At 70.8% G+C, this 115343-nt stretch carries 87 protein-coding genes, 3 rRNA genes, 1 other RNA gene and 3 pseudogenes (2 of these 94 cut by a window edge); 41 read left to right on the forward strand and 53 right to left on the reverse strand.

What is annotated here, in order from left to right; all coding sequences use genetic code 11:
- From ACZ79I_RS15450 to ACZ79I_RS15460, 3 genes are all read right to left on the reverse strand, one after another.
- Positions 1-1597 carry the 5' portion of a beta-N-acetylhexosaminidase gene (locus tag ACZ79I_RS15450; RefSeq protein WP_471497920.1) on the reverse strand. Its footprint begins 92 nt before the window's first position, so 1597 of the gene's 1689 nt are visible here — the first part of the coding sequence; the start codon lies at positions 1595-1597; its stop codon lies off the left edge, out of view.
- A 340-nt stretch (positions 1598-1937) separates the two neighbouring features.
- On the reverse strand, positions 1938-2216 hold the full coding sequence (locus tag ACZ79I_RS15455) for a DUF3039 domain-containing protein (RefSeq protein WP_381087905.1): 279 nt from the start codon (positions 2214-2216) through the stop codon (positions 1938-1940).
- Between the two features lie 29 nt (positions 2217-2245).
- Positions 2246-2818: a YqgE/AlgH family protein gene (locus tag ACZ79I_RS15460; RefSeq protein WP_471497922.1), complete on the reverse strand. Its 573-nt coding sequence runs from the start codon at positions 2816-2818 to the stop codon at positions 2246-2248.
- A gap of 222 nt (positions 2819-3040) precedes the next feature.
- Here ACZ79I_RS15460 and murA point away from each other — a divergent pair, with 222 nt between their 5' ends.
- Entirely contained in the window at positions 3041-4381 is a 1341-nt protein-coding gene (gene murA / locus ACZ79I_RS15465; protein WP_471497923.1) for a UDP-N-acetylglucosamine 1-carboxyvinyltransferase, read from the forward strand.
- Positions 4382-4575: 194 nt separating this feature from the next.
- Here murA and ACZ79I_RS15470 read toward each other — a convergent pair whose 3' ends face one another.
- The 10 genes from ACZ79I_RS15470 to ACZ79I_RS15515 all read right to left on the reverse strand — a co-directional run bounded on the left by ACZ79I_RS15470 (position 4576) and on the right by ACZ79I_RS15515 (position 17529).
- Positions 4576-4857 (reverse strand): HU family DNA-binding protein, encoded by a 282-nt coding sequence (locus ACZ79I_RS15470; protein WP_007498188.1) that lies wholly within the window; start codon positions 4855-4857, stop codon positions 4576-4578.
- A gap of 400 nt (positions 4858-5257) precedes the next feature.
- The gene (locus ACZ79I_RS15475; RefSeq protein ID WP_471497925.1) at positions 5258-6676 is read right to left on the reverse strand and encodes an NAD-dependent malic enzyme; all 1419 of its coding nucleotides are present in this window, start codon (positions 6674-6676) and stop codon (positions 5258-5260) included.
- Between the two features lie 482 nt (positions 6677-7158).
- Positions 7159-9468 carry a HelD family protein gene (locus tag ACZ79I_RS15480; protein ID WP_471497926.1) on the reverse strand — a complete coding sequence of 770 codons (2310 nt, stop codon included), beginning with the start codon at positions 9466-9468 and terminating at the stop codon, positions 7159-7161.
- Between the two features lie 150 nt (positions 9469-9618).
- Complete coding sequence (locus ACZ79I_RS15485; RefSeq protein ID WP_471497927.1) at positions 9619-10431, reverse strand: anti-sigma factor family protein; 813 nt, start codon at positions 10429-10431, stop codon at positions 9619-9621.
- Positions 10428-10964 (reverse strand): sigma-70 family RNA polymerase sigma factor, encoded by a 537-nt coding sequence (locus ACZ79I_RS15490; protein ID WP_234517176.1) that lies wholly within the window; start codon positions 10962-10964, stop codon positions 10428-10430. The genes ACZ79I_RS15485 and ACZ79I_RS15490 overlap by 4 nt, the downstream gene beginning before the upstream one ends.
- Positions 10965-11342: 378 nt before the next feature.
- The gene (locus ACZ79I_RS15495) at positions 11343-11930 is read right to left on the reverse strand and encodes a CGNR zinc finger domain-containing protein (RefSeq protein WP_471497929.1); all 588 of its coding nucleotides are present in this window, start codon (positions 11928-11930) and stop codon (positions 11343-11345) included.
- A 622-nt stretch (positions 11931-12552) separates the two neighbouring features.
- A complete protein-coding gene (locus ACZ79I_RS15500; RefSeq protein WP_471497930.1) occupies positions 12553-13704 on the reverse strand; it encodes a uroporphyrinogen-III synthase in 1152 nt (383 codons plus the stop codon).
- A 143-nt stretch (positions 13705-13847) separates the two neighbouring features.
- Positions 13848-15230, reverse strand: a complete 1383-nt coding sequence (locus ACZ79I_RS15505) for a nitrate/nitrite transporter (RefSeq protein ID WP_471497932.1) — start codon at positions 15228-15230, stop codon at positions 13848-13850.
- Positions 15231-15443: 213 nt separating this feature from the next.
- Complete coding sequence (locus tag ACZ79I_RS15510) at positions 15444-16958, reverse strand: AAA family ATPase (protein ID WP_471497933.1); 1515 nt, start codon at positions 16956-16958, stop codon at positions 15444-15446.
- 64 nt (positions 16959-17022) lie between these two features.
- Positions 17023-17529 carry an ATP-binding protein gene (locus tag ACZ79I_RS15515; protein ID WP_471497934.1) on the reverse strand — a complete coding sequence of 169 codons (507 nt, stop codon included), beginning with the start codon at positions 17527-17529 and terminating at the stop codon, positions 17023-17025.
- A 206-nt stretch (positions 17530-17735) separates the two neighbouring features.
- Between ACZ79I_RS15515 and ACZ79I_RS15520 the strand changes: the two genes are divergently transcribed.
- Positions 17736-18608: a helix-turn-helix domain-containing protein gene (locus tag ACZ79I_RS15520; RefSeq protein ID WP_471497936.1), complete on the forward strand. Its 873-nt coding sequence runs from the start codon at positions 17736-17738 to the stop codon at positions 18606-18608.
- An 11-nt stretch (positions 18609-18619) separates the two neighbouring features.
- The gene (locus ACZ79I_RS15525) at positions 18620-18802 is read left to right on the forward strand and encodes a DUF397 domain-containing protein (RefSeq protein WP_471497937.1); all 183 of its coding nucleotides are present in this window, start codon (positions 18620-18622) and stop codon (positions 18800-18802) included.
- A 151-nt stretch (positions 18803-18953) separates the two neighbouring features.
- On the opposite strand, the gene ACZ79I_RS15530 is transcribed toward ACZ79I_RS15525, so the two are convergent.
- Positions 18954-19922, reverse strand: a complete 969-nt coding sequence (locus tag ACZ79I_RS15530) for a LysR family transcriptional regulator (protein WP_471497938.1) — start codon at positions 19920-19922, stop codon at positions 18954-18956.
- A gap of 83 nt (positions 19923-20005) precedes the next feature.
- Here ACZ79I_RS15530 and ACZ79I_RS15535 point away from each other — a divergent pair, with 83 nt between their 5' ends.
- Entirely contained in the window at positions 20006-21316 is a 1311-nt protein-coding gene (locus ACZ79I_RS15535) for an MFS transporter (protein ID WP_471497940.1), read from the forward strand.
- Between the two features lie 118 nt (positions 21317-21434).
- On the opposite strand, the gene ACZ79I_RS15540 is transcribed toward ACZ79I_RS15535, so the two are convergent.
- The 5 genes from ACZ79I_RS15540 to ACZ79I_RS15560 all read right to left on the reverse strand — a co-directional run bounded on the left by ACZ79I_RS15540 (position 21435) and on the right by ACZ79I_RS15560 (position 26083).
- Entirely contained in the window at positions 21435-22460 is a 1026-nt protein-coding gene (locus tag ACZ79I_RS15540) for an FKBP-type peptidyl-prolyl cis-trans isomerase (protein ID WP_471497941.1), read from the reverse strand.
- 406 nt (positions 22461-22866) lie between these two features.
- A complete protein-coding gene (locus ACZ79I_RS15545; protein ID WP_471497943.1) occupies positions 22867-23331 on the reverse strand; it encodes a hypothetical protein in 465 nt (154 codons plus the stop codon).
- 126 nt (positions 23332-23457) lie between these two features.
- On the reverse strand, positions 23458-24786 hold the full coding sequence (locus tag ACZ79I_RS15550; protein ID WP_471497944.1) for a hypothetical protein: 1329 nt from the start codon (positions 24784-24786) through the stop codon (positions 23458-23460).
- Complete coding sequence (locus tag ACZ79I_RS15555) at positions 24783-25895, reverse strand: hypothetical protein (protein WP_471497945.1); 1113 nt, start codon at positions 25893-25895, stop codon at positions 24783-24785. Before ACZ79I_RS15555 ends, ACZ79I_RS15550 begins: the two co-directional genes overlap by 4 nt.
- Entirely contained in the window at positions 25892-26083 is a 192-nt protein-coding gene (locus ACZ79I_RS15560; protein WP_471497947.1) for a hypothetical protein, read from the reverse strand. The genes ACZ79I_RS15555 and ACZ79I_RS15560 overlap by 4 nt, the downstream gene beginning before the upstream one ends.
- A gap of 22 nt (positions 26084-26105) precedes the next feature.
- Between ACZ79I_RS15560 and ACZ79I_RS15565 the strand changes: the two are divergent.
- The 7 genes and pseudogenes from ACZ79I_RS15565 to ACZ79I_RS15595 form a co-directional block, all read left to right on the forward strand.
- Positions 26106-26297, forward strand: a pseudogene (locus ACZ79I_RS15565) (MFS transporter); the annotation flags it as partial.
- 149 nt (positions 26298-26446) lie between these two features.
- The gene (locus ACZ79I_RS15570) at positions 26447-27739 is read left to right on the forward strand and encodes an ABC transporter substrate-binding protein (RefSeq protein ID WP_471497948.1); all 1293 of its coding nucleotides are present in this window, start codon (positions 26447-26449) and stop codon (positions 27737-27739) included.
- A complete protein-coding gene (locus tag ACZ79I_RS15575) occupies positions 27736-28704 on the forward strand; it encodes a carbohydrate ABC transporter permease (RefSeq protein WP_471497950.1) in 969 nt (322 codons plus the stop codon). Before ACZ79I_RS15570 ends, ACZ79I_RS15575 begins: the two co-directional genes overlap by 4 nt.
- Positions 28701-29525: a carbohydrate ABC transporter permease gene (locus ACZ79I_RS15580; protein ID WP_471497951.1), complete on the forward strand. Its 825-nt coding sequence runs from the start codon at positions 28701-28703 to the stop codon at positions 29523-29525. Before ACZ79I_RS15575 ends, ACZ79I_RS15580 begins: the two co-directional genes overlap by 4 nt.
- Positions 29526-29536: 11 nt before the next feature.
- Positions 29537-31798, forward strand: coding sequence for an alpha-xylosidase (gene yicI, locus ACZ79I_RS15585; RefSeq protein WP_471497953.1), 2262 nt, complete (start codon positions 29537-29539; stop codon positions 31796-31798).
- A complete protein-coding gene (locus tag ACZ79I_RS15590; protein WP_471497955.1) occupies positions 31792-32802 on the forward strand; it encodes a LacI family DNA-binding transcriptional regulator in 1011 nt (336 codons plus the stop codon). Before yicI ends, ACZ79I_RS15590 begins: the two co-directional genes overlap by 7 nt.
- Before the next feature lie 188 nt (positions 32803-32990).
- Positions 32991-33605, forward strand: coding sequence for a hypothetical protein (locus ACZ79I_RS15595; protein WP_471497956.1), 615 nt, complete (start codon positions 32991-32993; stop codon positions 33603-33605).
- Positions 33606-33625: 20 nt separating this feature from the next.
- Here ACZ79I_RS15595 and ACZ79I_RS15600 read toward each other — a convergent pair whose 3' ends face one another.
- From ACZ79I_RS15600 to ftsE, 6 genes are all read right to left on the reverse strand, one after another.
- A complete protein-coding gene (locus ACZ79I_RS15600; RefSeq protein WP_471497957.1) occupies positions 33626-34618 on the reverse strand; it encodes an extracellular catalytic domain type 1 short-chain-length polyhydroxyalkanoate depolymerase in 993 nt (330 codons plus the stop codon).
- Positions 34619-34901: 283 nt separating this feature from the next.
- Positions 34902-35299: a transfer-messenger RNA gene (gene ssrA / locus ACZ79I_RS15605) on the reverse strand.
- A gap of 128 nt (positions 35300-35427) precedes the next feature.
- Positions 35428-35907: an SsrA-binding protein SmpB gene (gene smpB / locus ACZ79I_RS15610; RefSeq protein WP_381087871.1), complete on the reverse strand. Its 480-nt coding sequence runs from the start codon at positions 35905-35907 to the stop codon at positions 35428-35430.
- Between the two features lie 105 nt (positions 35908-36012).
- Positions 36013-37176 carry a S41 family peptidase gene (locus ACZ79I_RS15615; RefSeq protein WP_471497959.1) on the reverse strand — a complete coding sequence of 388 codons (1164 nt, stop codon included), beginning with the start codon at positions 37174-37176 and terminating at the stop codon, positions 36013-36015.
- 67 nt (positions 37177-37243) lie between these two features.
- Positions 37244-38161: a permease-like cell division protein FtsX gene (ftsX, locus tag ACZ79I_RS15620; RefSeq protein WP_471497960.1), complete on the reverse strand. Its 918-nt coding sequence runs from the start codon at positions 38159-38161 to the stop codon at positions 37244-37246.
- Between the two features lie 28 nt (positions 38162-38189).
- Complete coding sequence (gene ftsE, locus ACZ79I_RS15625) at positions 38190-38879, reverse strand: cell division ATP-binding protein FtsE (protein WP_381087863.1); 690 nt, start codon at positions 38877-38879, stop codon at positions 38190-38192.
- 284 nt (positions 38880-39163) lie between these two features.
- Between ftsE and ACZ79I_RS15630 the strand changes: the two genes are divergently transcribed.
- Positions 39164-39355, forward strand: coding sequence for a hypothetical protein (locus ACZ79I_RS15630; protein ID WP_471497962.1), 192 nt, complete (start codon positions 39164-39166; stop codon positions 39353-39355).
- A gap of 116 nt (positions 39356-39471) precedes the next feature.
- Here the strand turns inward: ACZ79I_RS15630 and ACZ79I_RS15635 are convergent, their stop codons facing one another.
- From ACZ79I_RS15635 to ACZ79I_RS15650, 4 genes are all read right to left on the reverse strand, one after another.
- On the reverse strand, positions 39472-40239 hold the full coding sequence (locus ACZ79I_RS15635) for an LPXTG cell wall anchor domain-containing protein (protein ID WP_471497963.1): 768 nt from the start codon (positions 40237-40239) through the stop codon (positions 39472-39474).
- Between the two features lie 327 nt (positions 40240-40566).
- Entirely contained in the window at positions 40567-41673 is a 1107-nt protein-coding gene (gene prfB / locus ACZ79I_RS15640; RefSeq protein ID WP_471497964.1) for a peptide chain release factor 2, read from the reverse strand.
- A gap of 202 nt (positions 41674-41875) precedes the next feature.
- Entirely contained in the window at positions 41876-43108 is a 1233-nt protein-coding gene (locus ACZ79I_RS15645) for a serine/threonine-protein kinase (protein ID WP_471497966.1), read from the reverse strand.
- 203 nt (positions 43109-43311) lie between these two features.
- Entirely contained in the window at positions 43312-45006 is a 1695-nt protein-coding gene (locus ACZ79I_RS15650) for a serine/threonine-protein kinase (protein ID WP_471497968.1), read from the reverse strand.
- Between the two features lie 494 nt (positions 45007-45500).
- Between ACZ79I_RS15650 and ACZ79I_RS15655 the strand changes: the two genes are divergently transcribed.
- The 7 genes from ACZ79I_RS15655 to ACZ79I_RS15685 all read left to right on the forward strand — a co-directional run bounded on the left by ACZ79I_RS15655 (position 45501) and on the right by ACZ79I_RS15685 (position 59972).
- Positions 45501-48920, forward strand: coding sequence for an FHA domain-containing protein (locus tag ACZ79I_RS15655; protein WP_471497969.1), 3420 nt, complete (start codon positions 45501-45503; stop codon positions 48918-48920).
- A gap of 358 nt (positions 48921-49278) precedes the next feature.
- Entirely contained in the window at positions 49279-50682 is a 1404-nt protein-coding gene (locus ACZ79I_RS15660; RefSeq protein ID WP_471497970.1) for an ABC transporter substrate-binding protein, read from the forward strand.
- Between the two features lie 42 nt (positions 50683-50724).
- Positions 50725-52068, forward strand: a complete 1344-nt coding sequence (locus ACZ79I_RS15665) for a carbohydrate ABC transporter permease (RefSeq protein WP_471497972.1) — start codon at positions 50725-50727, stop codon at positions 52066-52068.
- An 88-nt stretch (positions 52069-52156) separates the two neighbouring features.
- Complete coding sequence (locus ACZ79I_RS15670) at positions 52157-53065, forward strand: carbohydrate ABC transporter permease (RefSeq protein ID WP_471497973.1); 909 nt, start codon at positions 52157-52159, stop codon at positions 53063-53065.
- Positions 53066-53227: 162 nt separating this feature from the next.
- A complete protein-coding gene (locus tag ACZ79I_RS15675) occupies positions 53228-55483 on the forward strand; it encodes a bifunctional glycosyltransferase/CDP-glycerol:glycerophosphate glycerophosphotransferase (RefSeq protein ID WP_471497974.1) in 2256 nt (751 codons plus the stop codon).
- Between the two features lie 85 nt (positions 55484-55568).
- Positions 55569-57761, forward strand: a complete 2193-nt coding sequence (locus ACZ79I_RS15680) for a bifunctional glycosyltransferase/CDP-glycerol:glycerophosphate glycerophosphotransferase (protein WP_471497976.1) — start codon at positions 55569-55571, stop codon at positions 57759-57761.
- Between the two features lie 3 nt (positions 57762-57764).
- Positions 57765-59972 (forward strand): bifunctional glycosyltransferase/CDP-glycerol:glycerophosphate glycerophosphotransferase, encoded by a 2208-nt coding sequence (locus ACZ79I_RS15685; protein WP_471497977.1) that lies wholly within the window; start codon positions 57765-57767, stop codon positions 59970-59972.
- Between the two features lie 6 nt (positions 59973-59978).
- Here ACZ79I_RS15685 and ACZ79I_RS15690 read toward each other — a convergent pair whose 3' ends face one another.
- A complete protein-coding gene (locus ACZ79I_RS15690) occupies positions 59979-60392 on the reverse strand; it encodes an organic hydroperoxide resistance protein (protein ID WP_471497979.1) in 414 nt (137 codons plus the stop codon).
- A gap of 132 nt (positions 60393-60524) precedes the next feature.
- Here ACZ79I_RS15690 and ACZ79I_RS15695 point away from each other — a divergent pair, with 132 nt between their 5' ends.
- Complete coding sequence (locus ACZ79I_RS15695) at positions 60525-61061, forward strand: MarR family winged helix-turn-helix transcriptional regulator (protein ID WP_471497980.1); 537 nt, start codon at positions 60525-60527, stop codon at positions 61059-61061.
- 800 nt (positions 61062-61861) lie between these two features.
- Here the strand turns inward: ACZ79I_RS15695 and ACZ79I_RS15700 are convergent.
- Positions 61862-62887, reverse strand: a pseudogene (locus ACZ79I_RS15700) (glycosyltransferase family 39 protein); the annotation flags it as partial.
- A 143-nt stretch (positions 62888-63030) separates the two neighbouring features.
- On the opposite strand from ACZ79I_RS15700, the gene ACZ79I_RS15705 reads away from it, so the two are divergent.
- The 7 genes and pseudogenes from ACZ79I_RS15705 to ACZ79I_RS15735 all read left to right on the forward strand — a co-directional run bounded on the left by ACZ79I_RS15705 (position 63031) and on the right by ACZ79I_RS15735 (position 69987).
- Positions 63031-64344 carry a glycosyltransferase 87 family protein gene (locus tag ACZ79I_RS15705; RefSeq protein WP_471504979.1) on the forward strand — a complete coding sequence of 438 codons (1314 nt, stop codon included), beginning with the start codon at positions 63031-63033 and terminating at the stop codon, positions 64342-64344.
- Between the two features lie 37 nt (positions 64345-64381).
- Positions 64382-65983 (forward strand): glycosyltransferase family 2 protein, encoded by a 1602-nt coding sequence (locus ACZ79I_RS15710; RefSeq protein WP_471497982.1) that lies wholly within the window; start codon positions 64382-64384, stop codon positions 65981-65983.
- Positions 65984-66026: 43 nt separating this feature from the next.
- Positions 66027-67007: a UDP-glucose 4-epimerase GalE gene (gene galE / locus ACZ79I_RS15715; protein ID WP_471497983.1), complete on the forward strand. Its 981-nt coding sequence runs from the start codon at positions 66027-66029 to the stop codon at positions 67005-67007.
- A gap of 449 nt (positions 67008-67456) precedes the next feature.
- Positions 67457-67963 carry a hypothetical protein gene (locus tag ACZ79I_RS15720; protein ID WP_471497984.1) on the forward strand — a complete coding sequence of 169 codons (507 nt, stop codon included), beginning with the start codon at positions 67457-67459 and terminating at the stop codon, positions 67961-67963.
- Between the two features lie 96 nt (positions 67964-68059).
- Positions 68060-68203, forward strand: a pseudogene (locus ACZ79I_RS15725) (ADP-ribosylglycohydrolase family protein); the annotation flags it as partial.
- A gap of 139 nt (positions 68204-68342) precedes the next feature.
- The gene (locus tag ACZ79I_RS15730) at positions 68343-69131 is read left to right on the forward strand and encodes a hypothetical protein (protein ID WP_471497986.1); all 789 of its coding nucleotides are present in this window, start codon (positions 68343-68345) and stop codon (positions 69129-69131) included.
- 307 nt (positions 69132-69438) lie between these two features.
- Positions 69439-69987: an immunity 49 family protein gene (locus ACZ79I_RS15735; protein ID WP_471497987.1), complete on the forward strand. Its 549-nt coding sequence runs from the start codon at positions 69439-69441 to the stop codon at positions 69985-69987.
- A gap of 267 nt (positions 69988-70254) precedes the next feature.
- On the opposite strand, the gene ACZ79I_RS15740 is transcribed toward ACZ79I_RS15735, so the two are convergent.
- Positions 70255-70539, reverse strand: a complete 285-nt coding sequence (locus ACZ79I_RS15740) for a hypothetical protein (protein ID WP_471497988.1) — start codon at positions 70537-70539, stop codon at positions 70255-70257.
- 128 nt (positions 70540-70667) lie between these two features.
- Between ACZ79I_RS15740 and ACZ79I_RS15745 the strand changes: the two genes are divergently transcribed.
- The gene (locus tag ACZ79I_RS15745) at positions 70668-71492 is read left to right on the forward strand and encodes a helix-turn-helix domain-containing protein (RefSeq protein WP_471497990.1); all 825 of its coding nucleotides are present in this window, start codon (positions 70668-70670) and stop codon (positions 71490-71492) included.
- Positions 71489-71686, forward strand: a complete 198-nt coding sequence (locus tag ACZ79I_RS15750; protein ID WP_471497991.1) for a DUF397 domain-containing protein — start codon at positions 71489-71491, stop codon at positions 71684-71686. The genes ACZ79I_RS15745 and ACZ79I_RS15750 overlap by 4 nt, the downstream gene beginning before the upstream one ends.
- 92 nt (positions 71687-71778) lie before the next feature.
- Here the strand turns inward: ACZ79I_RS15750 and ACZ79I_RS15755 are convergent, their stop codons facing one another.
- Complete coding sequence (locus ACZ79I_RS15755) at positions 71779-72405, reverse strand: TetR/AcrR family transcriptional regulator (RefSeq protein ID WP_471497992.1); 627 nt, start codon at positions 72403-72405, stop codon at positions 71779-71781.
- Between the two features lie 219 nt (positions 72406-72624).
- Between ACZ79I_RS15755 and ACZ79I_RS15760 the strand changes: the two genes are divergently transcribed.
- Entirely contained in the window at positions 72625-73539 is a 915-nt protein-coding gene (locus ACZ79I_RS15760) for an ABC transporter permease (RefSeq protein WP_471497994.1), read from the forward strand.
- Positions 73532-74368, forward strand: a complete 837-nt coding sequence (locus ACZ79I_RS15765; protein WP_471497995.1) for an ABC transporter ATP-binding protein — start codon at positions 73532-73534, stop codon at positions 74366-74368. Before ACZ79I_RS15760 ends, ACZ79I_RS15765 begins: the two co-directional genes overlap by 8 nt.
- Positions 74369-74431: 63 nt before the next feature.
- Here ACZ79I_RS15765 and ACZ79I_RS15770 read toward each other — a convergent pair whose 3' ends face one another.
- The 3 genes from ACZ79I_RS15770 to ACZ79I_RS15780 form a co-directional block, all read right to left on the reverse strand.
- A complete protein-coding gene (locus ACZ79I_RS15770) occupies positions 74432-76054 on the reverse strand; it encodes a hypothetical protein (RefSeq protein ID WP_471497996.1) in 1623 nt (540 codons plus the stop codon).
- A complete protein-coding gene (locus ACZ79I_RS15775) occupies positions 76051-76596 on the reverse strand; it encodes a GtrA family protein (RefSeq protein WP_471497998.1) in 546 nt (181 codons plus the stop codon). Before ACZ79I_RS15775 ends, ACZ79I_RS15770 begins: the two co-directional genes overlap by 4 nt.
- Positions 76597-76805: 209 nt before the next feature.
- On the reverse strand, positions 76806-81746 hold the full coding sequence (locus ACZ79I_RS15780; RefSeq protein WP_471497999.1) for an NAD-glutamate dehydrogenase: 4941 nt from the start codon (positions 81744-81746) through the stop codon (positions 76806-76808).
- Positions 81747-82330: 584 nt separating this feature from the next.
- Here ACZ79I_RS15780 and ACZ79I_RS15785 point away from each other — a divergent pair.
- A complete protein-coding gene (locus tag ACZ79I_RS15785; RefSeq protein WP_471498000.1) occupies positions 82331-82897 on the forward strand; it encodes a DJ-1/PfpI family protein in 567 nt (188 codons plus the stop codon).
- Positions 82898-82956: 59 nt separating this feature from the next.
- Here the strand turns inward: ACZ79I_RS15785 and ACZ79I_RS15790 are convergent, their stop codons facing one another.
- Both ACZ79I_RS15790 and ACZ79I_RS15795 read right to left on the reverse strand, forming a co-directional pair.
- Complete coding sequence (locus ACZ79I_RS15790; protein ID WP_471498001.1) at positions 82957-83622, reverse strand: HAD family hydrolase; 666 nt, start codon at positions 83620-83622, stop codon at positions 82957-82959.
- 82 nt (positions 83623-83704) lie between these two features.
- Positions 83705-84220, reverse strand: coding sequence for a DUF6912 family protein (locus tag ACZ79I_RS15795; protein ID WP_471498003.1), 516 nt, complete (start codon positions 84218-84220; stop codon positions 83705-83707).
- A gap of 349 nt (positions 84221-84569) precedes the next feature.
- Between ACZ79I_RS15795 and ACZ79I_RS15800 the strand changes: the two genes are divergently transcribed.
- A complete protein-coding gene (locus ACZ79I_RS15800) occupies positions 84570-85091 on the forward strand; it encodes an Rv3235 family protein (RefSeq protein WP_471498004.1) in 522 nt (173 codons plus the stop codon).
- 76 nt (positions 85092-85167) lie between these two features.
- On the opposite strand, the gene secA is transcribed toward ACZ79I_RS15800, so the two are convergent.
- Positions 85168-87978, reverse strand: coding sequence for a preprotein translocase subunit SecA (gene secA / locus ACZ79I_RS15805; protein WP_471498005.1), 2811 nt, complete (start codon positions 87976-87978; stop codon positions 85168-85170).
- Positions 87979-88258: 280 nt separating this feature from the next.
- Between secA and ACZ79I_RS15810 the strand changes: the two genes are divergently transcribed.
- Positions 88259-88828: a GNAT family N-acetyltransferase gene (locus ACZ79I_RS15810; RefSeq protein WP_471498007.1), complete on the forward strand. Its 570-nt coding sequence runs from the start codon at positions 88259-88261 to the stop codon at positions 88826-88828.
- Positions 88829-88898: 70 nt separating this feature from the next.
- The gene (locus ACZ79I_RS15815) at positions 88899-90095 is read left to right on the forward strand and encodes a winged helix-turn-helix domain-containing protein (protein ID WP_471498008.1); all 1197 of its coding nucleotides are present in this window, start codon (positions 88899-88901) and stop codon (positions 90093-90095) included.
- Between the two features lie 33 nt (positions 90096-90128).
- On the opposite strand, the gene ACZ79I_RS15820 is transcribed toward ACZ79I_RS15815, so the two are convergent.
- The 7 genes from ACZ79I_RS15820 to mtnA form a co-directional block, all read right to left on the reverse strand.
- A complete protein-coding gene (locus tag ACZ79I_RS15820; protein WP_388374518.1) occupies positions 90129-90875 on the reverse strand; it encodes a response regulator in 747 nt (248 codons plus the stop codon).
- Positions 90876-91081: 206 nt separating this feature from the next.
- Positions 91082-91768, reverse strand: a complete 687-nt coding sequence (gene hpf, locus ACZ79I_RS15825) for a ribosome hibernation-promoting factor, HPF/YfiA family (RefSeq protein ID WP_471498010.1) — start codon at positions 91766-91768, stop codon at positions 91082-91084.
- Between the two features lie 314 nt (positions 91769-92082).
- Entirely contained in the window at positions 92083-93000 is a 918-nt protein-coding gene (locus ACZ79I_RS15830) for a ComF family protein (protein WP_471498011.1), read from the reverse strand.
- Positions 93001-93088: 88 nt separating this feature from the next.
- Complete coding sequence (locus tag ACZ79I_RS15835; protein ID WP_471498013.1) at positions 93089-94933, reverse strand: LpqB family beta-propeller domain-containing protein; 1845 nt, start codon at positions 94931-94933, stop codon at positions 93089-93091.
- Entirely contained in the window at positions 94923-96980 is a 2058-nt protein-coding gene (gene mtrB / locus ACZ79I_RS15840; protein WP_471498014.1) for an MtrAB system histidine kinase MtrB, read from the reverse strand. The genes ACZ79I_RS15835 and mtrB overlap by 11 nt, the downstream gene beginning before the upstream one ends.
- 1 nt (position 96981) lies before the next feature.
- A complete protein-coding gene (mtrA, locus tag ACZ79I_RS15845; protein ID WP_198948386.1) occupies positions 96982-97671 on the reverse strand; it encodes a two-component system response regulator MtrA in 690 nt (229 codons plus the stop codon).
- Positions 97672-97679: 8 nt separating this feature from the next.
- Complete coding sequence (gene mtnA / locus ACZ79I_RS15850) at positions 97680-98831, reverse strand: S-methyl-5-thioribose-1-phosphate isomerase (protein ID WP_471498016.1); 1152 nt, start codon at positions 98829-98831, stop codon at positions 97680-97682.
- 140 nt (positions 98832-98971) lie between these two features.
- On the opposite strand from mtnA, the gene ACZ79I_RS15855 reads away from it, so the two are divergent.
- Genes ACZ79I_RS15855 through ACZ79I_RS15875 form a run of 5 tightly spaced genes read left to right on the forward strand, consistent with a single transcriptional unit; the run spans position 98972 to position 104510 of the window.
- Complete coding sequence (locus ACZ79I_RS15855) at positions 98972-100303, forward strand: proline-rich domain-containing protein (protein WP_471498017.1); 1332 nt, start codon at positions 98972-98974, stop codon at positions 100301-100303.
- Between the two features lie 4 nt (positions 100304-100307).
- On the forward strand, positions 100308-101024 hold the full coding sequence (locus ACZ79I_RS15860) for a DUF4129 domain-containing protein (protein ID WP_471498018.1): 717 nt from the start codon (positions 100308-100310) through the stop codon (positions 101022-101024).
- Positions 101021-102211: a DUF4350 domain-containing protein gene (locus tag ACZ79I_RS15865; protein ID WP_471498020.1), complete on the forward strand. Its 1191-nt coding sequence runs from the start codon at positions 101021-101023 to the stop codon at positions 102209-102211. Before ACZ79I_RS15860 ends, ACZ79I_RS15865 begins: the two co-directional genes overlap by 4 nt.
- Entirely contained in the window at positions 102208-103200 is a 993-nt protein-coding gene (locus ACZ79I_RS15870) for an AAA family ATPase (protein WP_471498021.1), read from the forward strand. The genes ACZ79I_RS15865 and ACZ79I_RS15870 overlap by 4 nt, the downstream gene beginning before the upstream one ends.
- Positions 103200-104510: a DUF58 domain-containing protein gene (locus ACZ79I_RS15875; RefSeq protein ID WP_471498022.1), complete on the forward strand. Its 1311-nt coding sequence runs from the start codon at positions 103200-103202 to the stop codon at positions 104508-104510. The genes ACZ79I_RS15870 and ACZ79I_RS15875 overlap by 1 nt, the downstream gene beginning before the upstream one ends.
- Positions 104511-104586: 76 nt before the next feature.
- Here the strand turns inward: ACZ79I_RS15875 and rrf are convergent.
- The 4 genes from rrf to ACZ79I_RS15895 all read right to left on the reverse strand — a co-directional run bounded on the left by rrf (position 104587) and on the right by ACZ79I_RS15895 (position 111399).
- Positions 104587-104703: ribosomal RNA gene (gene rrf / locus ACZ79I_RS15880) — 5S ribosomal RNA — on the reverse strand.
- An 80-nt stretch (positions 104704-104783) separates the two neighbouring features.
- Positions 104784-107906, reverse strand: a 23S ribosomal RNA gene (locus ACZ79I_RS15885).
- Positions 107907-108212: 306 nt separating this feature from the next.
- Positions 108213-109737 (reverse strand): 16S ribosomal RNA (locus ACZ79I_RS15890).
- Together the 16S, 23S and 5S rRNA genes form the textbook arrangement of a ribosomal RNA operon.
- A 654-nt stretch (positions 109738-110391) precedes the next feature.
- The gene (locus ACZ79I_RS15895) at positions 110392-111399 is read right to left on the reverse strand and encodes a stage II sporulation protein M (protein WP_471498024.1); all 1008 of its coding nucleotides are present in this window, start codon (positions 111397-111399) and stop codon (positions 110392-110394) included.
- A gap of 119 nt (positions 111400-111518) precedes the next feature.
- Here ACZ79I_RS15895 and ACZ79I_RS15900 point away from each other — a divergent pair, with 119 nt between their 5' ends.
- Positions 111519-112547: an RDD family protein gene (locus ACZ79I_RS15900; protein WP_471498025.1), complete on the forward strand. Its 1029-nt coding sequence runs from the start codon at positions 111519-111521 to the stop codon at positions 112545-112547.
- A gap of 35 nt (positions 112548-112582) precedes the next feature.
- Here ACZ79I_RS15900 and ACZ79I_RS15905 read toward each other — a convergent pair whose 3' ends face one another.
- The 3 genes from ACZ79I_RS15905 to ACZ79I_RS15915 all read right to left on the reverse strand — a co-directional run.
- A complete protein-coding gene (locus ACZ79I_RS15905; RefSeq protein WP_471498026.1) occupies positions 112583-113197 on the reverse strand; it encodes a hypothetical protein in 615 nt (204 codons plus the stop codon).
- Positions 113198-113403: 206 nt separating this feature from the next.
- Positions 113404-114861, reverse strand: coding sequence for an adenosylhomocysteinase (gene ahcY, locus ACZ79I_RS15910; RefSeq protein ID WP_471498028.1), 1458 nt, complete (start codon positions 114859-114861; stop codon positions 113404-113406).
- A gap of 309 nt (positions 114862-115170) precedes the next feature.
- Positions 115171-115343, reverse strand: the 3' portion of a protein-coding gene (locus ACZ79I_RS15915; protein ID WP_471498029.1) for a cation diffusion facilitator family transporter. 805 nt of this gene lie beyond the right edge of the window; only the last 173 of its 978 coding nucleotides appear in the window; its start codon lies beyond the right edge, outside the window — the gene reads right to left on this strand; the stop codon is at positions 115171-115173.

Genomic DNA, 115343 nt, shown 5'->3' on the forward strand with positions numbered 1-115343 from the left:
CTCCCAGGGCGTCGAGCCGCCGGTAGTGGGCCGTCATCCGCCGCTCGAAGTCCGCGAAGTCGCGGTCCGCGGGGGCGGGCAGGGCGCTCCAGGCGACCTCGGCGAACGCCGCGAGCCGGGGGAAGGTCTGGTAGTCCACGCGTGCCTGATCCTCCATCACCTCGGTCCAGACGTTGGCCTGGGCGCCGAGCACGTGCCGCGCCTGTTCCCCGGTGAGCTGCGGCGGCACCGGCTCGAAGCGGTAGACGTCCTCCAGGGTGCGCACATACCCGATGGGCACCGGTTCGTCCTCGCCGCCGGCCTGACGGTGGTCCAGGTACACCTGCTGCTCGGGGCACATCACGACGTCGTGCCCGGCGCGGGCGGCCGTGATGCCTCCGGCGTACCCGCGCCACGAGGACACGGCCGCGCCCTCCGCCAGGCCGCCCTGGAGGATCTCGTCCCACCCGATGAGCCGGCGGCCGCGCTCGGCGAGCCAGACGGCGAAGTTCCGGACGAACCACGCCTGGAGTTCGTCCTCGTCGGCCAGCCCCAGGTCCCTGATGCGCGCCTGGGCGGCCGGGGACCGCCGCCACTGGTCCTTGGGGCATTCGTCGCCGCCGATGTGGACGAAGCCGGAGGGGAACAGCTCCAGGACCTCCTCGAAGACCCCCTCGTAGAACCGGACGGTGGTGTCGGTGGGGGCGAGTACGTTGGCGCAGACGCCCCAGTCGTCCCAGACCGTGAGGGAGGCGGTGTCGATGACGTCGGTGTTGCCGAGTTCCGGATACGCGGCGATGGCCGCCTGGCTGTGTCCCGGCACGTCGATCTCGGGGACGACGGTGATATGCCGCTCGGCCGCGTACGCGACGATCTCGCGAATGTCGTCCTGCGTGTAGAAACCGCCGTGCGGCTTCTCCTCCCACAGCGGCGAGGCACGATGGCCGGATTTCGTGCGCGCCCGCCAGGATCCGACCTCGGTGAGCCTCGGATACCGCTTGATCTCGATGCGCCAGCCCTGATCGTCGGTGAGGTGGAAGTGGAACACGTTGAGTTTGTGGGCGGCCATCAGATCCAGATAGCGCAGGACGCCTTCCGTGGGCATGAAGTGCCGGGCGACGTCCAGCATGAGACCGCGCCAGCGGAAACGGGGGGCGTCGTGGATGGTCACGGCGGGCACCGGCCACTTTCGTCTCCCCGTGACCGGGGCGCGGCGGAATGCCTCCGGGCCGAGCAGTTGACGGAACGTCTGGGCGCCCCAGAACACGCCGGTCTCGCTCGCTCCGTCGATGACGAGGGGGTATCCGTCGGCCGTGAGGCGGTATGCCTCACGGCTGCCGAGTTCCCCGGCGAGAGCGGGGACGATCCGGAGCAGAACACGGTTCGGGGTGTCGCCGGTGTGCGGCGGCAGGGAAAGCCCGGTCGCCGCGCCCACGGTGGCCCGCAGCCAGCGCGCGACCCGCTCGGTGCCCGGGGCCGCGTCGATCCCTGTTTCCTCGTCGATGACGTATTCCGTGCCGGTGCCGGCCGACGGCGAGATGCTCCGGGGAATGGGGAGGGGAGCGGGGATCGGCGCCACCCCGTGTCCGGGGTACCGGGAGTGCGGAACATCGCGCATATCGTCAGCCCTTCACCGTTCCGCCCAGTCCTGAGACCGGCCGGCGATCAGAAACATGATCAGCAGGGTGTCCGGAAACGGAAGCGGAATCGTGTCACGGCCGTCGCGGCCAAGAGAAACGCAATGGCCGTTCTGCTCTGCACAACCCATCGGAGGCTATGGACTACAGGAACATGCCCGCAACAGGTCTCGACCACTCCGCGACCGCCCGACGCGCTCCGTGTGACGGCGCGGGACCGGAAGAAGACACAAAGGCCCCCGGGACGCACCAGAGGACGTCCCGGGGGCCCGGCGGTCACCGAAGGGCGGGCCGGTGGGCTGCTTGTCCCCGCCCTTGTCGTTACTTGTCCCCGCCCTTGTCGTCCTCGCCGCCGCCCATGGAGTCGTAGATCTCCTTGCACATGGGGCAGACGGGGTACTTCTTCGGGTCCCGGCCCGGCACCCACACCTTGCCGCACAGCGCCACGACGGGCGTACCGTCCAGGGCGCTCGCCATGATCTTGTCCTTCTGGACGTAGTGGGCGAAGCGCTCGTGGTCGCCGTCGCCGTGCGACACCTGTGGCGTCGGCTCTACGAGGGTCCCCGTACCGGTACCGCGCTCGGGCTCAAGAGTGCTCATACCGCCAAGCGTACTGAAGCGCACGGGCATCAGTTGAGAGAAGGGTCGTCCGGATAGGTGGCCACCATCGCGAGCTCGCTGCGCTGACGGCGCAGGACCTCCCGCCAGAGTCTCTCCGGCTCCGGGGAGGACACATCACCGGGCTCCGACTCGACCACGTACCACGCCCCCTCCACCAGCTCGTCCTCAAGCTGGCCGGGCCCCCACCCCGCGTATCCCGCGAAGATGCGCAGGGACCCCAGCGCCTTGGCGAGCAGTTCGGGCGGTGCCTCCAGGTCGACCAGGCCGATCGCGCCGTGCACCCGGCGCCAGCCGAGCGGGGCGCTCTCCCCGGAGGCACCGCCGGGGATCACCGCGACACCGAGTGCCGAGTCCAGGGACACCGGCCCGCCCTGGAAGACGACACCGGGCTCGCCCGCGAGGTCCGCCCAGCCCTCCAGGATGTCGCCCACATCGACGGGGGTGGGGCGATTGAGGACCACACCGAGCGAGCCCTCCTCGTCGTGGTCGAGGAGCAGCACCACCGCGCGGTCGAAGTTCGGGTCCGCCAGGGCGGGCGTGGCCACGAGCAGCCGCCCTGTGAGCGAGGACACCTCGGTCATGCCAGACATGATCCCGCATCTTCCCTCCGCATGGGGAGGCAATCCGGGTACATGGGTGAATGCGGCCACGCCCCGAGCGGTAACCCCGTGCGTCCGGTTACGCACGGTTCGTGTTGTGGCAAACCTATGACGTTGCCGGGAGGCACGTGGGCTTACTGAAGGGGGGTGGACGGCCATTACGCTTACGTCTCCGGCCCCTGCCCACTCCACGGAACGAGATACATGACCGTCAACGACGATGTCCTCCTTGTCCACGGCGGAACCCCGCTGGAGGGCGAGATCCGTGTCCGCGGTGCGAAGAACCTCGTGCCGAAGGCCATGGTCGCCGCCCTGCTGGGCAGTGCCCCGAGCAGGCTGCGCAACGTCCCCGACATCCGCGATGTGCGCGTCGTGCGCGGGCTGCTGCAGCTGCACGGCGTGACGGTCCGCCCGGGTGAGGAGCCCGGCGAACTGGTGCTCGACCCGACGCACGTGGAGAGCGCGAACGTCGCCGACATCGATGCCCACGCGGGCTCCTCACGCATCCCGATCCTGTTCTGCGGCCCGCTGTTGCACCGGCTGGGGCACGCGTTCATCCCGGGCCTCGGCGGCTGCGACATCGGCGGCCGGCCGATCGACTTCCACTTCGACGTGCTGCGGCACTTCGGCGCGGTCATCGAGAAGCGCGCGGACGGCCAGTACCTGGAGGCGCCCAAAGGACTGCGCGGCACGAAGATCCGGCTGCCGTACCCGTCCGTCGGCACGACGGAGCAGGTGCTGCTGACGGCCGTGCTCGCCGAGGGCGTGACCGAACTGGCCAACGCGGCCGTGGAGCCGGAGATCGAGGACCTCATCTGCGTGCTGCAGAAGATGGGCGCGATCATCGCGATGGACACCGATCGCACGATCCGCATCACCGGTGTGGACAAGCTCGGCGGCTACACCCACCGCGCGCTCCCGGACCGCCTGGAGGCCGCGTCGTGGGCCTCGGCGGCGCTGGCCACCGAGGGCAACATCTACGTCCGGGGCGCGCAGCAGCGCTCGATGATGACGTTCCTGAACACCTACCGGAAGGTGGGCGGTGCCTTCGAGATCGACGACAAGGGCATCCGTTTCTGGCACCCCGGCGGCCAGTTGAAGTCCATCGCGCTGGAGACGGACGTGCACCCGGGCTTCCAGACGGACTGGCAGCAGCCGCTGGTGGTGGCCCTGACGCAGGCCACGGGCCTGTCCATCATCCATGAGACGGTGTACGAGTCCCGCCTCGGATTCACCTCCGCGCTCAACCAGATGGGCGCCCACATCCAGCTGTACCGCGAGTGCCTCGGCGGCTCCGACTGCCGCTTCGGCCAGCGCAACTTCCTGCATTCCGCGGTGGTTTCGGGCCCGACGCGACTGCAGGGCGCCGACCTGGTCATCCCCGACCTCCGCGGCGGCTTCTCGTACCTGATCGCGGCCCTGGCGGCCCAGGGCACGTCCCGGGTCCACGGCATCGACCTGATCAACCGCGGCTACGAGAACTTCATGGAGAAGCTCATGGAGCTCGGCGCCAAGGTCGAACTCCCGGGCAAGGCCCTCGGCTGAGCCTCCTCGGGCCCCCGGCGGGCCGGTGCCGGAGGGGAACGGACGTACGCGAGGGGCGGTCACCCCGGCAGGGTGACCGCCCCTTTGGCGTTACCGGGCCGGTGCTCCGCGCCGAGTGGCGGCACCGGGCCCCCTCATGCCGTCCCGTCGCGGGCACGGCCTCGTACGTCGTCCCGTGGCGTACGACGGCAAGATCACTTACCCTTGGCGGCTTCCTTGAGCTTGGAGCCCGCGGAGACCTTCACGCTGTAGCCGGCCGGGATCTGGATGGGGTCGCCGGTCTGCGGGTTGCGCGCGGTGCGAGCGGCACGGTGGGTGCGCTCGAAGGTCAGGAAGCCAGGGATGGTGACCTTCTCGTCGCCCTTGGCGACGACCTCGCCGACGGTCTCGGCGAACGCGGCCAGCACGGCGTCGGCGTCCTTGCGGGTCACCTCGGCGCGGTCGGCCAGCGCGGCCACCAGCTCACTGCGGTTCATGTTGTTACTCCCGTGTTCTTCTTGCCGTTGAGGCGTGCCACGCGGCGGAGCCGCATGTCGGGCACGGCGAAGCCGATGCTGCCAGGGTCCTCGGTGAGTCCCCGGACCCGGGTCCGTCGTCAGACCCTCGCGCCCGAAGACGCATCCTGCCCCCACCTGCGGCGGGAAAGCCAATCCGGCACCCGTAGGAGTCGTGAGAACACCCTTGGGAGTCACACGAAGAGCGCCACCGCCTCACAGCGGTGACGCTGCGTCGGCTCCCGGCAACGGACGGCAGGGCGCCAGGGGCCCCACCTGGCCGCCACCCTAGGGCGGCCGGGCGGCCGGGGTTCCGCGACGCGCCGGGCCGGGCAACCGTGGCAATGGTCACAGCGGCGTACGGTACCGCCGGTGCCGGCGTCTAGTGGGCCGCCGCCCCCGCCGCGCGCGCCGCGGTGCGCACCGCCCCGGCGACCGCGCCCGCGACCTTGTCGTTGAACACGCTCGGGACGATGTAGTTCGGGTTCAGCTCGTCCTCGGTCACCACGTCCGCGAGGGCGGTCGCGGCGGCCAGCATCATGTCCGTGTTGACGGTGCGGGACTGGGCGTCGAGCAGTCCGCGGAAGACGCCCGGGAACACCAGGACGTTGTTGATCTGGTTGGGGAAGTCGGAGCGGCCCGTGGCCACAACGGCCGCCGTCTGACGGGCGATTGCCGGGTCGACCTCGGGGTCCGGGTTCGCGAGCGCGAACACGATCGCACCCTCGGCCATGGCGGCCACGTCGGAACCGTCGAGCACGTTCGGGGCGGAGACGCCGATGAAGACGTCGGCGCCGCGCACGGCCTCCTTGAGCGTGCCGGTCAGGCCCTCGGGGTTGGTGTTCTCCGCGATCCAGCGCAGCGGCGAATCGGCCGGGGCGTCCACCAGGTCCTCGCGGCCGGCGTGCACGACGCCCTGGATGTCGGCGACGACGGCGTTCTTCACGCCCGCCGCGAGCAGCAGCTTCAGGATCGCCGTACCGGCCGCGCCGGCGCCCGACATCACGACGCGCACATTCTCAATCGCCTTGCCCACCACGCGGAGTGCGTTGGTGAGGGCGGCGAGGACGACGATCGCGGTGCCGTGCTGGTCGTCGTGGAAGACGGGGATGTCGAGGGCCTCACGCAGCCGGGCCTCGATCTCGAAGCAGCGGGGCGCGGAGATGTCCTCAAGGTTGATGCCGGCGAACCCGGGGGCGATCGCCTTGACGATCTCGACGATCGCGTCGGTGTCCTGGGTGTCGAGGCAGATCGGCCAGGCGTCGATGCCGGCGAAGCGCTTGAAGAGGGCCGCCTTGCCCTCCATGACGGGCAGCGCGGCCTTCGGGCCGATGTTGCCGAGGCCCAGGACGGCCGAGCCGTCGGTCACGACCGCAACCGAGTTGCGCTTGATCGTCAGGCGGCGGGCGTCCTCCGGGTTCTCCGCGATCGCCATGCACACCCGCGCGACACCCGGCGTGTAGATCATGGAGAGGTCGTCACGGTTGCGGATGGGGTGCTTGGAGGCCATCTCGATCTTGCCACCGAGGTGCATGAGGAACGTACGGTCCGAGACCTTGCCCAGCGTCACGCCCTCGATGCCGCGCAGCTTCTCGACGATCTCCTGCGCATGGGAGGTGGAGGTGGCGGCGATGGTGACGTCGATGCGGAGCTTCTCGTGGCCGGACGCCGTGACGTCGAGGCCGGTCACCGAGCCTCCGGAGGACTCCACGGCGGTGGTGAGCTGCGATACGGCGGTTCCGCTCGCGGGCACCTCCAGCCGGACCGTCATCGAGTAGGAGACGCTGGGCGCCGTAGCCATGGCCGACTTCCTCTGCTTTCACCTGTCGCTGCTGTGCCGTCCGATCGTCGCACCTACCGGGGAGTACGCGGTAACCGCGCCGCATTGCGAACGTTTTGTTCACCGGCTCGTCGCCGTGCGTCGCACACCGTCGCCCTGCGTCGTCTCGCGTCGTCTCGCGTCGTCTCGCGTCGACTCGCATCGTCTCGGAAAGTGACTTTCACCATACGAGAAACGGACGGGACGGTGGGAGGAAACAGGAAGAGCAAGAGGTCCGCGTCACGAGTGACGCGGACCTCTGAACGCCGGGCGACACCGACCCGCCATGCTCGCCTCGCGGCAAGTGGTCGCTCGAAGCGACGAAGGTTGGGCCCGGGGGCTTGGATCGGGCCGGTGCCACACCCAGGCTAACAAACGGATCCCGAAAGACCATTCCCGTACCGCCAGTTCATCCTCCTGGCCCGTCCGTACGGATCAGTCCCGCCGGCCCCACCCGGTCCCGGTCAGTCCCGCAGCAGGTCCGGCACCCCGTCCGCGTCCGGCTCGTCCCCGTCTCCCGAGACCACCGTCAGCTGCTGGGTCGCCCTGGTCAGCGCCACATAGAGCACCCGCAGGCCGGCGGGGCTCTCGTCGGCGATCTCCGCCGGCGAGACGACGACCGTCGCGTCGTACTCCAGCCCCTTGGCCTCCAGACTGCCGAGCGCCACGACCCGGTCGCCGAGCCCCTCCAGCCAGCGGGCCGCCTCCGCGCGCCGGTGCATGGCGACGACGACGCCGACCGTGCCGTCGACGAGGCCGAGCAGCCGGGCGGCCTCCTGGCGGACGGTCTCGCCCCGGGCGTCCCCCGCCACCGTGAACCGCGGCACCACCCCCGTGGAGCGGACGGCCGACGGGGCCTCGGCTCCCGGCATGGCGAGGGCGAGCACCTTGGAGGCCAGGTCGGCGATCTCGGCCGGGTTGCGGTAGTTCACCGTGAGGGTGAAGCGGCGGCGCGGACGGGTGCCGAGCGCCTCGTCACGCGCCTGTGCCGCCTCGTCCGGGTCCGACCAGGACGACTGGGCCGGGTCGCCGACCACGGTCCAGGTCGCGTGCCGGCCGCGGCGCCCGACCATCCGCCACTGCATCGGGGTGAGGTCCTGCGCCTCGTCGACGATCACATGCGCGTACTCGGTGCGCTCCTGGGCGAGCCGCTCCGCACGCTCGCGCTGCGACTCCTCGCGTGCGGGCATCAGCTCCTCGAGCCCGGTCAGCTGGTCGAGCGGGTCCAGCTCGCGCCGCTTCTTCGGGCGGGCCGGCAGCCCCAGGACGGACTGCAGCTCGTCCAGCATGGCCACGTCGTGCACGGACAGCCCGCCGCGTCCCAGGGAGCGCGCGACCCTGCGCACCTCACCGGGGGTGAGGACGCGCCGCGCCCAGCGGGCAAGGCGCCGCTCGTCGGCCATCGCCGCCAGGACGGCCCGCGGGGTCAGCTCCGGCCACCAGGCGTCCAGGAAATCGGTGAAGGCGTCCTCGCAGGTGATGTCCTCGTCGAACGAGGAGCGCAGCTCGGCGGCCAGCTCGGGGTCGGTGTGCCGGCCGTCCGCGCCGGAGTGCGCCCACAGGGCGTCCAGGAGGAGCTTGCGGGCGCGCGGGCGCAGCAGATTCACCGGGGCAGTGCCGTTCAGGGCGGTGTGGCGGATGCGCTCCAGTTCCCCGGCCTGGAGTTCCAGGCGGCGGCCGAAGGCGACGACCCGCAGCCGGGTCGGCGGATCGCCCAGCTCCAGGGCTCCGCGGGCGGCCTTGCGCAGCACTTTGAGCATGCGGTACGAGCCCTTGGCGCGGGCCACGGAGGGGGAGTCGTACAGGGTGGCCTCGGCTCCGTCCACGAGGGAGCCGATGGCGCGGATGGCGACCTGGCCCTCCTCGCCCAGCGACGGCAGCACGCCCTCGGTGTACGCGACCAGCAGCGGGGTCGGCGAGACGATCAGGATGCCGCCCGCGTACCGGCGCCGGTCCTGGTAGAGCAGGTAGGCGGCCCGGTGCAGGGCGACGGCGGTCTTCCCGGTGCCGGGGCCGCCCTCGACGTAGGTCACGGAGGCGGCGGGGGCGCGGATGACCAGGTCCTGCTCGGCCTGGATGGACGACACGATGTCCCGCATGGTGTGGCCGCGGGCCCGTCCGAGGGCGGCCATCAGGGCGCCGTCGCCGATCACGGGGAGTTCACAGCCGTCGAGGGACGCCCTCAGCTCGGGCCGCATCAGGTCGTCCTCGACGCCGAGCACCCTGCGTCCCTTGGAGCGGATGACCCGGCGGCGCACGACCCGTCCCGGGTCGACCGGGGTGGAGCGGTAGAAGGGGGCGGCGGCGGGCGCCCGCCAGTCGATGACCAGGGGCGCGTACTCCTCGTCGAGGACGCCGATGCGCCCGATGTGCAGGGTCTCGGCGATGTCGGCGGTGTTGTCGGAGCGCACCGCGCCCTCGGCGGGCTCGATCGCCGTGTAGGCGCCGTCCGGGCCCTTCTTGCCGTCCTTGCCGAGCAGCAGGTCGATCCGGCCGAAGAGGAAGTCCTCGAACTCGTTGTTGAGCCGGTTGAGGTGGATGCCCGCCCGGAAGACCTGTGCGTCGCGCTCCGCCAGGGCTCCCGGGGTGCCGACCTGCCCGCGCCTGGCCGCGTCCTGCATCAGGAACTCCGCCTCGTGGATCTTCTCCTCAAGGCGCCGGTAGACCCGGTCGAGGTGTTCCTGTTCGACGCTGATCTCCCGGTCGCGGAGCGAGTCGTGCGCGGACCTGCCGACCGGGCCGAGCGCGGTTTCCTGTTGAACCTGAGCGGCCACCGGGCCCCCTTCTGACGTGCTGGGCAGCCGTCCACCGTACGCGAAGGGGGGCCGAAGAGGCTATGGATCCGCTCCACGGCTTCCGGCACACGTCGGCCCGCGGCGTGCTCGGACGTCCGCCGCGGGGGTGCCCGGCCGGTGGGGCGGCGGCTACGCGTTCACCTCCACCAGCCGCTTGCCGTCGAACGTCATGACCTCGAAGTGATCGATCTGGTTCGGCTTGAAGGCGGCGCCGCCGTGCACGTACAGCGGGTTCTTCGCCTCCTCGGTCTTGCCGTCGGGAAGGCCGTAGCCCCATGTCGGGACGGCCCACGAGGTGACCGTCTCGCGCTCGCCGTTCTTGCCGACCGCGACCAGGGAGCACCTGAGCGGCCCCTTGACGTTCTTCAGCTGGAGGACGGCGTGCGTGCCCCAGTCCTTGGCCTCCAGGGCGACCACGGCGTCGACCTTGCTGCTCGGGTCGACCGCCGAGTGCTTGTCGGTCATGTGCTGGAAGGCCGCCTTGGCGGGGCCCGCGGCCATCGGATCGACGGTACCGCCGTCACCGCCACCGTTCACCGCCATCACGGTGAGCGGGCCGCCGATGATCAGCGCGGCCGCGGCCGCCACGAGGTAGAAGCCGCGCCGGCGCTTGTGGGCGCGCCGCTCGGAGATCTCGTCGATCAGCCGCTCGACCAGCCGTGGACTGGGTTTCGCGGACAGCGACTCGCCGATGGCCGGGCTGCCCTGGCTGCCGGGCAGGTCCGCGAGCGCGGCCAGCATCGGCTCCATCCCGGCGAGGTCGTCCAGTTGCTGGGCACACCAGTCGCAGGTGGCGAGGTGCGCCTCGAAGGCGGTCGCCTCGGCGTCGTCGAGGATGCCGAGGGCGTAGGCGCCGACGGTCTCGTGGATGTCGCCCTGGCCTTGTGACCCTCTCACGGCCCCTGGGCCGCCGGTGCCGAATCCCCCGTACATATTGCTCATGCCGTCACCCCCCGCTCCTCCAGCGCCAGCTTCATCGACCGCAGGGCGTAAAACACCCTGGAGCGCACCGTTCCGCTGGGGATACCGAGCGTTTCGGCCGCCTCATTGACCGTACGCCCTTTGAAGTACGTTTCGACCAGGACCTCCCGGTGGGCCGGGGTCAGGTCGTCCAGCGCGTCCGACAGTGTCATCAGCCACAACGCCTTGTCGATCTCGTCCTCCGCGGGGATGACCTCCAGCGGCGACGGATCGACCTCCTGCGGCCGGGCCTGCCGGCTGCGGTGGCCGTCGATGACGATGCGCCGGGCGACCGTCACCAGCCAGGGGCGTACCGAACCGGTTGCTCGATTGAGCTGACCGGCGTTCTTCCAGGCACGGATGAGCGTCTCCTGCACGACGTCCTCGGCTCGCTGCCGGTCGCCGGCGACCAGCCGCAGCACGTAGGCGAGCAGGGGTCCCGCGTGTTCCCGGTACAGGGCGCGCATCAGCTCCTCGTCCGGCTCCGTCGAGGAGGACGCCGAGGACGAGGTCATGCGATGCCGGGCCCTTGGCCTGCGTTCATCAGCCACGGCGGAATCCTTGCGCACGCCTACCTCCGGTGTCCGGGGGTTCCCCCAGTCGGTCGCTCGTATCCGGGTACGCAGACGGCCGCCGCCGTGTTCAACGTGACACCGCGATTTTCCTGTGAGAGGTGTGGGCGGCCGCGCTTGTGGGCACCCATTTCTCCCCCAAGGGGACATACGCACGCCGCCTCGAAGAGACCCGGGTCACAGCCGTCACATCCTTCACTCCCGACCATGGCGTGATCACCGTGTGAAAATTTGGCCGAACCTTGGTGGAGAAATCGTCGAGACGATGGCGCCGATTGCCGGTGAATGATCGCCAGTTGCCCCGGATGACGGTTTTCGGGGCTACGCGCGGGCCAGGGCCGCGCGGCGGCGGTGCCGGGCCACCCGTTCACGATTGCCGCACACCTCGCTGGAGCACCAGCGGCGGCGCCGGCCCCGGGACGTGTCCAGGTAGACGATGGGGCAGTTGTCGCCCTCGCACCGCCGCAGACTCGCCCGCGCCCCGGGGTCCGTCAGCAACTCGATCGTCTCGCGCGCGATCACGGCCAGGAGCTGCCCGCACTCCGGCGGCGTCCGCAGCCGCCGCACCAGCCCGCCGTCCTCCGCGCGCAGCGCGCACGGTGCGGGTGGCGCGGCCCGCGCCACCGCGTTGACCCGCGTCAGCGCACCGTCCGCCGGCCGCCCGTCCAGTTCGCCTCGCACCAACTGACCGATGTCCCCGCGCAGTTCATGGAACGCCGCGAGCCACTCGGCGTCCACCGCGGCCAGCGGCGTACCCGGCGGCACCAGCCCGGCCCCGGCGATCCACGCCCGCAACCGCTCCATCGATTCGAGCCGTTCCGCGGGATGCGTGGTCGCCAGCAGGTCCAGGCAGGTCCGACCGGAGTCGAACCGCAGCTCGTACGAGGCCGTGGCCGTGCCCAATGCCATGTGCCTGTCACCGCCTTGGAGTTGCCGCCGCGAGCGACGACCGGTGAGTCCGTCGGGGGAGATGTCCGCGCAAGGACGTACCGGGGGCCGTGCTCCCCGGACACACCTCTACAGTGCCCGCCCGCGCGCGCCCCGAAAAGGTGCCGTACGGCCCCGGACCGCACCGCACCGCACGGCACCGACCCGGCCGTGTCCCGGCAATGCCCGCCGCGTCACGTCAGGTTGACCACCATCGTGGCCGGAGGGCCCCGGACGGCCCAGACGGCCCAGACGGCATTGCACACACCACAGCGCACCGGCCCGGCCGTGTCTCCGCCAATGCCCGTCCCTCCGCTCCGGGCTGACCCGCCGTCATGACCGGGACGACCCCGCACGGCCCCGGACAGCACCGCACTGCCCCGGACAGCACCGCACTGCACAGCCCGGCACCGACCGGCACCGACCGGCACCGACCGCACACCCTGGCCGAGGGCGGGCGTCGTGGCGCGGATCGCCGATCCGGCCGTCGTGCGCGGCCACTTCGAGGGCACCTGGGTTCGTCCGGAACCTCGCAGGGCCATCTGTCCACGCCCGGGCTCGCGCCGGCCTGCCTCACCCGCGGGCTGCTGCCGCGTGGCCGGTCTCAGACGTCGGCGTACTTCGCGTCCGCCGCCGGGTCGAGCGCCAGGCGGTAGCCGCGCTTGACCACCGTCTGGATCAGCTTGGGCGCCCCCAGGGCCGTCCGCAGCCGGGCCATCGCCGTCTCCACGGCGTGTTCGTCGCGTCCGGCGCCCGGCAGCGCCCGCAGCAGTTCCGCCCGGGAGACCACCCAGCCCGGCCGCCGGCTCAGGGCGCGCAGCAGGGACATGCCGGCGGGCGGCACGGGCCGCAGCGCCCCGTCCACCAGCACCGCATGGCCGCGGATCTCCACCCGGTGGCCGGCGACGGGCAGCGATCGGGCCCGGCCCGGCAGCTCCTGGCACAGCAGCTGGACGAGCGGACCGAGCCGGAAGCGTTCGGGCTGGACCGTGTCGACCCCCCGGGCCTGCAGCGGCAGCGCGGTGACGGGACCGACGCAGGCGGGCAGCACGTCGTGGTGGAGGGCGCCGAGGAGTTCGGGCAGCAGTCCGCGCTCCTCGGCGCGGGAGAGCAGGGACGCTGCGGCCGGGGCGCTGGTGAAGGTGAGGGCGTCCAGGCCGCGGGTGACGGCCGCGTCGAGGAGCCGGTCGACGGGCGCGATGTCCTCCGGCGGCATCCACCGGTACACCGGCACCCCGACGACCTCGGCGCCCCCGGCCCGCAGCGCCTCCACGAAGCCCGGCAGCGGCTCGCCGTGCAGCTGGACGGCGACGCGGCGGCCGTCGACGCCCTCGTCCAGGAGCCGGTCGAGGACCTCGGCCATGGACTCCGAGGTGGGCGACCACTCCTCGGTCAGCCCGGCGGCCCGTACGGCGCCCCTGACCTTCGGCCCGCGTGCCAGCAGTCGCACCCCCCGCAGCCGAGCGAGCAGGTCCTCGCCGAGCCCCCAGCCGTCGGCGGCCTCGATCCAGCCACGGAAGCCGATCGCGGTGGTGGCGACCACCACGTCCGGCACCTGCTCCACCAACTCCTTGGTGGCCGCCAGCAGTTCCCCGTCGTCGGCGAGCGGCACGATGCGCAGGGCCGGGGCATGCAGGACGGTCGCGCCGCGCCGCTGGAGCAGGGCGCCCAGCTCGTCGGCCCGCCGTGCGGCCGTCACGCCCACGGTGAACCCCGCGAGCGGGCCGTGTTCTGGTCGCTGCTGGTTGTCGTACATGGCTCTCGTCCCGCACTCGAGTCTGCAAAAGGGTCGTACGTCGTCGTACCTAGCGTCGTCGTACCTACATGCCGACCGAGCCTGTCAACGGCGCATGACAGGCTCGGTTCTGCTTCATGTCGCCGGTGTTACATACGGCGGCATCACACTTCGGCATAGCTGAGCTGCGGATTCACCTCGGAGGCAGAGGCTTCGGCCGGGGATTCGGCGATCGGGCGGCGAAGGTATACGGCCCAGGTGACCGCGAGGGCCACGCCGTAGAAGGCGAGGAAGGCGACGAAGGCGCCCGTGCCGGAGCCGTAGGAGAGGAAGGACTGGCGGAAGGCGAGGTTGATGCCGACGCCGCCGAGCGCGCCCACGGCCCCGATGAGCCCCATCGAGGCCCCAGAGAGCCGACGCCCGTACACGGCGGCCTCCTCCCCGGTGAGCCCCCGGGCGACGGCCTTGGCCTGGAAGATCCCGGGGATCATCTTGTACGTCGACCCGTTGCCGAGGCCGGTGAGCACGAACAGCACCACGAACGCGGCGGTGAACAGGACGAGCGACTTCTGCATGGAGGCGGCGATCAGCACCGCGGTCGCGACGCCCATGGCGACGAAGGTCCAGGCGGTGATCCTCGCGCCGCCGTAGCGGTCGGCGAGCCTGCCGCCCACCGGCCGGATCAGCGAGCCCAGCAGCGGGCCGAGGAAGGTGACGTAGGCCGCCTGCAGCGGTGTGCGCCCGAACTGGTTGGTCAGCACCTGCCCGAAGGCGAAGCTGTATCCGATGAAGGAGCCGAAGGTGCCGATGTACAGGAACGACATGATCCAGGTGTGGGCGTCCTTCGCGGCGTCCCTGGCGGCACCGGTGTCGTTGCGCACGGACTCGATGTTGTCCATGTAGAGCGCGGCGAGGACGGCGGCGACGACGATGAGCGGGATGTAGATGCCGAGCAGCACGCGCGGTCCCCCGCTCGCGCCGATGATCGCGAGCGCCACCAGTTGGATCACGGGCACGCCGATGTTGCCTCCGCCGGCGTTGAGCCCGAGCGCCCACCCCTTCTTCCGGAGCGGGAAGAAGGCGTTGATGTTGGTCATGGAGGAGGCGAAGTTGCCGCCGCCCACACCGGCCAGCAGCCCGACGAGGAGGAAGGTGGAGAAGGAGGTCCCGGGCTCCATCACGGCGAACGCGGCGACGGTCGGGACGAGCAGCAGGCTCGCCGAGACGATCGTCCAGTTCCGGCCGCCGAAGATCGCGACGGCGAAGGTGTAGGGCACGCGGATGACGGCCCCGACCAGCGTGACCATCGAGGTCAGCAGGAACTTGTCCGCGGGGGTCAGCCCGTACTCCGGTCCCATGAACAGCACGAGCACGGACCACAGGGTCCACACCGAGAACCCGATGTGCTCGGAGAGCACGGAGAAGAAGAGGTTGCGCCGGGCGGTCCTCTCCCCGGTCTCGTTCCAGAAGGTCTCGTCCTCCGGATCCCAGTGCTGGATCCAGCGTCCTCCCCGGCCAGGGGCGGGGGCTGTGCTCGGGGCTGTCATGACGCCTCCACGGTTCTCCGGTGCCCACATGTCGTGCGCGGCGATGAGTCCCGAAGGTAGGGAGGGCGCGTTTCCTGCCTGTGGCTGTGAGTGACCGGAAGGGAACGTTGCTCTCACGCGGCGTGCAGGGGCGTGGTGAGGGGAGCGGGGCCGGTCCGGCGCGACGTCGCACACCGGACGCCGCGGCTCGGGGCCCCTGGACGCGGAGGCGGCTCACCCTGTGCCGTACAGCTCCCGCATCCCGACGAGCAGCGCCCTTCCCGCCTGGGCGGCCTCGGCAAGTTCCGGGGCGGGTTCGCTCCGCATGTAGACGGCGAGCCGGCAGTCGTCCGTGTTCCATCCCTGAGCGCCGAGCAGATCGCGGATGTGTTCGAGTCGCCGGATGTCATGGCCGGTCCGCGACTTGTTCGTCGCCTTCGCCTCACCGAGCAGAGTGATGCGGGCTCCCTTGTCGCGGGCACGGGACCCACGAGCGAGCGCCACGACGTCGACCTCGTGCCCCCGGTGTTCACGACACTCGTGCCCCCGGTGTTCACGACAGGCGACGGTCGTCGTACCCACCTGTCCGATGTCGTCCAGTCCGCGCTCGCGCCCGTGCCGGAGCGTCCACTGGCGGGCCGTGTCCTCGAAGTGCGGCCCGAGAACCTTGGAGGAGAAGGTCTCTCGCGACCGCTCCCAGGCCGCCCGCCCCTCCCGCATCTCGAACTCGACGAGATTGGGCCGCACGATGAGATCGTGGAACCGGACGACCGGGTCGGCCACGGTGATCACGGGCTTGCGCTGCAGAAGCACGTCCTGGTCGTAACGGATGAACGCGGCCGCCCTCATGATGTTGAGGTGGTACGTGAGCGCCTTGGCGTCCATTCCGACCAGCCCCCCGATCTGCGTGGGCGTCGCAGCGCCGGAGGCCACCGCCTCCCAGATGGCGTGGTAGATGGCGCGATCGCTGATGCGCGGGTCCTCGGCCAGCAGGTACTCGGGCTCGGTGAAGAGGATGTGGGAGGGGTTGAAGACGCTGCGCGCCAGCCAGGCGTAAAACCCCTCCTCGCCCGAGCCGGGCTCCGGCGGGTCACCGACGACATCCCGGTAGCCGGGCGCCCCGCCCAGCACGGCATCGACGAGAAAGGCCGTTTCCGGATCGTCCACTCCCCAGTACTGCGCCGCGTCCCGGAACCCGAAGGGCCCGATCCGCATGTCGATCACCGCCCGCCCCCGCAACGCCTGGTCCCCGGCGAGCAGTGTCGACATGGTCGAGATCGCGGAGCCGCACAGGATGATCCGCAGCGGAGGCTTCCCGGACGACGGTCCGCGCTGGTCGTAGAGGGCCTGAAGGACGGAGGGAAGCTCCGGGGAGTGCTCGACCAGATAGGGGAACTCGTCGAGGACGAGGAGCGGAGGGGTGGTATCGCCGCGGACGCTTCCGAGGATGTCGGCCGCGGTGTCCATCGCCTCCACCCACGAGGTGAACCGTCCGACCCGGAAGCCGAGCCCTTGGGCGAGACTGTTGGCGAACCTGTCCAGCGCCATGGCGCGGCTCTGCTGCAGGGCGAGCGTGTAGACGCCGTGGACGCTCCGGCACAGGTGCTCCAGCAGGAACGACTTGCCGTGCCGCCGACGGCCGCGCACGATGCCGATCCGCAGGCCGGGTGCGGGGTCGCTGCAGAAGCGGGTGAGTTCGTCCCACTCGTGGATCCGGTCGAACACGGCGGCGGGTTTCGGAATGGGCATGGGCTTCGTCCTCCTGACCACGCTCTCGCGGGACCCTGATCCGAATAGCCTGACTCCAGCTAGCCTAACTGCATTTTGGATAGCCTCGAGACTGTAGTCGACCACTCACCCTCCGCACCGCCCTTGCCTGCCCGCCCACCTCGAACCAGAGGAGCTTCCCAGCGCCCCGTCCGAGCAGGTCGTCGCCGAGCGTCCAGCCACCCCAGGAGTCCGCGTACTGCTGCACGAGAAACAGCCCGCGCCCGCCGTCGGCGCCGGCCTGCGCGGGCGCGACGCGGTCTCGGGGCGGCTTGCCGAAGGGCGCGGGGATGTGCGGATGACTGTCCCAGAGGCCGACGCGCAGCCGTCCACCGCCCAGTGCGGTCAGACGGAGGGAGGCGGGGCCGCTGGTGTGCCGGTACGCGTTGGTGACCAACTCGGACGTCAACAACTCGACGACATCGAGGGCTTCACCCATCCCGTGGCCCTGGAGGGCGGCCCGTACGGTCGTACGTGCGACCCGGACGGCACGGGGGTCATGGGGCAGACGAAGGGCGTACACCCAGGTGTCGGGCAGGGCTACGGTGGCCACGGAGATCTCCTGGAAGAAGGGGGACACTGGATCGCTCAACGGCCGCACCGGGCGGTGGCTCTGCCTGGGTGGGTGCGCTTCCGGCCTATGGGTGCGGGGAGTTGGGCGGCGTGAGCCATACCCTAGGGCACGGGATGTGATACTTAACATCGATCGAGAGTGAGGGTTAATAATTCCCTCCTGTGGGTGACCCTCAGGAGGTCGCCATGACGAGAGAAGGCTCAGTGCGACCCAACGCCGCTCCCACCTTGCGCCAGCAGCGCCTCGGCAGCGAGCTACGCAAGCTCCGGGAGCAATCCGGGCTGACCTCGACCGCCGCCGCGGAACTGCTCGGCCTCAAGCAGGCGCAGATCAGCGGCATCGAGTCAGGTCGCTATGCCGTCAGCGCCGACCGGGTCCGCACTCTCGCCCGTGCCTACAGCTGTGACGATCCGGCGCTCGTCGAAGCCTTGGCCGCGATGACCGGCGGCCGCTCACGGGGCTGGTGGGACGAGTACCGGGAGTACCTGCCCGTCGGCCTGATCGATCTCGCCGAACTGGAGTATCGCGCGGCCGAGTTGCGAGTTTCGCTATCTCTGCACATCCCCGCCCTGCTGCAGACCACTGACCACGCCCGCGCCATGCTCCGAGAGGCAGTCCCGCCCTTCCGGCCGTACGAGCTCGAGCACCGCCTCTCGTACCGCATCAAACGGCAGGAGGTCCTGCACCGCTCGCCCCCACTCCCCTACAGGGCACTGGTACACGAGGCGGCACTGCGCATGCGGTACGGAGGCCCGGACGTCGCACGCTCGCAACTGGCCCACCTCTTGGAGCTGAGCGAGCAGGACAACATCACCGTCCGGGTCATCCCCTTCACCTCGACACACTTCCCCGGCAATGGTCAGTCCTTCGACTACGCCGTCGGCCCGGTCCCCAAGCTCGACACGGTCCAGTTGGACACCCACCACGGGGGTTGTGAATTCCTCGACGCCGAAGCGCAGTTGGCGAAGTACCGCACAGTACTGGAGCAGATGGAATCCTGCGCCCTCGAGCCGACCGAGTCACGCAGGATGATCGAGCGCCTCATGCAGAGCCTCTGAAAGGGACCGACATGCACATACTCACCTGGCAGAAGTCGACGTACAGCCCTGACGGCTCGAACTGCGTAGAAATAGCCGCCACCCCCACCTCCGTCCACATCCGCGACTCGAAGAACAGCACCGGCCCTCGGCTCACGGTCACCGCCTCCGCCTGGGCGAACTTCCTGCCGTACGCGACCCAAGCGGGACGGTGAGAGGCGGGGCGGCCCGCCGCCAGGTCCAGAAGGCTGCTGCGCCCTCGCCTGCGGGCATGCCGCAAGGAGCGCCGTGCCCGTCAGGTACGAAGGCGCGGAACTCGGCGCCCGGCGACTGACCTACCAGCGGTGGGCGTCGGCGCGTCCCGCGTCAGCCGCCCCGATTCATGACGCCCGCGTCCACGGCCGGGATCCACCCCCCGGCGGGCCGCCGCAGCCACCCCTCCGCGGCCGCGACCTCGGCCGACGCCCGCCGGAGCGCGTCGATCCCCGGGTGGGCCAGGCCCTTTCGCCACACCAGTGAGACGGGCGACAGCGGGACGGGGTCGACGAGCGGGCGCAGTACCGTCCCGGGGAGGGCCGGGAAGCCCACCACGGCCAGGACCGGGTGCCGCGTCCTGGCCATGATCCGCTGGAACTCCTCCTCGCCGACGGCCAGCGGAAGCGGGGGCGCGACGCGGATGCCGTGCTGCTCGAAGAGCCGGTGCGCGAGGTCGGTCCACTCCGGTGTGCGGGGGTTGCCCGCGCCGGCGTACACGCTCTCCCCGGCCAGCGCGTCCAGCGGCACCGCCGCCGAGGACGCCAGCGGGTGGTCCTCGGGCAGGAGGACCGCCATCGGCTCGTAGCGCACCGGCTGCTGGTCGAGGCCCGCCCGCAGCGACGGCGCGAGGCCCGCGAAACGGCCGAACGACGCGTCCAGCCGGCCCGCGAGCAGTTCGACGGCGGCGCCCGTCAGACCGCTCTCGTAGCGGGCCATCAGCTCCTGCTCCGGGGCGAGTTCACGGGCCCTGAGCAGCACCTGGCGCCCCGTCGTCAGGCCCGGGGAGTTCAGGTCCACCAGCAGGGGGCGCGCCTGTCCGAAGGCGGCCAGCAGTCCGTCGTGGGTGTCGAGGAACCGGCGCGCGTACGGCACGAGCCGCTCGCCGTCGGGCGTCAGGGCCACCTGCCGGGTGGTCCGCACGAACAGATCGGCGCCCAGCAGGCGCTCCAGCCGGCGGATGTCGCGGCTGAGCGCCTGCTGCGCCACGTACAGGCGGGCGGCGGCACGGGTGAAGTGCAGTTCTTCGGCGACGGCGAGGAAGGCGCGCAGCAGCCGGGGGTCGACGGTCGTGGCGGACATCCGGGGAACTTACAACCCGGGCGCGTCAATCGCCACGGACTTGGTGTTGGACCGCGGGGCGGCGCGCGGCCGACGGTTGAGCCATGCCGCAGCCGTCCTCTCCCTCAGCACCCCTGCCCGCGGTCGTGCAGGACACCCTGGTCCTGGCCGACCTCACCCGCCCCCGTCCGGCCGCCGGGGCACCGTCCCGCAACCCGTACCGCCGTCTCTTCGCCGTCCCCGGCGCCCTCGCCTTCACCATCGGCAACCTGGTCGCCCGGCTGCCCGTGGGCATGTTCAGCGTGAGCACGGTCATCATGATCGCCGGCTCCCGGGGCTCGTACGCGCTGGCCGGCGCCGTCACCGCGACGGGCCTCGCGGCGACGGCCGTCGTCGCGCCGTGGGTCGCGCGTCTCGTGGACCGTCACGGCCAGGCCCGGATCGCCGTCCCGGCAACGGCGTTCGCGCTGCTCGGCGGCCTGGCCCTGCTGCTGTGCGTGCGCTACGGCGCCCCCGACTGGACCCTCTTCGCCGCCTACGCCGCCACCGCCACCACGCCCAACATCGGCGGCATGTCCCGCGCCCGCTGGGCCCACCTCCTGCGCGGGGACCCCGAGTCCCTGCACATCGCGAACTCCTTCGAGCAGGTCGCGGACGAGCTGTGCTTCATGCTCGGCCCGGTGCTCGCCGCGTTCCTGTGCGGCGCCCTGTTCCCGGAGGCCGGCACGCTGACCGGCGGGATCCTGCTGATGACCGGCATGCTGCTGTTCACCGCGCAGCGCGCGACGGAACCGCCGCCGGGCCGGCACGCACGGGCCGAGCCCCCGCTCCGCGCCCCCGGTATGCCGCCGCTGCTGCTCGGTCTCCTCGCCACCGGGGCGGTGTTCGGCTCGATGGAGGTCGTCACCGTCGCGTTCGCGGACGCGCAGGGCCACCGGTCGGCCGCGGGGGTCGTCCTCGGGCTGCAGGCGGCCGGGTCGTGTGCGGCCGGTCTCGTCTACGGCGCGCTGAAGCCCGCCGGCCCCGCCGAACGCCGCCATGTGTGGTGCCTCGCGGCCATGACGGCCCTGATGACCCTGCCGCTGCTCGCGGCGCGCACGTCCGGCTCCCTCCTCGCGCTCGCGCCCGCGCTGCTCCTCGCGGGCATGGCCACCGCCCCCACCATGGTCACGGCGATGACCCTGGTGCAGCGGCGCACACCGGAAGGCCGGCTGAACGAGGGGATGACCCTCGCGGTGACGGGCCTGCTGGGCGGCATCGCCTGCGGCTCCGCCACCGGCGGCTGGGCGGCGGAGCACCTGTCCCCGACGGCCGGGTTCACCGTACCGGCGGCCGCGGCGGCCGTGGCGCTGGTGATCGCGGCCGGACACCGGTGCGCCGTCCGCGCCGCCACGGATCCGCGCGCCACCCATTGACGCGCGCCCGGCCCCCGCAACAGCGCGGAAGCCGGCCGCGGCGTCCGTACCCGAGCGACGCCGCTGCCGCCGTGGCTGACGGAACGCGACTGGATGAGTGGCCGGTGACGGCGTCGCCTCAGACGGCGGCGAGGATGTCGAAGACCGAGATCACCGTGGCGCCGGGTGCCAGGCCCTTCGGGGGATGCGCACCGTACGCCAGCTTCGCGGGGATGACGGCGAGCACACGGCTGCCGACCCGTCGGCCGACCAGGGCACGGTCCCAGCCCGCGATGACGTTGCCCCGGCCGATCACGACGGGCAGCGGGCCGCCGTCCGCGTGAGAGCTGAGGAAGAGGTCGGCCTGATCCTTGCCGCGGGCGGTCTCCCAAGCAGCCGAGGAATGCTGGAGGACCAGGGTCTGCCCGGCCTTCACCACCGGGCCGGTGCCGTCCACCAGGCGCCGAACGATCAGGTCTTTGGGGGCGGCCCGGTCGGGGACGGTGAGGGTTGCGGTGTCGTCGCTCCGGTTCATGTGCACTTCGGGCAGGGCATCGGAGACCGGCTCCTGGTCACCGGGGACGGTGGCGTGGGCGCCAATGACGTTCAGGATGTCGACGGCGAACACGACGGTGTCCTTGCCGGTGACATGGAGCTGCGCGCTGCCGGTCGTCCCGTACGCGGCTGCGGGGGGTGCGACGACCAGGACCCGGCTCCCGGCACGCTGGCCCTGCACTGCCCGGTCCAGGGCGGGCACTGTCGCGCCCCGCCCGACGGCGAACACCTGGGGGCGGGCTCCCTTGTCGTACGGGCCGGGAAGCGCGTTGCCGGTGCGCCACACCTTGGCGGTGTAGCGGATGACGGCCACGTCGCCGGTGCGTGCCGTAGGTCCCCGACCCTGTGTCTGTGGCGCGACGATGAACTTGCCGCTCGGCGCGGACAACGGAACCGAGATCGTGGCCGGGCGCCCAAACTGCCCCGAAACGGTGGGCAGTACGGCATCCGTGCGCACCACGTCCGGCACGGTCTTCGCGTGCACCGGCACCGAAGGGGCTGCGAGCGGCCGGTGCCAGCCGTCAGGCCGCCGATGGTCTGATGAGGATTCGCTGCTGCACCCCGCCAACAGCAAGGCGGGAGCTATCAACAGCGCAGCAAAACGACGCATCGATCTCCACTTCCACAGAATACTTTCCGATCATTTCCTCAAACCGGAAACAATCAGGACGGGTAGCGTTTACCAGCCACTTATGACATGCGAAATGAAGGCCACGGAAGCAATCAGGGTTCATAAGAGAAAACCGACAGGATCATTCCAGGAAGCACCAAGCGTGACAGCAATCCACACCCTTACCCAAGACCCCCGTACGAAAACCCAGTGAAATCCTGCACCACACTCCCTCCTCCTTTCTTCCGGAAGAATCCTCTTGACGAATGCCTGCGGATGACGGTCTGCCAGGAAGGGCACAGGAGAAAGGTGACATCGAATATTTCGCAAACCATGATCCCAGCGCGATCATCTGCCCACCGGGTCCGCACCCGGATCGAGCCCCATTCTCGAGGGATCGGCGAGTTCAGCACTCTTTGATCTGCGCGATGATGTTGGCGATCTGTCGCCTACGCCGCCACGGAAGTAGCGGCCGGACCGAGTCGAGTTGGACGAGGAGCCATTCAGCAGCGACCGAGCTGCCCAGCAGGGACAACCTGCCCAGGGAGCTGAGCTCTTCGAAGAGAATCTTTATATTTTTTCGGTTCCAATCACCCTTCGAGCCCGAGGGGGGTACAGCAAAGGACCAGGAGACCCTTTTACCCGACTTGAGCGAAACGGATAGCACTGACTCTTGGGCCATTACCGACGGCCCTGCAGCGACGCCGACATTCAACAAATTTGCAGCAAATTCCAAGAATCTCGGAATCCGCGCCATCGAAAATTCTGCATCAATGCGAGAGATGTCACCCCACGGAATAGATGAGAGGCCTTCTCTACCCACCCCGTCAGGGGTAAACCTGATGGCGAAATCGCTCTCGTCGAGCCCCACGCATGTCACACCATCGGTCAGGCGCAGAGGTCCGTATCCTGCTTGCTGCATTTTTCGTCCGATCGATACTCGTGCCGTATTCGACGCGGCTGCCGGGGTCGGGTAGCAGCCCGACCCCGGCCTACCTTATGGGTATTCTGTGATCAGAACCAGCGCCGCCAAGGCCTGTTGTAGTAGATCTGTTCGTACTTGGTGATGTGGAATGCGCCTGCTGTGAAGCCATGCGCCGACCAGCTGTGGAACCGGTAGCGTGAACTCCCCCTGGCGTAATGGCTTCTGCTTCTCTTGATGAAGCCCTTCAGGCCGCCTCGCCATCCGCGGGTCGCACGGTTGTAGTACCCACCCAATCGGGTGACCCCGCGGTACCTGCCGAAGCCTCCGAGCGCCACGCCGACAGCTGTTGACCGCAACTGCCTTCCGGCTCTGCCCCAGTGACCGCCTGCGGCGTAGGCTCCAACACTGAGAGCACCGAGTCCTGCGGATATGGCGCGGCACTGGACGCAGAACATACCGGCCATCCCGACGACGCCGGAAGCAAAGCCCAGGGCTCGGCCGGCACGGTATGTCCACCGCTTCCAGAATCCCCACTGCCCGTCCAGGTCGTAGCGGTTGACTGGAGCGCTGCTTGCCGCCGAGCCAGCCGTAGCGGGTGGTAGCGGTGCCGGTCTCGGGGTTGCCGTACTCGTCGTAGGCCGACGCGACGACGGGCTTGGTGGTGTCCAGCGGGAGCTGGACGGTGACGTCGCCGTGGATGTCGGTCAGCTGCAGGACCGTGTTGCCCGTGGCGTCCGTGGTGGCGTCGAGGTCGCCGCCGCTGCCCTGGACGTTGCGGCTGACGGTGCCTGCGGTGTCCTCCTTGATCCAGTCGGGGCTGTCGCCGTCGCCGCCGTAGTGGTTGGTCTTGCTGCCGGTCTGGGTCCAGGCGCCGGCGTTGTCGGTCTCCGTCGTCCAGGCCGCGAGGCGCTGGGCGGCGTCCAGGGTCCAGGTCTGCCGGCTGGTGCCGGAGGTCTGCTGCTGGACCAGGTCGCTGCTGTAGTAGGCGATGGTCGCGCCGGTGGCCTCGGTGGTGGTGCGGCCGAAGGCGTCGTAGACGATGCCCGCGTTCACCAGCCGGTCGGCGCTGTCGTAGGTGTTGGTGGTGCTGGTCGCACCGGTCGAGGTGCACGCGGCTGCGGCGGCGCTGACGCTGGTGGCCAGGGCGGCGCGGTTGGTGTTGTCGTCGAAGGTGTAGCCGCGGCGGGTGCAGGTCCCGTCCGGGGCGGTGTCGTCGGCCTGGGTCAGGCGGCCGGTGTTGTCGTAGGTGTAGGCGCGGGCGTAGGTCTGGCCTGCTGTGTCGGTGTCGGTGACGATCTGGCCGTGGATGGAGTGGTCGGCGGTGTCGGAGGCGACGACGGTTCCGTCACTGTCCTGGGTGTAGACCCGGGAGGTCTCCTCGCCGGTCTCGTCCTGGGTCACGGTGAGGGTGTAGCCGCGCCGGGCAGCTGCTCGGCGGCCAGCTCACCGTCCGCGTCGTAGGTGGCGTTGAAGGTGCCCGCGACGGAGTCGGTGCGGGAGGTCTCCACACCGCGCGGGTCCTTGGCGGTGTCGTAGGTGTAGGTGGTGGTCGACGGAGCGGAGTCCGTCACCTGGGTGACACGGCCCAGCGCGTCGTATTGGGTGGCCGCGGTGTTGCCGCTGCCGTCGCTGTAGGAGATCTCCCGGCCCAGCATGTCGGTGACATGCGTGATGGTCTGACCGCCCGCCGTGACCGTGGCGACGTCTCCGCTGTCCGGATCGTACGCGGTGGTGGTGTCCGCGGCCGCGGTACCCACCCCGCCGGTCACCGACACCAGGGTCGGACGCCCGGCAGCGTCGGAGGTGGTCGTGGTGGTGCGGGTCACACTGCCCGCGGTTTCGGTCAGCTTGACGGTGTTGCCCCATCGGTCGTACTCGACCGTCTTGGTGGGCAGTTGGGTGGGGTTGGTGCCGCCGCCGGTGATGTCACCGGCCGGACCGGTGGAGCACACCAGGTCCGCCCACTCGGGTCGCCCATTGCACGCACCCGTACCCGTCGCCGAGTAGTAGGTGGTCACCGTCGCACCGGCGTCGGTGCCGTTCGACTTGGGCAGCGTGGTCTTGACGACCCTGCCCTGGGCGTCGTACGACGTGGTCTTGACGAGGTTCAGACCGCCTGGGTCGTCCGTGGTGGAGGTGGGCAGGCCCTTGACCCAGTCGTAGGCCGTCGTCGTGGTGCGGGTGTCGCCGTCGGAGGGGTATCCGTCCACGTACGCACCGATGTTGATGGTGGTCGGCTGGTTGGACACGGTGGCCGTGCCGTCGGTGGGGCGGCCCTCGTCGTACGCGGTGACGGTGTGCTGGCGTGCCGCCACCTCACTGCCCGCGGACAGGTCGGTACCACCCGTGCCGGCGTGCAGCACTCCGGCCAGTGTGGTCAGGTGCAGCGGGCCGAGGCTCTCCAGTTCGCGCTGCCCGTCGCCGGAGTACACATGGGTGGTGGACAACTGCTGCGCACGGTCCGCCATGGAGAGGCCGTTGATCCCCAGCAGGGTCAGCAATGCCCTCATCGCGGATCACATGGGCACACGGCCGCCCCCCTCCGCCCTTTTCCGTAGGTGCCGCCGGAGCCGACCGCCGCCTGCAGCCCGGCCGCCGCATCGTCGGCGGCCACGGTCCGCAGCGGGCTGCGGCCCTTTTCATCGGGCTGGGCGAGTTCGTGTTCGTAGTCGACGGTGATCGAGCCGTAGGAGCTCACCGCGGAGCTGCGGGCCGGAGAGATGACCCTCGCGGTGACGGGCCTGCTGGGCGGCATCGCCTGCGGCTCCGCCACCGGCGGCTGGGCGGCGGAGCACCTGTCCCCGACGGCCGGGTTCACCGTACCGGCGGCCGCGGCGGCCGTGGCGCTGGTGATCGCGGCCGGACAGCGGTGCGCCGTCCGCGCCGCCACGGATCCGCGCGCCACCCATTGACGCGCGCCCGGCCCGCACCTACCTTCCCTCGTCGAAGCGCTTCGACGTCACGCATCGAAACGATTCGACGGGACGAGTGGAGTCGAGTCGGGTCGGCCAACGCCGCGTGACGTCTCCGACAACCCATCCGAGTCCCCTGGAGGCACTGGATGTTGACGACACGAAGGCGTGTGGTGACGACGGCGGTGGTCCTCGGCGGATCCCTGCTCCTCGCCTCCTGCGGCGGCTCGGGCGGCGGATCCTCCGACGGCACGACGCTGAAGCTGTGGCACTACGAGGCCCCGAACAGCGCCATGGGCATCGCCTGGAACGAGGCCATCAAGGAGTTCGAGGCCAAGCACCCTGGTGTGAAGGTGAAGTTCGAGGAGAAGGGCTTCGAACAGATCCAGAAGACGGCGCCCATGGTGCTCAACTCCTCCGACGCGCCGGATCTCATGGAGTACAACAAGGGCAACGCCACGGCGGGCCAGCTCTCCAAGCAGGGCCTGCTGACGGATCTGACCCCCGAGGCCGGCAAGCGCGGCTGGGACAAGAAGCTCGGCGCGGGCGTGCAGACCACCAGCCGGTACGACACCAACGGCGTCATGGGCTCCGGAAAGTGGTACGGCATACCCGATTACGCCGAATACACCATGATCTTCTACAACAAGGACCTCTTCGAGAAGTACGGGGTGGCCGAGCCGAAGACCTTCGACGAGCTCACCGCCGCCATGGACGCGTTCGTCGCCAAGGGCGTCACCCCGCTCGCCAACGCGGGCGCCGAGTACCCGGCCCAGCAGTACGTGTACCAGCTGGCCCTGTCGAAGGCCGACCGCTCCTGGGTCGACGCGTACGAGCTCTACCAGGGGAAGACCGACTTCCACGACGCCGCCTGGACGTACGGCGCCACCACCTTCGCCGACTGGGTGAAGAAGGGCTACATCGGCAAGTCCTCCAGCGGCGCCAAGGCCGAGGACGCGGGCCTCGCCTTCATCCAGGGCAAGAACCCGCTCCTGTTCAGCGGCAGCTGGTGGTACGGCCGTTTCAAGGCGGAGAACAAGTTCGCCTGGGGCACCATGCTGTGGCCGGGCTCCAACCTGACCCTGGGCTCCGGCGGCAACCTCTGGGTCGTCCCCAAGGGCTCCCGGAACAAGGACCTCGCCTACGACTTCATCGACATCACCCTGTCGCCGAAGATCCAGAACCTGCTCGGCAACAAGGGCGGCGTCCCAGTGGCGGCCGACCCGAAGGCCATCACCGACCCGCAGTCCCAGTCCCTGATCGCCGACTTCAACACCGTCTCCGGCAGGGACGGCCTCGCCTTCTACCCCGACTGGCCGGCCCCCGGCTTCTACGACGTCCTCGTCTCCGAGACGCAGAAGCTGATCACGGGCAGCGAGAAGCCGGACGCCTACCTCGGCGCCCTGCAGAAGGCGTACGACAAGGGCGTGCCGAAGCGATGACGGCCACCGTCGCACGGGGAGCGCGGGCCGTCGCGGACCATCCCCACGCCGGCCCGCGCCGCCCCCGCCCCCAGACGTCGTACGTCCTCTTCCTGCTCCCCGGTGTCCTCGCCTTCCTCGCCGTCATCGTCGTGCCGTTCCTGATGAACACGGCCGTGAGCTTCACCGACTGGAGCGGTGTCGGCACTCCGACGTGGTCGGGACTGGCCAACTACCGCGAGCTGACGGGCGACAGCGAGTTCTGGGCGTCGTTCCGGCACAGCCTGTTCATGGTCGTGGCCATGGCCGTGCTGCCGACGATGCTCGGACTCGTCCTGGCCGCCGCGCTGTTCGACTACGTCGGCAAGCACTTCGGCGGCACGACGGCGGCCGTGCTGCGCGCCTGCTTCTACCTCCCGCAGGTGCTGCCCATCGCGGTCGCCGGCATCGTGTGGAGCTGGATCCTCGCACCCGACGACGGCACCCTGAACGCGCTGCTGAAGGCGGTCGGCCTCGGCTCCTGGCGGCAGGACTGGCTCGGTGACCCGGACATCGCCCTCTACAGCGTCATGGGGGTGATGGTGTGGGTGCAGATCGGCTTCCCCCTCGTCGTCTTCATGGCCGGGCTCCAGCGCGTCGACCCGCAGCTGTACGAGGCGGCCGAACTGGACGGTGCCGGCTGGTGGCGCCGCTTCTGGCACATCACGCTGCCCCAGATCAGGCCCGAGACCTACGTCGTGCTGACCTGGTGCACCATCGCCGCGCTCAAGGTCTTCGGAGCGGTGTACGTACTGACCAAGGGCGGCCCCGGCGGCGCGACCGACGTCCCGTCGTACTTCTCCTTCACCACGTTCTTCGAGAAGACCCAGGCCGGTTACGGTGCCGCGATCTCCACCGTGCTCACCGTGATCATCCTGCTGCTCTCCCTGATCGGCCTGAAACTCCAGACCCGCGCCGAGGACGCCGGGGAAGGGGGCCGCGCATGACCACCGCGCTGCGCCGCTCCCCCGTCCTCGTGGCCCTCGGCATCGCGGCCCTGTTCATGGTGCTGCCGTTCGTCATCGTGGCGCTCAACGCGGTCAAGTCACCGGCCGAGTACTCCCAGCACGGCCCGCTGAGCCTGCCCAAGGGCCTCTACCTGGACGGCATCAAGGACTTCTGGCAGCGCGTCGACTACGGGCGCAAGCTCGTCAACTCCGTGCTGATCAGCGGCTGTGTGGCCCTCTTCGCGGCGGTCCTGTCGATCCTCAACGCATACGCGATCGGCATCGGGCGCGTCAGGGGCCGCACCTGGGTGCTGGCCTTCTTCGTCCTCGCGACCATGCTGCCGCAGGAGGCGCTGGTCTACCCGCTGTACTACCTCAGCAAGCAGGCTGGCCTCTACGACACCCGGCTGAGCGTGATCATCGTCTTCACGGTCATCCAGGCCGCCTTCGGCACCTATCTGCTCTCCTCCGTCCTCGGGCAGTTCCCGCGCGAGATCATCGAGGCCGCCCGGATCGACGGGGCGAACACCTGGCAGGTGCTGTGGCGGATCGTGGTCCCGGTCAGCCGCCCCACCCTCGGGGTGCTGCTCGTCTTCTTCTTCATCTGGACCTGGAACGAGTTCCTGCTCCCGCTGGTCATGCTGATCTCCAACGACAACCAGACGGTGTCGGTGGCGCTCGGCGTCCTCCAGGGCCAGCGCCTGATGGACGCCACGATGACCAACGCGGCGGCCCTGCTGGGCGTCCTGCCGGCTCTCGTCTTCTTCCTGGTCTTCCAGCGGACTCTCACCCGCGGCATCGCCGTGGGTGCGGTCAAGTAGGGGGTACGCGCGTGAAGTTCACCGACGGCTACTGGCTGCTGCGCGACGGCGTCACCGCGGCCCACCCGGTCGAGGTCCTGGATGTGACCGCCTCGTCCGGCGCCCTGGAGATCCATGCCCCGACCCAGCCCATCCGCCACCGCGGCGACCTGCTGAAGGGACCGGTCGTGACGATCAGCGCGCACGCGCCGATGCCGGACGTCATCGGCGTCACCTTCACGCACTTCGAGGGCGAGCGGCCCCGGGGGCCCCGGTTCGAGGTGCGCGGGGAGGACGGCTTCACCCCGCAGGTGGAGTACGACGACGAGCACGCCACCCTCACCGCCGGCGCCCTGTCCGTGCGCGTCGCCCGCACGGGCCCCTGGCACGTCGGCTTCCTCGCCCACGGCCGCACCCTGACCACCAGCGGACCCAAGGGCATGGGCATCATGCGCGACGCCTCCGGAGCCCACTATCTGCGCGAACAACTGGGCCTCGGCGTCGGGACGTCGGTGTACGGGCTCGGTGAGCGCTTCGGGCCGCTCGTCAAGAACGGGCAGGTCGTCGACATGTGGAACGCCGACGGCGGCACGGCCACGGAACAGGCCTACAAGAACGTCCCGTTCTACCTGACGGACGCCGGCTACGGGGTCTTCGTCGACCACCCGGGCAAGGTCTCCTTCGAGGTCGGCTCGGAGGCGGTGTCCCGGGTCCAGTTCAGCGTGGAGAGCCAGCAGCTGACGTACTACGTCATCTACGGGCCCACCCCGAAGGACATCCTGCGCAGGTACACGGCCCTCACCGGCCGTCCGGCCCTCCCGCCCGCCTGGTCGTTCGGCCTGTGGCTGTCGACCTCCTTCACCACCTCCTACGACGAGGCCACCGTCACCTCCTTCATCGACGGCATGAGGGAGCGCGAACTGCCGCTGTCCGTCTTCCACTTCGACTGCTTCTGGATGCGCGAGTTCAACTGGTGCGACTTCCGCTGGGACCCGCGGGTGTTCCCCGAACCCGAGGCGATGCTCGACCGGCTCAAGGCCAAGGGCCTGCACATCAGCGTCTGGATCAACCCGTACATCGCGCAGCGCTCACCGCTCTTCGCCGAGGGCAAGGCCCTCGGACACCTGCTGAGGAAACCCGACGGCGGCGTGTGGCAGTGGGACCTGTGGCAGCCGGGCATGGCGCTCGTCGACTTCACCAGCCCCGCCGCCCGCGACTGGTACGCGTCCAAGCTGCGGGCGCTGCTCGCGCAGGGCGTCGACTGCTTCAAGACCGACTTCGGCGAGCGGATCCCTGTCGACGTGGCGTACGCGGACGGCTCCGACCCGGAGCGGATGCACAACTACTACACGTACCTGTACAACCAGACCGTCTTCGACGTGCTGCGGGAGCACCACGGCGAGCAGGAGGCCGTCGTCTTCGCCCGCTCGGCGACCGCCGGCAGCCAGCGCTTCCCCGTGCACTGGGGTGGCGACTGCGAGGCCACCTACGCGTCGATGGCCGAGTCGCTGCGCGGCGGGCTCAGCCTGGGCATGTCCGGCTTCGGGTTCTGGAGCCACGACATCGGCGGCTTCGAGGGCACCCCGACCCCGGCCCTGTTCAAGCGGTGGCTCGCCTTCGGGCTGTTGTCCTCGCACAGCCGGCTGCACGGATCGTCGTCGTACCGGGTGCCCTGGCTGTTCGACGAGGAGGCCGTGGACGTCCTCCGGCTGTTCACCCGGCTCAAGCTGAGCCTGATGCCGTACCTGTACGAAGCCGCCCGCGCCGCCCACGCGGAGGGCGTGCCGATGATGCGGGCCATGGTGCTGGAGTTCCCCGACGACCCCGGCTGCGCGCACCTGGAGCGGCAGTACATGCTCGGACCCGATCTGCTCGTCGCACCCGTCTTCGACGACGAGGGGGACGTCTCCTACTACGTGCCCGAGGGCACCTGGACCCACTTCCTGACCGGGCGGACCGTGACCGGACCGCGCTGGGTACGCGAGCACCACGGCTTCCTCAGTGTGCCGCTGCTGGTCAGGCCGGGCGCGGTGATCCCGGTGGGCGCGGTCCACGACCGGCCCGACTACCCGTACGCCGACGGCGTCACCCTGCGCGCCTACGGGCTGGAGCGCGGGGCGCGGGTGACGGTGCCCGTCGGGGACGTGACCTTCACCGTCGTCCGGGAGGGCGACACCCTGCGGGCGTCCTGCGGCGATCCCGCGGCCTCCTGGGCGCTGGCCGCCGGGGAGCGGATGGCGCGGGCGGCGGCGGGCACCGGCTTCCTGTCCCTGGAGCTGGACCCGTCATGGTGAAGATCACGGACGTGGCACGGCACGCGGGCGTCTCCCCCAGCACCGTCTCCTACGCCCTCAGCCACAAGCGCCCCATCTCCGAGGAGACCCGGCGGCGCATCGAGGCGTCCATCCGCGAGCTGGGCTACATGCCGCACGCCGGTGCCCGGGCCCTGGCGAGCAGCCGGTCGAACGTGCTGGCGCTGGTGGTGCCGCTGCGCGCCGGAATCCATGTGCCGGTGGTCATGCAGTTCGCGGTGTCGGTGGTGACGGCCGCCCGCCGCCACGACCACGACGTGCTGCTGCTCACCCAGGAGGAGGGCGAGGAGGGGCTGCGCAGGGTGGCCGACACCGCGCTGGTGGACGCGCTGATCGTGATGGACGTACAGCTGCACGACCCGCGGTTGGCGCTGCTGCGGGCACTGGACCGGCCCTCGGTGATGCTCGGCTTCCCCGCCGAACCCGCCGGGCTGACCTGCGTCGACCTCGACTTCAGGGCAGCGGGCGAGCTGTGCGTAAAGCGGCTGGCGGCGCTCGGGCACCGGACCGTGGCACTGGTCGGCTCACCGCCCGAGGTGTATGTCCGCGGCACGGCGTTCGCCCAGCGGGTGGTGGAGGGGTTCACCACCGCGGCCGACCGCAACCGGCTCTCCTCCTCGGTGCACCCGTGCGAGGCCGCGCCCGCCGCGGCCCGCCGGACCGCCGAGCGGCTGCTGCGCGAGCAGCCCGCGCTGACCGGGGTCGTCGTGCACAACGAGGCCGTTCTGGAACCGCTGATCGACGCCTTCGAGCAGCTCGGCCTGCGCGTGCCCGGCGATCTGTCGGTCACCGCGATCTGCCCCGACGAGGTCGCCGAGTCCGTCCGCGTCCCCGTCACCTCGGTCGCGCTGCCCTCCGCCGAACTGGGCGCGCGGGCGGTGGAGCTCCTGATGGGGAAGCTGGCCGGCACACCCGTGCCCGAGGCGACCCTCCTGCCGCCCCGGCTGACGGAGCGCGCGAGCACGGCGCCGCGGGACGCGCCGTGACGCGGGGAGCACCCGGATCGGCCCGGTCACGCCGCGCGATCCGGGCCCGGTGCGTCCTGGCGGCGGGCCGCCCCCCGCGTCTCGGTCACGGACGCGTATGACACCCTGCCCACGCCCCGCGAGGCACCACCGGACGACGAGTCCGGCCGGGGCCTGGCCCAAGCGATCCCGCAGGCACCAGGAGCAAAATGCCCAAGAATCTGGCGGAACTCGCCCACGCGGCTCTGACGGCCGGGTACGGACCGGGCGCCGCCGCGACACACGCCGCGCCCACCCCCCTCGACAGCACGGCCGAGGCCGCCGTCGCCGACATGTGCCTGCGGGGCGGCCTCGGCTTCGTCCTGCTCCTTCACCGGCGCGGGGACGGCCACTTCGCCGAGGAGCTCTACTCCTCGACCCGACTCGACGACGGGTCCTGGTCAGCGGCGGACCACCTGTCCGGAGGCGTCACGGCATTCGGCCCGGCGGCCACCCGGGAGGCCGCGGGCTTTCCGGACGGCGGGTCTCTGATGCCGTTCGGCGAGTCGGAGACCCACCTGTTCACCGGTCGCCCTCAGGCCGACGACGGGTATGAACTCCTCCGCTTCCACGAGTTGCTCGTGGACGGGGCGGCCGGCCACCTGGACGTCGAGAGCACTTCGCCGGAAGCCGGCCTCCCGCGCGGCCGGATCCGGAAGCCGCTCATGTCCCCGGTCGCCCTCTTCGCCCTCTTCCCGGGCGAGCGGATCACGGTTCGCGCCATGGCGGGGACAGGGACCCGTCCGCAGCCCCTGGGCGAGCCGTACGAGCTGACCGGCCCCTGACCTGCCGGGCGTGGACCGGATCAGCCCAGCCCCCAAGCCCGACCGAGCCGGTACGCGGCGCACAGGTTGACGTCGAGGAGGTAGGAGCCCGCCGTTCCGCACTGCTCGCTGCCGCTGCCGGGGTCGACGGGCTGCCCGTGGCCCATGCCGGTGATGCTGTACGTCTCCACGACGGGGCCGCCGACCGCGTCCCGGAAGACCTGGTGGGGATATCCGGCGACGGTGTCGCCGACGTCGGCGGTCTGGTCGGCCCCGTGCACGTCGGTCCACTGCTTCATCAGGTCCGTCATGTTGACGGGCTTCACCGTGTAGTCGGCGCTGCCCTGGAAGACGGTCAGGGTGGGCCAGGGACCGTTGTAGCCGGGCCGGGCGGCCCGCACCCGGTCGCCCCACTGCTTCGGGGTCTGGGTGGCGCCGACGTACATGCAGACGTACGGCGACCCGGCGGCCTGCGCGCACCCATACGGCAGCCCGGCGACGACGCCGCCCGCGGCGAACTTCTCCGGGTACGCCGCCATCATCACCGCGGTCATCCCGCCCCCGGCGGACAGCCCGGTGACGTACACGCGCGCCGCGTCGCCCGACACGTCGGCGAGCTGCCGGTCGGCCATCTGCGCGATGGACGCGGCCTCGCCCCGGCTGCGCTCGATGTCCCCGCTCTGGAACCAGTCGAAGCAGTTCGAGAGGTTGTTGGCGCTCTGCTGCTGCGGCAGCACGACGGAGAAGCCCCACCGGTCGGCGAGCTGGATCCATCCGCTGCCGGTGCCGTACCCGGCGGCGTCCTGTGTGCACCCGTGCAGCGCGACGACGACGGGCCGGCCGGTGGGCAGCCCGTCCGGGACGTACCGGAACATCCGGAGGGCTCCGGGGTTGGATCCGAACCCCGTGACCTCCTGGAGGGATGCGGCGGCTGCCCTGCCGGGGGTGAGGAGGGCGGTGATCAGGGCGGTGATCAGGGCGACCAGGAGGGTCGCCGGGACGAGTGGTCGACGTGCGGCTCTGGTCTGTGTCATGGGGAGGGACGGTAGAAGCGGCAACGACCCGCCGACATGGCGCGGGAACCCATAAACGAGGCCGCCGGCTATGGGGTCGTCGGCCCCCACCGTCTCAGGATCCAGGATGGGCAGATCTGTACCACGTCCTGTCCACGACCGTCTGGTCGCGGGAACCGGCAGCCGGGACGGATCCGCCGATCACCGCTGCGCGGCAGCCCTGCGGCCGGCCGCCGCAGCAGTGCGGGAACGACGAAGGCGACGGACGCCCGCGCTCCTCGCGCGGCGTACGTCGCCTTCGTTCTCGTGGAGATGGCGGGAATCGAACCCGCGTCCAACGGTGCGGAACCAGGGCTTCTCCGTGTGCAGTCCGCTGTGCTTTTCTCAGCCCCGGAGATCACGCGGACAAGTCTCCGACGGGCTCAGTCACTGTTTGGTTTCCCTCTTCACCCCGTGACCGGGATCAAGGTTTAGTCCCCTAGCTGATGCCAGGATCCGGGTCGGGAACAGCCCCGGGCTGACACTCCCTTTAGTAGGAGGCCCGCTCGCGCTGCCGTCAGGCAGCGAGGGCGAAGGCCTGCTGGGAGGAATCGCGCTTGGTGTTGGCGATTATTTTTTTCGGCCTGTGGTTTACGAGATCATGGCCGCTTTCTCGACACGCTTCCCCTGCTTCGACAGCCGCTGTCGAAACCGATCATCCCCATGTTGATTTTTCAATGCGCGAACCCCTCCGAGGAGGGATCCGTACGGCACCCTCTGTGAGGTGCGGTGCCATCGTACGTGACCAACACGGGCGGGTGCCAGCGTATTCCCGCCCCGGGGCGGTACCGCTAGGCGCGCTGCTTGCGGCGCACCGCCGACATCGCCCGCTCCGCCTCGCGGCGGTCCTGCTTCTCGCGGAGCGTCTGCCGCTTGTCGTACTCCTTCTTGCCCCTCGCCAGCGCGATCTCGACCTTGGCGCGGCCGTCCTTGAAGTACAGCGCCAGGGGCACGATCGTGTGGCCCGTCTCCTGGGACTTCGACTCCAGCTTCTCGATCTCCGCCCGGTGCAGCAGCAGCTTCCGCTTGCGGCGGGCGCTGTGGTTGGTCCAGGTGCCCTGGGTGTACTCGGGCACGTGCACGTTGTACAGCCACGCCTCGTGCCCGTCGAGCTGCACGAACCCGTCGACCAGCGAGGCCCGCCCCTGGCGCAGCGACTTCACCTCGGTCCCGGTGAGCACGAGACCGGCCTCGTAGGTGTCGAGGATGTGGTAGTCGTGCCGCGCCTTCTTGTTCTGCGCGATCAGCTTGCGCCCTTTTTCCTTAGCCATAGTGCCGACCATTTTCGCACCCCCGAGGGGGTATCCGGAAAGCCGATTCCCGCGGGCCCGGGCCCGGAAGGGCCGGGAGGAATCCGGCAGGGGCCGGGAGGGGCCTTACGAGGCGTCGCCGAGGCCGCTGAGCACCGTCTCCGCCCGCTCCAGCGCCTCGTCGCCGGCCTCCAGGTCGGGAGTGATGCCACGGCCGTCGACGCCACGGCCCGAAGGGGTGCGGTAGTGCCCGACGGTCAGCTCCGCGACGGAGCCGTCGGGCAGGCGGCTCGGCATCTGGACCGAGCCCTTGCCGAAGGTGCGGGTGCCCACGACGACGGCCCGCCCGCGGTCCTGGAGGGCCCCGGTGAGCAGTTCGGCCGCGCTCATCGTGCCGCCGTCGACGAGGGCGACCAGGGGCCTGGTGGTGTCGCCGCCCGGGTCGGCGTGCAGGGCCTGCTCCTCGCCGTCGACGTCGTACGTCGCCACCAGCCCCCCGTCGAGGAAGGCGGACGCGGCGGTGACGGCCTCGGTGACCAGACCGCCGGAGTTGCCGCGCAGGTCGAGGACGACCCCGGCGTGCTTCGGCGCGGCGTCGACGGCGTGCCGTACGAGGTCGCCCGACCCCTTGGTGAAGGCCGCGACCTTGATCATGGTGATGTCGCGGGCGAGCCGGCGCACGGTCACCGAGTCCGTGGAAAGACGGGCCCGGCGCACCACCTCGCTCCAGGTGCGCGTGCCGCGCTGCAGCCCGAGCCGGACCCGGGTTCCGGCGCTCGCGTCGTCGGCGTCGCCGCGCAGCAGGGAGACGACCTCGGTGACGGGCCTGCCGTCCACGTCCGTGCCGTCGACGCTGCGCAGCCGGTCGCCCGTGCGGATCCCGGCGACCGCCGCGGGTGAGCCGGGCTGCACCCGGGTCACCTGGATCCTGCCGTCGCGCTCGCGCCGGGCCGACAGCCCCACACCGGTGTACTCGCCGTCCAGCGCCTCTTCGAACTCCTGGTACTCGCCCTGGGAGTAGACGGCGCTCCAGCGGTCGCCGCTGCGGCTGACGGCGCGCTCGGCGGCCTCCATGGGGGACTTGCCGTCGGCCATCGCCCTCGCCGCCGCCTCGGTGACGGCCTCGCGGTGGCCGGCCGGAGCCGTCTGCCCGGGCGAGGCGGGCCCGCGGGTGGCGTCGTCGAACGAGCCGGTCGCGGCGCCGGCGACGAGCACGCTCGCGAAGACCAATGTCAAGGCCGCCCCGTGGCGGATGCGGCGGGGCTCACAGAACAGGTCACGGCCTGACATGGCGGTGAGTCTAGGACAACGCACGGGGCCGTACGGGCGGTTGCCCGTACGGCCCCGTTGGCATGCATCACACCTTCAGGTACTTGCGCAACGCGAAGAACGCCGCCAGCGCCGGCATCAGCAGGCTCGTGGCGAGTATCAGCGGCAGCTTCGTCAGCACGGCGTCCCAGCCGATGAAGTTGATCAGGTTCAGCTTGTGGGACAGGTCCAGTCCGTGGTCGATGATGAAGTACCGGGCGATCAGCAGGAATCCACAGGCGACCGTGCCGCCGATGAGCCCGGCGACCGCGGCCTCCATGATGAACGGCGCCTGGATGTAGAAGCCGGAGGCGCCGACCAGGCGCATGATGCCGGTCTCACGACGACGGCTGAACGCGGAGACGCGCACGGTGTTGACGATCAGCATGAGCGCGACGACCAGCATCATCGCCATGACCGCGCGGGCGGCCCAGTTCATGCCGTTGAGCAGCCCGAAGAGGTTGTCCAGGATGCCCTTCTGGTCCTGCACCGACTGCACGCCGTCACGGCCGTTGAAGGCGCTCGCGATGACCTGGTACTGCTCCGGCTTCTTCAGCTTGATGCGGTACGACTCCTGCATCTGGTCCGGGGTGAGCGAGCTGGCCAGCGGGGAGTCGCCGAACTGTTCCTTGTAGTGCTTGTACGCCTGGTCCTGGGACTCGTGGGTGACCTTCTGGACGACGCTCATCTTGTCCAGGTCGCCGAGGATCTGCTTCTTCTGCTCCGCCGTGACCGCGCCCTTGGCGCAGTTGGGGTCGGACTCCGCGTCGCTCTTGTTGCAGAGGAAGATCGAGACGTTGACCTTGTCGTACCAGTAGCCCTTCATCTGGTTCACCTGGTCGCTCATCAGGAGCGAACCGCCGAACAGGGCGAGCGAGAGGGCGACGGAGACGATCACCGCGAAGGTCATCGTCAGATTGCGGCGGAGACCGACACCGATCTCCGACAGAACGAACTGCGCGCGCATGGCGTCTGCTCAAGCCTTTCCGTGGAACTCAGTGCTGGTAGCCGTAGACGCCGCGCGCCTGGTCGCGGACGAGGCGGCCCTTCTCCAGCTCGATGACGCGCTTGCGCATCTGGTCCACGATGTTCTGGTCGTGGGTGGCCATCACCACGGTCGTGCCCGTCCGGTTGATCCGGTCGAGCAGCTTCATGATGCCGACGGAGGTCTGCGGGTCGAGGTTGCCAGTGGGCTCGTCGGCGATCAGCAGCTTGGGCCGGTTGACGAAGGCCCTCGCGATGGCGACGCGCTGCTGCTCACCACCGGACAGCTCGCCGGGCCTGCGGTCCTCCTTGCCGCCGAGACCGACGAGGTCGAGCACCTGGGGCACGGACTTGCGGATCTCACCGCGCGACTTGCCGATCACCTCCTGGGCGAAGGCCACGTTCTCGGCGACCGTCTTGTTCGGCAGGAGCCGGAAGTCCTGGAACACCGTCCCGAGCTGGCGGCGCATCTGCGGCACCTTCCAGTTGGAGAGGCGGGCGAGGTCCTTGCCCAGGACGTGCACCTGGCCGTGGCTGCATCGCTCCTCGCGGAGGATGAGCCGCAGGAAGGTGGACTTTCCGGAGCCGGAGGACCCCACGAGGAACACGAACTCGCCCTTCTCCACCTCGAGGGAGACATCCCTGAGGGCGGGGCGGGTCTGCTTGGGGTAGACCTTGGAGACATTGTCGAATCGGATCACGGATGCACCACGGGCCGTTGGGGTAGGTGACCGTGACCATACGCGAAGCGGGTGGACGAGCGCAGTCGGCGTACACGGTTGCGTGAGGCTTGCCCGTTTTGTCGCGCGCCTGACGGGGCTCCCGGGTGTGACGTGCGGCCCATTTCCGGCCCGCGCTCCCGCTCGCGCGGGCAGGATAAGGCCGACCGCGCCGAAATCCGCGGAACCTGGCACAGTGGAGTGGGGAACGGTTGCGTTCCCGGAAGCGTTGTGTACGTGGAAGCGGCACAAGGAGGGCGAAGCGCATGACGTACGACCGATTGGTGTGCGCGAACTGCGCGGCGCCCGTGAGTGAGGGCCGCTGCCCCGTCTGCCGCGCCAGCCGTGAGCGGCTCCAACAGGAAAACCCCTGGTCAGGGCTGAATCCGGCGGCACTGATCGCCCTGGTGGCGGTGCTGATCGCGGCGGTCGCGCTGCTGGCGCACCAGACGGCGTAGGACGGCGCGCAGGGCGGGACGCGTCACAGCGGCCGGAGCCGTAGCCGCACGAGCGTACGGGAAGGGCCCGGGGCAGACGCCCCGGGCCCTTCTCACACGTTCCGGCGCCCGTGGGATCAGGCGGCGGCACCGCCGCGGCCGCCGACCAGGCGCGGCAGCACCCGGAAGCCGATACCGCCGGCGATCATCGTGGCGGCTCCGACCAGCAGGAACGTGGTCTCGGCAGCACCCGTCTCGGCCAGCTGCTTGCCGCCGCCCTGTGCGGAGGTGTCCGACGAGGAACCGGTGTCGGTCAGCGAGGACGAGCCTTCCTGCTGGGCGACGTTGTCGTTACCACCGTTGACGGTGGTACCGCCGCTGTTCCCGCTGCCGGAACCGGTGCCCGAGCCGCCGTTGTCACCGCTGCCGGAACCGGTGCCCGAGCCGCCGTTGTCACCGGGGTCGCCAGGGTTGCCCGGGTCACCAGGGTTGCCCGGGTCACCAGGGTCACCAGGGTTGCCCGGGTCACCAGGGTCACCGGGGTTGCCCGGGTCACCAGGGTTGCCCGGGTCACCAGGGTCACCGGGGTTGCCCGGGTCACCAGGGTTGCCCGGGTCACCAGGGTCACCAGGGTTGCCCGGGTCACCAGGGTCACCAGGGTTGTCCGGGTCACCAGGGTCACCGGGGTTGCCCGGGTCACCAGGGTTGCCCGGGTCACCAGGGCAGTTGGCCACGTCGCCGCAGCCGTCACCACCGCCGCTGCCGCCCGAGTCTCCACCGGTCCCACTGACCGAAATGTTGACATCGAGCGCCGAGGCGGCGCCGGCGGCGGTGAGCGAGGCACCCGCGGCGATCACGGCGCCCGCCGCTATCCGTGCGACACGGATCCGCGTCTTCTTCGTCATGCGATTGCTACCCCCAGTAGCTCACTAGTCGATGAGGCCGCGCTCGGGGCCGTGATCAACGGAGGTAGTCCAGACGAAGGCCCCCGGTTCACATGCGCCCCAGACAAACGCATGCCGCCCTCACCCTCCCGACTTTCAACAGCAACGTCAAGGTCGTTGCGCACGCGATGCCCCATAAGGCGGCGTTTGCGGGAGCAGGAGGGCTGTGAGTGTGATGTAAAACCCAGACATCCGACGACAGACAAGGCAACTGCCCCCACGCGAAGGGCAGTTGCCTTGTCGACAAAACACTCTTTCCGGCGGGGGTGCCGCCGCCGGCCGGCGGTGTTACTTCTCCCGCTGCTTGCGCCAGCGAATCCCGGCTTCGATGAACCCGTCGATCTCACCGTTGAAGACGGCCTCGGGGTTGCCGACCTCGAATTCGGTCCGCAGGTCCTTGACCATCTGGTACGGGTGCAGGACGTACGAACGCATCTGGTTGCCCCAGGAGCCGGCGCCGTCCCCCTTGAGGGCGTCCATCTTCGCCTGCTCCTCCTGGCGTCGCCGTTCGAGGAGCTTGGCCTGCAGGACGTTCATCGCGGAGGCCCTGTTCTGGATCTGGGACCGCTCGTTCTGGCAGGTGACGACGATGCCGGTGGGCAGGTGCGTGATCCGCACGGCGGAGTCGGTCGTGTTGACGCCCTGGCCGCCGGGGCCGGAGGAGCGGAACACGTCGACCCGCAGGTCGGACTCGTCGATCTCGACGTGGTCCGACTGCTCGACGACCGGGAGCACCTCGACACCGGCGAAGGAGGTCTGCCGCCGCCCCTGGTTGTCGAAGGGGGAGATGCGGACCAGGCGGTGGGTGCCCTGCTCGACGGAGAGTGTGCCGTAGGCGTACGGCACCTGGACGGCGAAGGTCGTGGACTTGATCCCGGCCTCCTCCGCGTACGACGTCTCGTAGATCTCCGTCTTGTAGCCGTGCTGTTCGGCCCAGCGCAGGTACATGCGCTGCAGCTTCTCGGCGAAGTCGGCGGCATCGACGCCGCCGGCCTCGGCACGGATGTTGACGAGCGCCTCGCGGGCGTCGTACTCCCCGGACAGCAGCGTCCGGACCTCCATCTCGTCCAGCGCCTTCCTGACGTCGGCGAGCTCGGCCTCGGCCTCGGTACGGGTGTCCGGGTCGTCCTCGGCCTCGGCGAGCTCGAAGAGCACACCGAGGTCGTCGATCCGGCCGCGCAGGGCCTCGGCCTTCCTCACCTCGGCCTGGAGGTGGGAGAGCCTGCTGGTGATCTTCTGCGCCTCGTCCGGGTTGTCCCAGAGGGACGGCGCGGCCGCCTGCTCCTCGAGCACGGCGATGTCTGCCCTCATCTTGTCGAGGTCCAGAACGGCCTCGATCGACTCCATGGTCGAGGAGAGGGACTTGAGCTCTTCGGATACATCGACGACTGCCACGCGTCCAGCGTAACGGCTCCGCCGGGAAGTCCAGGCCGGGCAACCGCGGCCGAAACCTCCCCGCAACCGCCCTCCCCGGGGCCCCCGGCCCCCGGCCCGCCGTCCCCTCCCCACCGCCGCGGCCCTCGGACACCCCACGGTCCGACCCCCTCTGAACTGCGACGGGGGCATCACGGGACGGGGCCGCCTCCCGTGCTCCCGGTCAGGGGGACGCCGGGGCCGAGCTGCTCGTCCCGGGTGGTGCCGCGTCGTCGTCGCCCGATGCCGCCAGCCAGGCACCCACCCCGATCGCGGCCAGCAGCGCCACCGCCACCGTCCCCAGGGTGATCCTGCGGCGGCGGGCCATCGCACGATGGCGGGCCGAACCGGGGCGCGGCGCACCGGCGGCGCGGGGCGCGCGGGCGGTGCCACGGGCGCCGCCCGCCAGTTCGTCCGGCCCGGGCACCCGCATCGATGTGTGCGTGTCCCGGTTCGAGTCCGGCTTCGCCCCCGGCACCAGCGGCACCGCCCCGCGCCGCGCCCGCGCCACCGACGGCTCCCCGGGCCCGGTCGCCTCGTCCGGTTCCTGCGCCGGCTCCGTGTCCGGCTCGTCCACGTCGAGCGGCGCCATCCCCGCCAGCGTCGGCAGCTGCTCCCGCAGCCGGGCCGCCAGCTCCGAGGCCCGCAGCCGCGATGCGGGCGCCTTCGCCAGGCACTGCACGATCAGCTGCCACAGCTCCTCCGGGATCCCCGGAAGGGGGACCACGGTCTCCGTGACATGACGGCGGAGCACCGCTCCCGGGTGTCCGCCGCCGAACGGCGTGAAGCCCGCCAGCAGCTCGTACAGCACCGTCGCCAGCGCGTAGATGTCCACCGCCGCCCTCGGCGGCAGCCCTTCCACGATCTCCGGCGCCAGGTAGTCCGGCGTGCCGATGATCTTCGTCGCCCGGGTGCGGCGCGGCGAGTCGATCAGCTTCGCCACGCCGAAGTCGGTCAGCAGCGCCGGATGGGAGCCGCCCGGGCCCAGCGGGCCCTGCATGTCCAGGAGCACGTTCTCCGGCTTCACGTCCCGGTGCACGACCCCCGCCGCGTGCGCGGCCGCCAGGCCGTCCGCCACGTCGGCGACGATCGCGACGGCCGCCTCGGGCGCGAGACGGCGCTCGCGGTCCAGGCGGGTGCGCAGATCCGTGCCCCGGACCAGGTCCATGACCAGGGCGAGGTCGTTTCCGTCGACCACCAGGTCACGTACCGACACCACGTTCGGGTGGTCGAGCCCCAGCAGTGCCGTACGCTCCTGGACGAAGCGGCCCACGAGCTCCTGGTCCGACGCGAGGTCCTCGCGCAGCAGCTTGATGGCGACGGGGCCCTCCGGTCCCTCGCCCAGCCACACCGTGCCGGCGCTGCCCCGTCCCAGGATCTGGTTCGCGGTGTACCGGCTGCCGATCTTCCGTGCCAAGACTGCTCCTACTGGGGACGCGTGTTGCCGACGCTGCGCCGTTCCGGGGCCCTGTGCGCACTGTCGGCGCCACGGACCCGGGGCCTCCGGTCGACAAAAGTACGCGTCCGGAGCGGCAACCTTCACCGCCAGGACGGAAATCACCCATCAGATGTCGACAAATCCCCAAGCTCGCAAGGCTCTCGGGACTTCCGCGCCACCGGCTACTTGGAGCTGCTGCCGAGCTTTCCGATCCAGTCGCCCACGGCGGAGAACCAGTCGCTCAGCTGCGCCCAGTACGACTTCGTCGTACCGATCCACTCCTGAAGGGGGCTCAACTCCCAGACCAGCCACCCCGCGACGAACAGGATGACGATCGTGAACAGACATCCCTTCAGGCAGCCGAGGCCGGGGATCTTCATCGGGTTGGCGCTGCGCTGCCGCGGCGGCCGCGGCTCGCGCGCCGGACGCGGCGCCGGCTGCCGGGGCTGCTGGGGCGCGGGGGCGTACTGCTGGGGCGCGGGGGCGTACTGCTGCCGCTGGGGCGCGTACTGCTGGGGCTGCTGCTGCGGATACCCGTACCCGGGGGCGGGCTGCTGCTGGGGCCGCGGCCGCTGCTGCGGGCGCGCCACCTGCCGCTGCGGGCGGCGACGCAGCGGGTCCTCGCCGGGGTCGAGGTACTGGACCTGCGTCTGCTCGTTGCGGTCGCGGGCCGCGCGGAGCTGGCTCTGCCAGGGGTGCGGCTCCTCGGGCCGCGGCTGCCCGCCGGGCTCGTTCGGCACCGGCGGCATCACGGCCGTCGGGTCGGCGGCCCCGTTCCTGGGCAGGACGGCCGTGGGGTCGGCGGCGCCCGCCGCCCCCGCCGGGGTGTGCGGCAGGACGCTGGTCGCCGCGTTCGGGTCGTACCCGGCTGAGCCCTGCGGCAGCACCTGCGTGGGGTCGGCGGAGCCGGGGACGGCCGTGGGCGCCGGGTCCGGCGCGAGCAGCGCGCCCACGCCCTCCGCGGCGGCGATCTGGGCCGAGTTCGCGTGCACCCCGACGCCCTCGGCGACGACCCGCAGCGCCCGCGCCAGATTCTCGGCGCTGGGCCGGTCGTCGGGGTTCTTGCGCAGACAGCGCTCGATCACGGTCCACAGGGGGCCGGGGACCGTGGACGGGCGCCGCGGCTCGGCGCTCAGATGCTGGTGGAGCACCTCGAGGGCGCTCCCGCCGCCGAACGGGGGACGCCCTGTGACCAGCTCGTACAGCAGGATGCCGGCGCCGTAGATGTCGACGGCGGAGGTCTGGGGGCGGCCCTCGGCCGACTCGGGGGCCACGTACGCGGGTGTGCCCACGAACTCGTGCGTGCGCGTGAGGCCCGGTGAGTCCGCCAGGCGGGCGATGCCGAAGTCGGTCAGCATCGGATGCATCTGGCCGCCGCTCTGCATGAGCAGCACGTTGGCGGGCTTCAGATCGCGGTGCACCACCCCGTCGGCGTGGCTCGCGGCCAGCGCGTCGGCGATCTGCGCGGTGAGCAGGGAGGCGGCGACGGGCGTGAAGGGCCCGTTCTCGCGGAGGTGGCGGTGCAGGTCGGGGCCGTCGACGAGGTCCATGACCAGCGCCAGCAGATCGCCCTCCACCACCAGGTCCCGCACCCGCACGATGTTGGGGTGGGTCAGGCGCAGCAGGACGGACCGCTCGCGCAGGAACCGCATCACGACGTCCGCGTCGCTCGCCAGCTCCTCCTTGAGCACCTTGATCGCCACGGTCTCGCCGGGCTGACCCGCGACGGCCGCCTCGGCGCCCGCGGCCTCCCTCCCCCTCGGGGCTCCGGCAAGCTCCGCCCCGGGGGGGACCCCCATGCGGGCTCGCCAGACGGTGCCCGTGGCGCCGCGTCCGAGCGGCTCCTCGAGCAGGTACTTGCTGCCTACCGGCCGCACGTCATGCGCTCCCTGCTGCTTGCCTGTCTGGTCCGTCCACCGTGCTACCGGTGTTCCGCCCCACTGTAGTGCCGCACGACCCGGCACAGGCCTCCCGCGGCCGCCTCGACGGCCTCCTCGCGCCGGCGCTCACCGGGGGCCGGGCCCGCCGGTCCGCACACCCTCCCTTTGCTCCACATGTGTGCTGTACGTACGCGGTCCCCGTACGTGTTCGATGAGAAGACGCTCGCTTCGATGCACTTGGTTGCCCGAAGCGGACGTGACCGATCTCAAGCGAACTTCCGCCGGGCACCGGTCAGGCACTTTTACGGGCAGAGCCGACCAATCAAGATCACTTGCCCCCGGGCGGCGGGCGCGCTGTCAGTGGCAGGTGCAAGGATGCATCCCGTACTGGCCGATCGCTCGTGTGCGGTGGGGGGAGCCCGCGGTGGGGGGACCGCGGTGCGGCTCCGTCCCGTGCCCGGGCGCCCGCGCAGAAGGGACCGCTGACGGCGATGCAGATCCGGCTGACCGTCGTAGACCCGCTGGGGCCGCCCCCGGAGTCACGGGCGCACGCCGCGAGCTGCGACGTGCTGGTCACCGCGCCGGCCGGGACGGCGCTGGCCGCGGTGGCGTCGGGCCTCGCCTCGGCGGTCGGCGGGGGCGGGGGCGCCACCCCGCCCGAGCGCGGTCGAGAGCTCGGCGGAGGGCCCGTGGTGCTGTACGCGGGCGCGGAGCGCCTGGACGCCCAGCGCTGCACGCTGGGCGAGCCTCCGCTGCTGGACGGCGCGGTGCTGACCCTGGGCGCCCCAGCGGAGCCGGGCCTCGAGCCGGACGAGGACGCGGCCCAGCTGCACGTGGTGGCCGGCCCGGACGCGGGCGGCGTCCATCTGCTGCACGGCGGCGCTGTCCGCATCGGCCGCTCCGCCGACGCGGACGTCCCGCTGGACGACCCTGACGTCTCCCGGCTGCACTGCGCGGTCACGGTCTCCGACGACGGCCGCGTCTCGGTCGCCGACCTGGACTCCACCAACGGCACGGTGCTCGACGGCAGGCGGGTGACCGACCGTCCGGTGCGCTTCGCCCCCGGGGCGCTGCTGCGCCTCGGGGAGTCGGCCCTGCGGCTGGCCCCGCCCGGCGCGGTGCGCGCCGTGGGCACGGCGCCGGACGGGGAGGGACATGTACGCGTCCTCACCGCGGGCGAGGACCCCGGCAAGGACGCCCCGGGAGGCCCGCGGGATGCCGCGCGCGGGGCGACGGCGACGGCGACCACGGCACACACGCCCGGGGACGGCGCCCGGGGTGCGGGGCCGGCCGCCGCAGGAACGTCCGGCGCGGACGGCCACAGCGGCCACAGCGGCCACAGCGGCCACACGCAGAGCGGGCCCCCCGCCGGTGACGGCGGCGGCGCCCTCTTGGGGGACACCCACCACGGCTTCGGCGTCACCGCCTGGGGCGCCTCGGACGGCGTCGCCCCCGGCGCCCAGGAACACGGCCCCGTGGAGCCGCCGATCCGGGCCCCGGTCGTCCCGGGGCAGGGCAGGGCCCCGGGGGCGCAGAGCCGGGGCCCGCTCTCCGGGGACCCGGCGGGCGAGGGCATGCGCAAGGGCACCCCGCCGCGCGGGACGGAGCTGCCGCCGGGGGTGGTGGTGCGCAGACGCGGCGGGTTCACCGCGTGGGCACGCCGGCTGGCGGGAGGCCGCGCCGAAGCGGGCGGTACGGCACGCGACGGGTACGACGAGACCGGGGGTGCCCCGGGGCCCGCGCCCCATCTCACCCGGGCCCCGGAGAAGTGGCCGGACCCTGCGGCCCTGCTGCTCACCGCGCTGGGACCCGGCCCACGGCTGTGGGAGCGCGGCCCGGAGCACCCTGAGACGCTCACCGTGCGCCTGGGCACGGCCGACCGGGCGGCGCCGGACGGGACGGGACTGCTGCCCGCCGTGCCGGTGACCGCCGGGCTGCGCGAGGTGGGCGCCCTGGGCCTGGCCGGGCCCAGGGCGCGGCTGGCCGGCCTGGCGCGCGCGGTGGTGGCACAGCTTGCCGCGCTCCACTCCCCCGACACGCTGGAGCTGGTCCTGATCAGCGCCGACCAGTCCCGCCCGCTGGAGGAGCGCGTCGCCGAGTGGTCGTGGCTCGGCTGGCTCCCGCACCTGCGCCCGGCGCACGGCCAGGACTGCCGGCTCCTGGTCGCCTACGACCGGGAGCAGGCGACGGCCCGCACGGACGAGCTGCTGCGCCGGCTGGCGGACCATCTGGCGGACACGGGCGGCGCCACCGGCACGTTCCCGGACGCCCCGCCCGGTGGCCTTCCCCCGCGGGGTGCCGTCCGTCGCCCCTCCTGGGCGCGGGACGAGGACCCGGCGGACGGCGCGTTCCCGGGGCCGTACAGCGTGCTGGTCGTGGACGGCGACCCCGGCGGTGCCGATCTGCGCGAGGCCGTGGCGCGTCTGGCGCAGCACGGGCCGCGGGCCGGGATCCATGTGGTCTGCCTGGCGGAGGCGCCGTCGGCCTCGCCCGCGTCTCCGGTGACGGAGACGTACGAGGCGGCGTGCGCGGCCTCACCGGTGTTCCGGGAGTGCGGGGCCGCGGCGCTGCTGAGCGGCGACGTCGCCACGGCGCTGCGGCTGCTGCGGATCGCGCCGGGGGAGGCGGGGGACGCCGGTCACGCCGGTCGCGGTCCGGTGGGTAACGGCACGGTCGCCGCGCTGGACGCCGTGTCGGCGGCGTGGGCGGAGCGGTTCGCGCGGGCGCTCGCCCCGCTGCGGACGGAGGGCGGCGGGGACCGGCACACGCGCGTGTCGGCGCCGCTGCCGCAGGCGGCGCGGCTGCTGGACGAGTTGGGCCTGGCGCGGGCCACTCCGGCGTCGCTGATGGCCCGTTGGGCGGACGCGGCGGACGACGGGCAATCGCCGGGCGGGCGCGCGTGGGCGGTGCTCGGCGCCGGGCCGCGCGGCCCCGTGTCCGTCGACCTCGCGGCCGAGGGACCGCATCTGCTGCTGGAGGGCCCGCCCGGCAGCGGTCGTACGGAGGTGCTGCGCTCCATCGCCGCATCGCTCGCGGCAGCCGAGCGTCCGGACCGCCTCGGGATCGTGCTGGTCGACGGCCGCGACTGCGGGGCGAACGGCGGCGGGGGCGGCGAGGGTCTGCGGGTCTGCACGGACCTGCCGCATGTCACCACGCATCTGGCGGCCAACGACCCGGTACGCATGCGGGAGTTCGCGCAGTCGCTCAGCGCCGAGCTGAAGCGGCGGGCCGACCTGCTGGGGCGGCTCGGCTTCGCCGAGTGGCACGCGCGGCAGGGGACACCCGGCCGGAGCGCGCCGCAGCGGACGGATCGTACGGCCTCGGGCGATCTCGACACCCCGCCCAGTACGACGCTGCGGCTGCGGCCGGCGGCGCGGCAGCAGGCGGAGCCGGGGCCGCCGCTGCCCCGGCTGGTCGTGCTGGTCGACGATCTGGACGCGCTGCTGTCCCCGGCGCTGGGCTCGCCGGGCCGGCCGGCGGCCGGGTCGGTCGTACGGGCGCTGGAGGCGGTGGCCCGGGACGGGGAGCGGCTCGGGCTGCACCTCGTGGCCGCCGCGGGCCCCGGCGGGCGGACGGCCGAGTGGGGGCCGGCCCGCGCGGCCGCGCTGCGGATCGCCCTGGAGGCGGTGTCGCCGGGGGTCGAGGAACCGGCGCCGGGCCGGGGGCAGGTGACCCGTTCGGACGGCAGGGTGACACCGTTCCAGGGCGGGCGCATCACCGGGCGCATCCCTCGGACGGCGACGCTCCGCCCCACGGTCGTCCCCGTGGAGTGGCAGCGCATGGGCGACCCGCCGACGCGCCGGCAGGTCCGCGAACTGGGCAACGGGCCCACGGACCTGGCCCTGCTGGCGAGCGCGTTGGAGAGGGCCGCGCGATCGGTGGCGGCGGCCGAGGTGCCGTCCCTGCTGTAGCCCTCCGCCGCCGCGGCCCGCCCACCCGCACGTCCGGCCGGGCGGCGGGATCGCACGTTCCGCGCCCCGCCGCACGGCGCTGCGCCTCCCGCTTTCCGCCACGCGGCGTGGTGTGTCCCGCTTCCCCGCCGCACGGCATCGCGCACCCCTCGCCCCCGCCCCACGACGTCGCGGCCCGAGCCGGCGCCGCGCGGCGCAGCCCTCCCCCCACCACTGACCGCACGTCACGACGCGGTCACGATCGCCCGGTTGACACGGCAGGCGCCCTTGCCGCCCCGAACGACCCCGCGTAGACCAGAGCGCACGGGACAGCGCTCGAACGTTCAACGAGGAACGAAGAACGAAGAACGGGGCAGTGATGCACAGCACTCTTCGTACACGCAGGTCTCCGAAGCAGCCCGCCCACCGGACCCGCCGCTCCGCTCAGGCCGCGGCGGCCGCCGTGATCGCCGGGGCGCTCGCGCTCGCCGGCTGCGGGGGCGGCGACAACAAGAGCAGCAGCGACACGGCGAGCGGCGGCGGCAAGGAGAGCGGCGCCACGGTCACGCTCCCCAAGCTGAACGGCCAGAGCCTGGAGGTCGCCGCCGTCTGGACCGGCGGCGAACAGGCCAACTTCAAGAAGGTGCTCGCCGAGTTCGAGAAGCGCACCGGCGCCAAGGTGACCTTCGTGCCCGCCCAGGACCCGATCATCAACTTCCTCGGTTCGAAGATCGCCGGCGGGCAGCCGCCGGACGTCGCGATGCTGCCGCAGCCCGGCGCGATCAAGCAGGCCGTCGACAAGAAGTGGGCCAAGCCCCTCGGCCCCGAGGCCCGGGCGGAGCTGGCCAAGAACTACTCGCAGGGCTGGCAGGACATCGGGAAGGTCGGCGGCAAGCAGTACGGCGTCTACTACAAGGCCGCGAACAAGTCCCTGATCTGGTACAACGCGAAGGTGTTCGAGAACGCCGGCGCCAAGGAGCCGAAGACCTGGCAGGAGCTGATGACGGCGGCCCAGGCCGTCTACGACTCCGGTGTCACCCCCTTCTCCGTCGGCGGCGCGGACGGCTGGACCCTCACGGACTGGTTCGAGAACGTCTACCTCTCCCAGGCCGGCCCGGAGAAGTACGACCAGCTCGCCCAGCACAAGATCAAGTGGACGGACCCCTCCGTGAAGGAGGCCCTGACCACGCTCGCCCAGATCTGGGGCAGGAAGGACTACATCGCGGGCGGCGCGAAGGGCGCGCTGCAGACCGAGTTCCCGGTGTCGGTCACCCAGACCTTCACCGGCGGCGACCAGCCGAAGGCCGGCATGGTCTTCGAGGGCGACTTCGCCCAGGTCAACATCGGGGAGACCAAGGCGAAGATCGGCACGGACGCGAAGGTGTTCCCGTTCCCGGCCGTGGGCGGCCAGGCCCCGGTCGTCTCCGGCGGCGACGCGGCCGTCGTCCTCAAGGACTCCAAGGCGGCCCAGGCCCTGGTCACCTTCCTGGCCTCGCCGGACGCGGCGACCATCCAGGCCAGGCTCGGCGGCTACCTCTCGCCGAACAAGGCGGTCGCCCTGTCCGCGTATCCGAACGCGGTGCAGCAGAAGATGGCCAAGGCGCTGATCGCGGCCGGCGACGACTTCCGGTTCGACATGTCCGACCAGGCACCGCAGGCGTTCGGCGGCACGCCCGGCAAGGGCGAGTGGAAGGACCTCCAGGACTTCCTGACGCACCCCACCGACATCGCGGGCACCCAGGCGAAGCTGGAGGCGGACGCGGCGAAGGCGTACGGGAGCTGATCCGGCGATGACCGGGCACGACGCCGACGGGCCGGGCCGGCGATGACACAGGCCAAGGCGGCGGGGGTCCCCGAGACCCCCGCCCCGCCCAGGACGCGCAAGAGCGTGACCGGCACCCGCAGGACCGTGGCAGCCCTCTTCCTGCTGCCCGCCCTGGTGCTGCTCGGCGCGCTCGTGGTCTACCCGATCGGGTACTCGCTGATCCGCAGCTTCCTGAACCAGTCCGGCGGCTCCTTCGCCGGATTCGACAACTACAAGGCCCTGTTCACGGACGACGGCATCCGCACCGCGCTGAAGAACAACATCATCTGGGTGGTGTTCGCGCCGACGGTCTCGACCGCGCTGGGGCTGATCTTCGCGGTGCTCACCGAACGGGTGCGCTGGGGCACGGCGTTCAAGCTGGTCGTCTTCATGCCGATGGCGATCTCGATGCTCGCCGCCGGGATCATCTTCCGGCTCGTGTACGACCAGAGTCCGGACAAGGGCGTCGCCAACGCGGTGTGGGTGTCCGTCCACGACACGTTCGCCGAGTCGTCCGCGTTCCCGAAGGCGCACCCGGGCCGCCGGTCGCCCCTGGCACCCGACCGGGGCGGCTTCATCACCACTGCCGCCGTGCACACCGGCCGGCCGGTCGCGCTGCCCCTCGTGGGCGTCGCCCCCGACCAGATGCCGAAGAACGCGCAGCGGGCGGCCCCGGCGAAGCCGGAACCCGGCCAGGTGACCGGCACGACCTGGCAGGACTTCACACGCGGCGAGGGCGTGGGGCGGCTCGGCGCGGTCGACCCGTCCGAGCGGGGCTACCCGGGGATGAGGATCGAGGCGGTGAAGGACGGCACGGTCGTCGCCTCCACCAAGGCCCGCGCCGACGGGACGTTCACGCTCCCGGCCGCGGCCGACGGCGCCCGGCTGCGACTTCCGGCGAGCAACTTCAGGGAGCCGTACAACGGCGTCGACTGGCTCGGCCCGGCGCTCGTCACCCCCGCGGTCATCGGCGCGTACGTGTGGATGTGGGCCGGGTTCGCGATGGTGCTGATCGCGGCGGGGCTCGCGGGTGTCCCGCGGGAGCTGCTGGAGGCGGCACGGGTGGACGGCGCGAACGAATGGCAGGTGTTCCGCCGGGTCACGGTCCCGCTGCTGGCACCCGTGCTCGCGGTCGTCACCGTCACACTGATGATCAACGTGTTGAAGATCTTCGACCTGGTCTTCATCATCCCGCCGGGCTCGTCCCAGGACGACGCGAACGTGCTGGCCCTGGAGCTGTACCGCAAGGGCTTCTCGGAGGACCAGCCGGGCATCGCCAGCGCCATCGCGGTGTTCCTGCTGCTGCTCGTCATCCCGGTGATGCTGTTCAACATCCGCAGGCTCAGGCGGGAGGTACGGCGATGAGGTCGCGTCGCACTCCCGGCCGGGGGTCCGGGGGTCGTCCCCCGGGACAACGCAGCAACATCCGCAGGCTCAGGCGGGAGGTACGGCGATGACGGCACATGCCGGAAGTCCGCCGAAGGCGGCGCCCGTCACCGTCGTCACGGGGCGGCGGTCCCTCGGGGCCCGGCTCGCGGACGGCGTCAGCGGCGGTCTGCTGCGCGTCTTCCTCATCCTGGTCGGCCTGTTCTGGCTGGTGCCGACCGTCGGTCTGCTGCTGGCCTCACTGCGCAAGCCGTCCGACATGAGCTCCTCCGGCTGGTGGAAGGTCTTCAGCCAGCCCTCGCAGCTGACGTTCGAGAGCTACCAGAAGCTCCTGGAGAACAGCGACATCACCGGCTCCCTGGTGAACACGGTCCTGATCACCGTCCCGGCGACGGTCCTGGTCGTGGTGATCGGCTCCCTGGCCGGGTACGCCTTCGCCTGGATGGAGTTCCCGGGCCGCGACTGGTGGTTCCTCGGCGTGGTCGGTCTGCTGGTCGTCCCCGTGCAGGTGGCGCTGATCCCGATCGCCGAGCTGTTCGGCAGGATCGGCCTGTTCGGCACGGTCTTCGGGGTGGTCCTCTTCCATACGGGCTTCGGCCTGCCCTTCGCGGTGTTCCTGCTGCGGAACTTCTTCGCGGAGATCCCCCGGGAACTGCTGGAGGCGGCACGTCTCGACGGCGCGGGCGAACTGCGGCTGTTCGCCCGGGTCGTGATGCCGCTGGGCGGGCCGGCGATCGCGAGCCTCGGCATCTTCCAGTTCCTGTGGGTGTGGAACGACATGCTGGTCGCGCTCGTGTTCACCAAGTCCGGCACGCAGCCGATCACTGTGGCGCTGCAGACACAGGTGCGCCAGTTCGGCAACAACATCGACGTCCTGGCGCCGGGGGCGTTCATCTCGATGGTGATCCCGCTGGCGGTGTTCTTCGCGTTCCAGCGGCAGTTCGTGTCGGGAGTCATGGCGGGCGCCGTCAAGTAGACGCGACCGCACGGCCGTTCAGGGGTGGACCGGCGCCGGTCCACCCCTGTTCGTTCACCTGGCGTTTCCGCGGGCGTTCCCCCGTATGACGCAGCGGACGTAACCGAACCACCCCGTGGGACGTTTTCGGGCAGTATGCCCGCGCCGACCCATGGATGCCCCTTGCCCAGGTTCAGTGTCATCGTTCCCGCGTACAAGGTTCAGGCGTACCTGCACGAGTGCCTCTCATCCGTGCTGGAACAGTCGTACGCGGACCTCGAAGTGATCGCGGTCGACGACCGCTCGCCCGACGCGTGCGGCGCGATCATCGACGAGTTCGCCGCCCGCGACTCCCGTGTGCGTGCCCTGCACCTGCCGGGGAACGTGGGGCTGGGCCGGGCCCGCAACGCGGGGCTCGCACAGGCGACCGGCGACTATCTGCTCTTCCTCGACGGCGACGACACCCTGGCACCGGGCGCGCTGGAGGACATCGCCGACCGGCTGAAGGCCGCCTCCGACCCGGACGTCCTGGTCTTCGACTACGCCCGTACGTACTGGACGGGCAGGGCGGTCCGCAACAAGCTCGCCGGCCTGCTCACCGAGCGGGGCCCGGCGCCCTTCCGGCTCGATGACCGTCCCGGCCTGCTCTCGCTGCTGATGGTGGTGTGGAACAAGGCGTACCGCCGCGACTTCGTCGAGCGCGAGGGCTTCACCTTCCCGCCCGGCTACTACGAGGACGCCCCCTGGACGTTCCCGGTGCTGCTGACCGCGGACACGATCGCCACCCTCGACCGGGTCTGCGTCCACTACCGCCAGCGCCGCCAGGGCAGCATCCTCGGCTCGACCAGCGACCGGCACTTCGACGTCTTCGACCAGTACGACCGGGTCTTCGCGTTCCTCGACGCGCACCCCGAACTCGCCCGCTGGCGGCCGGAGCTGTTCCGCCGCATGGTCGACCACCTGGCCACCGTCTTCGTCCGGCGCGGCCGGCTGCCCCGGGGCAGCCATGCCGAGTTCCTGCGCAGGGCCCGCGCCCACTACCGCCGCCACCACGTCCCGGGCGCCCCGCTCCGCCCGCGCCATCTGCTCATCCGTTTCGGCAGCCACCGCACCTACCGCCTGCTGTCCCTGACGTCCCGCCTCGCCCGCCGCACCCGGCGCGCGGCCGCCGGCACCGGGCGGCGCCTGGCCCGTGCCGCCCTGCGGACGCACTACCGCATCCAGCTGCGCCTTCCCCTGCGCGCCGACCGCGCCGTCTTCACCGGTGCCGGGGGCGGCCGGTACGGCTGCAATCCGGCCGCCCTGGAGTCGACCTTCCGCAACCTGGTCCCGCACATCCGCACGGCGTGGATCGCCGAGCCCGAGCACCACCACACGATCCCGGTGGCCACCCGCCGGCTGCGGCCGGGCTCCGCCGCGTACTGGACGGCCCTGGCCCGCTCCAAGTACCTCGTGCACAACGCCGACTTCGGCCCCCACGTGGTCAAGCGGCCGGGCCAGATCATGATCCAGACCCTGCGGGGCACCCCGCTCAAGCACATGGGCCTGGACCTCCGGGACCGTCCGGCCGCCGCCCGGGACGCGGACTTCGCCCGGATGCTGCGCTCCGCCGACACCTGGGACTACGTCGTCTCCGGCAACCGCCACTCCACCCTCGTCTGGGAGCGCGTCTTCCCCTCGCGCTTCACGACGCTGGAGTACGGGACGCCCCGCAACGACGTCTTCAGCCGCGCGACCTCGGCCGACGTGGCCCGGCTGCGCCAGGCCCTCGGCATCCCCGAGGGCTCGGTGGCGGTCCTGTACGCGCCGACGTACCGCGACTACCGCCGCAGCCAGCGCCCCGCGCTCGACCTGGAACGCGTCCTGCACGAGCTCGGCCCGCGCTTCGTGCTGCTGACCCGCGCGCACCCCTCGTACGGTGAGCCGCTGACGCGGACCACCGGCGGCCGGCTGATCGACGTCACCGGCCATCCGAGCGTCGAGTCGGTGTGCCTGGCCTCGGACGCGCTGGTCACCGACTTCTCGTCGATCATGTTCGACTACGCCAACCTCGACCGGCCGATCGTCGTGTACGCCGACGACTGGGAGGCGTACCAGGCCGCCCGGGGCACCTGCTTCGACCTGCGCGCCTTCCCGCCGGGCGCGATCGCCCGCAGCGAGGACGAGCTGATCGACATCTTCACCACGGGGCACTGGTGCGGTTCGCACTCGGCGAACCTGCGGGCCGCGTTCCGCACCCGCTTCTGCCCCTACGACGACGGGCGCGCCGCCGAGCGGATCGTGCGCCGGGTGGTGCTCGGGGAGAACGCCTGGCAGCCGTCGGTCGTGCCCCTGGCCGACCGCCACCCCGCCCCGTCCGCCGCGACCGGCCTGCCCACCGTACGGCTCGCGACCATTCCGGCGCCCGGCCGCCCCGTCCCGGACATCGAGAGCCGCTGACCCGCCCGGCCCGCGGAGTTCAGAAGGCCGCCCTCCCACGACACACGGCCCCAGGACACGAACGGGGCCCGAGAGAAAGACCAGAATGCCCCGCTTCAGTGTCATCGTCCCCGCTTCCGGAGTCGCCGGCCGTCTGTCCCAGGCGCTGGACTCGGTCCTCGCCCAGTCCTTCGGCGACTTCGAGCTGATCCCGGTCTGCGACGCGCCCGACGCCCCGGCGGGCACGGTCGCCGCGGCGTACGCGGAGCGCGACCCGCGGGTCGTCGCCCTCACCTCGCCGCCCTCCGGCGGCCCGGGCGTGGCCCGCACCACCGGGATGGGAGCGGCGACCGGGGCGTATCTGCTGTTCCTCGACGGGGACGACGTCCTCACGCCCGGCGCGCTGGCCGCGATCGACGCGCGCCTGACGGCGACCGGCGATGTGGACGTCCTCTACCTCGACCACGAGCGGGTCCACTGGTGGGACGCCGAGACGTCCACGCCGCCGCTGGGCACGGCACCCGACGGGGCCTTCGCTCCCGGCCGGGCCCCGCGGCTGACCGGTGTGTCGGTCCCCGTGTGGAGCGCCGCCTACCGCCGCGACTTCGTCACCGCGCACCACCTCGTCTTCCCGGCGGGCCTCTTCACCGACATCGGCTGGGGCGGCCTGGTCACACTCGCCGCCGAGCGCGTCGCGGTGCTGCGCTCGGTCTGCGTACGGCATCTGCTGCGCCGCCAGGGCAGCCGGCTGCACATCCCCGGCGCGCACCAGTTCGACCTTCTCGACCAGGTCGGCACGGTGCTCGCCCGGGCCACGGAACTCGCCCTCCCGGCCGACCGGTTCAGGCCGCTGTTCGAGCAGCTCTTCTCGGTCGTCCTGAAGACCGCCGCGCATCCGGAGCGGCTGCCCGCGCATCTACGCAGGGCCTTCTTCCGGCAGGCGGCCCGCCTGTACCGGCGCCACCGCCCGGCCGGGTTCCGGCCGCCCGCGGGCAGCATCGGGGTGCAGCACCGGCTGCTGGCGGCCGGCGCCTACGACGCGTTCCGCGCGCTGCGGACGGCCAACCAGGCCGCGGCGGGGTCGGTGCGGAGCGCGCCGCTGCCGCGCCTGGCGCGCACCCGCGCCCGGTACGCCCTGCAGTTGCGCCGGCCGCTCGACGAGAACCTCGCCGTGTACTGCGCCTACTGGGGCCGCGGCTACGCCTGCAACCCGGCCGCCATCCACGCCAAGGCCCGCGAACTGGCCCCGCACATCCGCTCGGTCTTCCTGGTCGAGCCGGACGCCGTGGACGGCGTGCCCGAGGGCGTGGAGTACGCGGTGATCGGCACACGCGCGTACTGGGATGTGCTCGCCCGCGCCAAGTACCTGGTCAACAACGCCAACTTCGCGGACGGCGTCGTCAAACGCCCCGGCAGCGTGCACCTGCAGACCCAGCACGGCACCCCGCTGAAGACCATGGGCGTGGACCAGTCGACGTACCCCGTGGTGGCCGCCGCGACCGGCAGCTTCACCAAGCTGCTGGCGCGCGTGGACCGCTGGGACTACAACCTCTCCTCCAACCGGCACTCCACCGAGATGTGGGAGCGGGCCTTCCCGGGCTCGTACGAGACCCTCGAGTACGGCTATCCCCGCAACGACGTCTACTGCACGGCGACCGCCGACGACGTCGCCCGCATCCGCCGGGAGCTGGGCGTCCCCGAGGACAGGACGGCCCTCCTGTACGCGCCCACGCACCGGGACTACAGCACCGGCTTCGACGCACGCCTCGACCTGGAGGCGTTCTGCGAGGCGATCGGCGACGCGTACGTGGTCCTGCTGCGGGCCCACTACTTCTACGACCGCGGCACGGGGCGGGGCAGCGGCCGGATCATCGACGTCACAGGGCACCGCTCCTCCGAGGACGTCTGCCTGGCCGCCGACGCGCTGATCACCGACTACTCGTCGATCATGTTCGACTACGCCAACCTGGACCGGCCGATCGTGGTGTACGCGGACGACTGGGAGATCTACCGCGAGACCCGGGGCGTCTACTTCGACCTGATGCAGGCCCCGCCGGGCCTGGTGGCACGCACACCGGACCGGCTGGCGGCCGCCTTCCGCGACGGCACGTACGCCGACGGCTCCGCCGCCGCCCTGCGCGCGGCCTTCCGGGAGCGCTTCTGCCAGTTCGACGACGGACGCGCCGCCGAACGCGTCGTGCGCCGGGTGCTGCTGGGCGAGCCGCCCGAGTCGGTCCCGCCCGTGATCCCGCTCGCCGAGCGCATCCCGGCCCCGGCCCACGCCCTCGTGAGGAGCTGACCCGTGCCCCGCTTCAGCGTCATCGTGCCCGTCTTCAAGGTGCAGGGCTTTCTGCGCGAGTGCCTCGACTCGGTGCTCGGGCAGTCCTACAGCGATGTCGAGGTGATCGCCGTCGACGACTGCTCGCCCGACGGCTGCGGCGCGATCCTCGACCGCTACGCCGAGCGCGACCCGCGGGTGCGGGTGCTGCACCTGACCGAGAACGTCGGACTCGGCCGGGCCCGCAACGCGGGAATGCCGCACGCCACCGGCGATTTCCTCCTCTTCCTCGACAGCGACGACACGCTCACCCCGGGCGCGCTGCGCGCGATCGCCGACCGGCTCGACGAGACCGGCGATCCGGATGTCCTCGTGTTCGACTACGCCCGCACCTACTGGTGGGGCGGTACCCGCCGCAACGCGCTGGCCAGGGTGCTGGCCGAGGCGGGTGACGGCGCCTTCACCGCGGCCGAACACCCCGAGATCCTCGAACTGCTGATGGTGGTGTGGAACAAGGCCTACCGCCGGGACTTCGTCGAACGCGAGGGCTTCACCTTCCCGCCCGGTTACTACGAGGACACCCCCTGGACCTTCCCCGCGCTGCTGTCCGCGCGGCGGATCGCGACCCTGGACCGCATCTGCCTGAACTACCGGCAGCGCCGCCAGGGCAACATCCTGTCCACCACCAGCCGCAAGCACTTCGACGTCCACGACCAGTACGAACGGGTCTTCGCGTTCGTCGACGCGCGCCCGGAGCTGGCCCGGTGGCGCCCCTACCTGCACCGCAAGATGGGCGAGCACTGTCTGGACATCCTCGCCAAGCCGGACCGGCTGCCCGCCCGCGACAAGCGGGAGTTCTTCCACCGCACCGCCGAACTCTTCAGCAGGCACCGCACCGGCGATCCGTTGCCCGCCGAACTGCGCGTCCTGGAGGGGAGTTACGCCCGCTACCGGGCCCGGCAGCGGACCGCCGCCGCCGGCACCGCGTTCGGCGAGCGCGCCCGGCAGGCCCGTGGGGCGGCCGCCTCGGGGATCAAGCGCGGCTGGTCCTGGGCGCACGGCCGCCGGGCCCTGGATCCGGAGCTGGCGGTCTACTCGGCGTTCTCGCACCGCGGCTTCCTCGGTGATCCGGCCGCGATCCACCGCGCGGCAGACCGGCTCGCCCCGCACATCCGGGGGGTGTGGGTCGTGCGGGAGGACCAGGCGAGCGCCCTGCCGCCGGACATCGAGTACGTCGTCCCGGGCTCGCCGGCCTACCACCGGGTGACCGCGCGGGCCACGTACTTCGTCAACAACGTGAACTGGCCCGGCACCCTGCTCAAGCGTCCCGGTAGCGTCCACGTCCACACCCACCAGGGGACCCCGCTGAAGTACATGGGGGCCGACCTGCTGGGCAAGCCGGGCGCCCGGTACGGGTTCGACGTGCCGCAGATGCTGCGCCGCGCCGACCGCTGGGACCACAGCCTGGTCGCCAACCGCCACTCCGAGCTGGTCTGGGACCGCGCCTACCCCTGTCACTTCGCCTCGGCCCGCACCGGCAGCCCGCGCAACGACGTCCTCGTCAACGCCGGCCCCGCGGACGGGGCCGGGTTCCGGCTCCGGCACGGCATTCCCGAGGACCACACGGTCGTGCTGTACGCGCCGACCCGCCGCGACCACGTCCGGGGCGGCCATGTGGAGCGCTTCGACCCGGCACGGTTCGCGCAGGACCTGGGCGAGGGCCACACCCTCGTCGTACGGCTGCACCCGTCGCTCGCGGACGGGCCGGCCCGCGGGATGGGACTGGCGGAGCTGCACCGGCGGGGCGTCGTGGTCGACGCCACCGACGAATTGCACGTCGAGGAGGTGATGCTCGCCTCGGACGTCCTGGTCACGGACTATTCGTCCCTGATGTTCGACTACGCCAACCTGGACCGGCCGATCGTGGTGCACGCCGACGACTGGGGCGCGTTCACGGCCGCCCGGGGCGCGTACTTCGACATCACGGCCGATCCGCCGGGCCATGTCTCGCGCTCCTACCGGGAACTGGCGTGGCTGTTCGCCTCCGGGTGCTGGCGGGACGCGGACGCGGCGCGGCTGCGGGCCGGGTTCCGGGCGCGGTTCTGCGAGTTCGACGACGGGCGGGCGGCCCAGCGGGTGGTGCGCACCCTGATGCTGGGCGAGCCCGACGTCCCGCCGTCGATCCCGGCCCCGGCGGCCGGCGACAGCGACATGCTGACCGGGACGCGCTGACCCGGGTTACTCGACGACCAGTTCCACGGGGATGTTGCCGCGGGTGGCGTTGGAGTAGGGGCAGACCTGGTGGGCCTGCTCGACCAGCTTGCGGCCGGTCGCCTCGTCGACGGCGTCCGGCAGTTCGACGCGCAGGGTGACGGCGAGGCCGAAGCCCTCACCCTGCTTGCCGATGCCGACCTCGCCGGTCACCGCGGCCTCGCTGACGTCGACCTTCGCCTGCCGGCCGACCAGGCCGAGGGCGCTGGCGAAGCAGGCGGCGTACCCGGCGGCGAACAGCTGCTCCGGGTTGGTGCCCTGCCCGCTGCCGCCCATCTCCACCGGGATGGCCAGCTGCAGGTCGAGCCTGCCGTCGGAGCTGACGGCACGCCCGTCGCGGCCGTGGGTGGCGGTGGCGACGGCGGTGTAGAGCGCGTCCATGGAGAACCATCCCTCTCGAAGTCATGTCCGGCGGCCGGCCCTTCCGTGCGTCCGGACCGCCTCACGAAGAAAAGTAGAGCACACAATTCAGTTGTGCACAACTAAACTGGGCCCGGAGCTATCCTGAGGGACATGACGAGCACGCCTGCCCGCGCCGGGGCCTCCGCGGACGAGGAGTACCTGCGCCTCGACCGCCAGATCTGCTTCTCGCTCCACGCCGCGGCCCGCGCCTTCAACGGCGTCTACCGCGTCGTGCTCAAGGACCTCGGGCTCACCTACCCGCAGTACCTGGTGATGCTGGTGCTGTGGGAGCACGGCGAGCTGCCGGTGAAGAAGCTCGGCGAGCATCTGCGGCTGGACTCCGGGACGCTGTCGCCGCTGCTGAAGCGGCTGGAGGCGGCGGGCCTGGTGCGGCGCGAGCGCAGCGCGCAGGACGAGCGGTCCGTCCATGTGGCCCCCACGGACGCGGGCACGGCGCTGAAGGAGCGCGCGCTCGTGGTGCCGCGCCGGATCGCCGCGTCGACGGGCTTCGAACTGAGGGAGATCGTGGACCTCAAGGCCCGCCTCGACCGGCTCACCGGGGCGCTGGACGCGGCGGCGCTCCAGGAAGCGCCGGGCTGTGTCGAGGGCGTCGAGGACGCGGACCGTCCGGTGGGCCTCACGCCCTGACGGCGCACATACAGTCGAAGGGTGACGCCGCGGCCCGCGTACTCCTCGCGGGTGATGAACTCCTCGCTCACGATCGCGCGCTTGGCACGCTCGGTGGGGTTCCCGGGTCGCCACGAGGGCCGCAGCGCGAACGGCCCGGCGACCACCCACACATAGGCCACTCCCCCGAGCCGCCGCCGCACCTCCCCGGGAGCGGCCTCCCGCCCGTACAGCGTCCCGTCCACGGCGGCGGGCACCTCCAGCGCCACGTCCCGCAGCCCCCGGAAGCCGGCCGGATAGGCGAGCGCCGACCGCCGTTCCAGGGACGGCAGGAACAGTACGGGGTCGCCGGGGCGCACCTGCCGCGCCACCAGCGCGGACACGGCGGCCAGGTCGTCGGGCCGGTGCGCGGCGCTGCGATCGGCCTCGAGGAGGGGGAACTGCGCGACCAGGCCGGCGCAGACGGCGAGCACGCCGAGCAGGGCGACGCCGTGCCGCCCACGCCGTGCGGGCCGCCGGGCGGTCGCAAGGGCGCCCGGCGCCGGCACCCGCGACCGCTCCCGCAACGCGACCGCCCCGCCGTGTGGCGCGGGTCCGCCCTGCGGGGGCAGTTCGTCCCCGCCGCGCCCGCCGCCCTGCACAGCGCGCACCCCGGGACCCGGGTCTCGCCGGAGGAGGCCGAACCGCCCGAGTCCGTCGAGAAGCTGCGCGCCGGCGCGGATCCCGACAGCCGCGCCGCCGTACGGCGCGTGTCCCCCGGCGCCGCCGTACGGCACATCACCCCCGGTGCCGCCGTACGGCGCGTCACCCCCGGCGCCGTGGGCCGTGCGGCCCACGGCCCGCAGCCGGCACACCGCCCCGGCCATCCGCTCCGCGCCCGCCGCAGCCAGCAGCGGCGCCCCGGCCAGCGCGTACAGCACATAGCGGTCGTCGTACAGGGGCGAGAGCCGCGACACCGCCATCAGCACCGCCGGCGGGATCAGCAGCAGCGGCAGGGCCACACCCGCCAGGGACACCCCGCGCCACGCCGGCCCCGGCATCCGCACCGGCCCCGGCATCCGCACCGCCAACGCCAACGCCATCAGCACCAGATACGGCCCCAGGACGACCCGTCCCGGTCCCGCGAACTCCTCCACCAGGCGCACGACGCTCGCCCCGTCCGGTGCCCGCAGCCACGCCACCTGCGCCGCCTGCCCCCGCGAGACCAGCACCAGCGGGAGCAGCACCGCGACGGCCGCCCCCGCGGCGCACGCCCACCCCCGCCACATCCGCGCCGGCACCCGCGCGAGCGCCAGCGTGCAGGCGTGCGCCGGCAGCGCCAGCACCGCGAACTCGTGCAGCACACAGGTGACCGCGACGACCACGCCGTAGGGCCACCACCTCCCGCCCCGCGCCGCCCGCACCAGCAGCAGCGTCGCGCCCGCGACCCCGGCCGCCACCAGCGCGTACGAGCGGCCCTCCTGGGCGTAGTGCCCGACCATCGGCGTGACCGCGTACAGCAGCCCGGCCCACAGTCCCACCCGCGGCCGGCACAGCCGCGCACCGAGCGCGGCGACCAGCCCCGCCGCTGCGGCGGCCCCGCAGACCGACGGCAGCCGCAGCGGCACCTCGCCGGGACGGACGGCCAGGACCAGGTGCATCAGCAGGTAGTAGAGGCCGTGCACCGCGTCCACGGTGTGCAGCAGATCCCAGATCTGCGGCACCGAGCGCCGCGCGACCTGGTAGGTGGCCGCCTCGTCGCGCCACATGCCGCCGCGGTCCAGTCCCCACAGCCCGAGCGCGAACATGACGGCCACGGGCACGAGGACGGCCGCGCGCTCCCTGCGCCTCACCGGCGATCGACTCATGCCCGCATTGAACAGGGACAGCTTTTGTGTGATGAACCAACCTTTATGGTCTGTTGACGGCGTATCTCCGCACATGCGGCGTGCGCGCCGCCTACCATCCGGGCTTGATGAGTGCCTTGAAGAGTGCCACGGAGCCCCCGCCGATGCCGTCCGCGCCCGTACCGCCGCCCCGTCGCAAGAGGATCCGCGGACGCCCCCGGTTACCCCTCCTCGCCGCCGGCTGGCTCGCCACCCGCGCGCTGATGCTGTGGCTGCTCGCCCACGACCAGTACCCCCTGCTCGGCCGGGGCGGCGTCGCACAGGAGGTGTGGAGGCTGTACTTCCACTGGTACGGCGTCCTCCGTCAGGGCACGTTCCCCTCGGGCGACCACCTGTGGCAGTACCCGCCCGGCGCCGGCCTGGTGCTGCTCTCCCCCGCGCTGGTGCCGGAACTGACGTACTTTCAGTCCTTCGTGGCCCTGACGCTGCTCACCGACGCCCTGATCATGCTCGCCCTGGTGCGCGCGGGCACCCGTCCGGGCCGGTCGCTGCGCGGGGCGGCCCTGTGGACCGCGGGCCTGCCGCTGCTGCTGCACGTCCCGCTCGCCCGCTACGACGTCCAGGTCACCGCCTTCGCGGTCGTCTCCCTGCTGGCGCTGACGCGCTCCACGCGCGCGTGCGGCGTGTTCGCGGCGCTGGGCGCCCTGGTGAAGGTATGGCCGGCGCTGGCACTCATCGGCACCCCGCGCGGCCGTACGACCCGTGAGGCGTGGACGGCGGCCGCGGTCGCCTCGGTCACGCTGCTCGCCCTGCTCGCGGCCCTGTTCCGCAGCCCGTTCGACTTCCTGCGCCAGCAGGGCGGCCGCGGCGTGCAGATCGAGTCACTGGGCGGGACGGCGCTCATGTTCGCCCGCCGGGCCGGCTGGCCGGGACACACGCGCTACCAGTACGGGGCGGTGGAGTTCGTGGGCCCCCAGGTGCACACGGTCGCCGTCTGCTCGCTGTCACTGACCGCGGCCGCCTTCGTCCTCCTGCTGCTGTGGCGGGTGCGGGCCCTCCGGTGGACGCCCGCGACACCGTACGACGCGGCTCTCGCGGCCGTCCTGATGTTCACGGTGACCAGCCGGGTGATCAGCCCCCAGTACATGGTGTGGCTGGTCGGGCTGTCGGCCGTGTGCCTGACGTCCCGCCACACCACCCAGCGCCCGGTGGCACTGCTCGTGCTCACGGCGACCGCGGTGAGCGCGGTGGAGTATCCGGCCTTCTACGGGGAAGTGGTGAGCAGTACCTGGACGGGCTGTGCGGTCATGCTGGTGCGCAACGGGCTGCTGGCCTGCGCCGCGGCCATGTCCTTCGCCCGCCTGTGGCGCTCCGGCTGTTCCCTCCCGCAACGGCGGGAACCCGAGGCGCCGGCATGGAACCCTGACCGTGTTCCTGCCCTCTTCCACACAGAAGGCCAATTGCCTCTTAACAGATGATTACCAGGTAACCGTACTCTCCCAGCTCGTGGATTTGATGCACCCTCACGATGCACAGATCAGCGTCGTCGTCATCGGATACGACGACGCCACTCACGTGACGGACGCGGTACGTTCGGCCCTCGCGCAGGGCGGCGTCGTCCGTGAGGTGATCGCGGTCGACGACTGCTCGACGGACGGCAGCCCCGAACTGCTGGACGCCCTCGCGGCCGAGGACCCGCGAGTGAGAGTGGTGCGCAGAACCGTCAACAGCGGCGGCTGCGGCACTCCCCGCAACGACGGGATCGACGCGGCGACCGCTCCGTACCTGATGTTCCTGGACAGCGACGACATCCTGCCGCCCGGCGCGGCCGACACGCTGCTCATGGCGGCCGTCGCGCACGGGACCGAGCTCTCCGCGGGCCTGTGCGTGCGCCGCGAGCTGCCGTCGGGCCGCGAGACGCCCTGGGAGCCGGAGCTGTACGAGCGGCCGGCGGTGGTCCCCGGCCCCTCCCGGCGCCCCCGTCTGGTGCACGACACGCTGTGCGTCAACAAGCTGTACCGCACCGACTTCCTGCGCGAGCACGCCATCCGCTTCCCCGAAGGCCGCTTCCCCTACGAGGACTTCGTCTTCGGCGCGCGCGTCCTCGCCGCCGGACCGAGCATGGCCCTGGTCCCCGAGACGGTCTACGTCTGGCACGTCCGCCGCTCCGCCCGCCGCCTGTCCATCTCCCTCGATCGCGCCGGAATCGACAACTGGAAGGCGCGCATGGAGGCGAACCGGCAGGCGCACGAGATCCTGCTGAGCGCCGGCGAGAAACGGCTCGCCCGGTCGGCACGCACCGCCTTCCTGGACCGCGGGCTGCGCATGTACGCACGGGAACTCCCGCTGCGCTCCCCGGAGTACCGCGAGGAGTGGTGGACGCTCACGCGCGCGTACCTGTCGGACTTCGACGCGGCGGACTTCGCGCAGGCGTCCGTGCCGGGCCGGGTCGTCGCCCAGGTGCTGCTCGCCTCCGGACAGCCGCGGGACCTGCACCGCCTCAAGGAACTGGCGGCCCGCCCGGCACGTCTGACCCCGCCCTACGCGAGCACGGCGGACGGCGTCCCCGTCTGGTCGGCGGACCTTCCGCAGGTCCGGCTGGAGCACCTGCTGCACCGTCCCGTCCACCACCTTCCGGTCGCCGTCGACGCGGAACTGCACCCACGCGCGCGTGCCTCCCGGCTGCGGCTGCGACTGCACGAGCTGTACGGGCGGGTGGAGAACGCGCGACCGGACCGGGTGGACGTGGAGTTCGTGCTGCGGGAGGACGGCACCAGGGTGGGTCTCACCCGCACGGCCCGGCTCGCGCGGGACGCGGGCTCCGGCATCTGGACGGCCGAGACGGCCCTGGACCTCGGGGCGCTCGGCGCCGGCACCTGGGACCTGCGGCTGACGCTGCGCTTCGACGACGGCACGAGCTGCGAGACCACGGCCCACGCCCTCACCCGCCCGGGCCTGCTGCGCCGCCGCGCGGTGGCGAGCCTCAGGCACGGCGTGCTGCTGGTACAGCCGTACGCGACGCACTCCGGAACGCTGGCCCTGCGCATGGCATCCGGCCTCCGGGGAGCGACATCCGTCGCGGCTCGCAGACTGCGACGCCTGGTTCACTGGAAGTGACCGCACGAGCACCCAGCGCCAACTGACGAGGAGACGCCCGCACATGACCTGGCTGATCACCGGCGGAGCCGGTTACATCGGGGCGCACGTCGTCCGCGCCATGACCGAGGCGGGCGAGCGGGCCGTGGTCTACGACGACCTGTCCACCGGCATCGCCGAGCGCGTGCCCGCCACGGTGCCGCTGGTCGTGGGCTCCACCCTGGACGGCGGACTGCTGCGCCGCACGCTGGCCGATCACGAGGTGACGGGTGTCGTGCACCTGGCGGCGAAGAAGCAGGTCGGCGAGTCGGTCGAACTGCCGCTGTTCTACTACCGGGAGAACGTGGAGGGCCTGCGCGTCCTGCTGGAAGCCGTGACGGCGGTCGGCGTTCCCTCTTTCGTGTTCTCCTCGTCCGCCGCGGTGTACGGCATGCCGGACGTGGACCTGGTGACGGAGGACACCGCGTGCGCGCCGATGTCGCCGTACGGCGAGACGAAGCTCGTCGGCGAATGGCTGGTGCGCGCGACGTCCCGTGCGGCGGGCCTGTCCACGGCGTCCCTGCGCTACTTCAACGTGGCCGGGTCGGCGACGCCGCACCTGGCGGACACGGGCGTCTTCAACCTGATCCCCATGGTCTTCGAGAAGCTGACTCAGAACGCGCCCCCGCGCATCTTCGGCGACGACTACCCGACCCCCGACGGCACATGTGTGCGCGACTACATCCACGTGGTCGACCTGGCGGAGGCCCATGTGGCCGCGGCCCGTGCGCTCGGATCCTCCCGCGGCACGGACCTCACCCTCAACATCGGCCGGGGGGAAGGCGTGTCGGTCCGCGAGATGACCGACCGCATCAACGCGCTCACGGGCTACGACATCCCGCCGGTGATCACCCCCCGCCGCCCCGGTGACCCGGCCCGCGTCGTCGCCTCGGCCGAGCGCATCGCCAAGGAGCTGGGCTGGACGGCGCGGTACGACGTCGACGACATGATCACATCGGCGTGGGAGGGATGGGTGCTGAGGCACCCGGGAGCGGCACGGAGCTAGGCGGCGCGGGGCCGCCGCGGGGCCCACTCGACGACGTCCCCGAGTCGGGGCCGCACCCGGCGGTCTGCCGGGCCGACAGGCCGACAGGCCGACAGGCCGACAGGCCGACAGGCCGACGTGGTGCCGCTCGGACGTGACGGGCCGGAGAAGCGCCGACCGGACCGACGAGCCGAAGGGCCCGCAGGACGGCGGGCCATGACGCCCACTCAGCCCGGCCCACCGGCGCACACTCGGGCTCCATTGGGAGCACGCCCCTACTCCCCCTGGGCGATGAGTTCGGAATGGTGTCCGGACAGTCGCATTCTCCGCCTGGAATATTGACGCCGAAAAGAGGTCATTTACGGCGTTCTGGATGGACAGGCGGCATTCGCTCAGGGAGACGCCCTCAGGGAGACGCCTTCTTCTCGGGTCGCCGATGGGCCTTTGCATCCATGGAGAGGAAGGCAGGAATGAAGAAGCTCGCTTGGGCGGCCAGAGGGCTCGCGACGGTGTCGGGGGCCCTCCTCGTCGGGGCTCTCGTGGCCGTGCCGGCGTCCGCGGACGACAACGACTCGTCCGCTTCCCAGAGCGGAACGTGTACGTTGCGGAGCGTGGTGGCCGACGCCCAGGACACGGACCGGAACGGGGACCACAGCATCGACTCCGCCGTCGTGGACTACTCGGGGAGCCCACTGTTCGGGACGATCTTCCGTGTGTCGACGGCCGAGGGGCACGCCTTCCTCCACGACAGCCGGGTTCCGGCGGCCTGGATTGACCTCACAGCGGTCCGGGGCACTCCGACCTGTGTGGTGGACGCGACCGTGGCCGTGGAGGAGGCGGTCCCCGGCTCCCTCCACATCACCGTGGTGGCCCCGGACGGAGTCGCCTACGGCGCCACGTGCACGACCTCCGCCACCCCCTTCACCACATCGAACATCGGGACGGAGTGCGGCATCGGCTTCACCCCGATCTACTGACAGCAGGAGAAAAGCAGAGGATCCGGGTGGGACCGATCGCCGGCCGGCGATCGGTCCCACCTCCGCGTTCCGGCCACCCGCTCGTACCCTGGCCCGATGAACGAGCCCGACACCCCGCCGCACCCCGCCGCGCGCCCCACCCGCGCCGATCGCGCCCTCGGCTCCGTCCTCGGCTCCGCCGTGGGCGACGCGCTGGGCGCGCCCTTCGAGTTCGGACCCAAGGCCGCGTTCTCGGCTCGCTCCGCCATAGGAACCAACCACCTCGTACCACGGGTGCGTCAGGGCCGGTTCCGCTGCTGAGGGTCCTTACCGTGGTGTGCGTTGCATGAGGCCCCGCTCCGGAGCCCGTCATGCCCTGTCGACCACGAAAGAGTTGAACGTGAACGCTCTCTCCGGTGTGAAGCAGAAAGTGATGCTCGGCGTCACAGCGCTGGTCGCGATCGCCGCCCTGGCCGCCCCGGGATCGGCATCCGCCGACGCCAACGGAGACCGGAAAGACTCGGACCACTGGGGCATCATCACCCGCAACACGATCGGCTCTCCCGTGGGCGCCTTGCGGAACGGCCCGTTCGGCTCGTTCGGCGTACAGGGTCCTTCCGCGAGGCCGCCCTACGGACAGGGCAGCCTCGGAATGGAGGTGGCGGACAAGTCCACCTCCCTCACCGCGCCCGCTGAGTTCGTCCACTTCGGCAACGAGGTCGACTTCTACGGTGACCCGGTACCGTCACTGGCCCAGGTCGGTTTCCACGTCTTCCAGACCGGCGAGAACGTCTCCTACGGTGGCCCGAGGAACATGCCGAACATCAGGTTCGAGATCAATCCGAACCTCGCTGCGTCCCCGGCCACCACCTACTCCTCGATGGTGTGGAACCCGGACCCCTCCCCGGTGGTGGACCAGTGGAGTCCCTACCTGGACGCCACCACGACCGGCACGTGGTACCTCTCGGGAACCGCGGGGAACGTGACCGGCTGCAAGCTGACCGCCCAGTGCACCTTCCAGCAACTGATGACCGCGCTCAACGACGGCGGGGCGCAGCCGACCGTCTACACCGCCGGGGTGAGCAAGGGCCGCGACTACATGTGGATCGGCGCCGTCGACGGCCTGCGGATCAACCGGACCGTCTACGACTTCGAACCCTACGGAGTCAGGACTCTTCGCGCTCGCTGAGCGAGGCATCCCGGCAGGGTGGAGTCGTGCACGTGCGGCGGTGGCCCACATGCAGCAGGCCGAGGAACGCCGGGAGCCTGCCCGCGCGGACCGGGCGAGCCCGCCTCGCGGACCTCCACGACCACTTCGGGCACGGCTCCGCCCTGCCGAACCGACCCTTGCACGTCCCGCTGCCGGGCTTCGAGGACCGCGTCCTGCGCGTCCGCGAACTCATGGAACCGGCCGCGAGTCGGGCGCCTCGAGGAGCGAAGTCGGCGCAGGCGCGGGCTGATTCGGCCTGAATCGCCTTGGAGTCAGAAGACCCCGTTTGATAGGCGCCCTGGCCGCCTACGCGGACGAAATCCGCCCGCTGGTGGAGACGTTCGAGCGGCTCCGGCAGGAGGCGTCCGACTTCCAGGCCACCGAGCGCGACTGCTACGCCAAGATCGTCAAACTCGTCGGCGGCGATCCGCCGAAGGTCGACGACGGGTCCGGCAAGAAGGGCATGTACGGCTACCGGACCGAGGGCCTCGACCATGTTCACGGCCGCCTTCGGGCACCGACCCCGCCCCCGGCTCCGCGTCGCCGACCGCGAGCTGATGCTGAAGGTCCTCTACCCGCGCTCAACCTCTTCCTGCAGTTCCTCAAGCGCGACGAAGAGCAGTTCAACGCCGCTCTGGTCGAGGCGCTGCAACTCCACAGGGAGTACTGGACCGCGGACGAGGACCGCCGGCTCACCACCGACGGCGCGGTAGCACTCGGCCCGTTGGCCATCGCTTGCCTGGCCCATGATGTCGGCATGCACGTCGACGTCGATTCCGAGTACCTGCCCGAGCACCTGCTCAGGCGTTCCTGGCTCGGCGAGTTCGAGACCTGACGTACGACTGGACGACTCGTCCCTGCCGACATGCCTTCCCCGGCTGTGATGTGCTGCCCGGCACAGTGCGCAGGGGCGCAGGGAGCTGATGCCGAGCGGTTCGCGGAGCGGGGCCTTCGACGTTGGCGCTGCGCATGTACCACTCAGCAGCGTGTGGTGGATCTGTGCCGACTGCGGGCGGCGCGACCAGGCGCGTAGCGGACGACGGGTGGCACAGATCCACCAATTCCTGTTCCTGGACGGCTGCAACCGGTTCCGCCCAGGTCGTCACTCGCGCACCGGCAGGCGTGCGCCCCGGCTGGCCGCGATCCGGAGTGCGTCGGCCAGCGACTCCACCGCCCTGGTGAGCGCGAACCGCACCGAGTACTCGCCCGCCCTGGGGTCGGCCAGGACCGCCCGGGCGCCGGTCAGCACCTGCCGGCCCGATTCCAACTGGGCGGCTTCCACGTCGTCCGCGAGCTGGGAGAGCAGGCTGTCGTCGCTGTCCGTACTGAGGTAGCACGGCTTGCCCTCCGGGGTGGTCCAGGGCAGGAGGCGGGGGTTGTCGAGCACAGGTGTTCCCTTCGGCGCAAGCCTGACAGGCGGCGATTACGGTTGGTGCTTCGATGGTCACTGCTTGCGCGTACTCTGCGAAAGAGGGTCGGCATGGCCTGACACGCCCGGCAACGAGGAGGGGTGGCGTGGATCAAGTGGTTGACGCGGAAGGGGAGTCGGGGCGCGCCGTGCTGGGGCGGACCCTCAGATACCTCCGGGAGAAGGCGGGCAAGTCGCTCGGGCAACTGGCCGAGGAGACCGCGTACGACAAGAGTTACCTGTGTCGGCTGGAGTCCGGGAAACGGCTCTCCAAGATGGCGGTCATGGAGGACCTGGACACGTACTTCGGGTCCGGAGACCTGCTGGTCAGCCACTGGAAGGTGGCGCGGCTCGACGCGTTCAAGGACCAGTACAAGCGGTTCATGGAGCTGGAGGCGACAGCGCGGGTCATGCAGAAGTTCGCGTTGGGCGTGCCTGGCCTTCTGCAAACCGAGGACTTCGCTCGCGGGGTGTTGTCCGGGGCTTTGACCACGGCCGACGGTGACGAGCTGCTTGAGGAGCAGGTTGCCGCGCGGTTGGGGCGGCAGTACCTGCTGCAGCAGAAGCCGGAGCCCGACGTCCGCATCGTCATCGACGAGTTCGCCTTCCGGCGTCCGGCGACGCGACCAAAGACCTGGACCGATCAGCTACTTCGCCTGGAGGCCGTCGCGCTGTGGCCGAACGTGGTGGTCCATGTGCTGCCGTTCTCCGTGGGAGCCCACCATCACATGACGGGGTCGCTGACCCTGCTGTGGCAGAAGGACGGAAGCGCCACCGCCTACAAGGAAGGGAACGGCTGCAGCGCCCTGGTCGAAGATCCGGACGATGTCCTGCGGCTCCGACTGTCCTACGATCGGCTCCGAGACCTGGCGCTGTCCCCCGCGGACTCGCTCACATTCATCAGGCGCGAACTGGAGGAGCATCGACCATGACGCACACCCCCGACCTGAGCACCGCCGTGTGGCGCAAGTCCAGCTACAGCGAAGGGGGAGACAACGACTGCGTCGAGGTCTCCGACGGCTACCCCGGCATCGTCCCCGTCCGAGACAGCAAGACCCCGCACGCCCGCACCCTCGTCTTCTCCACCGCTTCCTGGAGCGCCTTCGTGGAGGCGGTCAAGCACTGAGCGGGGCGGCGACGCCGCCTTCGACACTCCGGCCCGGCTGCGGCGCCGGCAGGTCCAGGGCGCGCCCCCGGGGGCCCAACCCGCGCGCCCCCTCACAACGCCTTCAGCGCCCCTGCCGTCGCCCGCGCGAGCCCCGCCAGGTAGCCCTTCGGGAGTTTCGGGCTGCGGACCACCACCGCCCGCCAGTAGAGCGGGCCCGAGATCAGGTCGAGGGCCAGGTCCGTGTCGATGCCCTCGCGGATCTCGCCCCGGGCGGCCGCCGCGGCGACGATGCCGCTCGCCACGCTCTGCTGGCCCTCGCGCAGCGCCTTCTGCATGGCGTCGGCGATGTCCGGGTTGCGCGCGGCCTCCGCCTGGAGGTCCGGGATGATCTGGCCGGCCACCGGGTGGCGCAGGGCGCGGGACGTCACCTCGTACAGCAGGCGCAGGTCCCCCTCCAGGGTTCCCGTGTCGGGGGCCGGCAGGCCCTGGACGGCGACCGCCGAGACCAGGTCGAGCACCAGGTGCAGTTTGGAGCGCCACCGGCGGTACACCGCCGTCTTGCCGACACCCGCCCGCCGCGCGATGCCCTCGATGGACATCCGGGCGTAGCCGACGGCGGCGAGCTCCTCGAAGACGGCCAGGCGGATGGCCTCCGTCACGTCCTCGCGGAGCACGGCCGCACCCGCGGGCGCCCTGCGGCGCCGCTTCACCTGGGGAGTGCCGGCGTTCGTGGTCATGCGCACCAGCATAGGGCGTAACGACGAAACGGTTGCGTCCCGACGTCAGGACGGCTTACGCTCACGTTGCGACGATACGGTCCCGTCTCGACGTAAAGCGTGGCCATTCAAACCCCAAAGAGTGGCAAAGGCCCCAGGAACGCGGTACCAGCGGGGGCACCACGGCGGAAGACTACGGACCGGTTCGCCGCACCCGACCCCCGAGCGAAAGCAGCGGATGTGAGCCAGGTCCTCGACACACCGCCCCCCACGGCGCCCGCGGCAGGCGAGACGCCCGCGCAGCTGGCCGCCCGGTACGGCCTCTCCGTCAGCGGTGCCCGCCCCTCCCTGCCGGAGTACGTCCGGCAGCTGTGGGCGCGCCGCCACTTCATCACGGCCTTCGCCACCGCCAAACTCACCGCCCAGTACAGCCAGGCGAAGCTCGGCCAGGTGTGGCAGGTGATGACCCCCCTGCTGAACGCGGCGGTCTACTACTTCATCTTCGGCGTGCTGCTCGGCACCAAGCACGGCGTGGCCGACTTCATCCCGTTCCTGGTCACGGGCGTGTTCATCTGGACGTTCACACAGTCCTCGATCATGGCGGGCACCCGCGCGATCTCCGGCAACCTCGGCCTCGTCCGCGCCCTGCACTTCCCGCGCGCCGCGCTGCCCATCTCCTTCGCGCTGCAGCAGCTCCAGCAGTTGCTGTTCTCGATGGCCGCCTTGATCGTGATCCTGCTCAGCTTCGGTGTGCCGCCGGCCCTCTCCTGGCTGCTCGCGGTGCCGGTCCTGGTCCTGCAGTTCACGTTCAACGCGGGCGTCTCCATGGTCATGGCCCGGATGGGCGCGAAGACGCCGGACATCGCGCAGCTGATGCCGTTCCTCCTGCGCACCTGGATGTACGTGTCGGGTGTCATGTGGAGCATCGACTCGATGCTCAAGCACAGCACGTTCCCGCACATCGTGAAGGTGTTCCTGAAGGCCAACCCCGCCGCGGTCTACATCGACCTGATGCGCTTCGCCCTCATCGACAGCTTCCACGCACACCAGCTCCCCCACCATGTGTGGGCCTATGCGGTCGGCTGGGCCCTCCTCGCGGGCGTCGGCGGCTTCATCTACTTCTGGAAGGCTGAGGAGAAGTACGGCCGTGGCTGATTCTGTGAACGACGAGCGGATTCCCACCGTCATCTGCGACGGCGTCGACATCGTCTACCGCGTCAACGGCACCGGCGCCGGCCGGGGCTCCGCCACCGCCGCGCTCAACCGCATACTGCACCGCAAGCAGACGGAGAAGGCGGCGGGCGTGCGCCGGGTACACGCGGTGAAGAACGTCTCCTTCACCGCCTACAAGGGCGAGGCCATCGGCCTGATCGGCACGAACGGCTCCGGCAAGTCGACGCTGCTGCGGGCCGTCGCCGGGCTGCTGCCCGTGGAGAACGGCAAGATCTACACCAACGGGCAGCCCTCCCTGCTCGGCGTGAACGCGGCTCTGATGGGCGACCTGACGGGCGAGCGGAACGTCATCCTGGGCGGCCTCGCGATGGGCATGTCGCGCGAGGAGATCAAGGCCCGCTACCAGGAGATCGTCGACTTCTCCGGCATCAACGAGAAGGGCGACTTCATCACCCTCCCCATGCGGACCTACTCCTCCGGCATGGGCGCCCGGCTGCGCTTCTCGATCGCCGCCGCCAAGGACCACGACGTCCTGCTCATCGACGAGGCGCTGGCCACCGGCGACCGCTCCTTCCAGAGGCGGTCCGAGAAGCGCATCCGCGAACTGCGTGAGCAGGCGGGCACGGTCTTCCTGGTCACCCACAGCAACGCCACGATCCGCGACACCTGCGAGCGGGCGCTGTGGCTGGAGCGCGGCGTGCTGCGCATGGACGGTCCGACCGAGGACGTCCTCGCCGCCTACGAGGATTTCACCAACGGCGACAAGCCGAAGGGCCCGGCCGCCCCCGCCCCGGCGAAGCAGGGCAAGTAACGGCAGTCCGAGCCGCTCCCCCGCCCGGGTGCGGGGGAGCGGCTCGGGCCGGGGCGGACGCCCTCAGCGCAGGACCTCGTACAGCACCTGGCCGTCCGGCCCCGTGGCCATCCGCCGCAGCGCCCCGTCCCCGGGCGGCAGCCCCCCGTCGGACGGCCGTTGCACCACCCAGCGCACCCCGTACGACCGCAGCACCCCGATCCGCTCGCCGCGGGACGCCCCCGCGCCGAAGTACCTCCGCACCGCGGCCTCCCGCGCGCCCGCGTCCGGCATGAAGAAGTCCGGGTACCCCGGCGCCACGGTGTAGGCCCCGTACGCCGGGATCTGCCGCGCCGGGAAGGTCTGGGCCATCACCACGTCCCCGTACCGCACCCACGGCGTGATCCAGCGGTATCCCGGCCACGGCACCTGGTACTTCGCCGCGACCGCGCCCGGCAGGGCGCCACGACCGGTCACGTACCCCACGGTCTGCGCCTGCGTCCACGCCCCGGCGGCCAGCGCACCGGCCAGCAGGACCGCCGCCGCGTTCCGCGGGCGTCCGCGGGCCGCTCCCGCCACCTCCACGGCCACGGCGAGCTGCGCCGGGACGACCGCCGCGGGCAGGGCCCGCCCCCAGGAATAGTGCCCGGTCAGCCCGCCGGCCGTGAACACCAGCGCCCCGAGCAGGAAGAACACCGCCAGCGGGTCCCCCCGGTCCCGCCGCGCCCGTGCCGCGAGCGCCAGGACCCCCAGCAGCACGAGCCAGTAACGGGCCGGCAGGTCCTGGTACAGGGGCTGGTGGATCGACTCGAGCTCGTCGGCCCGGAGCAGCGCGAAGAAGTCGTAGTAGGGCCACAGCACGAGAACGGCCACGCCGAGCGCGGCGCCGGCCGCCAGCCGCGGCAAGGGCCGGCGCCCGGCCCGCGCGCCGACCACCGTGGCCACCGCGCCCAGCGTCGCCACCACTCCGGTGAACTGGTGGCTGAGCAGTATCACCGCCCATATCGCACCGAGTCCGAGGAAGGGCAGCCACCCCGGGGACCCGCCCTTCAGCGCCCGCGTCAGCAGCGCCCATAAGTGGAAGGCCAGCCCCAGCGCGAACACGCTCGGGTAGGCCACCGTCAGCGCGAGGGAGTTGAGCCCGAGGAAGCCGCTCCACTTGAACACGTGCGTGCCCCACAGCAGCACCACGCACAGCAGGGCGAGCGGCGGCGCGAGCGGGTGCGCGCTCAGCGCCCTGACGTACCGCCACACGCCCGTCACCAGCAGCGTCAGCCCGATCAGCGCGCCGATGCGCAGCACGGCCCAGACGGACAGCCCGGTGAGGCGGGCCAGGACCCCGAGGAAGACGGTCCACGGTGAGTAGTACGGGCTCGGCGTGTTCTCGTCGACCAGCGGGTTGCCGGGGTCGAGCAGCCGGTGCCGCAGTCGCTCCACGGTCGCCGCGTGCATGCCGAGGTCGCCGTCCCAGGGCAGCCGGGCGACGACGAGCAGCATCAGCACGACGAGCAGCGCCACCGTCGCCCACAGCAGGACGGGCACGGCACCGGCCGTCCCGCGCCGCGCCCCGACGGGCGCGAGCGGGCCCCAGGGGCCCTTGGCGCCGGCGGCCGCGCCGGGCCCGCTGCTCTCGCCGCTCGGGGCCCCCTTGGCTCTTCCGGCTCCGGCCCCCCGGGGCCCGCCGGTTCTCTCGGCCGCGACGCTCATCGAGTGCCGACGCCGTGCTTCGCCCCGTGCTGGAACACCCACGTCCGGTACACGAGGAAGCGGAACGCCGAGGCCAGCACGATCGACAGCGCCTTCGCGACGTTGGAGCCGAAGGGCCCGTTCATCGAGAGAGTGTCGTAGGCGGCGTAGAACAGCACGCTCTCCATCAGCACCCCGATCCCGCTGAAGACGAAGAACAGCGCGATCTGCCGGCCGGTGCGCGAGGCACGGTCGCGGTAGGCGAAGAAGCGGAAGCCGAGGTAGTTGGTGCCCATGGCGACGACGCTCGCGAGCACGGTCGCCGTCATCGGCGGCCGGCCCAGGCCGTGCAGCAGGCAGTTGAAGACGAGGAAGTTGACCGCGACTCCGCTGCCGCCGACGACCCCGAACTTGGCCACCTCCACCACGAACCGCCGCACCTGGGCAAGCCGGGGAACGGGGGCGGGTGCCGGGATGGGGGTGGGGGTGGGCGCGGGGGGAGCGACGGCCTCGACGGCCGTGCGAACGGCCTGGGGGCGCTGCTCGGCGAGGTTCACAGTCACGGGTACGGGTCCTCCACTGGTCCGGCGATCACGCCAACCCTAGCCGGAATGTCCCGTTTAACGGGAAAGGGTAAGGAGCAGGAGGGAATTCCCCTAAGTCGTGGCAAGAATGCCGGAATCGGCCGCCTGATGGCAGATCGTCCCCGGGCACGGCGAGGGGGCGCCCCGTCCTCCTGGGGCGCCCCCTTGCCGTACCGGATCCGGCGTGACTAGCCGTGCGACCTCAGCAGCGTCCGCATGGTGCGCATCGCGACCGACAGGTTCGCGAGATCGAACGAATCCGAGGTCGCGATCTCGTCGAGAGTCGTGCGCGCCCTTCCCAGGATCGCCGCGTTCCGCTCCTGCCACGCCTGGAAGCGCTGCTCCGGCGTGGAGCTGCCGTTGCCCACCGCCAGGACGTCGGCGGTCAGGCCCGCGTGGGCCGCGTAGAGGTCCTCACGGATCGCCGCGCGCGCCATCGACTGCCACCGGTCGGCGCGCGGCAGTTCGATGATGCGGTCCATGAGCTGGGTGATCCGCAGCCGGTCGGCGAGGTCGTAGTAGACCTCGGCGACGGCCATCGGGTCCTTGCCCATGCGGTCGGCCACCGAGACGATGTCGAGCGCCGGGAAGGCGGAGGAGAACCCGGCCACCCGCGTGGCGAGTTCGTCCGTGACGCCGGCGCCCGTCAGCTCGTCGTAGATCTTCTGCCACCACTCCAGGTCCGCGCCGCGCAGCAGCTTGGGCAGCTCGCTCCACACCTGCTCGACCCGGTCCTTGAAGAACGCGATCGTCTCGCCGAGTTCCAGCGGCTGCGGCCGGTTGTTGAGCAGCCAGCGCGTGCCGCGTTCGACCAGCCGGCGGGAGTGCAGGCGGATACGGGTCTGGACGGCCGCGTCGACCTGGTTGTCGAGGGCCTCGACCGCGTCCCACACCGCGCTCGAGTGGAAGATCGCGCGGCCCGCGGTCTGCGCCCTGACGATCTCCTCCAGCGAGGCGCCCGTCTCCTCGCGGAGGCGGTGCAGGAAGCTCGTACCGCCCGTGTTGACGGTGTCGTTGACCAGGACGGTCGTCACGATCTCACGACGCAGCGCATGGGTGTCGATCTGCTCGGTGAACCTCTCGCGCAGCGCCGTCGGGAAGTACGCGTGCAGCAGGCTTCGCAGATACGGGTCGTCGGGCAGCGTCGTGTCGAGCAGCTCCCTGGAGACGGTGATCTTCGTGTACGCCAGCAGGACGGCCGTCTCCGGACCGGTCAGCCCGTGCCCGGTGCCCAGCCGTTCACGGATCTGCCGGTCGGTGGGCAGGAACTCCAGCGCCCGGTCCAGGTGGCCCTCGCGCACCAGGTGGCGGATGAACCGCTGCTGCGCGTGCAGCATGTCCTTCGACTGGGACAGGGCGTTGGCGATCGCCACGTTCTGCGCGTAGTTGTTGCGCAGCACCAGGGCGCCCACCTCGTCGGTCATCTCGGCCAGCAGCTGGTTGCGCTGCTTGACCGTCAGATCACCGTTGGCCACGACCGCGTTGAGCAGGATCTTGATGTTCACCTCGTGGTCGGAGGTGTCCACGCCCGCGCTGTTGTCGATCGCATCGTTGTTGACCTTGCCGCCGTGCTGGGCGAACTCGATACGGCCCAGCTGGGTCAGCCCCAGGTTGCCGCCCTCGCCGACGACGTTGACCCGCAGGTCGCTGCCGTCCACGCGGATGGCGTCGTTGGCCTTGTCGCCGACGTCCGCGTGCGTCTCCGTCGACGCCTTCACATACGTGCCGATGCCGCCGTTCCACAGCAGGTCCACCGGCGCCGTGAGGATCGCCTTCATCAGGTCGGCCGGCGTCATCTTGGTGACGCCGGAGTCGATGCCGAGCGCCTCGCGGATGTGCCCGTTGAGCTGGATCGCCTTGGCCCCGCGGGGGAACACGCCGCCGCCGGCCGACAGCAGCTCGGTGTTGTAGTCGGCCCAGGAGGAGCGCGGCATGTCGAACAGCCGGCGGCGCTCCGCGTACGAGGTCTCCGCGTCCGGGTTCGGATCGATGAAGATGTGCCGGTGGTCGAAGGCCGCGACCAGGCGGATGTGCTCGGACAGCAGCATGCCGTTGCCGAACACGTCACCGGACATGTCGCCGATGCCGACCACGGTGAAGTCCTCGGTCTGGGTGTCCACTCCCAGCTCCCGGAAGTGCCTCTTCACGGACTCCCAGGCGCCGCGGGCGGTGATGCCCATGCCCTTGTGGTCGTAGCCGGCGGAGCCGCCGGAGGCGAAGGCGTCGCCGAGCCAGAAGTGGTACTTCTCGGCGACCTCGTTGGCGATGTCCGAGAACGTCGCCGTGCCCTTGTCGGCCGCGACCACGAGGTAGGTGTCCTCGCCGTCGTGCCGGACGACGGCCGGCGGCGGCACGACCTCACCGGCCACCATGTTGTCGGTGATGTCGAGCAGCGCCGAGATGAACGTCCGGTAGCTGCGGATGCCCTCGGCGAGCCACGCGTCGCGGTCCACAGCCGGGTCCGGCAGCTGCTTGGCGACGAAACCGCCCTTGGCGCCGACCGGCACGATGACGGTGTTCTTCACCATCTGCGCCTTGACCAGGCCGAGGATCTCGGTCCGGAAGTCCTCGCGCCGGTCGGACCAGCGCAGCCCGCCTCGCGCGACCTTGCCGAAGCGCAGGTGCACGCCCTCGACGCGCGGCGAGTACACCCAGATCTCGTAGGCGGGACGCGGCGCCGGCAGGTCCGGGATGACCTGCGGGTCGAACTTCATGGAGACGTAGTCGTGCGGTGTGCCGACCGGCTCCTCCTGGAAGAAGTTGGTGCGCAGGGTCGCCTTGATGACGGTGAGGAAGGACCGCAGGATCCGGTCCTCGTCGAGCGAGGCGACCTGGTCGAGCGCGGCCTCCAGCTCCTCCAGGAGAGCGTCGGTCAGCTCCAGGCCGGCCCGCTGCCGCTCGGGCGACATCCGCGCCTCGAAGAGCGAGACCAGCAGCCGGGTGGTGTGGACGTTGTTCCGGAGGGTGTCCTCCATGTAGTCCTGGCTGAACGTGGAACCGGCCTGGCGCAGGTACTTGGCGTACGCCCGCAGCACCATCGCCTGGCGCCAGGTCAGTCCGGCGCTCAGCACCAGGGAGTTGAAGCCGTCGTTCTCGGCCTGCCCGGTCCAGGTGGCGGCGAACGCGTCCTGGAACCGCTCGCGGCCGTCGTCGCCGAGGTAGTCGCCGCTGCCGGACAGCGCCCCGGGCAGGCGCAGACCGAAGTCGTAGATCCACGCCGTCGTGCGGTCCGCGCAGCGCAGTTCGTACGGGCGCTCGTCGGTGACCTCCACGCCGAGCCGCTGGAGCACGGGCAGGACGGCGGAGAGGGAGATGGAGTCGCCCCTGCGGTAGATCTTGAAGCGGCGCTCGCCGGGGCCGGCGCCCACGGGCTCGTACAGGCTGAGGGCGAAGTTCCTGCCGCCCTCCTCGTCACCGAGCCGCTCGAGGTGGACGAGGTCGGCGACCGCGGCGCGCGGGGTGTGGTCGGCCTTGTAGCCCTCGGTGAAGGCGTTGGCGTAGCGCCGCAGCAGCTCGGCGGCGCGCTCCTCGCCGCACTCGGCGTTCAGCGCCTCGGCGAAGCCGTCGGCCCAGGAGCGGGCGGCCTCCACGAGCCGCGCCTCGATGCGCTCCTTGTCGGAGTCGGACAGCTGCGGCAGCTCCGTGCCCGGCGGGACACGGACCACGAAGTGCAGCCGGGAGAGGATCGACTCTGTGTTCCAGGCCGTGAAGTCGACGCTGGTGCCGCCGAGTTCCTCCTTCAGGATGTCGATGATCCGCAGCCGGACGACCGTGGTGTAGCGGTCGCGCGGCAGGTAGACGAGGGCCGAGTAGTAGCGCCCGTACTCGTCCTGGCGCAGGTAGAGGCGCAGGCGTCGCCGTTCCTGGAGGTAGAGGACGGAGGTGACGATCGACTGCAGCTCGCGGGCTGGCGTCTGGAACAGCTCGTCGCGCGGGTAGGTCTCCATGATCTGGAGCAGGTCGCGGCCGTCGTGGCTGTGGGGCGAGAGCCCGGCGCCCTTGAGGACCTCGTCGACCTTGCGCCGGACGACGGGCACGCGGCGCACGGACTCGGTGTAGGCGGCGGACGAGAACAGGCCGAGGAAGCGGCGCTCGCCGACGACGTCGCCGTTCTCGTCGAACTTCTTCACGCCGACGTAGTCGAGGTACGACGGCCGGTGCACGGTCGCCCGGCTGTTGGCCTTGGTGAGGACCAGCAGCTTGTGCTCGCGGGCCTTGGCGCGGGCGTCGGCGGGCAGCCGCTCGAAGGACGGGCTGACCGGGTGGCTGTCCTCGCCGGCGTGGTGCGGGTCGGAGCGCAGGATGCCGAGGCCGGTGCCGGGCACGGCGGCCAGCGAGTCGTCCTCGCGGAGCTGGTACTCGCGGTAGCCGAGGAAGGTGAAGTGGTCGCTGGCCAGCCAGCGCAGCAGCTCGCGGGCCTCCTCGCGCTCCACGTCGGGCAGGTCCCGGGGCATGGGTTCCGTCGGAATGCCCTCGGCGATCCGCACCGCGGCGTCGCGCATCTTCTCCCAGTCCTCGACCGACTCGCGGACGTCGGACAGGACGCGCAGCAGATCGGCGGTGATCTGCTTGAGGTCGGCGCGGTCGGTCTCGCGGTCGATCTCGACGTGGATCCAGGACTCCAGGTGGGCGTCGTGCGGCAACTCCCCGTCGGGCACGGCGGGCAGCACCTCGAGGAGCTTGCCGGTCAGATCGCGGCGGACGACGAACTGCGGGTGGATGACGACGTGGATGCCCCGCCCCTGACGCGACAGCTCGTTCGTCACGGAGTCGACGAGGAACGGCATGTCGTCGGTCACGACCTCGACGACGGAGTGGCTGCACGTCCAGCCGTTCTCCTCGATGGTCGGGGTGTGCACCCGTACGTTGGCCGTGCCCTGCGGGCGCATCTCGGCCATTCTGTAGTGCGAGAAAGCCGCGCCGAAGATGTCCACCGGGTCGCAGGCGGCTAGATCCTCGGGGGCGGTGTGCAGGAAGTAGCGCTGGAGGAACGCGAGCACGGTGTCCCGGTCGGGGGTGCCCTCGCCCGTCGTCCCAGTCGGTAGATACCCCCCGACCGGGCTGTTCTCAGCTACCCGAGCGGCCCTCTCCAGCAGCTCGGCCTTGGCTTCGTCCAGCTTGGTCTGCATTGTCCTCTGGCTCCTGTCGCGCGCCGTTGCGTGACGTAGAAGGAAGTACGGTCTCTTCTCCGACGTAACGCCGCGACGCGGGGTGTCCGGTCTGCTTCGACGCTATGCCGCATGGAGAGATCGGCGGGGTGTTATCGGCCATGTACGGTGCCCTGGGCGGCTGTGACGCTGCTCTCGGCGCTCTGTGCGCCTCCCGCGTCCCCGGCGCCCCGGTGACTCCCGCGGGCGCCTGCGGCGCCCTTCCCGAACGGCCCCGCCTGCGAAGACCAGCGACCGCCGCCCGGTCACGGATGTCTTCCGTGGTCACCGGGCGCAGGGCAGGGACGACGATGTCCCCGCGAGGTATCGCGCTGATCACGCCACAAGGCTATCGCTCTGGACGGGGGGCACGTCATGAGCCGTATGTGTACAAAACCAGGGGTCGAACTTTGACGTTCTGCACAGGAGCATCGGGGGCACCGCTGTGCGGGGCACTCGGTGGGAGCATGACCCTACGAACAGTGCGCGGCCCCTTGGCAAGGGCGTCGGCGTCAGGCACGTTGCCCGAAGCACCCGACCGCACGATCGAGGAGAGCCCGGCGAACATGGCGCAGAAGATTTTGATCGTCACCGGCGACGCGGCGGAATCACTGGAGGTTCTCTACCCCTACCAGCGCCTGCGCGAGGAGGGCTACGAGGTGCACATCGCGGCCCCCTCCCGCAAGAAGCTCCGCTTCGTGGTCCACGACTTCGAACCCGGCTTCGACACCTACACCGAGAAACCCGGCTACACCTGGCCCGCCGACCTGGCCTTCTCCGAGGTCGACCCCGGTGAGTACGTCGCCCTCGTCATCCCCGGCGGGCGCGCCCCGGAGTATCTGCGCAACGATCCCGAGCTCCGCAAGATCCTCAAGTCGTTCTTCGACGCCGACAAGCCGGTCGCCCAGATCTGCCACGGCCCGCTGCTCACGGCCGCGGCCGACGCCCTGCGGGGGCGGCGCGTCACGGCGTACCCGGCCCTGGAGCTGGACATGCAGGCGGCCGGTGCCACCTTCCAGGACGCCGAGGCGGTCGTCGACGGCACCCTGGTCTCCTCCCGCGCCTGGCCGGACCACTCCCGCTGGATGCGCGAGTTCCTGACCGTCCTGCGGGCCAAGGCACCCGTGACCTGACGAGGCACCTCAGGCGGGGTGCGGCTGCCCCCGGGGGCAGCCGCACCCCGCCTGACGCCTCACGCCGCCAGACGCTCGGCCTCCTCGACCGCCTCCTCCAGCGTGTCGACCACCGGGACGCCGGCCTGCTCCAGGCTCGCCCGGCTGTGGGAGCCGCCGGTGTAGAGAACGGCCCGCGCCCCGACGTGCCGGGCCGCGACCGCGTCGTCCGCGGCGTCCCCGATCACCACCGTGCGGGACGGCTCCACGCCGGCGAGCGCGCGTATGTGCCGGACCATGTGCTCGGCCTTGCTGCCGCCCGAGGGACCGGTCCGCCCCTCCACCCGTACGAAATGCGTCTCGATCCCGAACCCCCGGACCAGCGGGACGAGTTCCTCGTGCACATACATGCTCAGGAGCGACTGGCTGCGGCCCGCCGACCGCCACTCCGCCAGCAGCTCCGTCGCGCCCGCGGTGAGCCCGCAGGTGAGCCGGTGTTCCGCGTAGTACCGGTGGAAGGTCTCGTCCATGACCTCCCACTCGGTGTCCGTCGGCAGCCGCCCCATCAGCCGCTCGTAGAACTTCGGCACCGGCACGCAGTACAGCGCCCGGTACCGCTCCAGCGTGATCGGCTCCAGCCCCAGCTCGGCGAACGCCGCGTTCGTCGCCCCGATGATCGCGTCATTGTCGTGGAACAGCGTCCCGTTCCAGTCCCAGACGATGTGCGCGTTTCCGTACGTCCCCATGTCAGAAAACGTACCCGCCGCCACTGACAATCACCGGGGGATCCGCACCGGGCACCGGGCCGCTGCCCCGGACAACGCCCGGTCAGTCGCCCAGTCCCACCAGATTCGGGATCTCCTGGGTCGCATACCAGAGCAGTTCGTGGTCGTCGGCGCCGTCCACGACGAACCGCGCGTCGTCGTCCCCGCGGTCGGCCGCCTCCAGCGCCCGGGCCGCCGCGGTCACATCCGCCTCCGCCTCCGCGGCGTCCACGTGCACCGCGGCCGCCTTGGCCAGCAGGACGGCCCCGGCGACACGCACCTCACCGAGTGCCGCCGGATCGAGGCCCCGGTCGGGATCCGCCATCGCCGCGCCGTCCGGCACGTCGACCGCGACGACGATCCGCCGCCGGGGCGCCTCGGGGTCCGCCGCGAGCAGTCGCAGGGAGGCCAGCGCCGCCCGGCTCAGGGCCGCGTACTCCAGTTCCTCGATGTCGTCGGAGAGGTACCACTCGCGCAGCGCGGGCGTGACGGCATACGCGACGACCGGTCCCGCGCCCAGCTCGCCCGTCTTGTACGCCTCGGCGAGACCGGGGAGGGTCAGGGGGACGTAGACGCGCATGACGAGCCGCTTTCGTAGTGGGTCAGGGCTGCCGGACGGCCCGGAAAGGCTGTGAAGGCCCCTCGGAGACCGTTCCCGCGCCTCCGGCGAGTCACCCCAGGATACGTGCGGCCGTCCCCCTTCGGGGCCCGCACACCGCCTTCGCGACGTCAACGGGGACGCTCACGGATCACCCGGTACGCCCCCGCCGCCCCACGGATTCGCGGCGCCCGCTCACCCTGATAGGCGAACCGTCCCGCGGCCACGACACGTACCCCGCTTCCTTGCGGGCACCGTCCCGCGCCTCGTACAAGATCCCCACCGAAAGTTACCAACCGGTATCGACCGGTCCGGCGAAACGGGGACCCCCATGAACAAGGTGATGACCAGGAACAGGGCGACGACCGCGGGGAGGCGGAGCCCGGGCGGACGCCCACCGGTCCGCCACGACACCCGCCGCCCGGGCGGCGCTCCCCGCCGTACGGCACCGGACCGCGGCACACCCCGGGCGGCGGCGCCCGGCACGCACGGCCGTACCTCGCCGGCACCCCGGCCCCGCCCCACCGATGTCTTCGCCGACCGCCTCCTGTCCGTGCTGAGCGGCCGGCGGCCGGTGCACAGCATGCTCGGGCACACCGCCGGCCGGGCCTACGACCAGCTGGCCCGGCTCGCCGAGCGCGGCCCGCTGCGCACCCGCGGAACCCGTCCGGTCGTCCGCGACATCGGCTACTACGTCCCGCGTCCCGGCGCCGTCGAGGCGTTCGCCCGCATCGGCGCGGGCGATCAGCTGCGTGCGATGGCGTTCCGCCTGGAGTGCGGCCCCGACCACCGCTGGCGGTGCACGGCCGTGGAGCTGGGCGAGCCGCGGACGCCCCTGCCGGACGACGACTGACGCCGACGATGCGGAGGGGCCGGACACCCACCCGGGTGCCCGGCCCCTCACGACGGCGCTGTCGCCGACGTCACCGTCACTTCTTGCGGCGGCGCCCGCCCTTCGCCTGCTTGCGGCGCTCCGCGCGCGTGAGGCCGTCCGCCTCCGAGCGCACCGGCTCGCCGTCGCTGGTGAAGTCACCCTCGACGATCCCGCCCTCGCCGTCCACGGTCGGCGCGGAGAAGTGCAGCCGCTCGCGGCGCTGCGGGGCTTCGAGCCCCTTGGCACGGATCTCCGGGCGGGCCGCCTGGGCGGCCACCGCCTCCTCCTTCTCCAGGGAGGGCTTGGCCTCCTCGACGGGGACCTCCTCGACCTGCTGCTCGACCTGGACCTCCAGGTTGAACAGATAGCCGACGGACTCCTCCTTGATGCCGTCCATCATCGCGGTGAACATGTCGAAGCCCTCGCGCTGGTACTCGACCAGCGGGTCCTTCTGCGCCATCGCGCGCAGGCCGATGCCCTCCTGGAGGTAGTCCATCTCGTAGAGGTGCTCGCGCCACTTGCGGTCCAGGACCGACAGCACGACCCGGCGCTCCAGCTCGCGCATGATCTCCGAACCGAGCTGCGCCTCACGCTGTTCGTACTGCTCGTGGATGTCGTCCTTGATGGACTCGGCGATGAAATCGGCGGTCAGCCCGGCCCGGTCGCCGGCCGCGTCCTCCAGTTCCTCGATGGTGACCCTCACCGGGTAGAGCTGCTTGAAGGCGCCCCACAGCCGGTCCAGGTCCCACTCCTCGGCGAAGCCCTCGGAGGTCTCGGCGGCGACGTACGCGTCGATCGTGCCGTCCATGAAGTGCTGGATCTGCTCCTGCAGGTCCTCGCCCTCCAGGACGCGGCGCCGCTCGCCGTAGATGACCTCACGCTGCCGGTTGAGGACCTCGTCGTACTTGAGGACGTTCTTCCGGGTCTCGAAGTTCTGCGTCTCCACCTGCGACTGGGCGGACGCGATCGCGCGCGTGACCATCTTGTTCTCGATCGGCACGTCGTCCGGGACGTTCGCCATCGACATCACGCGCTCGACCATCTGGGCCTTGAACAGGCGCATCAGGTCGTCGCCCAGGGAGAGGTAGAAGCGGGACTCGCCGGGGTCGCCCTGACGGCCGGAGCGGCCGCGCAGCTGGTTGTCGATACGGCGGGACTCGTGGCGCTCCGTGCCCAGGACGTAGAGGCCGCCCAGGGTCTCGACCTCGTCCTTCTCGGCCTTGACCGCCTGCTCGGCCTTCTCCAGGGCGGCGGGCAGCGCCGCGGCCCACTCCTCGATGTGCTCCTCCGGGTCGAGCCCGCGCTGGCGCAGCTCGGCCTCGGCCAGGTCCTCGGGGTTGCCGCCGAGCTTGATGTCCGTACCACGGCCGGCCATGTTCGTGGCGACGGTGACGGCGCCCCTGCGGCCGGCCTGGGCGACGATCACGGCCTCGCGGTCGTGCTGCTTCGCGTTCAGCACCTCGTGCTGGATACCGCGCTTGCTCAGCTGCTGGGACAGGTACTCCGACTTCTCGACCGAGGTCGTGCCGACGAGGATCGGCTGGCCCTTCTCGTGCTTGTCGGCGATGTCGTCGACGACCGCCTCGAACTTCGCGACCTCGGTGCGGTAGATCAGGTCCGACTGGTCCTTGCGGACCATCGGCCGGTTGGTCGGGATCGGGACCACGCCGAGCTTGTAGATCTGGTGGAACTCGGCGGCCTCGGTCATCGCCGTACCGGTCATGCCGGAGAGCTTCTTGTAGAGGCGGAAGAAGTTCTGGAGGGTGATCGTGGCGAGCGTCTGGTTCTCGTCCTTGATGTCCACCCCCTCCTTGGCCTCGATCGCCTGGTGCATGCCCTCGTTGTAGCGGCGGCCGGCGAGGATACGGCCCGTGTGCTCGTCGACGATCATGACCTCGCCGTCGATGACGACGTAGTCCTTGTCGCGCTTGAAGAGCTCCTTGGCCTTGATCGCGTTGTTCAGGTAACCCACCAGCGGGGTGTTCACCGACTCGTAGAGGTTGTCGATGCCCAGCCAGTCCTCGACCTTGGAGACGCCGGACTCGTGGATGGCGACCGTGCGCTTCTTCTCGTCGACGTCGTAGTCGCCGGTCTCCTCGACGCCCTTCAGCGGGTTGCCCGCCTCGCCGCGCTTGAGGCGCGTGACCAGCTTGGCGAAGTCGCCGTACCACTTGGTGGCCTGGTCGGCCGGGCCGGAGATGATCAGCGGCGTACGGGCCTCGTCGATGAGGATGGAGTCGACCTCGTCGACGATGGCGAAGTTGTGGCCGCGCTGGACCAGTTCCTCCTTCGACCACGCCATGTTGTCGCGGAGGTAGTCGAAGCCGAACTCGTTGTTCGTGCCGTAGGTGATGTCGCAGGCGTACTGCTCGCGGCGCTGGGCGGGGGTCATGTTGGCCAGGATGCAGCCGACACTCAGGCCCAGGAGCTTGTGGACGCGGCCCATCATCTCGGAGTCGCGCTCGGCCAGGTAGTCGTTGACCGTGACGATGTGGACGCCGTCTCCGGAAATGGCGTTCAGATAGGCGGGCAGCGTGCCGACCAGGGTCTTGCCCTCACCGGTCTTCATCTCGGCGACATAGCCGAGGTGCAGCGCGGCGCCACCCATCATCTGCACGTCGTAGTGCCGCTGGCCGAGGACGCGCTTGGCGGCCTCGCGCACGGTGGCGAACGCCTCGGGGAGCAGGTCGTCCAGGCTCTCGCCGTCGGCGTACCGCTGCTTGTACTCGTCGGTGAGAGCGCGCAGCTCGGCGTCGGAGAGGTCGATGAAGTCCTCTTCGATGGAGTTGACCTGGTCCGCGATGCGGTGCAGCTTGCGCAGGATCTTGCCTTCGCCTGCACGCATGATCTTCGAGAGGACGGACACGGGGGTTTGTCTCCTTGCCGTTCGGGCCTGGGACGGTCGGTTACATATGACAGCTTGAGCAACGGCCATCGTAAGCGAGGACCCCGCCACGCCGGGAGGTCTGCCGTCGACAGCCACTAGGACAACGGACGGGCGTCTCGGAAGGTGCCGCGTCGACGCTACGAATTGTCACGAGGGTCTCACGCAGTGACACGTGACACCGGTGGTCCGGCCCGGTGGTGCCGGCGCCCCGGCACGAAAAGTCATGGCGTCGCGGCGGACGGCCCAGCAGAATCGGGCGATGGACCCCGTCAGCCTGACCACCGACCGTCTCCTGTTGCGCACCGTGGGCCCGTCGGACGTCGAAGCGGTGTACGAAGCCGCCCAGGATCCCGACATCCAGCGCTGGACCACGATCCCGTCCCCGTATCTGCGCGAGCACGCGGAGGGGTTCGTCCGGCAGATGGTGCCCGACGGCTGGGAGGACGCGTCGATGTTCACGTTCGGCGTGTTCCTCCCCTCCGGGGAGCTGGTGGGCATGCTCGGGCTGACGATGCGCTCGCTGGGCGTCGCCGAGGTGGGCTTCTGGACGGCGAAGGAACACCGGGGCAACGGCTACATCACGGAGGCGACACTGGCCGCGTCCCGCTGGGCCTTCACACGGATGTCCATCGACCGCGTGGAGTGGCGTGCCGAGGTGGGCAACGCGGGCTCCCGCGCGGTCGCGGAACGCGCGGGCTTCACCGTCGAGGGCACCCTGCGCTCCGCGATCAACAACAAGGGGGTGCGCCGGGACTGCTGGGTGGGCTCCCTGCTGCCGTCGGACCTGGGCCTGCCGTCGGCGGCGCCGTATCTGCCGGCACGGCCGTAGCGGGCCGCACCCGCCGCGTCCCGCGCCCGCGTCGGCCGCCGTTGTCAGTGGCACCCCCTACCGTGTCAGCATGCCGAGTCTCCCGCGTCCCACCACCGAACTGTCCGCCGACGAGGCCCGCCGTATCGCCCTGCGGGCCCAGGGCCTCCTCGGCGCCCCCGACCGCAGGGCCGGCGTGCGCGGCGTCCTGCGCCACCTCGGCGCGGTCCAGCTCGACACCATCTCGGTCCTCGCCCGCTCCCACGAACTCATCCCTTACGCCCGCCTGGGAGCCATAGGCCGCAAGGCGGTCGACTCGGCGTACTGGACGCCGTCGGACGGCGCCGCCCCGGCGCCCCACGCGTTCGAGTACTGGTCCCACGCCGCCTGCGTCCTGCCCATCGAGGAGTGGCCCCACTTCGCCTTCCGCCGCCGCGCCTACCGCTCCCGCCCGCACTGGAACCACCCGCTCCCGGACGGGGTCTACGACCAGGTCGTCAAGCAGCTGCGCACGGAAGGCCCCCTGACCGCCACGGACTTGGGCGGCGCGAAGAACACCAGCGAGTGGTGGGACTGGTCCGGCACCAAGGTGGCCGTGGAGCGCGCGCTGATGTACGGCGAGGTGGTGTGCGTCGAGCGCCGGGGCTGGAAGCGGGTGTACGACCTCGCCGAGCGCGCCGTCCCCCCGGAGCTCCTCCACGACGACCTGGACGACGCCGAGTGCCTGCGCCGTCTCGTCCGCCTCGCCGGCCAGTCCCTCGGCGTGGGCACGCGCGCGGACATCGCGGACTACCACCGTCTCAAGGGCGAGCAGGTGGAGGCGATGATCGCGGACTCGGGCCTGGTCCCGGTGACGGTCGAGGGCTGGGGCAAGCCGGCGTGGGCGGACCCGGAGGCACTGCGGACCCCGCCCCGCGGCCGCCACCGTACGACGCTCCTGTCGCCCTTCGACTCCCTGGTCTGGGAGCGGGCCCGCACGGAGCGGATCTTCGGCTTCACGCACCGGCTGGAGGCGTACGTCCCCAAGCCCAAGCGGATCTACGGCTACTTCGCGATGCCGGTCCTGGCCGGCGGCCGGCTGGTCGGCCGGGTGGACCCCGCGCGCGAGGGCCGCACGCTGGTCGCCAAGCAGGTCACCCTGGACGGCTCCCGGGCGGTTCCGGCGGTGGCCCAGGCCCTGCTGGAGGCGGCGGCCTGGGTGGACTGCACGAACGTACGCGTGGAGCGGGTGGACGCCCCCGCTCTGCGGGAGCCGTTGATCCGCGAGCTGGACCGCGCCCTGGGCTGATGCCGGGAGCCCTCTCCCGGGGGACCCGTCCCGCTAGCGGATCTCCAGGATCTTCTCCCGCATCGCGTAGACCACCGCTTCCATCCTGGAGTGCAGCTGCAGCTTCTCCAGGATGTTGCGCACATGGTTCTTCACGGTGTTCTCGGAGATGAACAACTCCTTGGCGATGTCCCGGTTGTTCATTCCGGTGGCGACCAGCTTGAGGACCTCGAGCTCCCGGTCGGTGAGCCGCGGCGCCGGGACCAGCCGGCGCTCGTCGGTCCGCTGGATCATCGACTTGAACTCGGTGAGGAGTTTGGACGCCATGGAGGGACTGATCTGCGACTGCCCGTCGGCGACGGCGCGAATGGCCGTGGCGACCTCGTCCGTGGAGATCTCCTTGAGGAGGTACCCGGTCGCACCGGCCTTGATCGCGTCGTAGAGGTCGGCCTCCTCGTCGCTGATGGTCAGCATGATGATCTTTGCGCTGGGCGCCACCTCCTTGATGGAGGTGCACGCCTCGATCCCGCCCCGTTTGGGCATCCGCACGTCCATCAGCACGATGTCGGGCAGCAGGTCGGCCGCCTTGTCGACGGCCTCCGCGCCGTCCCCGGCCTCACCGACGACCTGGATGTCCTCCTCGGCTGCGAGCACGATCTCCAGTCCGCGCCGGAAGAGGGCGTGGTCGTCCACGACGAGGACGCGGATGGGCTCCTTGCGTGGAGAGCCCGCCTCCGGGCCCATGCCGACGACGCCGTCGTCGGCATCCTCATCACGCATCGGTCCGAAGCTGTCCGCCATCGTTCCTCCCCCTGAAGGCTGTGGCCTGTGGTCCCGAGCCATCGCCAACCCAAGGCAACGGCCCACCGGTTGAGCCGTTGTGGCCATGATTCCATGCCGAGGCGACAGTCAGGTGACAGAGCACGGAGCGAAGTGGTCGCACACCGGTGCCCCTGGGGGCGCACGGGCTCACCAGGGGCACCGGGTACAGCGATCACCCGGCGGGGTCAGCCGCCGGCCCCTCCGTCCGCGGTGGCCGCCTCGGCCACCATCTGGTCGGTGCTGAGGTGGATGACACCGTAGTCGTAGGCGTGCCGGCGGTAGACGACGCTGGGTTGCTTGGTCTCGGAGTCGACGAACAGATAGAAGTCGTGCCCGACCAGCTCCATTTCATAAAGAGCCTGGTCGAGTGACATCGGGGACGCGACGTGGATCTTCTCCCGGACGACGAGAGGGCCTTCGCCCTTCACCTCGAGGGGGCCGATCTTCCTGGTCGGCACCGCCTCCGGTTCCTCTTCCGACACGACGCCGCCGTTGCCGTTGAGCGTCGCGGCGCCCGGGACGTGGTGGGGGACTTCGGCGGCCGAGATCCTGCGGACTCCGCGGCGGGTGTGGCGCTTGTCGTGCTGCTTGCGCAGCCGCGCCTCCAGCTTCTCCGCCGCCAGATCGAGTGCCGCGTAGGGATCGCTGGCCGCTGCCTCCGCCCGGATCACCGGACCGCGGGAGCGGAGGGTGATCTCCACTCGGTCGGAACGGTCGGCCTGTCGGGGGTTGGGCTCCTTGGACACCTCGACGTCCAGGCTGATCACCTTGCCATCGAGCTTCTGGATCTTCTCCAGCTTCAGCTTCTCGGCCACGTGCTTCCGGAACCGCTCGGGCACCTCGGTCTTGCGGCCCTTGACGACGATGTCCACGCAGAACTCCGTTCCCGGATCGCTCCGCATCCCTGGCGGAGCATCTCCCTTGTGCACCAGGCTCCGGTGAGCCCCGGAACCTCGGACTCGGTGACTTCCACCTCCTCCTCCCCCGCGGGCGAGTTCGCCACCCCACCACTACGGGTGATAAAGGAAAACCCGCAGCAGGGCACTGGAATATGAGGGGATGGCCTGCGCCTTTCCCTCACAACCGAACATATCTCGCCCGGGCTGATGTCGTCACCCTCTACCGCCGCGTACCTCCGTTCAGGCGAATTGACCTGCTCATTACCTGCAACGACCCGACTTCGGGGTCAGTTCCGATTCGTTTCGAAGGAACCCGGCGAGGCGGCCACCACCGCCGCACGGATCCCGTACCCGGGGCCGTTCCCGGCAGCCGTCCCGTGCGGCGCGCCCCTCCCGTGCGCCCGTACCGTCCCCCACCCGCTCCTCCGTTCCCCCCTTGTTTCCCCGGCCGCGCGCGCATATACCCCGGGGTCCGCCCGCCACGGGTCCGCGAGCGCGGCGCGCAGGGCACGGGCCGCCTCCGCCAGCGAGGCGCCCGTCGTCATCAGGTCGTCGACGAGCACGACCCGCCCGCCGGCCAGCAGCGGACCGCACCCCGCCGCCACTTCCAGCGCGCCCGCGAGATTGGCCAGTCGCCGGCCGGAGTCGAGCCCCGACTGGTCGGCCACGGTCCGCCGCTGCCGCAGCACGGCCGCCACCCGGGCCGTCGTCCCGGCGCGGCGCAGTCCTCCCGCCGCCGCGAGCGCGATCCGCCGCGTGGGGTCGTGCCCCCGGGCCCGCACAGCCCGCCGCGAGGAGGGCACGGGCACGAGCAGCACGGGTCCCACGGGTGGCGCCGACGACTCGGACGGCACGGGTGGCACGGGTGGCATCGGTGTGAACAGCCGGCCGGTACCCGTCCCGGCCGCCGCTTCGCCCAGCCCCGCCCGCACGGCGCCGGCCAGAGCCGTCCCCAGCGGACCCGCGAGTGTCAGCGCGCCCCGCTCCTTGTGGGCCAGGAGCAGGGAGCGCACGGCACCCTCGTACGGCGCGGCGGCGTGCGCCACGGGCAGGCCCGCCGGCTCCGGCACCGGTCGCACCCGGCGCGGTGCGGTGGCGTGGAGGGCGGCGCGGCACTCCGGGCAGAGCACCGTGCGCGGCCTCCCGCAGCCTTCGCACGCGGCCGGCAGCACCAGGTCGGTGAGGTCCTGCCACCACCCCCGCATGTCCACCACTGTGCCGGGCTCCGCGGCGGCCCGCCAGCCCTGTGGACAACGCCCGGGCACCCGCGGGCCACGCCGTGCCCGGGGGCGCTCACCCCGGATAGACCGGGGCCGTCCCCGCCTTGACCACCTTCTGCCACTGCGCCCCGGCAGACAGCCGTACGATCCCGTCCTCCGAGTACGCCACCAACGGCAGCCGCTCGTCCTCGGACGCCGCGATCTGCTTCACGCCCGTCAGCGACGCCGGAGGGTTGCCCGTCGGCGTGGAACCGTCGACCTGCACATAGCGGATCTGCTGCACCCCGCCGGCCTCGCTCCCGACCAGCACGAGCCGGCTGTCACCGGCCCACGACATGGCCGTGACCTCCTCCAACTGCGGGGTCACCGAGTGCAGTCCGAGGATCGACACACTGGGCCGCCCGCCGGTCCCGCTCTCCCGCTGCACGCGCCCGATCCGCAGCGACGTCGTGCCGCCCTTCTCCACGATCAGCGCGATCCGGACCCCGTCGGCGGCCACCCGCACCGCGTCCACGCGCCCGTCGAGGCTCGGCGTACGCACCTCCACGGGCTCGCCCGCACCCTTCTGCAGCAGGAGCAAACGGGGATGCCCGGGAGCGCGGTCGGCCACCCACAGGTCGCCCGCGCCGTCCCAGCTCGGCGTCGTCAGCCGGTCGTCCGCCGACGCGCCCGGGCTGGTCAGCACCGCGTCCCCGACCGAGGCGCCGGACACCAGCGACCCGACGTACAGGTACCGCCCGTCCGCCGAGACGCCGGCCGCCTTGTCCTCGTCGCGCGAGACCGCCGCGGCGCGCAGCCTCTTGATCCCGTCGCCGAGCGCACCGGGCACCGGTTCGGGATCGTTGGAGCTGCTGTTGCTGGGCAGGCGGACGAGCCGCTGCCTGCCGTCGATGAAGTACTCGTACTCGGCCCGCTTGCCCGTGCCGTGCGCGGCGATCGTCTCGGCCCGCTCCTCGTTCAGGTCGCACAGCTTCCTGCCGTTCGACCGCTGCAGCTCGACCCGGCTGACCCCCGTGGGGGTCAGGCCCTGGAGCGTGAAGAGCAGCTGCGCCGCCATCCTGGCGCACTGGGTCTCCCCGACCCGGTCGGCCCTGTCGTTCAGCGGCACCGACAGCTTGTTCTGGTCGTCGGGCGACAGGGAGGTGACGTCCTTCCTGAGCGCCGTGCCCGAGGGGAAGCTCGACGTCGCCACGGGGTCCAGCCAGCGGGTGGGGCCCTTCAGCAGCGCGCGGACCGTCGAGGTCACGGGGTCCACCTTGCTGCGCACGTACACCGGGTCCGCGACCGTGCCCAGCCGATCGCCCGCCGCCGTGGGAATGCTCGTCGCGTAGTAGTACTTGTTGACCGAGAGGTAGTTGCGCTGGAAGTCGGACTTGCCCATCACCACACCCTGCGGCAGCGCGTCGATCCGCCACTGGTTGGTCTTCTTCTCCAGCGTGAGGTGCACCGTCTTGCTGTACGCCCCCGAGTCCGGCGCGTACGCGTGCTGGGCGTCCACGACCGCGAGCCTGGCGCCCGTCAGCGTGTACGTGTAGGCGTCCTCGTCACCCGCCTGCCTGCCCCCGGCGGCACGGGCGGCCACGGGGTTCGGACCGTCGGAGAGCACCGTGGTGGACTGATCCGGGTTCCAGGCGCGCGAGGCACCGGCGGTCAGATACTTGCGCGCCGTCTCGTACTGCGGGTCGTCGCTGGTCAGCGCCTCCAGGAAGCCCTGCACGATCTCCGCGGGGGCGGCGTTCTCGCGCGGCGGCATCGCGAAGACGCGCACCTGGGCGTCCTGCCGGGGCGTCGACTCGACCCCGCGGAGATCACCGCTGTCCGGCATCGAGGCGCATCCGGCCAGCAGCACGGCGCCACAGCCGACGTAGGCCCCGACGCGCAGCAGCGCACGCCGTCGGCCGCCCCCCTCAGCGCCCACCGACTGCCTCCCCTTGCTCCCGCTCGTCCGGCCCGCCGCCGTCCCGTGACGGCCGCCGTGCCCCGTCGTCCTGCCGCTGTGCCCGCCCCACCTGCCGGGGTACCACGCGCGCGCCGTTGCCGGGCAGCGCGGTGGGGTCGGCCGTCGGCGTCACCGCGGTGTGCCGCGGTGTGATCGGGTCGGGCGGCGGCACCCCCTCGTGCGTGGACTGGGCGGGCACCATGGCCTGCTTCCCGGAGCCGCCCTGCGGCAGCCCGGCATCGTTCAGGCCGCGATTGCGCCGCGAGTCCTTGGGCTCCAGCGGTATCGGCGAACCGCGCAGCGGCTCGTCCGCGGTTCGCGGCAGCGTCAGCCGGAACTGCGACCCGCCGCCCGGTTCGCCCCATGCCTGCAGCCAGCCGCCGTGCAGCCGGGCGTCCTCCAGGGCGATCGACAGCCCGAGGCCCGTACCGCCCGTGGTGCGCGCGCGTGCCGGGTCCGCCCGCCAGAAGCGGCTGAACACCCGGGTCGCCTCGCCCGGCTTGAGCCCCACGCCGTAGTCGCGCACGCCGACGGCGACCGCGCCGCCCGCCGCCGCGAGCTTGACCACCACGTCCTTGCCCTCGCCGTGCTCCACGGCGTTGACGACGAGGTTGCGCAGCACCCGCTCGACACGCCGGGCGTCCGCCTCGGCCACCACGGGCTGCTGGTCACCGACGACGCGTATCCGCGTGCCCTTGCGCTCGGCGAGCGGCTCGGCGCCGCTGACCACACGCCGCACGACGTCGCGCAGATCGATCGGCTCCGCCTCCAGCGCCGCCGCGCCCGCGTCGAAGCGGCTGATCTCCAGCAAGTCGGCGAGCAGCGACTCGAAACGGTCCAGCTGATCGGCGAGCAGTTCCGCGGACCGCGCCGTGACCGGGTCGAAGTCCCTGCGCGCCTCGTGAATGACATCGGCCGCCATCCGCACGGTCGTCAGGGGCGTCCGCAGCTCGTGGGACACGTCCGAGACGAACCGACGCTGCATCCGCGACAGGTCCTCCAGCTGCTGGATCTTGAGCTGCAGGTTCTGCGCCATCTTGTTGAACGCCTCACCCAGGCGTGCGATGTCGTCCTCGCCGGTGACCTTCATGCGTTCCTGGAGACGGCCGGCGGAGAGCCGTTCGGCGATGCCCGCGGCCATCCGCACCGGTGTGACGACCTGGCGCACCACGAGCCAGGCGATGGCACCGAGGAGCACGACGACGAACAGCCCGGCGGTCGCGAGCGTCCCCTTCACGAGGCTGAGTGACTTCTCCTCCTGGGTGAGCGGGAAGAGGAAGTACAGCTGGTAGGGGTCCCCGTTCGGGTCGTTGATCTGCTTGCCGATGATCAGCGCCGGCTGCGGCTGGCGGCTGGTGTCGGTGTAGACGATGCGGGTGTAGCTCTGGGCCACGCCCATGCCGGCGTCGAGGCGCTTGCGCAGGTCCTCGGGCACGCTCGGGCTCGGGTCCACACCACCCGAGGCGCGCGGTCCGAGGCCGCGGTTGTCGTTGTCCGCGGCGGTGGTGCTGAGCGTGACCACGTCGAAGGCGCCCTGGCCACCGCTGGAGAGCGACTCGACGAGGTCGCTCATCCACCCTCTGACGTTCTGCACGGGGTTGCTGCCCGTGCCCGCGTTGTCGTCCCCGCCGCTCGCGCTGGCCGCGCTGTCGGCCTTCTGCCCGGCGACCGTGAAGCCTCCGACGGCCTGGCTCTGGGACGCTTTCACCTTGGCGTCCAGCAGACCGTTGCGCACCTGGCCGATGACCACGAAGCCCAGCAGCAGCACCACGCCGAGCGACATCAGCAGGGTTGTGACGACGATCTTGAGCTGGATGTTGCGCCGCCACAGCCGCATCACCGGCAGCAGCGGACGGCGCACCCAGCGCATGACGAGCCGGAGGACCGGGCTGCCCTGGACTCCGCCCTGGAGCAGCCCGCCCTCGAAGAACGCTTCCCATCCGGTGCCCGTCGTCCGCAGTCCGACAGGCCGCCCCGGACGCGCCCCGGGCCGGCCGGGCGCCGAAGCGGCACTGTCCCGGGCCACGTCAGCTGGGTCCGGCCTTGTAGCCGACGCCACGGACGGTCACGACGATCTCCGGGCGCTCCGGGTCCTTCTCGACCTTGGACCGCAGCCGCTGGACATGGACATTGACGAGGCGGGTGTCCGCGGCGTGGCGGTAGCCCCAGACCTGCTCCAGCAGCACCTCGCGGGTGAACACCTGCCACGGCTTGCGCGCCAGCGCCACCAGCAGGTCGAACTCGAGCGGTGTCAGCGCGATCGACTGCCCGTCCCGCTTCACGGAGTGACCGGCCACGTCGATGACGAGATCGCCGATGGCGAGCTGCTCGGGCGCCGGCTCCTCCGACCTCCGCAGCCGCGCCCGGATGCGGGCCACGAGCTCCTTCGGCTTGAACGGCTTCACGATGTAGTCGTCCGCGCCCGACTCCAGGCCGACCACCACGTCCACGGTGTCGCTCTTCGCCGTGAGCATCACGATCGGCACGCCGGACTCCGCCCTGATCAGGCGGCACACCTCTATGCCGTCCCGGCCCGGCAGCATCAGGTCGAGCAGCACCAGGTCGGGCTTGGTCTCGCGGAAGGCGGCCAGCGCCTTGTCGCCGTCGGCTACGAAAGACGGCTCAAAACCTTCTCCACGCAACACGATGCCGAGCATCTCGGCCAGTGCGCTGTCGTCGTCGACGACAAGGACTCGTCCCTTCATAAACGACATCATCCCATTAACTAAATCGTTACCTGGCGTGACCTGTCACACAGCGCGGCGAGGGCCCCGGCTGTCACGGGCGAGGCGACCCCCTCCTCGGTGACGATCGCCGTCACCAGTTCCGGCGGCGTGACATCGAACGCGGGGTTGTACGCCTGGGTTCCCAGGGGTGCCACCGGTATCCCGCCTCCCGCTTGCGCTCCTCCCCCCGGCACCGGCGCCCGGGGTGCCGTCACCTCCGTCACCTCGTGGCCGGGCCGCTGCTCGACCTCGATGGACGCCCCGTCCGGTGTGTTCGGATCCACCGTCGTCACCGGCGCCACCACGATGAACGGCACATGGTGGTACCTGGCCAGCACCGCGAGCGGATAACTCCCCACCTTGTTCGCCACCGAGCCGTCGGCCGCGATCCGGTCCGCCCCGATCAGGACCGCGTCCACCTCGCCGGCGGCGAACAGGGAGCCCGCCGCGTTGTCCGTGAGCAGCGTGTACGCCATCCCGTTGCGGGCCGCCTCGTACGCCGTCAGCCGAGCACCCTGCAGCAACGGCCGCGTCTCGTCCACCCACAGCCTGCGCAGCCGCCCCGCCCGGTGCGCCGCGAGCGCCACCGCGAACGCCGTGCCCTCCCCACCGGACACGAGCGCCCCGGTGTTGCAGTGCGTCAGCACCCGGTGTCCGCCGCCGGGCAGCAGCTCGTCCAGCAGTGCGAGACCGTGCCGCGCCATCCGGGCGCTGGCCTCGGCGTCCTCCCGGTGCAGTTCCCGTGCCGCAGCGAGCGCCGCCTCAGCGGCCCGCCGCTGATCGCCGCCGTCGGCGAGCGCGGCCCGGTACGCGGCCCGGGCCCTGCGCACGCCCACGGCCAGGTTCACCGCGGTGGGCCGGGCTCCCTCGAGAGCGGCTGCCGCCTCCTCCACCTCGAAGCCGCGCAGGGCGGCGAGCGCGACGCCGTACGCGCCGGCGATCCCGAGGAGTGGCGCCCCGCGCACGGCCAGGGTGCGGATCGCGTCCACCAGCGCGGGCGCGTCCGTGCACACGAGCTCGACCTCCTCGGCCGGTAGCCTCCTCTGGTCGAGAAGGACCAGCACGGGCCCTTCGGGCGGTTCGTCCCAGCGGATGACGGGTGTCCCCGCCGACTGGTTGCCCTCGCCGGATTGCGCGTACTGATCAGCCATGCGGTCAGTCTGCCCTCTATCGGGCCGACAATTGAAGGCGTGCAGCCCGCACCACCCCCGGTCCCCCGGCGCACGCAGCGTGGCACGATGGCTGCCAACTCGCCGCCGCGCCCGCGGACGGGCACCGTGAAGGAGCGATGATGAACGACACTCCGGGCTGGGCCTCGCCCGGATCTGCCCCCTCCGACGGGCAGCAGCCGGGCACCTCCGGCGCGCAGTCCCCGGAGCAGCCCTCGGACGAGGGCGGTGCCCGTCAGCCGCAGTCGCCGACCACGTGGTCCAAGGAGCAGCCCCCGCCCGGGCAGTGGACCGCTCCTCACCCCCAGGACCCCCGCCAGGCCCCGCCACCGCCTCCACCGGGCCCGGGCTGGGGCGGCGGCCGTCCTCCCGCCGGTCCGGGCGGCTACGGAGGCCGCGGCTGGGGCGGCCCCGGTCAGGGCTTCGGCGGCTCCTCGGGCTGGGGGGGCTGGGGCCCGCCACCCGCCGCGAAGCCCGGCGTGATCCCGCTGCGCCCGCTCGGCGTCGGTGAGATCCTCGACGGCGCCGTCTCCACCATGCGCGCCCACTGGCGCACGGTCCTCGGCATCTCGCTCGTGGTCGCGGTGTTCACGGAGATCTCCGTCATCCTGCTCCAGGGGTTCGTCCTCGACGACAGCGCCAGCGCACAAACCCTCAACGACCCCAGTGCCTCCGCGCGCGAGGTGGGCCGCGCCCTGGGCGATGTGACGCTGAGCAGCGGTGCCGTCTCCCTGGTCGTCCTGCTGGGGACCATCGTGGTGACGGGCCTGCTCACGACCGTCACCAGCCGGGCCGTTCTCGGCCGGCCGGTGAGCGCCGCCGAGGCGTGGCGCGACGCCCGCCCTCAGATGGTGAGGCTGTTCGCTCTCACGTTCCTGCTGGTGCTGATGGGGGCCGCGATCGTGGCCGGGGGAACGCTCCCCGGCATCCTCATCGCCATGGCCGCCTCGCCCGGCGCGGGTGCCCCGCTGGCGGTCCTCGGCGGTCTCGGCGGCGGCGTCGTCGCCCTGTGGCTCCTGGTCCGCTTCTCGCTCGCCTCGCCCGCGCTGATGCTGGAGAAGCAGGGCATCGGCGCGTCCATGAGGCGCTCCGCCAAGCTGGTGCGCGGCTCGTGGTGGCGGGTCTTCGGCATCCGGGCGCTCGCACAGGTCATCGCGGTCATCATCGGGTGGATCATCGTGATCCCCTTCGCCGTCCTCGCCGGAGCGTTCAGCGACGGCGGCCTCGGCAGCCTCGTCAACGGCACCGGCAGCCCCGGCTGGACGTTCCTCATCGTCAGCGGGATCGGCTCGGTGATCGCACGCATGCTCACCTTCCCCGTCACCGCCGGCGTGACCGTGCTGCTCTACATCGACCAGCGCATCCGCCGTGAGGCCCTCGACCTCGATCTGGCGCGCGCCGCCGGCGTCCCGGGCCACGGCTCCGACGGCCGCGGCACCGTCCCGGGGAGCTGATGCGGTGAGCCTGGCGGGGGGAGTACTGAGAGTCGTACCGGTGCTGTGGCACTCGGGCGACGAACCACCGGTGACCGTCTCACGCGATCCCGCCCGGGAGGCGGCCCGGCGTGAGCTGTCCAAGCGGATGTACCACGAGAACGACCCGAGCCCGCTGCAGCGTGCCCTGGACGCCTTCTGGAACTGGGTCGACGGGCTCTTCGGCGCGGCATCGGGCGCGATGCCCGGCGGCTGGGTCGGCCTCCTCGTCATCGTGCTGGTGGTACTGGCGCTCGTCGGTGCCCTGTGGTGGCGCCTCGGCACCCCGCACCGGATGGCCACCTCGTCCGCGGCGCTCTTCGACGACCGCCCGCGCAGCGCCGCCGAACACCGCGCGGCCGCCGAGGCACACGCCGCCCAGGGCCACTGGAACCAAGCCGTCCGGGAACGCATGCGCGCCGTCGTCCGCTCCCTGGAGGAGCGCGCCCTCCTCGACGTACGCCCCGGCCGCACAGCGGACGAGGCCGCCTCCGAAGCCGGCCGTACCCTGCCCGGCCACGCGGACCGCCTGCGCTCCGCCGCCCGGGACTTCGACGACGTCACATACGGCGGCCGGGCCGCGGGCGAGGGAATGTACCGTCGGTTCGCCGCGCTCGACGACGACCTGGAACGCGCCAGGCCGCAGCTGACCGGCAGCGCCCGCGCCACGGCCCACAACCCGCGCCAGGGAGCCGCCGGATGACCGCCGAGGCCACACGCCCCGCGTCCACGTCGGCCTCGCCCACCGCGCGCCAGGCGTGGACCCGGGCACGAGGTGTCGTACTGGGCGTCGTGCTCCTCCTGATCGGCGCGGTCGCGATCGCAGTGATCCGCTCCGACGCCCAGCACGGGCGCCTCGACCCACGCTCCGCCGACCCGTACGGCAGCCGGGCCGTCACCGAGCTCCTCGCCGACCGGGGTGTGTCCACGCGCGTGGTCACCACCCTCGACGAGGCGCGCACCTCGGCCGGCAGGGACACCACGCTCCTGATCGCCGTACCCGATCTGCTGACCCACGGCCAGCAGAACCTGGTGCACGAGGCGACACAGGACTCCGGTGGCCGGACCGTCCTGGTCGCGCCCCGCGCGTCGCTCGGCGTCCTCGCCCAAGGGGTGTCCGCGGACCCCTCCGTCAGCTACGACTCGCTGCTGGACCCCTCCTGCGCACTGCCCGCGGCCCGTCGGGCGGGCAGCGCCGACACCGGTGGGATCCGCTACCTCACGAGCGACACCCGCGCCGACGCCTGCTACCCCAGCGACGGCCTGCCCACCCTGGTGCGCCTCCCGGCCGCTTCCGGACCCGGCGACACCGTCGTCCTCGGCGCGCCCGACATCCTGTACAACGACCGCCTCGACGAGCACGGCAACGCGTCGCTCGCCCTGCAACTGCTCGGTTCCCGCTCCCACCTGGTCTGGTACCTCCCCTCGCTCTCCGACGCCACGGCCACCGACTCGGGGCAGGGCCTGTTCGACCTGCTTCCCTCCGGCTGGCTCTGGGGCACCCTGCAGCTCTTCATCGCCGCAGCCCTGGCGGCCCTGTGGCGGGCACGCCGTCTCGGCCCTCTCGTACCGGAGAAACTCCCCGTCGCGATCCGCGCCTCCGAAACCGTCGAAGGCCGCGCCCGTCTCTACCGCAAGGCCGCCGCACGCGATCGCGCCGCCGCCGCTCTTCGCACCGCCACCCGCACGCGCCTCGCCCCTCTCGTGGGCGTCCCCGCCGCTCAGGCGCACGCGCCCGAGGCCCTGCTCCCCGCGCTGTCCGCCCACCTCCACGCCGACGGACAGTCCCTGCACACCCTCCTCTTCGGCCCGCCGCCCGGCGACGACGCGGCCCTGATCGCCCTCGCCGACCAACTCGACGCCCTCGAAAGAGAGGTACGCCGTCCATGATGGACCCGACCACTGACAACGCCGGGCACACCGGGGATCCGGGCGCCGCCCGCGCCTCCCTGGAAGCTCTGCGCGCCGAGATCGCCAAAGCCGTGGTCGGCCAGGACCCCGCAGTGACCGGCCTCGTCGTCGCCCTCCTGTGCCGCGGACACGTCCTGCTGGAAGGTGTCCCCGGGGTCGCCAAGACGCTGCTGGTCCGCGCGCTCGCGTCCGCCCTCGAACTCGACACGAAACGCGTCCAGTTCACCCCCGACCTCATGCCCAGCGACGTCACGGGCTCCCTCGTCTACGACGCGCGGACCGCCGAGTTCTCCTTCCAGCCCGGCCCGGTCTTCACCAACCTGCTCCTCGCGGACGAGATCAACCGCACCCCGCCCAAGACGCAGTCGTCCCTCCTCGAAGCCATGGAGGAGCGTCAGGTCACCGTCGACGGCACCGCGCGCCCGCTTCCCGAGCCGTTCCTGGTAGCGGCCACGCAGAACCCGATCGAATACGAGGGCACCTACCCCCTACCCGAAGCCCAACTGGACCGGTTCCTGCTCAAGCTGACGATCCCTCTCCCCTCCCGTCAGGACGAGATCGACGTCCTCACCCGGCATGCCGGAGGCTTCAATCCGCGCGACCTGCGCGCCGCCGGCGTACGCCCGGCGGCAGGCCCCGCCGACCTCGAAGCCGCGCGCGCCGCCGTCGCCAAGACGACGGTCTCCCCAGAGATCACCGGCTATGTCGTGGACATCTGCCGCGCCACCCGCGAATCCCCGTCCCTCACGCTCGGTGTGTCACCCCGCGGCGCCACGGCCCTGCTCGCCACGGCCCGCGCCTGGGCGTGGCTGACCGGCCGGGACTACGTCATCCCCGACGATGTGAAGGCGCTCGCTCTTCCGACGCTCCGTCACCGTGTCCAGCTCCGCCCCGAGGCGGAGATGGAGGGCGTGACCGCCGACTCCGTCATCAACGCGATCCTCGCCCACGTCCCCGTCCCCCGCTGATGGCGCTCACCGGACGCGCCGCGCTCCTCGCGGCACTCGGCACCCTCCCGGTCGGCATCTGGGAACCCGGCTGGACGGGCGTCCTCGCCGTCAACGGCACGCTCGCCCTGGCCTGCGCCTGCGACTTCGCGCTCGCGGCACCCGTACGCCGGCTGGGCCTGACCCGCTCCGGGGACACCTCCGTGCGCCTGGGCGAAACGGCCGACGTGACACTGACGGTCACCAACCCTTCCGCACGCCCTCTGCGCGCCCACCTCCGCGACGCCTGGCCGCCGAGCAGTTGGCTGCCCGGCACCGAAGCGGCGGCGTCACGGCACCGTCTGGCGGTCCCTCCTGGTGAGCGCCGCCGTCTGACGACGCGTCTGCGCCCCACTCGCCGCGGCGACCGCCACGCCGACCGCGTCACGATCCGTTCCTACGGCCCGCTCGGGCTCTTCTCCCGTCAGGGCACCCACAAGGTCCCGTGGACGGTACGGGTGCTGCCCGCCTTCACCAGCCGCAAGCACCTTCCCTCCAAGCTGGCCCGCCTTCGCGAACTCGACGGCCGCACCAGCGTGCTCACCCGCGGTGAGGGCACGGAGTTCGACAGTCTGCGCGACTACGTCCCCGGGGACGACACGCGGTCCATCGACTGGCGCGCGACGGCCCGCCAGAGCACGGTCGCTGTGCGCACCTGGCGCCCCGAACGGGACCGCCACATCCTCATCGTCCTGGACACGGGCCGCACCTCGGCCGGACGGGTCGGCGACGCACCACGCCTGGACGCGTCCATGGACGCGGCACTCCTGCTCGCCGCCCTGGCCTCCCGCGCCGGCGACCGCGTGGACCTGCTCGCCTACGACCGCCGGGTGCGCGCCCTCGTCCAGGGCCGCGCCGCCCGCGAAGTCCTGCCCTCGCTGGTCGACGCGATGGCGACGCTGGAGCCTGAACTCATCGAGACGGATGCCCGCGGTCTCACGGGCACCGTACTGCGCACGGCACCGCGCAGGTCCTTGATCGTGTTGCTGACCACCCTGGACGCCGCACCCGTCGAGGAGGGCTTCCTTCCCGTGCTGTCACGCCTCACCCAGCGTCACACGGTGCTGCTGGCCTCCGTGGGGGACCCGTACATCGCCCGCATGGCGACCGCCCGGGGCACCACAGATGCGGTGTACGACGCTGCCGCGGCCGCTCAGGCCCAGGCGGAACGCACACGCACGGCCGAGCAACTGCGCCGCCACGGGGTCACGGTCGTGGACGCGACACCGGACGACTTGGCACCGGCCCTGGCGGACGCGTATCTGGCGCTGAAAGCGGCGGGCCGGCTCTGATCCCTGCGGGAGGGGGCGACCGCCCCCTGAACGCAGAAAACCCCGCACCGTGAGGTGCGGGGTTTTCCCACAATTAGTTCGGCGGCGTCCTACTCTCCCACAGGGTCCCCCCTGCAGTACCATCGGCGCTGTAAGGCTTAGCTTCCGGGTTCGGAATGTAACCGGGCGTTTCCCTCACGCTATGACCACCGAAACACTACGAAACACACAACCGACCGCGTGACAGCGGGATTGTTCGTGGTTTCAGAACCAACACAGTGGACGCGAGCAACTGAGGACAAGCCCTCGGCCTATTAGTACCGGTCACCTCCACCTGTTACCAGGCTTCCAGATCCGGCCTATCAACCCAGTCGTCTACTGGGAGCCTTACCCCATCAAGTGGGTGGGAGTCCTCATCTCGAAGCAGGCTTCCCGCTTAGATGCTTTCAGCGGTTATCCCTCCCGAACGTAGCCAACCAGCCATGCCCTTGGCAGAACAACTGGCACACCAGAGGTTCGTCCGTCCCGGTCCTCTCGTACTAGGGACAGCCCTTCTCAAGACTCCTACGCGCACAGCGGATAGGGACCGAACTGTCTCACGACGTTCTAAACCCAGCTCGCGTACCGCTTTAATGGGCGAACAGCCCAACCCTTGGGACCGACTCCAGCCCCAGGATGCGACGAGCCGACATCGAGGTGCCAAACCATCCCGTCGATATGGACTCTTGGGGAAGATCAGCCTGTTATCCCCGGGGTACCTTTTATCCGTTGAGCGACGGCGCTTCCACAAGCCACCGCCGGATCACTAGTCCCGACTTTCGTCCCTGCTCGACCCGTCGGTCTCACAGTCAAGCTCCCTTGTGCACTTACACTCAACACCTGATTGCCAACCAGGCTGAGGGAACCTTTGGGCGCCTCCGTTACCCTTTAGGAGGCAACCGCCCCAGTTAAACTACCCATCAGACACTGTCCCCGATCCGGATCACGGACCCGGGTTAGACATCCAGCACGACCAGACTGGTATTTCAACGACGACTCCACCCCAACTGGCGTTGGAGCTTCACAGTCTCCCAGCTATCCTACACAAGCCGAACCGAACACCAATATCAAACTGTAGTAAAGGTCCCGGGGTCTTTCCGTCCTGCTGCGCGAAACGAGCATCTTTACTCGTAGTGCAATTTCACCGGGCCTATGGTTGAGACAGTCGAGAAGTCGTTACGCCATTCGTGCAGGTCGGAACTTACCCGACAAGGAATTTCGCTACCTTAGGATGGTTATAGTTACCACCGCCGTTTACTGGCGCTTAAGTTCTCAGCTTCGCCCACCCGAAAGTGAGCTAACCGGTCCCCTTAACGTTCCAGCACCGGGCAGGCGTCAGTCCGTATACATCGCCTTACGGCTTCGCACGGACCTGTGTTTTTAGTAAACAGTCGCTTCTCGCTGGTCTCTGCGGCCACCCCCAGCTCACGGAGTAAATCCGATCACCAGGCATGGCCCCCCTTCTCCCGAAGTTACGGGGGCATTTTGCCGAATTCCTTAACCATAGTTCACCCGAACGCCTCGGTATTCTCTACCTGACCACCTGAGTCGGTTTAGGGTACGGGCCGCCATGAAACTCGCTAGAGGCTTTTCTCGACAGCATAGGATCATCCACTTCACCACAATCGGCTCGGCATCAGGTCTCAGCCACACACAAGGCGGATTTACCTACCTTGCGGCCTACACCCTTACCCCGGGACAACCACCGCCCGGGATGGACTACCTTCCTGCGTCACCCCATCACTCACCTACTAACCGCTTGGTCCGGCGGCTCCACCACTCCGAGATTGTCCGAAGACGCACCCGGCGGCTTCACGGCCTTAGCATCACGATGCTCGATGTTTGACGCTCCACAGCGGGTACCGGAATATCAACCGGTTATCCATCGACTACGCCTGTCGGCCTCGCCTTAGGTCCCGACTTACCCTGGGCAGATCAGCTTGACCCAGGAACCCTTAGTCAATCGGCGCACACGTTTCCCACGTGTGAATCGCTACTCATGCCTGCATTCTCACTCGTCAACCGTCCACGACTACCTTCCAGTGCCGCTTCACCCGGCAGACGACGCTCCCCTACCCATCACAACAGGCGTTAACCCTCATGCTGCAATGACACGACTTCGGCGGTACGCTTGAGCCCCGCTACATTGTCGGCGCGGAATCACTAGACCAGTGAGCTATTACGCACTCTTTCAAGGGTGGCTGCTTCTAAGCCAACCTCCTGGTTGTCTGTGCGACTCCACATCCTTTCCCACTTAGCGTACGCTTAGGGGCCTTAGTCGATGCTCTGGGCTGTTTCCCTCTCGACCATGGAGCTTATCCCCCACAGTCTCACTGCCGCGCTCTCACTTACCGGCATTCGGAGTTTGGCTAAGGTCAGTAACCCGGTAGGGCCCATCGCCTATCCAGTGCTCTACCTCCGGCAAGAAACACACGACGCTGCACCTAAATGCATTTCGGGGAGAACCAGCTATCACGGAGTTTGATTGGCCTTTCACCCCTAACCACAGGTCATCCCCCAGGTTTTCAACCCTGGTGGGTTCGGTCCTCCACGAAGTCTTACCTCCGCTTCAACCTGCCCATGGCTAGATCACTCCGCTTCGGGTCTTGAGCGTGCTACTAAAAACGCCCTCTTCGGACTCGCTTTCGCTACGGCTACCCCACCCGGGTTAACCTCGCAACACACCGCAAACTCGCAGGCTCATTCTTCAAAAGGCACGCAGTCACGAGACACCAGCAAGCTGATGCCCGACGCTCCCACGGCTTGTAGGCACACGGTTTCAGGTACTATTTCACTCCCCTCCCGGGGTACTTTTCACCATTCCCTCACGGTACTATCCGCTATCGGTCACCAGGGAATATTTAGGCTTAGCGGGTGGTCCCGCCAGATTCACACGGGATTTCTCGGGCCCCGTGCTACTTGGGTATCTTCCAAACGAGCCGCTGACGTTTCGACTACGGGGGTCTTACCCTCTACGCCGGACCTTTCGCATGTCCTTCGCCTACATCAACGGTTTCTGACTCGTCCCACGGCCGGCAGACCGCAGAAGAAAGAACCCACAACCCCGCATGCGCAACCCCTGCCGGGTCTCACACACATACGGTTTGGCCTCATCCGGTTTCGCTCGCCACTACTCCCGGAATCACGGTTGTTTTCTCTTCCTGAGGGTACTGAGATGTTTCACTTCCCCTCGTTCCCTCCACACTGCCTATGTGTTCAGCAGTGGGTGACAGCCCATGACGACTGCCGGGTTTCCCCATTCGGAAACCCCCGGATCAAAGCCTGGTTGACGACTCCCCGGGGACTATCGCGGCCTCCCACGTCCTTCATCGGTTCCTGGTGCCAAGGCATCCACCGTGCGCCCTTAAAAACTTGGCCACAGATGCTCGCGTCCACTGTGCAGTTCTCAAACAACGACCAATCACCCACCACCCCGAACCAACAGGCTCGAGTTCACTGGGGCCGGCACCGAAGGAACAGGCTCACACCCGCACCCTCAGACACCCAACAGCGTGCCCGACACCCTCACTCCTCCACCTTCCGTTCCACGCCGAAGCAGTACTAGGAAGAAGAGCAGACCGAGTGTGCCGAGTAGTCAACGTTCCACCCATGAGCAACCAGCATCGGACACTCGCCGATGTACTGGCCTCTGGACCGCCGAAGCAGCCTAGAAGTGCTCCTTAGAAAGGAGGTGATCCAGCCGCACCTTCCGGTACGGCTACCTTGTTACGACTTCGTCCCAATCGCCAGTCCCACCTTCGACAGCTCCCTCCCACAAGGGGTTGGGCCACCGGCTTCGGGTGTTACCGACTTTCGTGACGTGACGGGCGGTGTGTACAAGGCCCGGGAACGTATTCACCGCAGCACTGCTGATCTGCGATTACTAGCGACTCCGACTTCATGGGGTCGAGTTGCAGACCCCAATCCGAACTGAGACCGGCTTTTTGAGATTCGCTCCACCTTGCGGTATCGCAGCTCATTGTACCGGCCATTGTAGCACGTGTGCAGCCCAAGACATAAGGGGCATGATGACTTGACGTCGTCCCCACCTTCCTCCGAGTTGACCCCGGCGGTCTCCCGTGAGTCCCCAGCACCACAAGGGCCTGCTGGCAACACGGGACAAGGGTTGCGCTCGTTGCGGGACTTAACCCAACATCTCACGACACGAGCTGACGACAGCCATGCACCACCTGTACACCGACCACAAGGGGGCACCCATCTCTGGATGTTTCCGGTGTATGTCAAGCCTTGGTAAGGTTCTTCGCGTTGCGTCGAATTAAGCCACATGCTCCGCCGCTTGTGCGGGCCCCCGTCAATTCCTTTGAGTTTTAGCCTTGCGGCCGTACTCCCCAGGCGGGGCACTTAATGCGTTAGCTGCGGCACGGACCACGTGGAATGTGGCCCACACCTAGTGCCCACCGTTTACGGCGTGGACTACCAGGGTATCTAATCCTGTTCGCTCCCCACGCTTTCGCTCCTCAGCGTCAGTATCGGCCCAGAGATCCGCCTTCGCCACCGGTGTTCCTCCTGATATCTGCGCATTTCACCGCTACACCAGGAATTCCGATCTCCCCTACCGAACTCTAGCCTGCCCGTATCGACTGCAGACCCGGGGTTAAGCCCCGGGCTTTCACAACCGACGCGACAAGCCGCCTACGAGCTCTTTACGCCCAATAATTCCGGACAACGCTTGCGCCCTACGTATTACCGCGGCTGCTGGCACGTAGTTAGCCGGCGCTTCTTCTGCAGGTACCGTCACTTGCGCTTCTTCCCTGCTGAAAGAGGTTTACAACCCGAAGGCCGTCATCCCTCACGCGGCGTCGCTGCATCAGGCTTGCGCCCATTGTGCAATATTCCCCACTGCTGCCTCCCGTAGGAGTCTGGGCCGTGTCTCAGTCCCAGTGTGGCCGGTCGCCCTCTCAGGCCGGCTACCCGTCGTCGCCTTGGTGAGCCGTTACCTCACCAACAAGCTGATAGGCCGCGGGCTCATCCTGCACCGCCGGAGCTTTCCACCCAAGGAGATGCCTCCCCGGGTCGTATCCGGTATTAGACCCCGTTTCCAGGGCTTGTCCCAGAGTGCAGGGCAGATTGCCCACGTGTTACTCACCCGTTCGCCACTAATCCACCCCGAAGGGCTTCATCGTTCGACTTGCATGTGTTAAGCACGCCGCCAGCGTTCGTCCTGAGCCAGGATCAAACTCTCCGTGAATGCTTACCCGGCCGGTAAATGAATACCACCGGTCGACACCACGAGAGCGGAACCACCAGAGGAATAACCCAGTGGTTCACAGCGTCCTCGCTGTGTTGTTTCAAAGGAACCTCGACCATCGGAACAGAAACGATCCGACAGACGGGGTATCAACATATCTGGCGTTGACTTTTGGCACGCTGTTGAGTTCTCAAGGAACGGACGCTTCCTTCGTACTCACCACGAGAACCACTCTCGCGGCTTTCCTCCGGGCGCTTCCCTTCGGTGTTTCCGACTCTATCAGATCTCTCTCGATCCGATTTCCTCGGCGCTTTCCAGGTTCCCGCTTCCGCGTTTCCCTTTCCGGCGATCCCGACTTTATCAGAGTTCTTAACGCCGACCGAACGGCGTCGATTTCTCATTCATCGGGAGGGGCTCCTCGGGATACATATCCCGGAAGCAGACAGACACTCACTGTCACCTGCTGGTCAGTCCCAGCTCTAGGCAACTGTTCGAATCTACCTCCCCGCGCAACCCGTGTCAACGGCTCTTGCGAGGCGAAGAGGAGACTAGCAGGCCCACACGGAGACACGCACATCCGGGGCTCCGTCTCGGGACGTCCGTCCCGGAGACCTCCTGAGGCCTCCTGCCCTTCCTCCCTTCAGTGTCCCACTCTCACGCCGCCGTCGGAACCGTCGCGCTGCGCTCCGCCGCCTCCAGATCGCCCGTGTCGCCGGCCCGGGCCGCGCGTCCCCCCAGGACGTAGACGTAGGCGAGGAACGCCGACTCGGCGATCACACCCACCCCGATCCGCGCCCAGGTCGGAAGGCCGGACGGCGTCACGAAGGCTTCGATGACGCCCGAGACGAACAGGACCAGAACGAGGCCGAGAGCGATGCCCAGGGCGGCCCGGCCCTGCTCGGCGAGGGCGGTGCGGCGGGAGCGGGGACCGGGGTCGATGACGGTCCAGCCGAGGCGCAGGCCGGTGCCGGCGGCCACGAAGACCGCGGTCAGTTCCAGGAGACCGTGCGGGAGGATCAGCCCCAGGAAGGTGTCGAGGCGCCCTGCCGAGGACATCAGCCCGATGCCCACTCCCAGGTTCAGCATGTTCTCGAAGAGGATCCACAGGACGGGGAGGCCCAGGAAGACTCCGAGGACCAGGCACATCGCGGCGGCCTGGGCGTTGTTCGTCCAGACCTGGGCGGCGAAGGCGGCGGCGGGATGGCTGGAGTAGTACGTCTCGTACTCGCCGCCTGGGCGTGTCATGTCGCGCAGTGCGCTGGGAGCCGCGATCGCGGACCGGACCTCGGGATGGGCGCCTATCCACCACCCCAGGAGCACCGCCGTGACCGTCGAGACCAACGCGGTGGGTATCCACCACCGGCGCGAATGGTAGACCGCGGCGGGGAAGCCGTACGCGAAGAAGCGTATGACATCGCGCCACGAGGCCCGGCGGGTGCCTGTCACGGCACTGCGCGCGCGTGCCACGAGCTGACTGAGGCGCCCCGTGATCTGGGGGTCCGGCGCGCTGGACTGGATCACGGACAGATGAGTGGCGGTGCGCTGGTAGAGGGCGACGAGTTCGTCCGTCTCGGCTCCGGTGAGGCGGCGACGGCGGCGCAGCAGGGCCTCGAGGCGGTCCCATTCGGCACGGTGGGCGGACACGAACACGTCGAGGTCCATGGGGTGGGCTGCTCCTCGTCCTCTCGTACTGCGCGTCAGCTGGTCGCACCGCGGCGCGATGTGTGCTCAGCTTGGCAGACTGGCGTGTCCCAGGGTGGGTCAGGGGAAGGACGGCGGGCGTGAGTGAGCTAGTGACGGGCGAGGCGGTGGCGCTGGAACTGCGCCCCGCGAAACTGCCGAGCCGGGCGCTGGCCGTGGTGCTCGACCTGGTGGTGGACGTGGTCGCCTACGTGATCGTGTTGATCGCTCTGGCGGTGTCCACGTCCGGGCTGGACGAGGCCGCGCAGATGGCCGTGTCCATCGCCGCCTTCCTTCTCGTGCTGGTGGGCGGGCCCATCGCGGTGGAGACGCTGAGCCACGGCCGTTCGCTGGGGAAGCTGGCCTGTGGGCTGCGCGTGGTGCGCGACGACGGTGGGCCCATCCGGTTCCGGCACGCGCTGGTCCGGGGTGCGGTGGGTGTGGTCGAGATCCTGATGACGTTCGGGGTGGTCGCGTGCATCGCCTCCTTGGTGTCGGCGCGGGGACGGCGGCTCGGTGACGTGTTCGCGGGCACGCTGGTGGTCAGGGAACGGGTGCCGGCCGGACGTACCGGCTTCGTGCCCGCGCCGCCGCCCTGGCTGGCCGGCCGGTTCTCCGGGCTGGACCTTTCGGCGGTTCCGGACGGGCTGTGGCTGGCGATACGGCAGTACCTGACGCGGATGCACCAGTTGGATCCGCAGGTGGGCTCGGCGATGGCGGAACGTCTCGCCGCCGATCTCGCGGCGCGCACGGGGACGCCCGCGCCGCCCGGGGTGCCGCCGGCCGCGTATCTGGCGGCAGTCGTGCAGGAGCGGCAGTCGCGCGAGGCACGGCGGGCGTTCGGCGGCACGGGCGGGGGCGGGACCGTGGGGATGACCCCTCAGGCCCCCGCGGTGCCTGGCGGCTACGCTCCGGCATCGCAGCAGGGCCCCGTTGCGTGGGCCGGGGGTGGTCCGTGGTCGCCGCCCGGCTCGAACGCCGCGGAGGACCGGCCGGGGGTGCCCGCCGCGCCCGGGGCGTTCGCGCCGTCCCGGACGTCGGTGCCCGTCGCAGCCCAGGACCCACAGCCGACCACGGCGCGGGCCGAGGTGCCGGACCCTCCGGCCACGGGGTTCGCGCCGCCCGCATGACGTCGGGACCGCCCCCGCCGCCGCTCCCCTCCCGGTCAGGGGAACACCGACGGCAGTGACTCGAGGTGTTCCAGCTCGATCCCGGGTGCCGCGAGGACCACGTCGCCGGAGATGTGGACGGTGTGCCGCTCCCCCGTGTCCAGGCTTGTGACCTGGTATTCGTCCACGATCAGGGGGGCGTTGTCAGTGGCGTGTGCTTCTCTTGCGATCAGAGCCCAGGACTGGTCCACGGTGCGGGGGGCGAGGACCGGGTCCGTGAAGGCGACGAGGCGTACGCGCGTCGCGGAGGAGGAAGGGGTGAGGCGGAGGAGACGGGCGGTGGCGACGAGGAACGCCGGGGACGTGCCGGTGAAGGCATGGGCGCGGACATTGCCTTCGGTGGCGTGGGTGCCGGCGGGGTCGGTGCGGACCCAGGTGACGCCGTCGAGGGCGGCGCCCCGCACCTGCCAGCTCGCGGCGTGCAGTTCGAGTCGGATGGGGCGGCCGAGTTCGTCGAGGGCGAGGTCGACGGAGCCGGCGTGGTCGCCGGAAGGGGTCGTCAGTTGCGATACGTAGCGCCAGCCGGAGGGGCCGGGCGCGCACTGGAAGTGCTCTTCGGCGAGGAGGGTGTGGTCGTGCGGGTCGTGAAGCGAATATCGGCCGCGGGGCATGGGGGTCCTGGGTCGTGACGGACTGGTCGGGCCGGTGTGCCTGGTCCGGCCACAGGGCAGGCCCCCGACACGGGGGTGCGGGGGCCTGCCTCGGGACCTGCTGCTGAGGGGCGCGTCAGTGCACGGGCGCGCTCACCGCGTGGTGCGGTGCGGGTGCGCGGGCTCCGACAGCCGACGGTGTACGCGCACGCCGGTGCCGCGTGTGATCAGTAGCGGTAGTGGTCCGGCTTGTACGGGCCCTCGACGTCGACGCCGATGTACGCCGCCTGCTCGGGGCGGAGCGTGGTCAGCTTCACGCCGAGCGCGTCCAGGTGGAGACGGGCGACCTTCTCGTCCAGATGCTTGGGCAGCGTGTACACGCCGGTCGGGTACGCGTCGGGCTTGGTGAACAGCTCGATCTGGGCCAGCGTCTGGTCCGCGAAGGAGTTGGACATCACGAACGACGGGTGACCGGTGGCGTTGCCCAGGTTCAGCAGACGGCCCTCGGACAACACGATGATCTTCTTGCCTCCGGGGAAGGTCCAGGTGTGGACCTGCGGCTTCACCTCGTCCTTGACGATGCCGGGGATCTTCGCCAGGCCCGCCATGTCGATCTCGTTGTCGAAGTGGCCGATGTTGCCGACGATCGCCTGGTGCTTCATCTTGGCCATGTCGGCGGCCATGATGATGTCCCGGTTGCCGGTCGTGGTGATGAAGAGGTCCGCGGTCTCGATGACCTCGTCCAGCGTGGTGACCTGGTAACCGTCCATCGCCGCCTGCAGCGCGCAGATCGGGTCGATCTCCGTGATGATCACGCGGGCGCCCTGTCCGCGCAGGGACTCGGCGCAGCCCTTGCCCACGTCGCCGTAGCCGCAGACGACCGCGGTCTTGCCGCCGATGAGGGTGTCGGTGGCACGGTTGATGCCGTCCACCAGCGAGTGGCGGCAGCCGTACTTGTTGTCGAACTTCGACTTGGTGACGGCGTCGTTGACATTGATCGCCGGGAACAGGAGGGTGCCCTCGCGCTGCATTTCGTACAGGCGGTGGACGCCGGTCGTGGTCTCCTCGGTCACGCCGCGGATCTCGGACGCCAGTTGGGTCCATTTCTGGGGGTTCTCGTCCAGGGTGCGGTGCAGCAGCTGGAGGATGACGCGGTGCTCCTCGGACTCGGCGGTCTCGATGGCCGGGACCTTGCCGTCCTTCTCGTACTCGACGCCCTTGTGGACGAGGAGGGTGGCGTCGCCGCCGTCGTCGAGGATCATGTTCGGGCCGCCGGTGGGGCTGTCCGGCCAGGCCAGCGCCTGCTCCGTGCACCACCAGTACTCCTCCAGGGTCTCGCCCTTCCAGGCGAAGACGGGGATGCCCTGGGGGTTGTCGGGCGTGCCGTTCGGGCCGACGGCGATGGCGGCGGCCGCATGGTCCTGGGTGGAGAAGATGTTGCAGGACGCCCAGCGGACCCGGGCGCCGAGGGCGACCAGGGTCTCGATGAGGACGGCGGTCTGGACCGTCATGTGCAGGGAGCCGGTGACGCGGGCGCCGGCCAGGGGCTGCGCCGCGGCGTACTCCTTGCGGATCGCCATCAGGCCGGGCATCTCGTGCTCGGCGAGGGTGATCTCCTTGCGGCCGAACTCGGCCAGGGAGAGGTCGGCGACCTTGAAGTCCTGTCGGTTGTCGACAGTCGTCATGACGAGCTGCTCCTCGGGGTGTGGGTCGAGGTGGGTACGGCTGGTCTGCGCGGCGGCGGGCACAAGGGTGCCCGAAAGAGGACACAGGCATGCCCAGGTGCGCGCAGCGCAGTCCGTCGGAGGCCCTCTCTCCCTCGGCCGGCCCGTGGTGGGCCGCCCGACCGCCATCAGCAGCGACGTCTGGCTCCGACCCAAGCTACACCGGACGGCCGCACGCTCCCCAGTCCGCCTCCGATGGCATCCGGTCCCTTTCGGTCGAATTCCCGGTAGGGGCACCGGGGTGTTCGCTCGGGACGGCCGGCCGCGTGGTCAGTGCTCGTTCGTCCGGGCGGGGCCGCCGGGTGTGGCCTCGCGGTCCGGGCCCTTGGCCGCCTCGGCCTCGCTGTAGATGTCCGGTTCCAGGTAGATGACGCGGGCGATGGGGACGGCGGCGCGGATGCGGGCCTCGGCGGCGTCGATCGCGGCGGCGATCTCGGCGGCCG

It is taken from the genome of Streptomyces sp. PSU-S4-23, assembly GCF_055632315.1.

What these genes read in the sequence shown, in the direction of transcription:
- ACZ79I_RS15455 (WP_381087905.1), bottom strand. Translation starts at nt 2,216, where the DNA reads ATGAGCACTCTTGAGCCCGAGCGCGGTACCGGTACGGGGACCCTCGTA.
- ACZ79I_RS15460 (WP_471497922.1), bottom strand. Translation starts at nt 2,818, where the DNA reads ATGACCGAGGTGTCCTCGCTCACAGGGCGGCTGCTCGTGGCCACGCCC.
- murA (WP_471497923.1), top strand. Translation starts at nt 3,041, where the DNA reads ATGACCGTCAACGACGATGTCCTCCTTGTCCACGGCGGAACCCCGCTG.
- ACZ79I_RS15470 (WP_007498188.1), bottom strand. Translation starts at nt 4,857, where the DNA reads ATGAACCGCAGTGAGCTGGTGGCCGCGCTGGCCGACCGCGCCGAGGTG.
- ACZ79I_RS15475 (WP_471497925.1), bottom strand. Translation starts at nt 6,676, where the DNA reads ATGGCTACGGCGCCCAGCGTCTCCTACTCGATGACGGTCCGGCTGGAG.
- ACZ79I_RS15485 (WP_471497927.1), bottom strand. Translation starts at nt 10,431, where the DNA reads ATGAGCAATATGTACGGGGGATTCGGCACCGGCGGCCCAGGGGCCGTG.
- ACZ79I_RS15490 (WP_234517176.1), bottom strand. Translation starts at nt 10,964, where the DNA reads ATGACCTCGTCCTCGGCGTCCTCCTCGACGGAGCCGGACGAGGAGCTG.
- ACZ79I_RS15495 (WP_471497929.1), bottom strand. Translation starts at nt 11,930, where the DNA reads ATGGCATTGGGCACGGCCACGGCCTCGTACGAGCTGCGGTTCGACTCC.
- ACZ79I_RS15500 (WP_471497930.1), bottom strand. Translation starts at nt 13,704, where the DNA reads ATGTACGACAACCAGCAGCGACCAGAACACGGCCCGCTCGCGGGGTTC.
- ACZ79I_RS15505 (WP_471497932.1), bottom strand. Translation starts at nt 15,230, where the DNA reads ATGACAGCCCCGAGCACAGCCCCCGCCCCTGGCCGGGGAGGACGCTGG.
- ACZ79I_RS15510 (WP_471497933.1), bottom strand. Translation starts at nt 16,958, where the DNA reads ATGCCCATTCCGAAACCCGCCGCCGTGTTCGACCGGATCCACGAGTGG.
- ACZ79I_RS15520 (WP_471497936.1), top strand. Translation starts at nt 17,736, where the DNA reads ATGACGAGAGAAGGCTCAGTGCGACCCAACGCCGCTCCCACCTTGCGC.
- ACZ79I_RS15525 (WP_471497937.1), top strand. Translation starts at nt 18,620, where the DNA reads ATGCACATACTCACCTGGCAGAAGTCGACGTACAGCCCTGACGGCTCG.
- ACZ79I_RS15530 (WP_471497938.1), bottom strand. Translation starts at nt 19,922, where the DNA reads ATGTCCGCCACGACCGTCGACCCCCGGCTGCTGCGCGCCTTCCTCGCC.
- ACZ79I_RS15535 (WP_471497940.1), top strand. Translation starts at nt 20,006, where the DNA reads ATGCCGCAGCCGTCCTCTCCCTCAGCACCCCTGCCCGCGGTCGTGCAG.
- ACZ79I_RS15540 (WP_471497941.1), bottom strand. Translation starts at nt 22,460, where the DNA reads ATGCGTCGTTTTGCTGCGCTGTTGATAGCTCCCGCCTTGCTGTTGGCG.
- ACZ79I_RS15555 (WP_471497945.1), bottom strand. Translation starts at nt 25,895, where the DNA reads ATGAGGGCATTGCTGACCCTGCTGGGGATCAACGGCCTCTCCATGGCG.
- ACZ79I_RS15570 (WP_471497948.1), top strand. Translation starts at nt 26,447, where the DNA reads ATGTTGACGACACGAAGGCGTGTGGTGACGACGGCGGTGGTCCTCGGC.
- ACZ79I_RS15575 (WP_471497950.1), top strand. Translation starts at nt 27,736, where the DNA reads ATGACGGCCACCGTCGCACGGGGAGCGCGGGCCGTCGCGGACCATCCC.
- ACZ79I_RS15580 (WP_471497951.1), top strand. Translation starts at nt 28,701, where the DNA reads ATGACCACCGCGCTGCGCCGCTCCCCCGTCCTCGTGGCCCTCGGCATC.
- ACZ79I_RS15590 (WP_471497955.1), top strand. Translation starts at nt 31,792, where the DNA reads ATGGTGAAGATCACGGACGTGGCACGGCACGCGGGCGTCTCCCCCAGC.
- ACZ79I_RS15595 (WP_471497956.1), top strand. Translation starts at nt 32,991, where the DNA reads ATGCCCAAGAATCTGGCGGAACTCGCCCACGCGGCTCTGACGGCCGGG.
- ACZ79I_RS15600 (WP_471497957.1), bottom strand. Translation starts at nt 34,618, where the DNA reads ATGACACAGACCAGAGCCGCACGTCGACCACTCGTCCCGGCGACCCTC.
- smpB (WP_381087871.1), bottom strand. Translation starts at nt 35,907, where the DNA reads ATGGCTAAGGAAAAAGGGCGCAAGCTGATCGCGCAGAACAAGAAGGCG.
- ACZ79I_RS15615 (WP_471497959.1), bottom strand. Translation starts at nt 37,176, where the DNA reads ATGTCAGGCCGTGACCTGTTCTGTGAGCCCCGCCGCATCCGCCACGGG.
- ftsX (WP_471497960.1), bottom strand. Translation starts at nt 38,161, where the DNA reads ATGCGCGCGCAGTTCGTTCTGTCGGAGATCGGTGTCGGTCTCCGCCGC.
- ACZ79I_RS15630 (WP_471497962.1), top strand. Translation starts at nt 39,164, where the DNA reads ATGACGTACGACCGATTGGTGTGCGCGAACTGCGCGGCGCCCGTGAGT.
- ACZ79I_RS15635 (WP_471497963.1), bottom strand. Translation starts at nt 40,239, where the DNA reads ATGACGAAGAAGACGCGGATCCGTGTCGCACGGATAGCGGCGGGCGCC.
- ACZ79I_RS15655 (WP_471497969.1), top strand. Translation starts at nt 45,501, where the DNA reads ATGCAGATCCGGCTGACCGTCGTAGACCCGCTGGGGCCGCCCCCGGAG.
- ACZ79I_RS15660 (WP_471497970.1), top strand. Translation starts at nt 49,279, where the DNA reads ATGCACAGCACTCTTCGTACACGCAGGTCTCCGAAGCAGCCCGCCCAC.
- ACZ79I_RS15665 (WP_471497972.1), top strand. Translation starts at nt 50,725, where the DNA reads ATGACACAGGCCAAGGCGGCGGGGGTCCCCGAGACCCCCGCCCCGCCC.
- ACZ79I_RS15670 (WP_471497973.1), top strand. Translation starts at nt 52,157, where the DNA reads ATGACGGCACATGCCGGAAGTCCGCCGAAGGCGGCGCCCGTCACCGTC.
- ACZ79I_RS15680 (WP_471497976.1), top strand. Translation starts at nt 55,569, where the DNA reads ATGCCCCGCTTCAGTGTCATCGTCCCCGCTTCCGGAGTCGCCGGCCGT.
- ACZ79I_RS15690 (WP_471497979.1), bottom strand. Translation starts at nt 60,392, where the DNA reads ATGGACGCGCTCTACACCGCCGTCGCCACCGCCACCCACGGCCGCGAC.
- ACZ79I_RS15695 (WP_471497980.1), top strand. Translation starts at nt 60,525, where the DNA reads ATGACGAGCACGCCTGCCCGCGCCGGGGCCTCCGCGGACGAGGAGTAC.
- ACZ79I_RS15705 (WP_471504979.1), top strand. Translation starts at nt 63,031, where the DNA reads ATGCCGTCCGCGCCCGTACCGCCGCCCCGTCGCAAGAGGATCCGCGGA.
- ACZ79I_RS15710 (WP_471497982.1), top strand. Translation starts at nt 64,382, where the DNA reads ATGCACCCTCACGATGCACAGATCAGCGTCGTCGTCATCGGATACGAC.
- galE (WP_471497983.1), top strand. Translation starts at nt 66,027, where the DNA reads ATGACCTGGCTGATCACCGGCGGAGCCGGTTACATCGGGGCGCACGTC.
- ACZ79I_RS15720 (WP_471497984.1), top strand. Translation starts at nt 67,457, where the DNA reads ATGAAGAAGCTCGCTTGGGCGGCCAGAGGGCTCGCGACGGTGTCGGGG.
- ACZ79I_RS15750 (WP_471497991.1), top strand. Translation starts at nt 71,489, where the DNA reads ATGACGCACACCCCCGACCTGAGCACCGCCGTGTGGCGCAAGTCCAGC.
- ACZ79I_RS15755 (WP_471497992.1), bottom strand. Translation starts at nt 72,405, where the DNA reads ATGACCACGAACGCCGGCACTCCCCAGGTGAAGCGGCGCCGCAGGGCG.
- ACZ79I_RS15770 (WP_471497996.1), bottom strand. Translation starts at nt 76,054, where the DNA reads ATGAGCGTCGCGGCCGAGAGAACCGGCGGGCCCCGGGGGGCCGGAGCC.
- ACZ79I_RS15780 (WP_471497999.1), bottom strand. Translation starts at nt 81,746, where the DNA reads ATGCAGACCAAGCTGGACGAAGCCAAGGCCGAGCTGCTGGAGAGGGCC.
- ACZ79I_RS15785 (WP_471498000.1), top strand. Translation starts at nt 82,331, where the DNA reads ATGGCGCAGAAGATTTTGATCGTCACCGGCGACGCGGCGGAATCACTG.
- ACZ79I_RS15790 (WP_471498001.1), bottom strand. Translation starts at nt 83,622, where the DNA reads ATGGGGACGTACGGAAACGCGCACATCGTCTGGGACTGGAACGGGACG.
- ACZ79I_RS15795 (WP_471498003.1), bottom strand. Translation starts at nt 84,220, where the DNA reads ATGCGCGTCTACGTCCCCCTGACCCTCCCCGGTCTCGCCGAGGCGTAC.
- ACZ79I_RS15800 (WP_471498004.1), top strand. Translation starts at nt 84,570, where the DNA reads ATGAACAAGGTGATGACCAGGAACAGGGCGACGACCGCGGGGAGGCGG.
- ACZ79I_RS15810 (WP_471498007.1), top strand. Translation starts at nt 88,259, where the DNA reads ATGGACCCCGTCAGCCTGACCACCGACCGTCTCCTGTTGCGCACCGTG.
- ACZ79I_RS15815 (WP_471498008.1), top strand. Translation starts at nt 88,899, where the DNA reads ATGCCGAGTCTCCCGCGTCCCACCACCGAACTGTCCGCCGACGAGGCC.
- ACZ79I_RS15820 (WP_388374518.1), bottom strand. Translation starts at nt 90,875, where the DNA reads ATGGCGGACAGCTTCGGACCGATGCGTGATGAGGATGCCGACGACGGC.
- ACZ79I_RS15830 (WP_471498011.1), bottom strand. Translation starts at nt 93,000, where the DNA reads ATGCGGGGGTGGTGGCAGGACCTCACCGACCTGGTGCTGCCGGCCGCG.
- mtrA (WP_198948386.1), bottom strand. Translation starts at nt 97,671, where the DNA reads ATGATGTCGTTTATGAAGGGACGAGTCCTTGTCGTCGACGACGACAGC.
- mtnA (WP_471498016.1), bottom strand. Translation starts at nt 98,831, where the DNA reads ATGGCTGATCAGTACGCGCAATCCGGCGAGGGCAACCAGTCGGCGGGG.
- ACZ79I_RS15855 (WP_471498017.1), top strand. Translation starts at nt 98,972, where the DNA reads ATGAACGACACTCCGGGCTGGGCCTCGCCCGGATCTGCCCCCTCCGAC.
- ACZ79I_RS15865 (WP_471498020.1), top strand. Translation starts at nt 101,021, where the DNA reads ATGACCGCCGAGGCCACACGCCCCGCGTCCACGTCGGCCTCGCCCACC.
- ACZ79I_RS15870 (WP_471498021.1), top strand. Translation starts at nt 102,208, where the DNA reads ATGATGGACCCGACCACTGACAACGCCGGGCACACCGGGGATCCGGGC.
- ACZ79I_RS15875 (WP_471498022.1), top strand. Translation starts at nt 103,200, where the DNA reads ATGGCGCTCACCGGACGCGCCGCGCTCCTCGCGGCACTCGGCACCCTC.
- ACZ79I_RS15895 (WP_471498024.1), bottom strand. Translation starts at nt 111,399, where the DNA reads ATGGACCTCGACGTGTTCGTGTCCGCCCACCGTGCCGAATGGGACCGC.
- ACZ79I_RS15905 (WP_471498026.1), bottom strand. Translation starts at nt 113,197, where the DNA reads ATGCCCCGCGGCCGATATTCGCTTCACGACCCGCACGACCACACCCTC.
- ahcY (WP_471498028.1), bottom strand. Translation starts at nt 114,861, where the DNA reads ATGACGACTGTCGACAACCGACAGGACTTCAAGGTCGCCGACCTCTCC.